Origin of the sequence: Endozoicomonas sp. ALB115, assembly GCF_049310245.1 — a bacterium.
GTDB lineage: Bacteria > Pseudomonadota > Gammaproteobacteria > Pseudomonadales > Endozoicomonadaceae > Endozoicomonas.
Genome location: NZ_JBLYZG010000010.1, coordinates 1 through 115,343, shown reverse-complemented (window position 1 = coordinate 115,343; position 115,343 = coordinate 1). Strand labels below are relative to the sequence as shown.

Sequence of the window (115,343 nt, the reverse complement as noted above, 5' to 3'; positions counted from 1 at the left end):
TCCATGGTTTTCTTCCCCGCCCAGACGGTAGCCAAAATAGCCCAGCCAGATGCCGGTAATTGCCAGCAAAATGATTGATGCAGGCAGGCCAATGAGCAGCCAGTGAACAAAACCAATCTGGATACCGTACTGCTCCTGAAGAAAAGCCACCAGTAATGCATTAGGCGGCGAACCGATCAGGGTGCCAAAACCGCCGATTGAAGCCCCGTAAGCAATGGCCAGCAACAAAGCCACAGGAAAGCCATGACTCATCTTCCCCTGGTGACGAATCATGGCGATAACCGATAAACCGATGGGCATCATCATAATCGTGGTTGCCGTATTGGAAACCCACATACTGATCAGGGCTGTGGCAATGATAAAACCAAGCACCAGTCGCTTCTCCCCGGTGCCCGTAATCAACATGATTCTCAGGGCTATACGGCTGTGCAGATTCCAGCGCTCCATGGCAAGGCCAAGCACAAAACCGCCCATAAACAGGAATATTACCGGATGTGCATAGGGAGCAGCCGCTTTATCCATGGTGGCCAAGCCAAGCATTGGCGACAACATCAGGGGGAGCAGTGCGGTAATCGCCGTCGGGAGAATTTCCACCGACCAGAACACGGCCATCATCATGGCCAGGCCCGCACAGCGCCAGGCCATCTCATTCATCCCGGCCGGGGGGGCAACCAGTAATGTGAATAGCTGCAATGCAACGCCAATCAGAAGTCCTGTGAGCCAGAAGAGCGGCTTCCCTTCCTGAGTACATTCCTGCTGTGCAGACTCTGGAAGCAATTCCGGAGAACCTGATTTCATGATTCGCTCCATTGCATTTGATAAAATTTATAGTCAATTCAACCGTCAATCAGTTGATAGCACGCTTAGGCCCATCAAACAGCAAGGCTTATGATGAGCTGCGGTAATGATTCACCGTCATTAAGGGTAGACTCTGTTATAATCATTTACCTATTCTGTACCATGGCACACGCCAAGAGCCTGATTTGACTGCACCTATTCTTACCCCCACAGCGTCCACCCGCTTTACCAATCTCTCCCTGCCCGATGCTTTGCTGCAAAACCTCGACACTCTGGGATACCGGGAAATGACCCCCATTCAGCAGAACAGCCTGCCAGAAATTCTGGAAGGCCACGATGTCATTGCCAAAGCCAAAACCGGCAGTGGCAAAACGGCGGCCTTTGCCATTGGCCTGATTGTCAAATTGAAACAGCGGGATTTTGGCTGCCAGGCACTGGTTCTCTGCCCGACCCGGGAACTGGCAACCCAGGTTGCCCAGGAAATCCGGCGTCTGGCGCGCTATCAGCAAAATATCAAGGTTGTTACCCTTTGTGGTGGCCAGCCTATTGGTCCACAGATCGGTTCACTGGAGCATGGTGCCCATGTGGTTGTCGGAACCCCCGGGAGAATCCAGGATCACTTGCGGAAAAAGACCTTATTGATCGATCGGGTCATTACGCTGGTGCTTGATGAAGCCGATCGCATGCTGGATATGGGCTTTATTGATGCCATTGAAAACATCATCGGCCATTTACCAGAACAGCGACAGACTCTCCTCTTTTCAGCCACTTACCCAAGCGGTATCCGGGCATTAAGCGAACGTTTCCAGCATCAGCCGGTTACCGTTACCGTTGAGAGCACCCATAGCCATGAACATATTGAGCAGCGCTTCTATCACGCCGAAAACGCCGACAAACCCGCCATGCTGATCAAGCTGTTGCAACACTACCAGCCTGAGTCCAGCGTAATTTTCTGCAACACCCGGCAAATCTGCAAAGAGGTCGGCACTGAACTCTACGAAGCGGGCTACAAACCGGTAGTGCTGCATGGCGATATGGATCAGAAAGAGCGTGACCAGATGCTGGTACGATTCGCCAATCAGAGCGCCAACCTGTTGATTGCTACCGATGTCGCAGCCCGGGGATTGGATATAGAAAACCTTGCCGCAGTGATCAATTACGATCTGAGCCGGGACCCGGAAGTACATGTTCACCGGGTTGGCCGCACCGGGCGGGCGGGTAAAAAAGGTCTGGCACTGAGCCTGCATACCCGGCAGGAGCAGTACAAGCTGGATAATATCAGCGATGACCTCAAGGCCCCCCTGGTCTTTGGTGACCCGAAAACACTCTCCGGAAACCAACAGCCAGCCCCGGCCCCCATGGTTACCCTGGCCATTGATGGTGGCCGAAAGCATAAAGTCCGCCCTGGCGACATCCTCGGAGCGCTGACCGGAGATGCCGGGATTCCCGCAGACCAGGTCGGCAAGATCAATATTTTTGACTTTACCGCCTATGTGGCGGTCAAACGGGAAAATGCCCGATCTGCACTGAAAAAACTGGAAGCAGGAAAGATTAAGGGCAGAAAATTCAAGGTTCGGCGTTTGTAGTCTTCATTAGCCAATCGTCTCCCGGTGCATGGTTTCAATGAGTTTGACGTGTAAAGTCTCCGTTCACCCTGAGCGTCCTTCGACTCCGCTCAGGATGCACGGAAGAAGGGTGGTTGGTACGATCTATCAGAGTCCGGAGTTTCCGCCTTTAGGCCCTATGGTTCCTTCGACAGCCTCAGGACGACTGGAGTGCGGAGGCACGACAACCGTCAAACTCATTGAAATCATTCAATAGCCCCCTCCTCTGAAAGCCTGATTGGAACTAAATCAGGCTTCTCTTGTCCAAAAGAGGTAAGACACTGACTATTTAATCCAGCACAAGGAGGTAATTGAAATGACTACTCAGATTACACCACCACCCATTTCTGCACAGGGCTTCGGCACTGGTTCGGAGCCAACCCGGTTCGAGCCCCACCCTGAGTACAATCGACCCGCATTTAATGGACATGGTGCCAAATTACAACCACCACACCAGTCGTATTTTGCTCAGCCGAAACGCCAACCTGTACCACCACCTTCGGCTCAACCACCGCGCTTACCTGATAACGTAAAGAGTGTGAATCCTGACATTTCCGTCAATGGCTCCCCTGCCGCAACTCAACCTCCCAAGACTGAAGATCCCGGAAAAATGGCTGAAGCGTTGCAGGCGCTGGGCGATGAGGAACTGCTCAATCGGGGTAAAAACCAACTGGAACAAGCTGAAAAGGCCTATACCGCCTTTGGCGAAATGAACATTGCCCTTAAGGCTCGGGATACCCTTGAAATCTTTGCCGCTTGCGCCAATGGTCTCAAAGGCCCTGGTAGTGTAGGCTGGTATAAAAATTCGCAAGAGATGATTACTGCCTTAAAAAATATTGAGCTGCCCCCCGGCGCGCCAAAAGACCTGACCGTTACCATCACCTTCCCACCACCCAACCATCAGGCCATCTCCCTGATTCCGGTAGGTGCTGGTCTCGAACAAAAAGCGCCTATAGAGATCTACCGTTGTTACGTCCACGCGCTTGGTGCCATGAAAAATCAGGCCCGGGAACTTAATGCAGACCAGGGGCTTGCACAAGCTCAGGCAAAGCTGAATGATCTGCTTGAAACGCTGAAGGCTATCCAGAAAGAAATTAATAAAAGAAAGGAGAAGGGCAAGCTTCCTGTCAGAGCTGCCGATGTTCAGTTTGAAGCCCGATATTATTCCCATGTGGATAAGGGGATCACGATCAGTCGACTGGCAAATGGCGAGGAATTCCCATTCCATGATGCCGCCATTCAGGGCAAAGGCAAGGTTCCCACCCCAGCGCCACAACCCGAAGAAGCTCCGGCTCCAACGCCAGCCCCTGAAGAAGACTGAGCACATCATTCGATAATCTCCGTCCACCCTCGTTCCCCTGCTCTGCCCGGGAACGAGGCATGAAGGCAGCCCCATAAATAACTGTTATTTCATAGGCCATCATTTGCCAAACAGCGCCTTATGGTGTTTGATCAGTGTTTTCATAGTACTGTCATGCTTCCTGCTGTTGCCTGATTCAGCCGATTCACTGGCCTTGTTCAACAGGGTCAGACGAATCGTTCTCTCTGAGGCACCGTTTTCCAAACCAAGAAAAGCGAGCGCTTTTTTCTGCTGTGCAGTGGGTTTGGCCAGAAAACGTCCACTATCCTGAGCCTCGGTGGCAATGTATTTTCTGGCCGTCTTGGCAATATCTTTTGAAACTTTCAGATTACCTGCATTTTTTTGCAACTTGTCAAAGGCATTTTCAATAACACTGGCTTCGTTATAGGTACTCGAAACACCCAGCGTTTTCTTGTCTCTGGCCCTCTCCTCTTTTGGTATGGCGTCTGTTGATTTGGCATTCCTGGTGGCATTTATCTGACCAGCAACGACAGACTTCACACCACTCACATCAACCGGCTTGTTTACTACGCCCGTTGCTGGCCTCGGGGCAGGTGAAGAGGGAGCAGGTGTGGTACTTGCCGGGGCCGAAGCAGCCCGCAGGCTCTCTTTCCGACGCCTGGCGATCTCGCCGATATTAGCCGTTGATTGACGGACGACCTCAGCCCTCTCCATCGGGGCTGACTCTTTCGCAACATCCATAGCAAAGTCGGGCTCGGGACTCAGCGTCTGTGTTATCCCCTGATCACCTTCATCGTCAGAGAAGTAATCAGAATCGCTTACCGAGTCCTGAGGTTCTGGGCTTTCAGCGGTAAATTCAGCTTCATCTGGAGTAATGGCCTGAGCCACGTCACTATCATCTGATCGCTGCATCACGCTTTCTGATCGTTCAGAGTCATCAATATCAGTGACTTCATCAGGCTCACTGAAACCTTCATCGACCAGTGTTTCCTCGGTCAACTCCACTTCGGTCTGGGGCGACTCAGTATCAACATCTATCTGGTCATCGCCAATCGTGGTTGTATCACTGTCGATGTCACTATCATCTGATCGCTGCATCACGCTTTCTGACCGTTCAGAGTCATCGATACCAGTGACTTCATCAGGCTCAGTGAAACCTTCATCGACCAGTGTTTCCTCAGTCAACTCCGCTTCGGTCTGAGGCGACTCAGTATCAACATCTATCTGGTCATCGCCAACCGTGGTTGTATCACTGTCGATTGGCGCACTATCTCCAGACCTTTCACTTGCACTAACATCTATCCCCTGATTTTCGTCTGGCGCGGTACTATCATCGCCGGAGACTTCTGGCTGCGAATTTTCGTCTAGTGAGATACCATCATCAAAGACCTCTGGCTCAGGATTTTCGTTTAATGCGGTACTATCACCGGGGACCTTTGGCTCAGCAAACAACTTTTCGATGCCATCAAGCTCACTGTAATCTTCCTCCTGATTGTCGTCTAATGCGGTACTATCACCGGAGACCTCTGGCTCAGCAAACAACTCTTCGATGCCATCAAGCTCACTGTAATCCTCCTCAACTGATGTTTGCTCAGTCGATTTTGCTTTGGTCTCGATCGTTTGAGTATCATCCTCGTTCTCAATTGACTGAGTATTATCTTCATTCTCTATCGACTGAGTATCAGCTTCAGTCTCAATCGGCTGAGGATCAACTTCGTTTCTGATCGACCCAGCATCAACATCACTTTCAGCGACAACTCCATCAAGCCCACTGTCACCATCCCCGGCTGATGTTGTCTCTGTCGATTCCTCTTCTGTCTTGAGCGACTCGGCATCACTTTGATCGACTTTACCGGCGGATAAACCACTGTCTAATGCTGCATTGTTGGCGGAGTCCCCTGGCTCAGCAAACAACTTTGCGATGCCATCAAGCTCACTATCATCCTCCTCAACTGATGTTTTCTCAGCCAATTTTGCTTTGGTCTCAATCGTTTGAGTATCATCTTCGTTCTCAATTGACTGAGTATTATCTTCATTCTCGATCGGCTGAGTATCAGCTTCAGTCTCAACCGGCTGAGTATCAGCTTCAGTCTCAATCGGCTGAGGATCAACTTCGTTCCTGATCGACCCAGCATCAACATCACTTTCAGCGACAACTCCATCAAGCCCACTGCCACCATCCCCGGCTGATGTTGTCTCTGTCGATTCCTCTTCTGTCTTGAGCGACTCGGCATCACTTTGATCGACTTTACCGGCGGATAAACCACTGTCTAATGCTGCATTGTTGGCGGAGTCCCCTGGCTCAGCAAACAACTTTGCGATGCCATCAAGCTCACTATCATCCTCCTCGACTGATGTTTTCTCAGCCAATTTTGCTTTGGTCTCGATCGTTTGAGTATCATCCTCGTTCTCAATTAACTGAGTATTATCTTCATTCTCGATCGACTGAGTATCAGCTTCAGTCTCAATCGGCTGAGGATCAACTTCGCTCCTGATCGGCTCAGCATCACTTTCAGCGACTCCACCAAGCCCACTATCAATATCCCCGGCTGATGTCGTCTCTGTCGATTCCACTTCTGTCTTCAACGACTCAACATCACTTTCCGCGACGCCACCAAGCCCACTGTCGCCATCCCCGGCTAATGTTGTCTCTGTCCATTCCTCTTCTGTCTTGAGCGACTCGGTATCACTTTGATCGACTTCACCGGTGGCTAAACCACTGTCTAATACTGCTTGGTTGGCGGAGTCCACTGGCTCAGCAAACAACCCGGCAACGCCATCAAGCTCATTGTAATCCTCACCGGTACCGCCGGTTTGCTGAGTAGCATCGGGCTGTGGACTGGTGTCTATTGCAGAGTCTGTTTGCCCGGAAGGACCCTGCATGATGCCGGGGATCAGCGAAGTGTCTCCTATAACAGGATTATCAAACGTCACTGCTACTGCGATATCTTCCGGGGGGGCTGTATCACCTCCGGCATCCGCAGAGTTGATGGCAATATCCTGATCAGCCGGGCTTGTATCAGTCAGACCCTGCGCTGTTGTTTCAGGCCTTACAGAGCTGTCATTGTCCGGCCCCACCTCAGGCTCGGTTTGAGAAGGCTGGTTCGTTGTGGCTGTATGCACTGGCCCTGCCAGAGAACTTCCCATTGTTTGTTGTTGAGCTATCGGACCACCATCAATGTGCGTGGCACTGACAGAACCGTCCTCAACTCTGGCCCGCACATTGATGGTCAGCAGACATTGTCTGTTCTCAAGTCTGGCCAAGTCATTAATACCCGAGGACTCACCTCCGATTTGTTGATCGATATCAGAAACTTGCTGTTTCAGATTAGCGATTTCCCGGTCAGTGCTGGCCTGATCAAATGATGCGAATTTCTCCTTGTTATGCTTGTCAAGAATCTCTATGGCTTTCTCCATCAGCTCGCCCAGGTTGGTCTGATTTTCCAACTCTTCCCCGGGGGGGATCAGGCTCAACTTTTCGCCACTTCCAAGGGTAATTTTGACCTTCAGGGCGGGCGGGAACTCTGTCTTTTGAAGTGCCTCAAGAGCCCCCTTCGGGCTATCGTTCTGAGCCTTTTTCAATTCAGCTACTGACTTTTTCAAACCACTCAGAGAGGCCGTTACCGCCTTTTTTTCACTACTTTTCTTAAGCAGTCCGTCGGCCTGTTTGAGCAACTGGCCTTGCGTTTCCTTCAGTTCTGCCTGGCCAGGTTTATCCAGCTGATCACCCTTAACAGAGGGCAGCGATTGATCAGTAGCCTGTTGGATATTCCTGTCACTGAGCGCTTTATCACCGATGGCATTCCCCGTATGGTCAAAACTGTCTACCCCCGATTGGCTCACTTGTGGTTGCACATCCTGCATGACTTCAGCCTGATGAGTCGCAAATTTGCCCACAGTCGTTTGAGACGATGGCAGTGGCACCGAAGCATGTTGGGCTGAGCTGGGGTCAATGGCACCAGAAGGGATGCTGCAAAGTGGGTATCTCAGGAAATTGTGCATGATTCATAACTGGTCAGAAGTATTGCCATTGCTATCGGCAGCAGTCAGGAATTAGCAAACCATCAGCCAAATGAGCGTAGTACTTATTCCAGCATACCCAGCCCAATGCCGGATCCTGGCTTAGGGTGCCCAATAGTTCATCATATTCCTCCGGACACCCCAGCTGCTCGTAAAGCACATAGCTTGACGCAAGACCAAAGCAACAGCCTTTACTGAAATTATAAAGTCTTGCCTTATCCGTACCATCAAACCGGGTTGATAGTAGCATCAGGTTCTTAAGCAAACACGGATATCTGATCACACTGAACCCGATCAGTCGGCGGGAGTGGCTCTGTTTTCATAGGCCTTCCTGACACAACATGACCGATCGCAAAATGTCGCTTCATTCATCCGAGTGGTCACTGGTTGCTGGCCGCGATGGTTCCATCAGGATGCGATCACGAACTGACTTGTCCAGGCCTTGCAGCGCAGAGATAGAGGATGCCCAGAGTTTATTGGCAACCCCGCCCAGCACCCAGGCATAAAACACCTGGGCCGCCAATACCGAAGGGGTCTGTTTGACCATGATTTTCTGGAAAATATCTTTATGGGACAAACCCAGGGCCCGGGCGTTTGCGTGGGTTTTCAGAAAATTATTCAGCACCCCGACAACTCCGCCCAGACTTGTCTGGATAACCGTCATTTGTGCCAGGGATATCTCTCCGGCCTGATGACGGGCAATCAGATGGCGATCATTGCGGTCCAGACTAAACATCAGGAAAGTACTGAGAAAATTGCTGGCACTGCCACGCACAGGGTGTGCCAGCAACCCTTGCAGGAAGTGTTGAGGCCCTACCGCTGATGTATTCTGCCGGACCTGTCGGTAGACCTGCATGGAGGTCATGGGCTGACTGGCGCAGGTCATCATGGCCGACGAGGCCGCATCCACCAGCAGGTTTAACTTTTCCTGTGGCTGTTTTGTTGAAGGAATATCTGTTTCATTGATGTTCGCCAGCCTGCTGATGGCCTGTTCACTGGCCAAACGGGCGGTGTCAGCGATGAGATAACGAATGCCGGTGCGGCCCAGGGCAGGCAGCCACCCCCGTGACGAAAACATAAGGTGCAGCTCAGGCCGTTTTCCATCGTATTGTGACTGCATCAATGGCCTGGCCAGGGAGGTGGTTATTGGCGTATTCATCAAGGCAGGTAATAACATGCTGTTGCCTGCCAAGGCCGTCAGTGTGGTCAGCCGGTATCCCCAGGACAAGACCTGAACCTGCTTTTCTGCCGGTTGAACGTCTGCTTTTTTTGGGTGCTCCGCAGGGGCTGACGATGAAGAGGTCGCAGACGGTGAAACAGGCATATTTTGACCTCCGGACAGGATATTTACGTTATAGTTGGGTTTCCGGCTGATGTCATGAAATTAACCTACTATTCTGATTACTCATTTATTGTTTCACCGGAACAACAACGAAATAAAAAACCATGCTTGCATCTGCACAATACTTTCAACCTCCGGGCATAATGCCTTCATTATTGCCTGCACCTGATAACCAGGCTGACAATTCAACAATTAAACCGATAACAGCCGAAACACACACTCAATATGACTGGGCAAAAACACTCTCAAAGTCCATTTTCCAAAGATTTATTAAACATGCACAGGCCGCACGATTTATTTCCATGGACTTATTACAATGGGAGTCATTAAAAGAAATCAGTACAATTTTAACCATCTGGGATACTCTGAAAAAACACATTCCCTACAGCCCTGATGATAAATTGATCGTTTTAGATGTGGGTGCGGGTCCAAAACCAAAACTGGGGGCATGGATAGCTTTAAATACTGACTGGCCAGTGCTGTCCATTGACCCGGTATTACAAACACCAAAATCAGTACTGCCTGACAATCTGACGCTGATCGCCAAGCCTGTCGAAGAGGTTAATCTATCGGAAAAATATGATCTGTCAGAATATCATGTGGTTGTTTTAATGATGCATGCTCATGTTTCAACGGATCAGGCATGCCTGCCAGTCAAGACTTGCAAACGGCTCTCATTGATTACCATTCCATGCTGCGGGTTTACTTCCAGACAGAACAACATTCATAACGTCCCCTTTGATTTTGAATTTGAAGCCAGAGATATGTCACCCACCCGTGGCACTGTGCGGGTATGGCGTTCCAAATCCTTTCCTCTCATTCCGACTCGACCATTGCAGAAAGATAAATGTATTGGCATTGAAGAGGTGAATGAAGTCCATCCGCTATACGCAGAAAAAAATGTTCAGCATATTAAAGTGGATACTGCCAATATATATTCAGAGTATGACGACACTACTGAACATATTGATCATTTTATCAATCACTGGCAAATATCACTACGTTCTTCCCGACATCTAATGTCTGAAGATGTATTTAGCAGACCCTGGTTATTCAGGAAAAACAATATGATTAGCTGGTTATCCCGAGCCATTCATGTTGAGGGAATTGCAAAAGAAATATTGCCTGATAAATACGCTGATAGAAAGACTCAGGAGAGTGTATCAGTCGTTATTGTCGAAGCAGGAAGAACCCCCCGTTTTGGCGCATGGCTGTCCGGCAAACTGAAGAAAAAAATGATATCTATCTGCAAGCCCTCTGATAGCAAGCAACTTTCACCTCACTGGAAGGTGGGTGTTAATCTTGAAACATGCAGCCTTGAAGATCTGGATATTGAGAAAAAAAACTATGTAGTTATCGTTGTCAGCGATGAGTTTACACCGGACGGGATTGCGCCTCTGTTTCATCAGGCAAATCGACTGTCAATGATTTTTAATACCAGCTACCCATGCCATCGTCGTGGACAAATCAAACCAGATGAAAGCCGACTGATCTGGAATGTCATATCGCCACTCAGAAGGTTTCATATCTGGCACTCAGTGCCTTTATCAGGCAGAACCTGAAGCGCTCCCGGTATTGGAACTATTCCCTTTTCGAGTGGTCATATATTGCACAATAATTCAAACGGTTGCTGAGTATCGATATGATCCATTCAAAATTGGCCCCATTCCCTCCCCTTGTTCATTTTAAAGATGTACTGAAAGCGAACAGTGAAACAGAAAAAAAGGTTAGCGCCGCTCTGTCTGTCAACCACCCCGATATTGAGTACCAGCCTGCAAATCATCCAAAAAAAATCAGAGAATACAAGCACATTGAAAGCATTACCGCCCCCTTGCCAACCAACAATTCTGACAAGTTATTTGCTTGCATTGTGGAAAAAGTGAATGAATTGATTAACAAGGATGCTACTGAATTGATTCATTATCTGAACAATGCCGACACGGTCGAAAAAATCAAATCACTGAAGGCCGAAGAAACATCAAAGCTCACCTGGATACTGTTTAATGGCCTTAATCGCCCTGACCTCCAATCCGCTATAGCCAGTCAAACCGGCCAATATCTGGTTTCCCGCCCAACGTCAGACCAGTTTATGGTGGGCTTCACAGGCAGCCTTATTGAAGAAAGCGGGCTATTGAAGCAAGCAGAGCGTGCAGGCGAAAACGTCTGGCTGGATGTCTTTCGCGCTCAGAATGCATCACATCTGCCAGAAAGCTCTACCAGACAATTATCGTTTCCTGTGGCCAGTGAAAATGAGGAGTACTTTGGGCTTGTTGATGGCAAAGCAACAAAAAATATTGCCGAATCCTGTCCAATCTGCCGGATTCCACAGACAGATCCCGGTGAGCACAATAAAATTTTCCACCCGAATAATCTGATGGCATTTGGGCCCGATCACCAACTAACCACACTGATTTATACACAAGATTTTTTAGCGTTCATGGCTGGCGACCAGTTAACTGCCGGGGAAAAAGAACGCCTGTTTCCACCGGCCCTGTGTCGCCTGTTTAATGAAAATGGCATCAATTACTCTGCCTTCAGTGAGAGCGCCCTGATTTTACCGGAAGCATTTCTCAGTCCTGCGCTATGCCAGGATATCGATAATTTACGAAACTTTGTCGTCCTATATATTGCTGAACACATATTCAATGGTGTTGACACTCCTGAGAAACTTACAGCGCTTACCAGGTGTTGCCGTTCGATGATAGAGTTCAGTACGCAAATACCGGTACTTGCCAGGGTCGGTGCTGAGATAGAAGCATTGCTTCAAGCGCAAAATATCCCAAAACCCAATGGTACCGTTGCGGATCGTTACTATGTCCAGAAATTTCCTGCTGCTATTCGATGGGAATCTATCCGGAGCAATGAACTCGACACTCCCAAACGTCTGCTCGCCCTGAATATGTTGCAACATCTCAATACCTACTCTTTCCTTGCTGGCAATAATGGCACGAACCATGAACAGCGCTTTTTCCAACGGGAACAAATGCAGGGCATCGTTCGCAAAGCCATGAACAAAGTCTGTGCAGACAGCGGCAGTGATTTACGCCCGGGCTCAGCGCCCATTTTTATTGGGTTTATTCCGCCGGTCATTGCCAACGCTATTGCCAGACAGCACGGTTTTCTTGACAGCAACTGGGCCGGTAATTTTTTACACGGCAAATATTCTCACCCATTGGCCCTCACCTGCCTGGCCAATCTCGCTAACCTGGATCAGACCCTGTTGAAAACCATCGTAGATAAGCATTTTTGGTCCATCATTCTCGATCAAAACCCATACAATCTCGTTGATATAGAACTTGCATTCGCGGACTTACCATTTTTACGTGTTAACCACAGGGCAGCAGTCGCTAACTTTGCTACTTCACCTTTTAAGCATCAACAATTACTCACCACCGGGCAGCTCTCGGTCAACCTGGAAGACATAGCCAAAGTGATTTCAATTCACCCTGTCGAAGCACAGGGTGATTTACTGCAAACACTTACCCGGCGTATGGGGATGGAGGACACGTTAACATTGGATAAGCTGCAACAGATAATCGAAAATATCCGGGTTCTTGAAATGGTGTTGTCAACCAAACACTTGAATTCAATGGAGGCGATGTACAAGGTAGATACAGATTCCAAAAATTTACCAGGGCACTGGAGGGTTGAAAGTCCTGAAGGATACCAAATTGGCAATACAACGTCCTCTGGTACTCAATTTGCAAGAATAAAAGCAAACAAATATTTCCATAAGGATGGCTATCAGATTAAAGGAATCATCATAACTGATAAGAACAACATGTGTGATGAGAACCTGACATTGTTGGATATAACGAATGAGGAGAAGATTGAAAAATGTCACACCTTTATCGTCTTTCCACCGGACTGCAAATACCAACAAAGTGAATTGGATAAAATGTAACTGCATTTGCAGTGGTTTAAAGCACCAACACGCCAACGCCAATAAATAGCACCACCAGCCAGAAAACAGAAATCTTCAATGCACGCAGCAGGAAGCAGCCAATCAGAACCAGAGCCATCGCCATTGCCGAATGCACCGCAGAGGTAAATACCGGCGAGTAAAGTGCAGACAGCAGCAGCCCGACAACAGCAGCGTTAATACCGGCAATCGCCCCGGCAATCCGGGCTCGTGCAGCCAGAGCCTGCCAGGCAGGAAGGACACCAATCACCAGCAGAAAACCAGGCAGGAATATAGCTAGCGTCGCGGCAATAGCTCCCAGAATCGGAGTCGACCCGGAAGCAAAATATCCGAGATACGTAGCCAGGGTAAACATCGGGCCAGGTACCGCCTGGGCTGCGGCATAGCCAGTCAGGAAGGTATCGGTGCTGATCATGCCTTCCGTTGTGCTCTGCAGCAATGGCAGAACCACATGGCCACCGCCAAACACCATACTGCCCGCCTGATAGAAGTCACTGATCACGGCTGCCAGGGGGGAATAATCAGCCAGCAAAGGCAGGCCTAACAGTAAAATGGCAAACAGAATAAGTGGCCAGAAAACAAAGCGGCACCTGATCTGGTTGTCGTCCTTGCCCGGCAACCAGCGATAACCAATCAGGGCAGCTGCAACCAGAATAGCCATCTGAACCAGAATACCAGGAAACACCAGCAACAGGGCGGCACTGAAAATACACAGACTAATAGTCAACTGACTTTTACAGAAAGACCGGAACATCTGCACCGTGGCATCCGCCACCACAACAACGGCCAGCAGTTTCAAACCGGCAATCATCCCCTGGTACCAGTCAGCAGACAGAAACAGCTGACTGCTCATGGCTACCGCCAGCAGAATCGCAAAAGACGGTAAGGTAAAACCGGCAAACGCTGCAATGCCGCCGGGCAATCCTGCCTTCCGGTAGCCCAAGGCAAAGCCGATCTGGCTGGAACCGGGGCCCGGCAGGAACTGACTGAGAGCAATCAGTTGAGCATATTCAACATCGGTTAACCACTGGCGTTTTTCAACGAAGGTATTACGAAAATATCCGATATGGGCAGCCGGGCCGCCAAAGCTGGTCCAGCCCAGCAGGAAAAACCGCCAGAAAATAGTGAATAACTTAGCCACAGGCAACTTACCAAAATATTAATAATGTTATTAGCCAATGATAAACAGCTGTTGTTTATTATGTATATTGATTCTTTTTTCTGATCAAAAGCAATACCACCAATATTCAGGTCAGACTGGTCGGGCATTTCTTTTTTGAGCACAACAAACCCGCCACCTTTAAATACCCTGTTTACAGTTTTCTGGGTGACTGGGTCATGCTTAAAGACTTTCTGCTCGGGCGCTTTCGCAAAGGTTAACCCGGATATTGAATTTTCGGGCGAATATTGTGTCTGACCCAACACTCTTGTCAGCATCAAGCGACCAATTATGCAGCCCAATACCTTATCGTCTCAAGGGATGGCCAGTTTTGTGGAAGGGCAGTCATCCAACACTGGTAAACCAGAGGATAGCCCGCACCAGGGTGTGGCCTACGCCCGTAACGTCATTGCTGCTCACGGTCATTTACCCCGTCTCGCCCACCCGGGACGTGGCAGCGAACATGCCGTTACCGGAGAGCGGCCCGCAGATGATGCGGACACACCGCCAGACACCAGCTTAATCGCCCGGGTAATAACAGAAACCGAGGCGTTATCTGTCCGGAATGAGTTGCTCCCTGATTACGGCATTAAGGTGGTCACCGCTGGCAGTTATCCATCCGCTATGGCCAGTAAACCCATTGGCAAGCCGGTGATCCGTGACGATTCTGACCTCCCTTGTGGACACACCTACCAGCCATATTTCTGGATATCCCGTTGGGCCCATCGTCTGTTGGCTCCCACTATTAGGCAGCATGCAGGTATTCAGCGTTGGGTCATTGACCAGCTGCGGATGTCAGAGGCCGAGGCCCGGCAAGACTTTCTGGCGCGGTTTGAACACCGGCTGGTTGATTATGGTTTTACCTGTCCTGACAGCTCTGGCGGGCCAGAAAAAAATTACGGCGTTTTTGCCAGCACGCCGGTAGAAGAAGGGGAGTTGCTTGGGATCTATTCCGGTTCTGGCAATTTCACGGTCCCCGTCTGTATTGCCACCAGGGGAGTTGCTGCCGGGCAGGAGCTATTGTTGGATTACTGTGTTGATCCTGATGCCGAACAACAAGTGATACTGACGTTGAGCGCCGCTGAGGAAAGGGCGATTCATAACAGTAATCTGCAGAACCAGCTTGGCATGGCCTGTCTGGTCAATAGCGCGGTGCCGGGCGAAACGCCTATATCACCGTTTGTTGCCGCACCTGTTTATTATGTGTCAGAAGAAATTCGGAAAAACGGTCGGCGGGCAAGTCGCAAAAAACATCAGTGCCGGGGCATGGAATTTTCGGGCAAATAATGTGTCTGATCCAACACTCTTGTCAGCTTCAAGTGACCAATTATGCAGCCCAATGCCTTATCATCTCAAGGGATGGCCAGTTTTGTGGAAGGACAGTCATCCAACACCGCTAAACCAGAGGATAGCCAGCCCCAGGGTGTGGCCTACGCCCGTAACGTCGTTGCTGCTCACAGTCGTTTACCCGGACTCGCCCACCCGGGGCATGGTAGCGAACATAGCGTTACCGGGGAGCGATCCGCAGATGATGCGGACACACCACCAGACACCGGCTTAATCGCCCGGGTAATAACAGAAACAGAAGTTTTGTCGGCCCGGAATGAGCCGTTACCCCATAGCGGTATTAAGATTATCACCGCTGGCAGTTATCGACCCGATGCGCTCAGTAAACCAATTGGCAAGACTGTGGTCTGTGACGATTCTGACCTCCCTTGCGGGCACACCTACCAGCCATACGTCTGGCTATCCCCTTTTGCCCATCGTCTGCTGACTCCCACTATTGGGCAGTATGCATTTATTCAGCGTTGGGTCATTGATCAGCTGCGGATGTCAGAGGCTGAGGCCCGGCAAGACTTTCTGGCGCGGTTTGAACACCGTCTGGTTGATTATGGTTTTACCGGCCCTGACGGGGCAGAAAAAAATTACGGCGTATTTGCCAGAGCGAAAGTACCAGAAGGGGAGTTGCTCGGGATCTATTCGGGTATCGGGTATGTACTCAACAAACCATCGTGGACTAAAAAAAATCACAATTGGAAACTTGAATATTTGCATCAGAAGTTTACTGACGATATGCCAGATTTCATGAGTTACTACCGAACCATGATGGCCGGTCTCAGGGGTAAAGAGCAAACGCAGCGCACGCTTTCAAAATACACTCAGGAAGGGGCGGTTAACGACCCCTTTAGTCTGGTCGCCATTTTGCCGGACAACGAGCGTTATACGCCTTTTCACTTTGTGAATTCCGCCAACAGGACCGAAGATGTCAATACGTCTGTGGAGTTTATCGCTATCACAACCGATTTTGGCAATTTTACGATCCCCGTCTCTATTGCCGTCAAGGGCATTGCTGCCGGACAGGAGTTATTGATGGATTACTACGTCGATCCTGATGCCCACAAACAATCGTGCCTGGCGGGGACCGCAGCTGAGGAAAAAGCACGTTATAACAAGATTTTGCAAAGTCGTCTTGCCATAGTCAGAAAACTCAGTGATGATGTGCCCGGCAAAACGCCAATATCACCGTTTGTTGCCGCACCGGCTTATTATGTGTCGGAAGAAATCCGAAAACACAATCAGCGGTCAAGTCACAAAAGAACATTACTCCCGCGACATTGACGTATTTCGCGGTTGAGGTCGTGTGGGTGTGCTGACCTTGTTTTTTCGATACTCCCTGGACGAGACTTTTCCGGCAGGTGCAGCACCCGCAACCACCTGTCGCTCACTTACGTCAGGCGTTGTATTTCAAGCGGTAACTATCAGCAACCATTCCCCTATCCGCCCCCCCTGGCCACATCACTGCCTCGTACTCCGAACACCGAATTCGGTAATCACCTCGTTGACGATAAGAATCATTTTCAGTTCAATGGTCGGTTATAAATTAGCACAATAGAACCATTTTAAATTCATCGCGCTTTCTTCCTCGGCATGCCAATATCTTCCTGAACAAGCAGTCGCAGCAGGCAACACAGAAAGCGATATGAAAAGTGTTAAACGCCCAGCACCCAAAAGGCCGTTCATTGAAACTACTCTGGAAACTCCGGTTTATTCTGAAGGACTACTGGCAGCAATACCTGCTGGCCTTTATCTGTCTGCAGATTGTCTCTGTCCTGAACCTGTTGCCACCCTGGCTGATTGGCCATGTGATTGACAGTATCAAAGACAACAGCCTTACCAACCGGGAACTGGCCGGTTATGTTGCCGGGATACTGATTACGGGTATCGTCGTCTATGGCTTCCGATATATCTGGCGAGCCAAGCTGTACGGTGCTTCCATTGAGCTGATTCGTCAGCAGCGCAGCCGGTTGTTTGCCCATTTCACCCGGCTCTCTCCGGAGTTTTACCAGCACCATACCACCGGTGACCTGATGGCCCATGCCACCAATGACCTCAATGCGGTTGAGGAGAGCGTTGGGGTCGGGATCATGACCCTGGTGGACTCCCTGATCGCCGGCTTTACCGTTCTGTTCGCCATGATATTCCTCGTCAGTGGTCAACTGACCCTACTGGCGATGCTGCCTTTCCCGGTACTGGTCTGGGCGACCAAGCGCTACGGTGTGGCCTTGTACTCACGCTTTGGTCGCTCTCAGGCTGCTTTTTCCAATCTGAACGAAGAGACCCGTGAATCCATCACCGGTATTCGTGCGGTCAAAGCACACCAGTTGACTGAACGACAAACCCGGCGTTTTGAACAGCTGTCCATGGAGGCGGTGGCAGCGAACAGCCGCGTTGCCAGGGTCGATGCCCTGTTTGGCCCGAGTATCAGCCTGTTTTTCGGGCTCTCTTTTGTACTGGCCCTGGTGGGTGGTGCCTGGCTGATCAGCCATGGACAGATGACGGTGGGCCTGTTAACCAGTTTCACCCTTTACCTTAGCCAGATGCTCGGCCCCATGCTGCAATTTGGCTGGCAGTTCAATGTCTTCCAGCGCGGCAGTGCCTCCTGGGGGCGTCTGGAAAAACTGCTGTCCCGCCAGCCCAAAGTGAGTAATGCGCCGGATGCACGACAGGCTCCGGACGACACACGTCTTTCGATAAACATCCGGTCATTTGGTTATGACTCCGTTGCGGACCAGAAACCGGTACTGCAGGGTATCTCTGCCGAGATACCCGCAGGCGCATTTATCGGGATTACCGGTCGTACCGGCAGCGGTAAAAGTACTCTGCTCCGGCTGATCCTGCGTGAATTTGATTTGCCTGAGGGCTCCTCCATCCAACTGGGCAATATTCCGCTGCCACAGCTGAGTGTGGCATCCCTGCGGAAAAAACTGGCCTGGGTCCCCCAGGAGCCCATGCTGTTCTCCGGCACCATCACCGACAACATTCGCTTCTCCACACCGGATGCCAGCCAGCAGGCCGTCGAACAGGCCGCCAGACTGGCAGCTATCGATGACGAAATCATGGGCTTTAAGGATGGCTACAACACCCTGCTGGGTGAGAACGGCATCAACCTGTCCGGAGGCCAGAAACAACGTCTGGCACTGGCCAGGGCCCTGCTGGCTGACAGTGAAATATTGCTGCTGGACGATGCCTTCAGTGCCCTGGATATGAAAACCGAAGCCCGTATTCTGAAAAACCTGATGGCCATGAAAGGTAAGAAAACCATCATTCTGGTCACGCAGCGGCTACCCGAGCTGATTAAGGCGGACCATATTCTGGTACTCGATCGTGGTCGTATTATCGAGCAGGGCAACCATGAACAGCTGCTCTCTAACGGTAAAGAAGCCACCGACTCGCCTGAACAGAATACGACCGAACACTGGTATGCAAAAATCTTCCGACAGCAGGCAAGAGCCCTGCTGCACCCCCTGGAAGTGAAGCCCGATGCCGTGAACAAACGGTCCGATGTTGCCTGAGGAATAATGCAGTGATCGCCAACGACGAGAAAAAAACATCAGGCTACCGGGGACTGGCCAGGCTGGTTCGCTATGCCAAACCCTATCAATGGCCGTTTTTGGGTGCCTTTCTGATCCTGCTGCTGGCCACCAGCCTGGAAATGCTGGCACCGTGGCTGATGAAGATCATTCTGGATGAACATATCACCCCCGGAGTGAATGATGCCCTTCATGAATATATGGGCCTTGCCATCATGGGTGCAGCCCTGTTTGGTACTTATCTGGGTTCGGCCATTCTACAATACATACAGAATGTGATGTTTCAGGAAAATGCCCTGAAGGTGGTGCACGACATTCGACGGATGCTATTCGCCCATGTGCTGAAGCTGCCCATGTACTATTTTGACAGCGAACCAACCGGCCGCCTGGTATCCCGCATCACCAATGATTCGGAAGTACTGCGCCAGATGTTTGTGGGCGTGATTCCGGCGATTCTGCAGGCCTTTTTCCGGGTGGTGGGTATCTTTATTGCCATGGCCCTGCTGGATATCCGGCTGATGTTGATGACAGCACTGCTGATTCCGGTCATGCTGCTGGCGATTCACCTCTACCAGAAAATCAGCCACCCTGTCATTCACGGAGTTCGCAGCCAGCTGGCCAACATCAATACCCGTGTCAACGAATCCCTGAATGGCATGCGTATTATCCAGGCCATGGGACAGGAAGCGCACCTGCAACAACAGTTTGACCGGGACAATGAACAGTGGAGCCAGCTCAAGCAAAAGAACATCAATATCGACAGCCTGCTGCTGATGCCTTTCACGCACCTGCTCAATGGTATTGCCCTGGCCGTTGTGGTGTGCTGGTTTGGCTACCGGTCCGGGTTTTCTCTGGTCGAAGTGGGTACGCTCTACGCCTTTATCAATTACCTTGGGCGATTCTTTGAACCTTTCCGGCAGATCACCATGCAGATGAGCAGCCTGCAGCAATCTCTGGTGGCCTCAGAAAGACTGTTCCAGGTATTGAACGAAAAGACAGAAGACACCCACTATGGTCAGGGCAATGGTCAGAGCCCGGAGATTCATAGTGGTAAGCTGGCATTCAATAACGTAACACTGTCTTATGACTCGAAAAACCTGGCGCTGGATAATGTCAGCTTCACCGTCGAGCCGGGGCAGTTTGTTGCCATTGTGGGTCACAGTGGCAGTGGTAAAAGCTCGGTGATCAACCTGTTGATGCGCTTCTATCAACACCAGGAAGGCCAGATTCTGATCGATAACCAGCCTTTGTCCACCCTGCCGGAAGACACATTGCGCCAGGGGTTGGGTCTGGTATTCCAGGAGCCTTATATTTTCAGTGGCACGATGGCCGAAAATATCAGCCTGAACCATCGCCAGATCACCGATGAACACATTCAGGCAGCGGCCAGAAAAGTGCATGCGGACCCGTTTATCCGGGGGCTGGAAGAAGGCTATGAACATAAGCCCGGCCCCGGAGGCAAAGCACTGTCCACCGGTGAAAGGCAGCTATTGTCATTTGCCAGGACCATTGCCCAGAATCCGAAAATTCTGCTGCTGGATGAAGCCACCGCCAATATCGATGGTGAGACAGAGCACCATATTAAAGAGGCGCTGATTACTCTGCGGGAAAACCGGACCACCATTGCCGTGGCTCACCGTCTGTCAACCATTCAGGATGCCGACCAGATTCTGGTGATGGATAAAGGCAAAATTGTTCAGCGTGGCACCCATGAACAGCTGCTGCAACAGGAAGGACACTATCGCGATCTTTACCTGGCACAGCAAACTGAAGAGCAGCTGGGCACCACTGCGCAGTCAGGCCTGATGGTGACCGCAGCCAGCGCCTGATAACCCGGCCATAAACTAATAATGAATAATTGGGCTGCGGGGCTTACCCCCCCCTGTTGGCAGAGGATGTCATCGGCAGTTTTTCTATTTCTGTACGAAAGTTTGAACTTTTCCGGTTTTTTGTAACCTAAGTACTAAAACACTATGAGGAATAGACTGACCTATGCATATTTCAGCAGCCCAACCCGCAATGTGCGAGTTGTTAGAAGATATGATCTCGGAGGTAAGAGAATATGAAAACGAATGCCCCATCTGCTACGAGCAACTCGATGGGCGTCAAGTATCTCCCGTCATCGTGACTGAATGTCAGCATCGCTATCATGTGAACTGTTTCGCTGAACACATGCGTGAAACACCTATAACCTCTCGCTCGGCGTGTCCGATTTGTCGGCAATTTCCGTTACCGGCGGTACGAGAATCGGGTGCCTTGCTTCATGAAGACTCCCCCTATTGCGAAGATCTGCCATTGCAAGCCTGCAGAACTGGAGACGTGGAAACGTTACAAAAATTGTTGACGCAGGATAAAACCATTGCCCGGAAGACGTTCAGATCTGCAGTTACAGGGAAAAATGTTTATTTACTGTACGTGACTGCCTTCAAGGGGCATCTCGCCTGCGTTCAAACCCTGATTGCTGCTGGGGCAGATGTCAACGCCGCCCTGGCTGATGGGTCTACCCCTATGTACATTGCTGCCCGGAAAAACTATAGCGACATCCTGCAAACCCTGCTCAATGCAGGGGCGGATCCCAACGCCGCCCCTTCTGAGGATGGTATCACCCCTTTGCACATCGCTGTCTACAAGAACAACATAGACTGCTTGCCAACCCTGCTCAATGGCGGGGCTAATATCAACGCTGTCACGGCTTCAAGATCCATGCTTCCAAGAGCCACCCCTTTGCACATCGCTGTCTGGCGAAATAGCATAGCCTGCCTGGAACCCCTGCTCAATGGCGGGGCCAGTATCAAGGCTACCACGACTTCAGGAGCCACCCCATTGAAACTCGCAGTCCTCCTGAACAATGAGACCTGCCGACAAGCCCTGATCACTGCCGAGGAGAATCTAAAAGCCCACTCAAAAAAAAGATGGAGATTATTTAGCTTTAATAAAAAACCACGATAATCAGAATTATCCGGTTTTAACTGCATCGTCAACGCCACTGCTTACCGGAGTATGTCTTACGCAACTCTTCTGTAGGGATTAACCAATTTGTCACAAACCTGTTTTTTGTCAGTGGCAGAGCCCGCCTTCTGGTAATCCCTTGCGTAACAACACGACAGAAGTTTAACAGCTACTTTTTTGCGGACAAAAAAAAGCCCATCATCAAGATGGGCTTTTCTGATATGGCGCGCTCGGGAGGATTCGAACCTCCGACCGCCTGGTTCGTAGCCAGGTACTCTATCCAGCTGAGCTACGAGCGCGCTGCGTCAACGAGGGCGAATCATACTTAAATTCCTGCCGGAGTCAACAATAATCGTTCAACTCACTGGCAGAAAGGCTGACCTCGGCAAACCAGCGTATATTCAGAGAAACACTCAACTGCCCTGGGCAGACTGTCAAGGCTGTTTGTCACCATAGATGAAATCATGCAACTCTCTAAACTGATGGCGAAGATCGCTCAACATAGTTTTGGAATGATCTTCAGCACATGAATGCCCATCTCGTTTTATTTCATCGTAGGCAAATCCAGTGGTTACCAGGCCGTAAATTCCAAAATTAATACCCTCAGCAATCAGCATGGTTGGGTTTACAAGCACCGGCAAAGAGGCCACGACCCCAGCCGCACCAACGATTTGACCAGGAAGCCAGCCAAGATTAGCACCCCGGTGGAAATCTTTGATGACGTATTCCTTCAGGGGCTTTGTTGACTTCTCGCACAGACCCAGCTTTGCTCCTGCCGCTCTGGCCAGCTTGACAGAACCACCTCTTATGGCACCGACAGCAGCACCACCGACACCACATATGACCTCAGTACTTATGCTTAAGGACTCAAATAAAACGTAGGGAACAGCTATAAACAACTTGCATACAACTCGACCAAAGCACTTTGCAGCTCTTACCGATGCCTCTCCAGTTGAAGGGATGGGTGTTGTTGTTGCATTAGGAACGACAGGAACGGTGACAGAATCCATTTTATGTTACCTCCATTAGTATTCTTATTGGTTAATCCCTGCTGCAGGAATTAGCTGCATTAACAGGGAATAAACCGGGCTCATTAAACGACTATTTTTTTAGTGAATTATATCGTTAGGGTTGAAAGTACTGCCTTCATCCAGTTCACCATAAAGGAAATCATGAAAATTTCTGACCTGTTGACGGGTACCTTTCAATAAATTTTTGGAAAATTCTTCCGTATCCGAGTGTCCAGTGGCTTTGATTTCCTTGTAGGCAATGACACCTTCTGCAATGGCGTATGTGCCAAAAACAGCGCCACAAACACCAAGTGTGATGGGGTGCGCAAGCAGCAGTAAATTGGACGCCACCACAGCTGCTCCAATGATTTGACCGGGAAGCCAGCCAATATTAGCACCCCGATGGAAGTCTTTGATGATGTATTCCTTCAGAGGCTTTGTTGACCTCTCGCACAGGCCAAGCTTTGCTCCTGCCGCTCTGGCCAGCTTGACAGTGCCACCTCTTACGGCACCGACAACAGCGCCACCGGCACCAAATATGTGTTCAGTGCCTATGCTAAAGGCGTGAAACAAAACATAAGGAACGACGATGGCCATCTTGCATACAATTCGACCAAAGCATTTTACAGCTCTGAACGTTGCCTCACGAGTGGAAGGGATAGGCTTTATTGTTTGATCAAGACTGACAGGAAAACTTGCAGCATCCATAATACGCTACCTCCATGAGCTTTATTAGGAATTGGATTACCAGTTAACAATTTGCCTTGCCATAAATCACTAACAGGCCAGTCAGATACGATAACAGACAACAATGACGGTCCAGTGAGCTAAACTGCGTCATCATCGGCAATTCTTTATCCACATCAATGTTGTTTTCCTGCTCCGAATAGCATCAATCTTCGGTTTAATTCTCCGCAGGCTCTACTATCCTGAACCTTCCTGTTATCAGGTTAGCCGGAAGGTCTGTCTATGTATTGCGTCGTCAAACACCTCAAAACCAGCGATGTCCATCAGGATGTACAAAGTCCCGTTGAATTTTCGGCCAGTGGCTTTGGCCGGTTTATTGGCACATTGTCGGGTGATTCACTGGCTAACCTGTTAAGTTATCTATCGATTCAAGATCTGGCTAACCTGGAGTTGTCGTCCCGCAGGGTACGTACCATTTTGCATGATAAATGTGGCCTGTCGGTAAGCCAGCTCCACAAGTACTACCAGTACTTTTTATCCCTGCCAAAGGCAGAGCAGCATTTTTATCAGGCGATGGCCACCGGTAATCAGCAACTGCTGCACCACCTCAGGACGGTACCCACCGTTTTCAGTCCCTGTCACCCTGTCCAGTGCAGACCAGAAGCGCTTTGTGCCTATTACACCAACCATTTCTGTCAACAGGTGATTCATGCACCATCAGTCACTCTGAAAGCTTCCGGGCGTATGGAGTTCCTGCCGATTGTGTCGGCTTTTTTCCTGAACACCAACCACAACTGCCTGATCAATGAAGACAGCCGGGCCAGAGCCATGCATATCTGGGCTCCGGACAACAGTGGTAGCTGGCATCGGGAGTGTTCGATGGATTACACGACGGGAATAAACATGCACAACCAGCCCGGGGGCAATATTCTGTTTCTCCCCTCTCGCCGGTCGTCCGGTGAGCCATCCGTGCCTGACCGCGGTGGTAGTGCTCACGAATTCTTGTTGTCAGTTGTCAGGCGCAGTGATTCCGGTAACTGGTCCGAGGTTCAGCAAATGACAGGAGCCGATATTTATCACAGCCTGGGTCACCGTCGTATAAATGAAATGATCGTATCCGACGATGGCAAGTCGCTGGTGTGCATTGACCGTAAATCGGGAGGGGCCATCCTGTGTTGCGGGACCGATGGCAACTGGCGGCATAATAATGCTTTAAGCTGGGGTGATAATCATGAAATTCGTTTTAGTCCTGATAGCCAATATCTTGCCCTGTTCGACGGAGCTGAGGTTTCTTTCATAACCCGGGGTGACGATGGGTTATGGTCATGTAGCAGCAAAATTGACTTTGGCCTGAGCTGTGATGCTGCTGCAGCCAGTCGGGCAGCGTTGGACAATGACCGACTGTTTGACAATATGGAGTTTGATATGGCATTCAGCCCGGATAGTCGCCATTTTGCCGCATGGTCTGATGACCTCGGGATATACGATGAGGCGATTCCGGGTGAAGAAAAAGAGTTTTATGTCAAAGTTGCCGGGCTTGACCATAACCAACGCTGGTCACACAAGGTGACCATTACCAAAACACACAGTGACCCACACCACTGCTTTTTGCTCAGCGTTGATTTTAGCCCTGATGGCAGACTGCTGGTTGTTGCCACTATCAATGGGTTCGACATCTGGAGCCTGGACGACGACAGCTGTGCGCCGGTTATGGAGGATCAGGCTTATATTGAGGGAGCCGGGCAAGTGCTGCGGGACCTGCCAGACATTAAGTTTTCCATGAACTCACGGCTGCTGTGTTTTATGATGGCAGCGTCGTCGCTTAGTGTAGACGACAATGAACTGAGAGCCAGTATCTGGTACCGTGGTGAGTCAGGACAGTGGGAGTGGGAACACGCACTGAATTCCAGCACCCTCCTGAAGGCCAGCCCCCGGGGCAATGCGCTGGTATGCGGAGGTAAGTCAGAGAGCACGGAAATATATCGGTACACTGGTAGCGGTCAATGGTCGATGCAACGTGTTAACCTGTCTATTCTGGAGGCACACTTTAACCGGCAAGGCTGCCTGCTTGCCGCACGAACCGACGACGGCAGCCTGTTGCTCCTTGGGTTGAGCAGCGACGGAACCTGGCAGGAAAAAAACCGATGGCGGCCAGAAGGACAGATCAGAGATTTTGAGTTCAGCTCCTGCAGCCGTTCTTTACAAACCAGGGTATATCACAACGGGAAAGAGGTCCTCACTTTCTGGCAGATCACGCCTGATTTGGGGGCTGCCCGATGAATGTCCGGTGCTATCGTTTTTACTTTTGACTCCGGAGACGCTCGTTTGTGTTATTTTTTTGTTTGCAGAGGTTTCCCAACGTATTGTTTACCGGATATCACCGTGAATATCCCACCAAGTATAACAATTGAGGATAGAACCAATCGCATGGATACAGCCTCATCAATGAGTAATGTGCCGCCTGCTGCTGCCATTACAGGCACCAGAAGTTGCACAACAGCAGCTTGTACTGCAGAAAGTCTGCCTAATGCTATGTACCACAGGGTATAACCAATGCCTGAGGTCAGAGCGCCTGCCAAAACTGCAAGAATAATTCCTTTCAGGGAAAGGTGTGAGGATTCAATAGTAAGAACTGTCAGGGCGATAAGGAAAGGCAACGTTCTAATAAAGTTACACATTGTATCACTCAACGGATTGGTGGATTCTTTACCCGCTAACGTATACATCCCCCATGCAATGCCAGAGACTGCCATCAGAATAAAACCATTCAGGGAAGGTGTGGATAAGGTTGGTGCCACCAAATACATGAAGCCAGAAAAAGCGGTAGTAATACCAATCCATTCAATGAAGCGAACTTTTACGCCTGAAATAAAATTGGCCAGAATCATGGTGATTTGCACCGAGGTAAACAGGATTAGTGCCCCAATTCCGGTATCTAAAATAATGTATGCATAGGAGAAGGTAACGGCATAAATAAACAACATAACGGAAGCATACCAGCTGCCTTTTGCAATTTTTTTGTCACCAGGGTTTAGTAATTTATAGAGTACAACCAGAGAAATGATACCAGACAAGAGACGAATAGAAGTAAAGCTTGCAGCATCTATTTCTTGTTCACCCAAAGCCATTCTGCAAAGAATGGAATTTCCAGCAAAAGCCAGGAGGGATATTGTAGTGAGTATAACTGCTTTCATTATTGAATTAAATATTTAATGAGTTGGGTAAAAACATAACACCTGGGTTACGGGACACCGAAGGCATCCCGGACACAACGTCAAATACCAGGTGTTATGCAATTTTCCTCATGGCTTGCAGACCAGGAGACTGTCGGACTTAAGGCTATTGAAACAGTTTTTCGGATTTTTACTGCCCGACTGTACCAGACGTTGGCATGGTTGAATAGACTCTGTTGGTACAACTATACGCGGTGAACAAGGTGAGAAATGACTGAGATAATCCGATAAAAAATGCAATAGAAAAATAAACTTTTCACGACTACCTCACCAATCAAGTTAAACAGGCTTATGAATATATTGTGAAGTATGGTAGAGGACAGGATTTAAAACTCTCTCTCTATCCTCAATAAAATCTCCTTCGTCATTAAGGAACATATCTGATTCATATAAATCATGCCATATATTATTCCCACGCGGACATCCATCATACAATGATTGAAAATGAGTAGCTTCATCCATTGTAAGACCCTGAGCTGTTGCCACCATGACGGGAAGCAGACGATTGAATCTTGCTAAATGAGCCAGTTCAAGAGCATTACTGTTTGCCCATGTTATACGCTGACGCAGTAACTCATTGGTATAAAAAGGTAATAGATCCAAAGCCAGCTCTTCATTGTTTGTTTTAATTGCTAATACCAGGGGGGTATTTTTTCCAAACTGTCCTGACATTATTTTTTGATTTGGCGTAATCAATAATTCATGGTTTGTTTCTTTGAGATAATTTAATAAAGCTCTTGATAAAGTTTTATCTCTGGCTGCAATTGCTGCAGTAAATGGCGTATTTACAAAAGGTGTCGCATCAAATTCCAGCAATGTAGATTCAACTCCTTCTCTTTTCAGAAGCACTGCAATAAACTCTTCCCGCTCTTTTGAATTTAAATTTCTTTTTGCTTCAATTTTTGGCGTATTGGTAATATCAACAATAACATTAAATAACACATTGGGCCTGAAAGCACTTCCTCTATAGGCAAAAGGATCACCTCCTCTTTGCAATAGTTTTAATGCTCTACCCCAGTCAACCTGACCGGCCGAAAGTACTTTAATCAGTGCCTGCGTTGCTGAACTTTTGCCACTTTCCAGACTTAAGGAGAGAGGTCTTCGCACTTTATCAGAAACAGGTATGTAGGTAAGTTTCAGTGGATAAGGAGATACTCTTTTCATCACTCGAAAAGAGCGTTTACTTAATTTTCCAGTATCTCCCTTGTGTATAGGGTTACTTTTATCAAAATACCAACTCCTATATGATAGATCGTTCACAGAAGATGGAATCATACCATTACCTCGTAGAGAACAAGATCTCTTAACATGAGTTTGCTAACATCCCGTTTTACTATTTTCTTAATGATGATATCTGTGCAGAACCTCTAGGAGGCTGAATTAATATTCTCATTATACGTCGGCTGCATAGTACCAATCTCACACTCTATGGGATTTTATCGGCAGTACGGTTAGACCACTCCAATTCGAAAAGATTCAAAATTTCTTATTTGACCATAATCTTTCCGGTTTTACTTCATCATCATTTTTGAAGACAGTTTTTTCCTGTTTTGGATGGTTAATTGCAGATATACACAACCATCTGGAACTAATTTCATCATGACTTGTCTTCTCTCAACGAAGTAAAACTTTACCAACTCCTGGAACTTCTCATATGCAGCCACTACAGACTATCTCCTCCAGCGCCATGCAGTGTAAAAAATGTGAATCACCGGAAACTACAGCTAAACATTCACTGGATTTTTTAACAAATCAAGAAACATCAAGAATTGATCATGCTATTGTAGAGTTCAAGAAACCAAAATACCTCCATTCATGTAACAATAATATTCTTGAGACCCTACAGAAACTACCGGATGAATTAACCAAAAAGGTAGTGGTAGTTATTGCAACTCACGCAGGCAATGGAATAATCACTTACTTTAAAAAAAGTTATAATCATCATGTTTTTATTATGGGTAAAACAGAAGATGGCTTAAGAATATTTGATCCACAGATTCCTCGCTCTACATCTATAAAATCCAGTCAGTGGGTTAATGAAGTTTACGAAGAAGTACCCATTAAACACACTCTAACTAACAGCAGTACATTAAGATCATTACCTCAATTCAGGTTTGTTGATGGATTAACATACCTTGAGAATTATGAAGAGTCATCTGAATTTGACACTTTAAATCCTGATTATGCAATATCGGAAAATAGCAGCATTCTAAAATCTCAATTATGGAAAAAATCATTTTCGCTCAATTTGTATGAAGTAACCAAACTGTTTACAGGTATTGATTCATACGAAGATGCAGTTTTAAATCATAGAGATAATGAAAGCCCTTTGAAACGTATAGAAGATCAGCATATTGCATATTTGCGAGAGTTTTTTGTAACCAATTAATGTAACTTCAGTGGCACCACGGGTGTCTGCTGGAGTTTATTGCTAGCCAATGACAAGATAGTCTTTGAAAAAGCCGTCAGTCCCTACCAGTACTATGTTTTCTTTAAACGGCTTTGTAGGTCTAAGCTTCGCTAGCACTACAATGCGTCTGGCTAACGAAGTTTAGTAATTTATTTTCAACCTTTAAGGGCAATATAGCTACTGTCAAAAACTCTGTAATTTAGACATTACGTCAAATGGCTTACAATTTCTAAAACACCCGCTATCAACATTTGAACACCAATGACTGTCAAAATCAATCCCATTAATCGCGTAACAATATCAAGCCCACCTTTTCCAATCAGTGCCATTATCCTGGAGCTGAATATAAAGCAAAAGAAAGTGATCAGGCACAAAAGAGCAAAAATGGAAATGGTCATCAAAACTCTGGTTAACTCACCAGATGCAGAATAATTCATAGCTGTTGCAATGGTTCCCGGCCCTGCAAGCAAAGGTACTGCTAAAGGTGAAACTGCAATATTTTCGAGATTACTTTTATGACTGGACTGTAAACTTGAAGCGTTACCATTCAGCATGTGGTAACCAACAAGAAAAACAAGAATACCTCCCGAAATTCTTAACGCTGGAAGTGTAATTCCGAAAACATGAAAAATACCTTTACCTAAAACGGAAAAAAGTAACACTATACCGAAAGTTATTGTGAGAGATTTTGCTGCAATTCTTAATCTCTCACTACTGTCACTGCTTCCTACCAAACCATTAAAGGCTGCTGTGTTTGCTATCGGATTCATAATTGCAAAAAATCCCAAGAAAACAGACACTGCATGTGTATAAAAATCTTTGCCCATCATTTACTCCAGCAATATTTCGGAGAAAAAGAATTGTGCTATTCAATCAGAAACACCATCAGGAATAATATAGACAAATATTGTTATGCTACTGTTGAAATTGTCGGTTATGCAGTGAGTTCACGCTAAATTCATCGGTGCAGTAGGCGTCTGCTGAAATTTTTGGTTAAGAGACTGTCACCCTCTGGTCGCAGTTCAGGACTCACAGAAACTCGTTATCATGTCATTGGTCAGGTTCGCTATGAACTTGCGCTGTTCCTGCCTTCATTAACTAAACCAATGCAATGTGTAATTCTCAGAGTTCGCAGAGAAAAGTTGACTCTAAACTCAAGTTTTAAATCAGTGAATTCAGATCATCAGGTTTTGTGAAAACACTTCTCGAACAAAACTGAAACCTGAAACAAGCTTGTGGAATAAAAGGAGAGAAAATCAAGGAGGTAGAGAAAGGTATATGGCGGTGAGGGAGGGATTCGAACCCTCGGTACGCGATTAACGTACACACACTTTCCAGGCGTGCTCCTTCAGCCACTCGGACACCTCACCATTTGCTCAAAACGCTTATCGCCCCGAACAGGTGGCGTACTTTATATCACCTTTCTCACAAAGGCAAAAAAAATATATACCTACCGACAAAAAAATTACCGAAAGCGATTCAGACCAAACATGTTGCTCCAGCTCTTCACCGGGCATATCAATTAATGGCCCCATGCTGCCATAGCCAGCATTATTCACCAGCATACCCAAATGACCTTGGCTGCCGAGAATATGCTGCACAACCTCATGCACCTGCGACTCACAGGTCACATCCAGTTCCAGCACCTTGATATTCTGCTCTGCCAGCGCCTGAGTGCTTTGCAGGTTGCGGGCGGTTGCCCAGACACGATAGCCTCTTTGCTGAAACTCCAAAGCCAGTTCCCGGACAATGCCACTGGAACATCCGGTAATCAGTACATTTTTATTGTTGGTAGGCATGGTTTTTCTCTTTCAGGCTCTGTCAATAATTTCAGCTTCACGCTAAAGCTTATCTCCAGAGAACGCAAAGCCAGAAGTTTCCTTTGTTTGATATGAGTGGAACCTGTCTGCAGATTCTCTATATATCGAGCCGCCGGGGAAGAACTTGTCCGGATCTGGCGGTAAAGACATTAGTTCTGTTAGCGTATATGAGAATTGTTTTTTAGAGCTAACCTCATAATTGGGAAGCATAAGTGAAATTAAGTACCTATGCCCGGTGGTAAAGGCATTCCACGTATTAGTCTCCCAAAAAAAATCATAACTTGTAAAAAATGCAATATGTTCTGTATGCCCTTTTGTCAACTCTGACTCCAGGCGAGGGAATGCTGGCGCAAAATGAAAATATCGACGTTGTGGTAATGCAAATTCATAAACACACGGGATGTCAACTTTCCCCAAGAATACACCGTAGCCGCTTGTTTTACTGTATTCAGTAATAATATCACTAACTGTATCACCAGCATTACACCAAGAGTAACAATCTAAAATGGTATCATTGAGTATGTACTCAGGTAGCTTATCCACCGGCTCAATATAGTGTTTATCGTCTGGACTTTCTTTATTGCCGGTAAGATAAATTACATTTTTTTCTGAAGCCGTAATTTTTTGAAAATGACTTTTCTCTCTGTCCCCAAGTGGAGCCATTAGAAGCCAGCCTCTTGCTGACTCCAAGGAAGTTAGACCATAGCCACCCCATGATGCTGATTGACTTTGCGCTTTATGAGGAGTGTTAGTTGCTTCCTGTAAACTGTGAAAAACGGATTGCCTGGTGATTGAAGTATTCACTGCTGTCTTCCCCAACATAAATCCATACGTGGAAAGACATTTAAATAGCAAGATAATTCCCTGCCCTAATTTTCAGACCAATTTTTCACAACCGCAGCAGGAGAGCCTTAAGTCCAACAGGCTACCTGCTTAATGACATCTCATGAGCTTCGGAGAAATACGCAATTTAAAAGGCGTCACTATGAGGGGGGATCTTCTGACCGGAACTGCTGTTCATAGTCTGACCAGGAATATTCGGGATGCTCCTGTTCCAGCCTCGCCAGTTCAGCTTCAAGAGATGGTAGCTCCCCTTCAGGCGAAGGCATGTCAATGCCCAGTTCTGAAAGCTTGGACTCCAGCATAGAAAAGTCCGGCGCAGTCGGGAGTTCACCTTCATCCACAACGGTACAGTCTTCAGTGGGAAGATCAGTCTGGTACAGGCTGTCAGTGGCCTGGGCAAATTCCGGATCGGGCCTTGCCTCCAGTGAAGCCAGATCAGCTGAGCCAGGGTTCTGATGATGCACAGCAGACTGTTCTGTATTGTCAGGAGTCCGGTCAGCAGCGGCATCGGTTTCAGCCTGTGGATAACGTTTCACTTCGTCTGAGACCGGGTTATCCACAGCGGGCGGGGATACTGGTTCTTCCCCGACGGCTTCTGGTGTTCTCGGCTGTGCAGTGGTGTCGACGGAAGAAGAGGCCTCTGCGGTCTCAGGTGCAGACTCTGGCACAGAGGGCACGGCCTCCTGAGGGGCAGTCATGTCATCAACCGGCGCAACGGCTGGCGGTGCCTCCGCCTCAAGTGCCAATAACTCTTCTGCTTCCAGTGGCTCCAGGTCGGCTGTTTCCAGAGTTTTGGCGGGCAATTCTTTCTTGACTCTAACACCCAGAGCCAGAAACTGATCCGCCTGGGCAATCAGGTTTCCGCGACCGTGCTTCAGTGTGCCCATGGCATCGTCGTAGGTGGTGCGGGCATTTCCCAGCTGGATATCCAGCTTTTCCATCTTCTCAACAAAAACACGAAGTTTGTCGTACACCTGACGGCCTTTGTCAGCCAGCTTACGGGTGCTGGCATTTTGCCGCTCAATGGTCCACAGATTGGCAACGGTGCGGAGGGTGGCCAGCAGGGTAGTGGGTGTGACAACCACGATGCGCTTCTCAAAGGCATCATTAAACAACTTCTGGTCATACTGGAATGCCGAAATAAATGCCGGCTCTACTGGCATGAACATAAAGACAAAATCAGGGGCCTTTATTTCCGGCAGGCTCGGATAGTCTTTCTGGTTCAGGCTGTTGATATGGTTGCGGATGCTCTGGATATGGCGAACCATGGCAGTATCACGGTCAGCATCGGTCTCAGCGTTGACATACGCCATGTAGTCCACCAGCGACACCTTGGAGTCGATAATCAGATGTTTACCTTCAGGCAGGTGAACAATAAAGTCAGGCCGCTTGTTCTGGCCTTCTTCATCCCTGAAGTTGGGTTCCCGCTGGTATTCCTGCCCCTTGATCAGGCCGCTACTGTCAAGAATGGTCTCAACCTGCATTTCACCCCAGTTGCCCTGGAGTTTCTTGTCACCCTTTAGCGCCTTAGCCAGATTCTCGGCATCGTCGGTCATCTTGCGGTTGAGCTGATGCATGGTTTCCAGCTGCTGTTTCAAAGCCGCCCGGCTGGCACTGTCTTCCCGGTGAGCCTGTTCAACCTTGTTACGGAATTCACCCAGCTGCTCCCTGAACGGTGCCAGCAGTGAATGCAGCTGCTCATGGTGCTGATCAGAGAGCACTTTCCCCCTGGCTTCAAAGATTTCGTGGGCCAGGTGTTTGAACTCCTGCTTGAGGGCTTCCTTGTTTTCCTGAAGCTGCATCAGGGCTTTCTGGTTCTGCGCCTGTTGTTCTTCAAGGCGGGTTTCCAGCTCCTTTACCCGCTGCTCAGCCTGGCTCCGGCCAGAGCGCTCAGCAGCCAGTTCTTTTACCCGATCCTGAAGATCCCTGTTTTTTTCTGCTTCACGCTTGCGCTCTGAAATCAGCATGGCCTCCAGCCGCCCGACCTTCACCTGATGCTGATGGGCCAGCTCGTTAAGACGTGACGTCTCCTGATGCAGAAGGGCTTTGCCAGCGTCCAGCTGTTCCTGCATGACCACGCTCTGTTCCGTCAGCTCGTCCTGCAGATCGGCTTTCTGGTCTGTCAGCTGGGCAATCTGCAGATGCTGGGCATCCACCTCCCGTTCCATTTGCAATCGAAGGCTGTGCTGGGTCTGTCGGCAGACGAACCACGCCATTGCAAACGACAGCAGTGAAGCTAGAGCAACTACGACGAGGGCAGTAAGCGTCATGAAACAATCTCTCTGGAATTACACTGAATGACTTTTTGACAGGTTCATCGAGATAAAAGTTCAGGTCAATAGCAAAAAATCTTGCTAAAGACCTGACTTGCAGCATTTATAGCTGAAAAAATGGCTGTAACAGCCGTGGAACCAGACCTTTGAAGCGCAGAGGGCCGTCCGTTGCAATAAGGCAGATACAGCCTTCGTGGGTATCAGCAACCGGCTGATGGGTGATATCCGGGTCAACATCCGCCACATCGCCCACAGAGAAGCGACCCAGTTCATCGCTGTAGGAGCCCTTAAGGACCAGGGTGAGTTCAGAGCCACTGTGGCCGTGGGACGGCATAAAGGTGCCCGGGGAAATTTTCAGCAGTCGCAATTTGCCCTGAGAAGCTGGCAGAACAAACTGCTTCATGCCCGGAGCCATGGTACGCCAGTGGAGATCACTGAACCATTGGCCAATCATTGGGCGCAGAGGAGCCGGAATATCGCCGTCAGGTTGATCGTCTGGTGTTGTCCGGGTCTCAAAATATGCCTCGTCGACCGGTTCGTCCAACATGGCCAGCATCGAATCCCGGGAGCTTTTGGATATGGATTCCAACGGTTCCTGCTCCATCAGCCCAAGGCCGATCAGCTCAGCGTCTGCAACCTTGTCATGACAGTGGTCACAAACCGCCAGATGACAGGCAACGACCATGGACAGTGCGTCCGGCAGGCTGCAGGCACCGTAGCTGAGCAGGGTGCTGTCATCGGGGTGGTGATTGCAGTTCATGACCCACCTCCAATGCGAACCCGTAATTTATCAAATGCGAGCCTGAGGCCAGACTTGACACTGCCAATGGGCATGTCCATATCTTCGGCGATTTCTCGATGGGATTTTCCTTCGTAATACACTTTATAAACCAATTGAGCCTGTTGCTGAGGCAGGGCACCCAGGGCATCTTTTAGTCGCCCTGAATCACAGGCCGCCATGCTGGGTGTGTAACCTGCCTCGGGATAACTGTTCAGCGGGGAGAGCATGTCAGGCTTCTCTTTACGAAGCCGATCAATCCATAGATTTCTTGCGATACGAAAAATCCATGTGGACGCTGTTGCTTTTGCCGGATCATAGCTGGAAGTCTTGCGCCATACCGATAACAGGGTTTCCTGAACCAGCTCTTCAGCCAGTTCTTCATTCGCCCCTTTCCTGACCAGAAAGCTTTTCAGCCGCGGGGCGAAGTAGTCGTAAATCTGCATAAACAGCTGTTTATCACGACTTTTCGCCAGACCAACAAGAACGAGCCTGAAGTCCTGCTTTTGCGCTACCTGATCAGGTTTGAATTCCATAGAGGTTTCAACAAGCCGAAGATGTGCCATAATTCTTTAAATTTCTTATACATAAGTGGTTGTACGTAAAAAGTGCCAACAAGGATCTTTCACGATGGATACAGCCACTGTCCTGCATAATACCTCTATTAAACGTCCTGCGTAGCATTTCCTCAACAGAAAATAGCGGTTCTCTCTACCTCATCTGAGAGGTAGAGAGAGGTTGATTGAACAGCCAAATTCACTCAAATCCAGGAGGCTGACCGAGAATAATGACAACGGCCTGCCCCCATGCACCAGAAGTATTATAACAACTGCGGGAGACGCGGGTTTTCAGAATCAGGTTTATTACTCTCCACCCAGTCAATCAAACTATTCTGGCTATTTACCTCTGGTAAGTTTGTGACCGTTTTCACCCACAAGATACCCACCTCTTTTACAAATATCTCGTTGGTCAATGCCCGTGAAGAAACGCCATGTATGCTCTTTGTATGAAGGGCCAGCGGATTTATTCCACTGGTGCCCAAAGACTCTGAATCTGATACGACGTCAGAATCCAGCGCACCACCATCAGGCACCACACTATCAGTGACATCTGGCACCTCAAAATAACGCCGCATTCCGTCCTGCTTTAACTCATTCAGCACGGCTTCCGGCTGCCTCCTCAAATCAATCCCGAAGGGGATACCAAAACCGGCTTCTGCGGATGTCGCTTCTTCAGCGCTCGCACCGAGAGCTTTGAGCACCGGTGCGACCAGGGTAAAACCAATATTTTCCAGGTTGCTATGGCTATCCCCTCCTGAACCATGGGCGAAACTGACTGTATTTTGTCTGTCCAGATTTTCATTTAAAGACCAGCGTGCCTCATAAAAGGGATTCCCTTTCTTTAAGCCCTCAGGCATCCGGAGATTTGCCCCCAGAGGGCTGTAGTATCGTGCAAGAGGGCTACTCTGGTAAATTTTAAGATGGCAATCAGGCAAGATGCTATCAAGTCTTACCTTAAAGCTGGCACCGTTAAAATCGCTCTCGTCAGGAGCAAAGGCGTACACCTGCACAAGCTTGATCTTTGTCGGGTAGTGATTGCCGAAATTATAAGCTTCCATCATTCTTTCCTGGACATCGAAAGGCAGAGATTCAAAAGGAATATCTGTACTGGTGACAAGGGATTTGATCTTCTCAGACGAAGGCTTGATGCCCACACTGGCGATAGAGTAACTGCTATCAGATACGATCGCGTTGGTGAAGTTCAACGCATCGGCAAATGACGCCAGGCTATCGCCATTGGCACGAACAGGTCTCATCACAGGCCCTGCATGCAGAAGAGTACCTTGCCTGACCGGAGGATGCGCAACTGGTGGCTGGAGGACGTTTTGGCTGCTCGGCACTGCCTGTGATCCAGCAAATTGGCCTAACAGTGCGGACATATTGGCTGATGCCGCTGCAAACCCCGCATTTGAAACGGTTCCCTTCTTGCCAAATTCATCCATCTCTTTTTTAAACGCAGCGACCCCTTTTTGCAGCAAAACCTCCGGTTGCGGCTCAGCTGGAGTCACCTGCCCCTGGCCCCCACCTGATTCAATGAGACTTAACTGTTTATTCAAATGGCCAAGTCTGGATGACAAACCTGACCGTGAAGGTCTGAGTGTTTCATCAGTGAGCCCGCCAATCATATGTGTTGCTTGTTCCAGATTACTTCTCGCCGTGGTAATAAGTTCATCTTTAGCAGAAGAATTCGGGTTGCTGGTTAAAGCTTGAATTGGTGCTTCTGCAACATCCAGCACTTTACGGATCTTAACTACTTCGGGGTGATCCTGATAACCACTTACAGTCTGAGCGCTGGCAGCAGTGGGTTGACCGCTGCTTGCCCCTCCTCCCTGAAGCTTATCCAGTCTGCAGCGCAAAGACGAACACATACTTTGCAATCGTTCACGTTCATCACGAAGATCCCTCCCATTCAACTCTTGAATTATTTTTTCACTGATCTGATGCAGATTCGCCTGAACTTCATCCATGTGAGTTTGATTAAGAGGAATTCCATTAACGGCTTCACGATTTTTTTCTTGACCGCTTAACCGGCCTTCAGCCTCGCTAATTAATTTCTCAATGTGCGCAATCACCTTCTCAGCATCCCCCCGGGCAGAAGATTGCATTTTTGCAGCGGCTGCCGATGCAGCGGCTGCCGACGCAGCAGCGGAGTCTTCAAGTTTACTCAACCTCTCCCTCAAATTACTCAGCCTGGCAAAACAATCATCCGCACCCTCTTTCAGAGAGAGTGACTCAACAACCAGCAATGCTGCTTTGGCCTGTTCAACGTGATGCGACTGACTACTGCTAGCGTCCAATTCCATCACTGTTATGATATTTTCAGCTTTCTCAAGCTGAGCGATTAAATGATTTTGTTGGACGTTTTTCTGAATTTCAGAAAAACTTTGTTTAAGAATACTGGACTCCTTAATCAATTGATTTCGCTGATCTCCAGAAGGCATCTTTCTGACAATTGCATCAAGTGAGTCACATTTGGCAGAAAAAGAACTAACTTCCTCTGGTAATTGTTGATACTGAAAACCCTCAAGGTCACTTTTCAGGCCTGCCAGGATTTCGGTAGCAGTAACCACTGAAGACCACTGACGGATACTGATATTTAAGTCGCTCAATCGCTCCTTGAGTTCTTCCTTATGGCACCCGGACTCTGGAGAACTGAGCTTGCTAATCTGATCATCCAACGCTTTAACTTTCCGTTCCAGCGCCTTTATTTCAGTTCTATTGTCTGATTTTGGCTCATTCTGTACCAACGACTGTTTCAGCCCATCTATCTGGCCATGGAACTCAATGACCCTGGCACCCTCTTGCATGGCTAACTGTTGTTGCTGGAGGCCAGCAAGATTGGCTTTAGCCTGATTGTATTGTTCCTGTAGATTCAACGGCAAGTTAAGACCAAGTCGCGCTATGTTCGTTTGCACCGAACTTAATTGGTACTGGAAAGGTTGACTGTGAAAATCCTGCGTTACTCCCTGCTGTAAAAAAACAATTTGAGTGTTCAACGCCGCTAACTCCTTTTCAGCTTGAACTGCATCGTAGTTCGGTGGCGCTGTGGGTGTCATTGTCGGAGCATTCCCCGAAGGTAACAATGGTTTCCCCTCCATGGTGAACGCCGGATTTTCAGCAGGTGGCAAGCCTGGCTCATTTACCCCCTGACTCTCTTGCCCAAGGCTACCAATAGCAGAGCGAGCGGCATCCAGTTTCTGTTGACATTTGTTCATTTCACCAGCAAAGAACTTCATGTCAACAAAATGGGGCTTGTGGATTTTCCCATTCACTCTTACTTCTGTGCCATTCAAAAGATCACATAAACCTTTCGCGACCTCCAGATTATCGCCACTTCCCCCCTGATCAATCGCTTTCTCGCTTTCTTCTTTTACTTTTAGGAAAACATTCATTATGATGCTGGTCTTACGATCCGTTAATTGTGCACGGTGATTAGAGTCTACGGGCAATCCATAGGCCTTAAGGTCTTTAATAAGATTATCTTTTTTCCAGAATGTTGTATGATCCTGTGCAGCCTGAGCACAAGTATCCACTGCGAGCTGCCTGATTCCCCCTTGCGTCATTTCCTTGAAAAAAGTACTTAAAACATACTTATCGACAATTCTGCCATTAAAAACTACAGATGTCGTATTTGCCCCACCGCACTCGTTAAGGCCTGGTGTTTTATTGAAACCTGATACCTCTGGAGGCTGTGTCGGAAATGCCGGACTCTGGGTAGGAAATTGTGGTGTACTCATGAGAAATGCTCCTGGTTGAAAGTTTTTCTGACGAGTTTGATTCTTCGGTCAAAGAAAAGTTCAATTATTTACTTAGATAGCTTTTTCATTTTAATTTTTTTTCATAGCAGGTCTTTTGATTGAATAGGCAGATGATCTTTTATTACAAACTCACACATTCATTCAATTGAAACCTGAAAGCCAAAAACCACAATTACTTTTAGCTTTACACAATTAAGGTTTGAACCTGGTACGAAAGGCTTTTTTACATCATTCAGGCTGACATCTTTCGTCAATCCCGGGGTTTCCACTGCCTCTTCATTGCGCTGCTCCATCTCATCTGCTGGTATCTTCGTTCGGGCATCTTTCGGTCGAATTTCCCGGACAGATTGACGCAGCTCATCCACATTTCCGTTGGATATTTTTATTAACCCGGATATTTCATAAACTGCCCCGAATCTCGCGCGCGACCACATGGATGTCGGAGGTAGGGCGAATGCAAAGCCGGGGACTTTGTCGCTCCAGGAGATTTTGTCAGGAAGCGCGGGGAGTACGGTCGACTGAGCATAACTCACATAAAGCGGCAAAGAACAAGCGAGAGCGGGAGCACGTTGATGAAATATCCGTGTTAAGTTATCCGCCATACTCAGAACATCAGTAATGGCCTGGGGCACGATAGCCTTTGGCGGGAAATATGCTTCTTGAGAATTCTATACCAAGGCTCTTCAGCCCGGGCCAGTCCCAAGTTTTAATCCAATGTGCGTTTTTTGTCATGCTCCACTTGCCTGTTGCACTCATGCGCCTCTTTTTACAGTGGCTGAAACATTATTGATTGATTTTCCATATAAATGGGTGAACCATTACGACACTCTGTTCGTAAATTTTTGGCATGGTACCTTACTGCTCTGATGAAAGGTTTTTGTAGATAAGAATTACTTATTGGCACTCCAACCTTTTTATAGCGAATAAAATCAACAGGGAGTCTCATTTGTGTCCACAAAAGGAATGAACATAGCTGTCGTCGGTTCCGGTATTAGCGGACTCTCCTGCGCCTGGCTACTTTCTAAACAACACAACGTGACCTTATTTGAAAAGGATGATCGCTTCGGCGGCCACAGCCATACTGTGTCTGTGGGCGATGAGAAGCCCATTCCCGTCGATACCGGCTTTATTGTTTTTAATGAGAAAACCTATCCAAACCTGATCGCTTTTTTCAAACACCTGAAGGTGCCTTTTGTCCCTACGGATATGTCGTTTGCCGTTTCTCTGAACAACGGCTCTACTGAGTACGCTGGTACTGATCTTTCCGGACTATTTGCCCAGAAGAGCAACCTGTTCCGTCCGGGCTTCTGGCTAATGCTGGCTGATATTCTGCGTTTCTATCGCAACAGCGAAAAATGGATGGGCAGCCTTGAGCATGAACAAGGCATAGATGCCTCCCTGACCCTTGGCCAGCTGCTGCATCGTGAGCGCTTCAGTCAACGGTTTATTCATGACCACCTGATTCCCATGGGTGCTGCTATCTGGTCAACACCGGCGGACAAAATGCTGGACTACCCTGCTTTGGCTTTTCTGCGCTTCTGCTCAAACCATGGTCTCTTGCAACTGTCGGATCGCCCTCAGTGGCAAACCGTGAAAGGAGGCAGTCGGGAGTACGTTCAGCGGATTATTGATGAGCTGGGTACATCGGCGCTCACCAATCGCTGTATCCGCAAAATAAAACGGTTCCCTGACCGGGTTCAATTGACCGATTTCCAGGGTAAAGACTGGCATTTTGACCATGTGGTTATGGCCTGCCATGCTGACACCACGCTCAGCCTGCTTTCTGAGCCAGACGAGTTTGAACAGCATTTGCTGGGCGCTTTTATGTTTCAACGGAACAAGGCTCTGCTGCACAGCGATGAACGACTGATGCCTGACAACAAAAAGGCCTGGGCCAGCTGGAACTATCTGGGTTCCCATACATCAGACCCTGGCAGTGAACAGGGGCCAGCGGTTACCTACTGGATGAATAAGCTGCAGCATCTCGACGGTCCGCCACTGTTTGTCACGCTGAATCCCCAGCAGGAGCCGGCCACCGATCTGATTCATGGTTGCTACCTGTATGACCACCCCGTGTTTGATCGCGCCGCGATCGAAGCCCAGGAGAAAATCTGGAAGCTCCAGGGCAGAAACCGTACCTGGTATTGCGGTGCATGGATGGGCTATGGCTTCCATGAAGATGGACTACAGTCCGGCCTGGCTGTCGCAGAGAGCCTTGGAGGCATTCGCCGCCCCTGGCAGGTCAAAGGGGAAAATGACCGGCTCCATCGTCCGGATCTGTTTGGCCGCAGCTTTTTTGACCCGGGTGTTGACAGCACGCAACTTGAATCCTCTGAGCCTCGGCAGCAGGAATCTTGAGAATGGAGTCTTCCTCAGGTTCTTCTATTTATGTTGGCGAGCTGATGCACCACCGGTTCAAACCGAAGAAACATCGGTTCTCTTATCAGGTGGCTTCCTGGTTGCTGGATCTGGACACCATTGAGGCGCTGGATCAGCAGCTCTCCCTGTTTTCCCTTAACCGGTTTAATGTTGTGTCTTTTTACCCCCGTGATCATGGTGATGGTTCAGAGACACCGTTGCGGGAACAGATCAACCGGTTGCTTCACGACTATAATATTGAGACACCGGATAACGTCAGCTTACTTTGTTATCCACGGATGTTTGGCTACACCTTTAACCCATTGGCGGTGTACTTTTGCTATCGGGATCAACAGCTGACCGCCATCGTCTATGAAGTCAGCAATACCTTTGGCGAAAGGCATTCCTATGTGGCGGCCGTCGAGTCTGGAGAGCAGCCTGAAAAGCAGTCGGACGATCAACGACTGATAGCGCATAGCAGGCAGATTGTTCAACCAACCCTTCAACAACAGGCCGATAAAGCACTGCATGTTTCCCCTTTCTTTCCCATGGACTGCTATTACCATTTCCGGATCCAGCCCCCCAAAGAGAAGGTTACTCTCGCCATTAACCTGAACGATGCCAGCGGCAAGCTGTTCACTGCCGTGTTCAAAGGGCTGCGCAAAACCATCACCGATCGTTTTATCGTAAAACAGACCATGCTGCTGCCACTGCAAACCATGAAAGTCATGGCGGCCATCCATTGGGAAGCCTTGCGGCTCTGGCTAAAGGGCATATCGATTTACTCACACACGCCAAGACATTTCTTTTTCAGCCATACCCGTGCAGAAACGCGAAAAGCAAAAGAAAAAAATTTTGCGACCTACGCCGCGATGAACGGTGAGAAAGCAAAATATTTTTCACAAAACAATACAGCGAACAGGGGGAAGAAACCATGAACTCAACCAGCTCCACGGAGATCACCAGCAAACCCTGGTTCCCTGCGCTGAGAAATGTACTCTCCTGGCTGGAAAAACGATTGGTCAAGGCGGGGGTGAGCAGAATTGAGCTGCGCATTGATGGCAACGAAAGTGTGATGGTGGGGCAGTTCCGGTCAGGTACACCCATCCCCTGTCTGCATATCCATAATCCGGTGGGGTTAATCCAGCAAGGCAGCCAGGGGTTACTGGGCTGGTCAGAGTCGTTTATTAATGGCGACTGGAGCTCTCCGGACCTGAAAGCGCTGACCGACTGGGCCATGGCCAATGAAGACAATCTGCAGGAGGTGATGACTGCCAACTGGTTCAGCAATCTGTTTAACCGGGTGTTGCACAAAATACGCCGTAACAGTCGCTCCGGCAGCCGTCGCAATATTGCCGCGCATTATGACCTGGGCAACGACTTTTACCAGCTATGGCTTGACCCGACCATGACCTATTCAAGCGCCCTCTATTTTGATGAGCATGAGGACCTGGAAACCGCACAGGGCAATAAGTACAACACCATTATCGACTGGCTTGAGCTTCGTCCGGGGCATTCCGTGCTTGAGATAGGCTGTGGCTGGGGCGGCTTTGCCCGGGCGCTGAATCAGCGGCACCAGGGCGCATACAAAGGGATAACACTGTCGCAGGAACAGCTGGCCTATGCGCAACAGATGTCGGACAACCAGTCCCATCAGTTCAGTCTTACGGATTACCGGGATATCCATGAGCAGTATGATCGTATCGTTTCCATCGAAATGATTGAGGCCGTGGGTGAAGAGCACTGGCCGGTCTATTTTGAAAAACTGTACCGCAGCCTGAAACCCGGAGGTTCCGCCGTTATCCAGGCCATTCTGATTGACGACGCCCGTTTCGAGGAGTATCGCCGCGGTGTTGACTTTATTCAGCGCTACATCTTCCCTGGCGGTATGTTGCCCTGTGACAGGGTGATGCAAGAGCAGGCCAAAAAGGCCGGTTTGGCCATAACCAATACCCTCTCTTTCGGTCTCGACTATGCAAGAACGCTGGATGAATGGAAACGGCTTTTTCTTTCGGCCTGGCCTGCCATTGAACAGCTCGGATTTGATCAGCGCTTTAAACGCCTGTGGCAATTTTACCTGGATTACTGCACGACCGGTTTCCAATTCAGGAGTATTGATGTTTGCCTCTACAAACTCACCAAACCTGTGTCAGGGGAGGCCGCATCATGCGAGTCGCGTTAACAACAATAAAAGATTGGACGTCGGGACGGGCCTGGCTCCTGACCCTACTGTTTATGCTGACGGGGTGCTCAGCCATGAATATTGAAGATTATGCAGCTAGTGAACCAAGTCTGAAAATTGAACACTACTTTGCCGGGGAAACCGTTGCCTGGGGCATGTTTCAGGACCGGTTCGGCAATGTTCAACAGCGGTTCAAGGTGTTGATGACCGGAGACGTCAAAGACGGTGTACTGACTCTGGATGAACGCTTCATCTATTCCGATGGTAACGAGTCAACCCGTATCTGGAAGGTCAACATTATGGGTGACGGACAGTACCTGGGCACCGCCGGAGATATCGTTGGCCAGGCCATTGGCCGCAGTGCCGGCAATGCCTTTAACTTCAAATACCAGATGCGTCTGCCCATCCGTGGCCGGGAGTGGGTGGTGACCTTTGATGACTGGATGTTCCTGCAAGAAGATGGCGTACTACTGAATGTCGCCACCATGAGCAAATGGGGGATCAAGCTGGGTACTTTAACGGTCGCCTTTGAAAAACCCGGGCCAGAAGAAGAACCATAAAGGCAGCAGATATGAACTCTACTCAGGATACAACGCCTTCTAATGCTCCGGTGGTCTGGATCACCGGAGCCAGCCAGGGCATTGGCAAAGCGGTTGCCATTGCCCTGGCCCGGGAAGGAGTGACCGTAGCGGCCAGTGCCCGAAATGAAGAACGGCTGGCAGCACTGGCCAGGCAATCAGATGAACTGCCGGGCAGGATTGTTCCCTATCCGCTGGATGTGACGGATCAAACAGCCGTGAATGAGACGGTCAACAAAATCATTGCCAATCATGGTGCCATTGACCAGGCGATTTTAAATGCCGGCACCTATATCGCTTCACCTGCTGCGGAGTTTACCAGCAATGTGGTGCGTCAACAGATGGAACTGAATCTGATGGGGGTCTGCCACTGCCTTGAGCCACTGATCGCTGCCATGAAAAAACAGGGTAAAGGGGTGATTGCCATTAATGCGTCGCTGGCAGGCTATCGTGGCCTGCCCAAAGCAGCAGGCTATGGTGCCAGCAAGGCGGCGTTAATCAATATGGCGGAGTCCCTGAACTCGGAGCTCTGGCGAGAGGGTATTGATATCAAAGTGATCAACCCGGGTTTTGTCAAAACACCATTGACCAGCAAGAACCGGTTCCCCATGCCTTTTCTGATGGAGGTGGATAAAGCGGCGGAGGTCATCGTCAAAGGGATGAAGGGGCGGCAGTTCGAGATTCGCTTCCCGCGCATGTTTGCCGCCATCATGGCGCTTCTGCGTCACCTGCCATACCCGCTGTATTTCTGGTTGGTCCGTAAAACCGGATAAGCACCAAATCACTCAATCGCTGGACAGCCTGTGGCAAACCCCATAGACTCCGCCGGTGTTGGTTGGGGTGTTCTGCCAGTGATGGCAGAACTGAGATACACCCATTGAACCTGAACCAGATAATGCTGGCGTAGGAAACCGACGGGCCTGAGAGCTGCTAAACCCCTGATGTACTGACCATCGTGCATGCCTGTTAATCAATGCATTTTATTGCCCCGACAGGAACCGCAACACCCCGCCCGTTGTTCCCGCCAGTCCTGATGATATGGAGTTTCTCTTGTGGAGCTGCGCGAGCTTATGTCTTCTACACCCATCGCATTGACCATTGCCGGTTCTGACAGTGGCGGTGGTGCCGGCATTCAGGCAGACCTGAAAACCTTCTCAGCCCTTGGTGCCTATGGCTGCAGTGTGATCACTGCGCTGACCGCACAGAACACGGTGGGTGTTCAGGGTATTTTTGATGTCTCACCCGCCTTTGTCCGGGAGCAGCTGGACTCGGTCTTTTCCGACCTGAACATTTCTGCCGCCAAGGTGGGCATGCTGAGCCAGCCTGAAGTGATTGATGCGGTTGCCCGCGCGGTCAGTGATTACCAGCCGAAATACCTGGTGGTTGACCCGGTGATGGTGGCCACCAGCGGTGATGTTCTGCTTCAGGAAGCCGCCATCGATAACCTGCGTCGCAAACTGATTCCCAAAGCAACCCTGATTACCCCCAACCTGCCGGAAGCAGCGGTTCTGCTGAACTGCCCCCGACCTGAGTCACTGGCAGCCATGGTCGCCATGATTGACCCGTTGATGGCCCTGGGAGCCAGTGCAGTCTTGCTCAAAGGCGGCCACCTTACCTCAGACCAGGGCAATAAGAAGGCCGTTGATCTGTTCCATGACGGTAACACCCTGCACCAACTTGAGTCTCCCTGGGTGGCAACCCGTAACACCCACGGGACAGGCTGTACATTGTCGTCTGCTGTCACTGCCTTGCTGGCCAGGGATTACCCTTTGATCGATGCCGTGCGCTCTGCCAAGGAGTACATTGCCGATGCCATTGGCCATGCCGACCATCTGAACATCGGTTCCGGCCATGGCCCGGTCCATCACTTTTACCGAACCTGGTCATAGAGAATACCGCAACGCATGTTTGATGTGATTATCCGCCAGGCCAGCCTGAGATTTGGCAACCACTGTGTTTTTACCGACCTCAACCTGACCCTTAAAGGCGGCCAGTGGACTTGCCTTCTGGGTGGCAGCGGGGTGGGCAAAACCAGTCTGTTGCGTCTGATTGCCGGTCTGCCTGCGGGCGAGACAACGGGGGAAGTGGTCTGTCAGGACGGCTTTTCGGTTCATCACCGAATCGCCTGGATGGCGCAGCAGGACCTGCTGCTGCCCTGGTTTTCGGTACTGGACAATATCACCCTGGGGCAGCGCCTGCGCCGCAATCTGACCGATGTGTTCACCCGTCGTCCGCTCTTGTCAGCCGAGGTTCGGGACCAGGCCATGTCCATTCTGGAAAAGGTAGGCCTGAGCGCAAAAGCCAACGTTCTGCCCCAGCATCTGTCCGGCGGTCAGCGCCAGCGGGTAGCACTGGCCAGGACCCTGATGGAAAACCGGCCACTGGTATTAATGGATGAACCTTTCGGCGCACTGGATGCCATCACCCGGCTCAATTTACAAGACCTGGCCTGTGAGCTGTTACAGAACCGTACGGTGCTGTTAATCACCCACGATCCCCTGGAAGCCCTGCGCCTTGGCCATGAGGTTTATCACCTGAGGGGGCACCCGGCCCGACTGACGGATGCCATTACGCCACCGGGCAAGACACCCCGCTCACTGGATGATAATGACCTGCTGGCCTTACAGGGCAAACTGCTGGATCGTTTACGTCATGAGTCGTTTGATGAACAGGCTGGAGTGCCATAAAGAATGAAAGACTCCGTCAAACCCTTTGTCGTTCTTATTGGCCTGCTGGTGCTCTGGCATACCCTGGTGATGGCCTTTGAGATGCCATCCTACATCCTTCCCGGTCCGTTAGCGGTGGCCAACAGCATGGTAGACAATGCCAGCCTGCTGTGGGAACACACGCTGGTTACCCTCAGTGAAATGCTGCTGGGTCTGTTACTTGGTGTTCTGCTGGGTATTATTCTGGCGCTGGTGCTGGTCTATTTTACCGTGTTAAGACCCTGGCTCTTACCGCCATTGTTGATTACCCAGGCCATTCCGGTCTTTGCGCTCGCACCGATATTGATGCTCTGGTTTGGTTACGGCCTGACGTCGAAAGTGGTGATGACCATTCTGGTGATCTTTTTCCCCGTGGCCACCTGTTGTTATGACGGACTGCGCCATACCCACCAGGGCTGGCTGGATATGGCCCAGACCATGGGCGGCAGCCGGCTGGCCATTCTGCGCCATATCCGCTGGCCTGCGGCACTGCCAGCCCTGGCTTCCGGGCTGCGGGTAGCCGTTGTGGTGGCACCGATTGGTGCCGTTGTCGGGGAGTGGGTTGGCTCCAGCGCTGGCCTTGGCTATCTCATGCTTCAGGCCAATGCACGACTCTGGACTGACCAGATGTTTGCTGCGCTCACCGTGCTGGCCTTCTGTTCCGTGACCCTTTACTACACGACCGACCGTGTTTTACGCAGACTCATTCCGTGGCAACCGGAGACTTCCCAGGAATAAGAAATGAATAAACTGATGCAACACACTTTTTTATGGGCAATGGCATGGCTGCTGTCCGTCAGCCTGCAGGCCAGCGCCAGTCAGGTATCCAGCACCGCACCGGCCAGGGAGCTGAAAGAGCTGACCCTGATGCTGGAATGGTTTGTCAACCCGGATCACGGCCCCATCATCATTGCCCGGCAGAATGGCTACTTTGCAGACCAGGGGCTTACGGTGACTATTCAGGAACCGGCAGACCCCAACCTTCCTCCCAAACTGGTGGCGGCAGAAAAGGTGGACCTTGCCGTTTACTATCAGCCCAGCATGATTCACGGAGTAGCCAACGGCCTTCCCCTTGCCTGGGCCGGAACCCTGGTGGCCACCCCCCTGGACGGCCTGCTGGTTCTGGATGACAGCCCGATCAAATCCCTGAAGGATATGAAAGGTAAAACCATCGGTTTGAATATTGGCGGCATAGAGAATGCCATTCTGGACACGCTGTTTGCACCCTACGGGTTTGGTGCCGGGGATGTAAAACTGGTCAATGTGGGCTGGAACCTCTCCTCTTCCCTGATGAGTGGCCGGGTGGATGCCATCATGGGCGCGTATCGTAACTTCGAACTGAATCAGCTGGCGATTGAAGGGCGTAAGGGCCGTATGTTCTATTACGAGGAAAACAATATCCCGCCTTACGATGAACTGATTTTTATCGCCAACAGCAAGCAGCACGATAAAGACGCTATTCGTCGTTTTCTCAGGGCGATTGAACTGGGCACTCAATATATTGTGAATAACCCGGAAAAATCCTGGGAGATCTTCAGGGATTACAACCCGGAGAAACTGGATAATGAACTGAACCACCGCGCCTGGTTTGACACCATTCCCCGTTTTGATCTGCGACCTGCCGCCAGGGATGCGGGCCGTTATCAGGCATTTGCTGACTATCTGCAAGCGACTGGAGAGCTGAAAACCCCGGTAAACACTAAGGACTACATGCTGGATTTTTAATCCGGAATGGACGTCACCGGCTATCGTCAAGACCTGCTTTTTGCGATAGCCACCTCATTTTTAAATTCCTCCCTGAGCGTGCCGACAGAAAGCGAATGGACTGAAATCTCTATTGTTTAACTCCGGAAAAAGGATATAAGCCCCATGGACAGGTATAAAAAACCAGTACTCAGATTCATTGTCATGGCCGGGCTTGCAACCGCCCTGGCTTCCCCGGTGACGGCTGAAGAAGTCATGGTCCGAGACAATATGCTCTCTGTGAGTGAAAATTATGATTCTGTCGGCATCGATAACGCTGGCTCAATCAACATAAATGGCAATATGAATGTCAACGGCCCTTTTACCAATAGAGCGGGTGGCTCAGTTAATGTCGCTATGGGGCTGAATATTTCCGGAAGTACATTGACCGCCACCAATGAGGGAACACTGACTGCTGGCAGTTACTGGAGTGATGGGCACTTTATCAACAACACAGGGGCGGTCGCATCCCTTGGGGTGATAAACAGCAGTGGTAATGTAACGAATAAAGGTACGTTATCGTTTGAACAGGGATCCGTCGTTGCTGACTTTAATGGCTCCGGAGGAACCACGTATATCACCATAACAAAACTTGATCCTTTTCCAGAAGATCATAATTGGAATAAGCCCCTGCTTAAGGCCACTGGAAGAATCCGACTTGATTCTGACTCAAAGATCGTTCTCAACGTAGCCGAGGGTGCGATGCCCGATAGCGTGAAAAGGGTTGCTATTGCCCTGAGTGGTGAATACCTGAAGTTTAATCACGATTCGACGGGCTCAGAGCTTGATCGTGCGGGCCGCCATCTTATCACTTCTGGCAATGACTTCCTGGTGGTAGAACATGTCGAGATGGATATCTTTGGCATCAGCGCAGACCTCAGAGTGAAAAGGAAAAAATAGGTTAGGGATAAACTCTGTGTTCAAAATCAACACGGTGTTAGCAAATTTAACGGCGGAGCCTGATTGTCCACAAATCCGGTCCGCCTGTTTTTAATAATGGTTTCAGCCGGACTTGCGGTAACGCTGATTGGCTGAGGTATTTTCTATTTCATTACCGGGCATACGGAAAGGGTTATCTCTCTGAACGGCAACAGGAGCCGCACGCTGGCCATGCCTCGCCAGGTCCCTCAGGCTAAATTGACTTTTAAAGCGCGCTAACGGCAATGGGAACGACTCTTCCTTGCGAAGAAATTCAATGGCTGCCAACGCCTCATCCTTAGTCACCTGCAGGCCTTTCCCCACATCCCCCCTCAGATAACATTCCACTTTCAACCGCGCTTCCTCGGCGGCATGGGCGCTGGCTAACTCATCTTTGAAATGCTCTATCGCCAGCATGGACTCATTATTTTGATCTGGCACCCGGTTGAATTCTTGAATAACGTCATCCGGGGTCACTTTTCTGTTGTCGTGTGGAATTTTCTGCAAGCACAGTTTTTGCAGGAAGAGGCCACCCCTGAGCGACGTTTTATCGTTGCCATAGGCTGCAAGCACATCTGAAGAAGTGATTTGTCGTCCCTGTAATGGTTTTTTTTCCCAAAAGGCATCTTCAATACATTTGCCTTCACTCAAGGGGGTGGCTGTATCTCCATGAGGCGGACGGTTTGAGATGCCTTTACCACTGAATGTACCGGTAGAATGGCCAGAAATCCCGCTTGAACCGGCTTCTGGATCAACCCGGCCAGCAGTGTTTGGATGGGAGAAAAATGATGGTGATGCAGTGGGTGATGGTTTCAAAATAAAGCCCAGTCTGGATTATAAACACGACCATTTGACCCCAAAACAATTATTTGGTTCATCCCATTTATGCCCGGGTCGTGAGTTGGCTACCATGGGAGCTGAGCCTGTCTCTACATCACGATTTTTAAAACTCTCCCTGTGTGTGTCGACAGTAAAACGTGAGAGCAGAAATTTCTACTGTTTAAACCGGGATGAAGGAAATAAGACACATGGATAAATATAAAAAGCCGTTTATCAGATTAGTTCTTACGGCCGGGCTTTCAACTGCGTTGGCTTCCCCGGTAATGGCTGAAGAGGTCATGGTTCGGGGCAATATGCTTTCTGTGAGCGAAAATTATGATTCTGCCGGTATCGATAACGCTGGCTCAATCAACATAAACGGTAATATGAATGTCAACGGCCCTTTTACCAATAGAGCGGGTGGCTCCGTTAATGTTGCTATGGGGCTGAATATTTCCGGAAGTATATTTACGGCCATCAATGAGGGAACACTGACCGCTGGCAGTTACTGGAGTGATGGGCACTTTGTCAATAGTATGGGGGCGGTCGCTTCCCTTGGGGTCATCACCAGCAGCGGTAATGTAAGGAATAAAGGTACGTTATCGTTTGAACAGGGATCCGTTGTGGCTGACTTTAATGGCTCCGGAGGAACCACGTATATCACCATAACAAAACTTGATCCTTTTCCAGAAGATCATAATTGGAATAAGCCCCTGCTTAAGGCCACTGGAAAAATCCGACTGGATTCTGATTCAAAAATTGTTATCAACGTATCCGAGGATGTGCTGCCCCGTTCCATGGAGGATGTTGTTATTGCCCTGAGCGGTGAATACCTGGAGTTTGATCACACGTCGGCAGGCGATGTACTTGATCGTGCACGCCGTATTATCACTTCTGGCAATGACTTCATGGTGGTAGAACAGGTCGATGTAAATATTTATGGCATCAGCGCAGACCTCAGAGTGAAAAGGAAAAAATAGGTAAGGGATAAACGCTACCCATGGGGGAGGTATTCCTTTCAAAAACCTTCTTACCAGGATGGAAAACCAGATTTCAATCTGCTTCAACCAGTCGGCCGTCCCTATCCACTACCCAGGTACTGAAATCACGGGCCATGCCTGTATTACCCGAATAGTACGTTTCAGCTTCTGCCTTTAACGCATGGATACTGTTGGCTCCAGCCTCAGCAGAACGCTGATAGCGGCCACTGAAGTGGGTAAGAATCAAATTGGGAACACCGCTGGCCTCTGCTGCTTCAGCAACCATTCGGGCTGAGCTGTGCATCCAGACTGGTCCGGCTTTTTGCAGGGCGGCTTCGGTGAGTGTGGCTTCGTGAACCAATAGATGACTGCCTTGCAGTGCATCAATAAGCAATTCCGGCTTATCGTTATCACCCGCAATAATGGCAACCCGGCTGGCGGGTGGTGGTTGCAGAACCTGTTCAGGGAGTATCGTCCGGCCATCTTCAAGAGTAATGGCCTGCCCTTTTTGCAAACGCCCCCATAGCTCTCCCCTGGGAACGCCCAGTGTCGTCAGTTGCTGAATGTTCAGTTGGGTACTGAGTGTTTTTTCCGCAAAACGATAGGCAAAACTTGGCACACGATGGGAGAGCTGGTGAGCCGTGACAGCAACCCGGGTATCCTGATAGTGAAAAGCCGACTGGTCGCTGCGAATAAACTCAATAGCGAATGGCAGTTCCAGAACATCGGCATAGTGTAATGCCGCCTCCACAAACTGCCGAACGCCGTCAGGCGCGCAGATGGTCAGGGGGGCCTGCCGACCCTGCATGCTGGCAGAGGTAATCAGCCCGGGCAGGCCATACATGTGATCGCCGTGAACATGAGTAATAAAGATGGTTTTAAGATTTTTGAGGGTATAGCGACAGCGAAGCAGCTGATGTTGCGTACCTTCACCGCAGTCCACAAGATACCATTGCCTGGCATCATCGATGGCCAGTGCCAGTGCCGTGACATTTCTTTCGGTGGTGGGCATGCCGGCCGAAGTTCCCAGAAAAGTCAGTTTCATGAACACCTGCTTTAATCACAATGCAACTTGTATTGTACCAGAGGAATACTTCGAACTTATGAAATTTCTTGCCAATTTAGTTGTCTAGTTGATATCGATCACGTTAATTATTGTTTATTTGGGCTTTCTTCATGATTTATCCCGGATATATTTATTTAGCTCCAACACCGACCTTCGTAGGTTATGGCAACGTTGAGTTACCACGGATTGCAGGTGAACCTGCCCGCTTTTGCACACATCATTGCACAGAGGTGGTACCCATGAGGGCAATGGCTGCCAGTGCGGGTGCCCGGATTGAAGGTGATGCTTGCTGTTTTGAGAGAGGTTATCGTTCTGTTCGGCCTGTTTATTCCGAGGGGTATTTTGGCGAGGGCTTCACAGGTCAGCAATATTATGATTTTAGCGAACATGATGAACCATCGTTCAACATAATGGGTAATCAGACGTTCGAACGATATGAAATGCCAATAGTAGAAACTGACTTTCCCGGAAATAACAGTGAGCAAAGAACCCCTCCGACTGCTAACGATATGGACTGCTATAACCCTCCGGAATCTGCAACAGCGGATTCTTGTACCCGGGAGCAGGAGTACTATCAACGTTTAGCGGAGTTAAAAGAATATAAGGGGCTGATTGAGGAATCGAAAAAATTCTTACCTAAAAATGCCCTTGATGAGTATATTCGGGATTTTTTGTCGGGAAACAGGAAAGAGCTGGAACTGTCCAGACTCTTTAGACAACATCCAACGCCACGGCCACTGTGTGGAATATATAGCTCAACATCTGATCACATCATCAGCATGAAGGCTCATCGCATAACGGATAAACAAAAAAAGGAACTCAGGACAATCCTGGAAAGCCAGAAACCCTCTGATTTTGGCATTAAATCCCGTAAATGGACCATGAGGAATGTCACAAACCTGATCAATAAACTATTTCAGTTAGATTTCGAGCAGGGTAGTGCGAAAAACCTTTTGTGCGAAATGAAAATATCGCTTAAGTCAATCAATGACAGTCACAAACTGACTCCGGGGAGATGATGTGGGGACAGTACTTCTCACTCCCTATTGCGGCTGCAGATTTGAGGCGCTGGTGATGATAAGTGGTATCACCGGTGCCGGTAGAGCTGAGTTATACAGCGACCCTATCCGAAATATCGCCTTGCCTGAACAGTTGAAATAAAAAGCAACGAGCGCAACAAGCCCTGCCAGACTTGGCCTGTGCGGGTCTTTTGGTCGCAATAATACAGTCATTTGTCCGTTTCCAGGGTGGTGTATTGTATTTAGGACTGGCATAAAGGCAGCTTGAGCCTTGAATCATAACAACGAATGTTGCGCTCGTTGCGGTTTTAATCAAGAGTAACCGCCCGTGGCATTCATTGAATTGAGTGTCACCCCCTGTCTATATCTGGTCTTTAATTGCAGGCATACTGATAAGTAGTTAACCAAATGAAATCGTATTTTCTGACTAAGTGGGCAGTCACTCTGCGGCGTTACAACTACGGTCACATAGCTACGGCTATGCTCCCTACGTTGTGCCTTGCATAGTAACTGCCCACTTAGCCAGAAATATACGATTCCATTTGGCCAACTACTTAGAATTTTCGCCAATAGCCAAAGACACCTCCCATGATGCTTTTCAATTCGCTGCTCCCGGGCAGATATAAAAAAATGTTCACAGCACTGTTGTTTGCTGCCTGCTCAATCATTCCTCAGTTGGGTATCAGTAATGAACAGGTGGCAACCGAAGCAGAAATCAAAGCCATTGAAAGTGATATCCAACATACGAAAGAGCTGTTGGAATCCCTCAATGCGGCACGAACTTCTGCCCAGAAACAGGTGCAGAAGAACGACAAGGCCATTCAACAACTGAACACCGATATCATCACGCTGGAAGCTCGCCTTAAGGAGGGGCAGGGCGAAATAAAAAAGCTCCAGAGCCGTCAGCAGCGACTGACGGCAAAGAGTGAACAACAAAAGGTTCAGGTTGCCCGGAGTCTGCAATCGCTTTATAAGAGTCTGGGTGACAGCCGCATCAAGCTATTGCTGAACCAGGAAGATCCGGACAGTGTTTCCCGACAACTCGTTTATCTTGATTACTTTCAAAAGGCACAACTTCAGTCTATCCGTGAGTATGAGAAAACCCTTGCGGAACTGAAATCTGTGGAACATGACCAGCAAACCCTCCTCTCCCGACTGAATCAGGAAAAAGCCGTGATTGACCAGAAAAAGCAGTCCCTGGTCAAACAGCAGTCTGAACGTAAACAGCGGTTGAGTGAGTTGGCGAGTCGTTATCAAAAGGGAGGAAAAGCGCTTAAACAGCTGGAACAGGAGCGAGAAAAGCTGGATAAGGTGCTGGCCAGTATTATCAGTCGGCAGCTCGGTAACAGTGAGTCTTTCAACAATCGTAAAGGCAAGCTGTTATGGCCGGTAAAAGGACGCGTGTTGTTTAAGTTCAACGATCAGAATCCGGAAACACGCATGCGCTGGCAGGGCATGTTTATTGCCGCAACCTCCGGAACAACAGTTAATGCCGTGCATGATGGCCGGGTTATCTTTGCCGACTGGCTGAGCAGTTACGGCCTGTTGGTGATCGTTGACCATGGTGATAATTTCCTGACGCTGTACGCTCACAATGACACCCTTCTCAGGCAGGAAGGTGATACGGTGCTGGCGGGTGAGCCACTGGCGTTGAGTGGTCAAAGTGGAGGGCAGCAGACTGAGGGCGTTTATTTTGAAGTGCGCCTGAAGGGCAAACCCCAAGACCCATCTTTATGGCTTGGCCGTAAGTGAGTAAGGGAATCCAAACCATGTACCACTGTCGGAGAGTATCCCGAACTCAGTGTAGTTTCAAACGGTGATACCGATAAGTAATTTCTATACTTCACTGAATTAAATAATGCTCGGGAGCATTCATGAATTTGATTTTTAACCTCCACCGGCTTATCAAGGCATCGGCCCTGGTGCTGGCTACCGGACTGGCATTCAATGGCTGGGCTGATACGGCTGTTCAGGAAGAACAGCCCCCAAAGGCTCCTGCCGCTGAAATCAACAGCCAGTCTCCAGTAGACCAGGACACCGGGCACGGTGAGCAGCCAAAAGGAAAGCTGCCGCTTGATGAACTTCGGGCCTTCACCGAAGTCATGGAACGCATCAAAAAAGCCTATGTTGAGGAAGTCGATGACAGGACGTTGCTGGAAAATGCCATTCAGGGAATGCTCAGCGGGCTTGATCCTCATTCTGCTTATCTGAAACCGGATGACTTCAAAGAGCTGGAAGAAAATACCTCCGGAGAATTTGGTGGCCTGGGTATTGAAGTGGGCATGGAAGATGGCTTTATCAAGGTGGTGAGCCCCATTGATGACACACCTGCCGCAAAAGCCGGCATTCAGGCCGGGGATTTGATTATCAAGCTGGATGATGTATCGGTTAAGGGAATGAGCCTGGGAGAGTCGGTGGATAAGATGCGCGGTAAGGCAGGCACCCCGATCAAGCTGACGATTGTCCGTGAGGGTGTGGAGAAGCCCCTTGAGATTGCCCTGGAACGGGCGGTTATCCGAGTCCAGAGTGTCAGGGCCAGACATCTTGAGCCGGGTTATGGTTATATTCGTGTCAGTCAGTTCCAGGCGGATACCGGCCATGAGCTGGTGGATACCTTGAAAGAACTCAAGCAAGCACAGAAAGACGGCAAGCTTAACGGGCTGGTTCTTGACCTGCGCAACAATCCGGGTGGTGTGCTGCAGGCTGCGGTTGGCGTTACCGATGCCTTTATCAGCGAAGGGTTGATTGTTTACACCAAAGGTCGTATTCCAAACTCTGAGTTGAGGTTTAGCGCATCGGTTGATGACCCGTCAGAGGGCGTCCCGTTGGTGGTGTTAATCAATGGCGGTTCAGCCTCAGCCTCCGAAATTGTTGCCGGTGCCCTGCAGGATCATAAGCGAGCTGTGCTGATGGGAACCGAGTCTTTTGGCAAGGGGTCGGTACAAACCGTTTTACCGTTGAGTGTTGATGCAGCCAAGGGATTAAAACTGACCACTGCCTTGTATTATACGCCCAATGGTCGATCCATCCAGGCCGAAGGAATTAAACCGGATATTTTGGTCCAGCGTGCCAAAGTAACCCCGATTGATGCCCCTCAGCAGTATAAGGAAGCCGATTTGCAACGACATCTCAGCAATGGCAATAAAGATGATTCATCCAACAGTAAGAAAGCCAGGGCCAGTAAGGCAGAGAAAGAGGCAGCGGAGCTATTGGCCCAGGATTATCAGCTGAATCAGGCGTTGAATGTATTAAAAGGGATGCACATTAATACGATTACTGCCGTTAAGCCGGAAGAAAAGAAGACGGCTGCGCTTAAGCCAATGAAAACCACGCCATAGAAGACGACTGTGCCTCGTTACCGAGGTTCCTGATAGCGGTGTGGTATTAGCGCCTATCTGCACTAGTGCATGGTTTCAATGATTTTGACGTACAATCTCCGTTCCCCCTGAGCGGAGTCGAAGGGTGATTGGCACAGTATTCAGGGTATGGAGTTTACGCCTTTCGACTCCGCTCAAGACGAACGGAGTTTGGAGGTCAAGGAAAGAGCCCATCAATTGCATTGAAACCATGCACTAGAAACGATAAGAAACCCCAAAACTGATAACAGGCTGCCAGCGGGCAGTTGTCGTTTCATCAACATTGTTTCTTGAGATGGATTTCAAACTGTTAACCCAGAAAAAAAAAGCAGAAAAAAAAAGGACACCCATAGACTTTTCGACCGATAAAAGTGGGTGTCCTTTTTATGTTCCGACCTTCACCACCCCTTGGTAACATTTTGATTTTAAACGATTAAATATCGTGCCAACCATATATTCGAATAGAATATATGCTTCAAAATCAAATGATTACGTTATTTTGGTGGTGAAAGTGGGATGTTCCTTTTTATGTTCCATTTTTATGGGGTAAGGAAGCCGGATCACACCTGCTGCCATATATTGGCCCGGAACAATCTGATGTGGTACATCGAGCTACTGGAGAAATTCGATCTGATGTATTTCTCTGAATCTGAAAAAACCTGTTGTCGTTGGCGATCATCTATCATGACGCCGCAGCGGAAGATGCCCCCAGGCGAGATGAAGAAGTTCAGGGGGTAATCCGGTTACTGACTGGGCGCTGTCCGGGACATGAACTGATTTCAGGTTCTTTTGTGGAACGTGGGAATCTGTCGCTCTGGTTATAAGGGAGCCAGGCAGCTGAACTGCGGAGGCCATGGACTTATGGGAAAAAATTTTCCTTCAGAAGTGCATTTTTCAAACCATAAGGCAAATTTAAAGAAGATATTGTTCGTCTATCAAGCAAATCATGCAGCTTCCTCTTGCACAAACTTTCCAGACTGAGAGTAGTTTCTTGTGGGTTGAAGCCAAATTTCTGAGTGACTGTACTGATAACATTCGGTGACAGGCTTCTCTCTGGACAGCTGCCGTAGTGGATCAGTTCAAAAGCAATTTTCCAGAACCCTCGTTTGTTGGCCCAGAACAGAGGAGTACCATCTCTAACGTCACGACTATGAACATCCGCCTTATACCGCAACAATAACAGCACCACCTGGTAATGTCCTGCAATAGCCGCCTGCGTCAAAGGAGTAGCAAGACCAGAGGAGTGACTATTAACATCCGCCTTATGCCGCAACAATAACTGCGCTACCTGGTAATGCCCTTGAGCCGCCGCCTGTGTCAAAGGAGTATCATTACCCTTGGTACGGCTATGAACGTCCGCCTGATGCTGCAACAATAACTGCACCACCTGGTAATGTCCTGCAGCCGCCGCAAGCGTCAAGGGCGAATTCTTCCCAAAGGTATGGCCGTGAACATCGGCACCGGATTGCAACAGCAGTTCAACAAATTCAATTCGCCCAAATTCAGCCGCAGTGGCCAGCGGATTGGGGGGATAGACACCACCTAAGGCATTACAATCAGGATCTGCACCGAATTGCAACAGAAGTTTCACTAAATCAATATCCCTCTTTTTGACTGCCCCTGACAGTGGTGAAAGTGGTCTGAATCCTCCGCCGTTTACATCATCCGCATTATGCTTCAACAGCAATTTCACGGTCTCGATGCAACCTTTCTCAACAGCTACTCTAAGCAGACCTTTCTCCATACCCGGACCTTGCCAATGCGCACCATGTTCCAGCAACAGCTTAACCAGCTGAACATGCCCATGCTTGACAGCTTCGCTCAGGGAATTTGACCTGAAATAGCCGCCATCAAACCTGTTAATGTTGGCTCCATGACTCACCAGTAGCCGGGCAATCTCAATATAACCCTTGCCCGCAGCCTTGCACAGTGGCGTCCCCCTTCCAGAACTATTACTGTTGGCGTCGGCTCCCATAGTCAGCAACATTCGTACGCTCTCGGTATGCCCATGCATGGTAGCCTGAGTCAGTGGCGTTCCGCCTCCGTAGGCAAAGCTGTAAATATCCGCTCCATGCTCCAGTAACAGGCTTATCGCCCCGACCTGTCCGTTCCTGGCAGCCTGAGTCAGGGGAGTCGGCCAGCCAAGGGTATTGCTGTTAATATCCGCCTGGCAATCAATCAACAGTTGCATAAGTTCAGTGTTACCCAAGGCCGCAGCTGTGGCCAGTGGCGTCATGCCCTTGCAATCGGGGTGGTCAACACGAGCTCCAGACTCAAGCAGTAACCTCGCGATGTCAACTAACCCGTACATGGCTGCCCGGGTCAATGGGGTAAACCCTTCTCTGCCGGGGAACCTGAGGGCTTTATGCTGCTTCCGCAACCCTTCCTCGCGGCCATTAACCTCGGTGCCATTGCGCAACAGCCATGCCACCATATTGATATCCCCGCACTCAACTGCACAATTCAGAGGGACCTTACTGGCAGCGCCGGTGCAATGTGCGACCATACAACGGTTGTCGCCGGTTCCTGCAGCAGCCAGACCGTCAGTCCTGACTCCGGATTGCACGGCCACAGACAGATTATGACCATAAGTGGGCTGTAACCCGACTCTGCCGGATATTCCCGGATCGTCGGGAACAGAGATACGGGGAATCTGTTTTGCATAGGTCGGTAAATAAGTGTCGTCTACTTTCTCCGAAGTTTTCGAGGTTCCGGCAGCACTGGCTGGTAGCAAGCCAGGGTAACCCCCGGTATTTAGTGGTTGCATGGTAACTTGCCATCTGTCCGAATAGGTGGATGCTTAGAGCAATCGCTCTGTAAAAAAGTTCCGCCTTGTTATCCGAGGTCGGTGATTTTTGTCTTGATGTGACACGAAAACACGAGACGCAAGCAGGTCTTGGCTGAATCAGATTGAAATCTGGTTTTCCATCCTGGTCAGAAGGTTTTTGAAAAGGAACAGCTTCACTTCCAAAGAGGACCTGAAGGTACGGCTCTACGGTTTTATTGAGTTCTTCAATGAGAGGATGGCCAAGCCATTTAAATGGACTGTCAAAGGCCGTCCTCTGCAGGTGTGAAGATGCGTGGGTATTAAGGCTTGGATGCGCTAGAAACGATAGGAAACCCCAAAACTGATCACAGGCTGCCAGCGGGCAGTTGTCGTTTCATCAACGTTGTTTCTTGAGATGGATTTCAAACTGTTAACCGTAGGGGCGGCAAGATTGCTGCCTTCATTATTTTCATAAACAGCACCAATATCAACCCGAACACCCAGCCTTGCCTGATCCACCATTTTCTTCCAACCTACACCAAGATAGGTTTTGTTGTTGTAGCGTGAATTCTGTGAATCTTTTGCCGCATGGCGAAAACTGCCAGCCGACATACTGAAGTTGTTATCAAAAGGCTGATAATCAATGCGCAGGCCTCTGGCGTTATCAGCCGGGCTTAATGACTGGTTGCTCAGTTCCAAGGTAGAGGGCTTATCCGGGGATTCTGCCGCGTGTTGCTCCGGCAGCAGTTCAACATCACCAGGCATCTGCCCATGGTCGTCTGCTTGCGCAGAGCCGAGAACAGTGACTCCCAGGGCAATGATCAGCAGATGACTATTCATGGCATTTTCCCTCCATCCTTTTCTCCATTGGTGTGTGAAGAACCGGAAAACGGTATGCTCGATGCCTGTGGATATTGAACAGCATTTTTATAACACAACTCATTTTATCGTCGCTGTATTTATCACAAGAAGCAACTGTTCTTTTGCACAAACTCTATCTATTTTTTAATGCACTGTTTTTGTTCATTGATTCAATTTATGAAGTGTTCACGCCATGTACTAAGTATTTTTCGTAATACCCGATGAATTTACCACTCTGATACCCGATTCTTCTCACTGGTAGACTTAGCGCCAACATCGATTGGCTGTGGATAACCCCATGCAAGTTCAAAATATGCCCAACTATGGTGCGGTTCCTCCTGCGGAAATGGCAAAGCTGGCTGAGCAGGCAGTAATAGGCAAAGCCAAAAAACACCCTGAGATAACCATGATCCTGGCGATTATGGCCGGTATCTTTATTGCCATTGCCGGCATGTTCTATACCGTAGTGATGGCCGGTGCCCAAAGCATGCCTTACGGTATGTCCAAACTGGTGGGTGGTATTGTCTTCAGTACCGGCCTGATGCTCGTAGTGCTCTGCGGTGCCGAACTGTTTACCAGCAGTACTCTGCTGCTGATGGGCAAGGCAACGGGTAAACTGAAGTTCCGTAACATCGTTAAAAACTGGGGGCTGGTTTACGTTGGTAACTTTATCGGCTCTATTCTCTTTGCCCTGCTGATTATTGGTGGCGGGGTCTGGGAAGGCGGCAATGGTCAGGTAGGCCTCTCTGCCATGTATATTGCCAAGGCCAAATTGGGCTATCCATTCTTCCAGGCCCTGATCCTGGGTATTCTCTGTAACCTGCTGGTTTGCCTGTGCTACTGGATGACCCTGAGTGCACGCACAGCTGCGGGTAAAATGATGGCCTGCATTCTGCCGGTAGCGGCGTTTGTGGTAGCGGGTTTTGAGCACTCCGTAGCCAACATGTACCTGTTGCCAGTGGGCTACATGGTTAAGACTGTGGCTGGCCCTGAGTTCTGGCAGGCGATTGGTTACACCGCTGCCGATTTCGACATGATCAGCCTGGGCAACATCTTTATGAATCTGCTGCCGGTTACCATCGGTAATATCATTGGTGGTGGTGTGATGGTGGGTTTGAGCAAGTGGTTTGTGCACCTTCGTGTTAAAGGTTAATCAAGGTTTAACTGAATGACCTATGATGTGGTCATTCAGTTTCAGCTTTGCCAGCGTAGGAATGCTTCAACATCTGCTTGATGCCCTGCGCTGTTTTTCTGCCAATCCCCCTGGTTTGTGCCAGCTCTTCAACCGAACTCAGCAAGACCGCTTCAATCGAACCGAATTTCTGCAACAGAGCCCGGGCTTTCAGCGAGCCAACACCCGGCAAACACTGCAGCATATTTAACGATTGCCGGACCGGATTTTTAGATGGAACAGGCCGGGACCCCATACCCGCAGAATTCATAAGCCCTCTGAACTTGCTCCATTGTCGCCCCACCATAATCAATAATGCAGCAGTCTCATTCGGGTTCATGGAACGAAGTACGGGAATACCAAAATACAGTGACACTGTGACCAGAGCCCCTTGAATAGACTCTCGTCGTATACCCGATGAACACAACATGTCAGTAGTTCCTTCAATCAGTAATACTTTGCGATAAGGAAAACTAAACTGGCTCAACTGCCGAAATAACCGACCATCAATAATGGAGGCCGCCAGATCGGTCAGCGTTTTTCTCTCAACCAGCCAGTCGTTGTTGATTTTATAATCTCCACTATCAAGAGAGACGGTGTTCACAACAATCCCTTCCCGCCCCTGCAGTATGTCAACAATCCCTGAAGCCCTTTCCCGATAATCAATGTCAATCACGATATTATGCATGGTATGAGCGTTATTCTGATCATTAGGACAGGCAGCAGTATAGCTAATTGTGTATGCTTGCTAAGTAGCTGGCCATATGGAATCACATATTTCTGGCTACTTGGGCAGGTGCTATGCGAGGCACAACGGAGGGAACATAGCCGTAGCTATGTGACCGGAGTTGTAACGAAGCACGACTGCATGGATGCAGGAGCTAGAGCAACGCAGGAGCGGTTGCCGGGAGTGCCTGAACAAGGAGTCAGAAATATATGATTTCATATGGTTAGCTACTTATTGCCATGCAGAGAAATAGAGGGATAAGCAATGAAGTCAGTGGCAATCTTCTGCGGTGCCCGGTCTGGTCGTAAGGAAGCGTACCGTCAGGCCGCTGAGGCATTGGTGGACTCGCTGTTAGAGCAAGGCATCACCATCGTTTATGGCGGTGGTAATGTTGGACTGATGGGCGCTATCGCTGATCGAGCCATCGCCGGAGGTGGCACGGTGGTTGGGGTGATTCCCCATGCCCTGGTCGGACAGGAGCAGGCCCATAAAGGCTTGAGCGAACTGATCCATGTGCAGGACATGCACCAGCGCAAGCAGACCATGGGTGAGCTGGCGGATGGCTTTATCACCTTGTCCGGTGGTGTTGGCAGCATGGATGAACTGTTTCAGGAAATTGCCCATAAGCAGGTAGGCTACCATGGTAAACCCTGCGCCATTCTGAATACGGCTGGCTATTATGATCACCTGGTGGCCTGGCTGGAGAATGCCGTGGATGAAGGCTTTATCACCCGCTACTGGTTTGAACAGCTGGTGATTGACCACTCCCCGGCAGAACTGGTGAATAGAATGATAGGGGCAAAAATATGAAGCCGCTGCTGGTTTATCTGCATGGTCTGAACAGTTCATCCCAGTCAAGCAAGGCTATCCAAACCACCGGGTATGTCCGGGATAACCGGCTGGATATTGAATTATGGATACCAGATCTGCCGGTTTTTCCATCGGATATTGTGCAGTGTATACAGAGCCACCTGAAAAAGTCGCTGAACCTCAGGGATATCTACATCATTGGCAGCTCCCTTGGTGGCTTCCTGGGAACCTGGCTGCAACGCTGGCTACTGGATAATGGCCACCGGAAAAAGGCAAGACTGGTGCTGATTAACCCGGCCGTCGTTCCCCATGAACGATTCGAAGCCTTTCTCGGCCCCCAGAAAAACTTCCATACGGGAGCCGACTGGGTTATGACCGAAGAGTATGTTGAGCAGCTGCTCCTTCTGGAAACAGAGCCACCAGCATCACCGGACAACACACTGCTTATGGTACAGACGGGCGATGAAACCCTGGACTACCGCCTGGCGGTGGAAAAATATCAGCAATGCAGAGCGATCGTACAGGAAGGTGGCAGCCACACTTTTGATCATTTTGAGACCGTGTTACCAGAAATATTTGACTTTCTGGAACAGGATTTTCCGACATCCGTTTGAACAAATCACCGTCGATTCGTTACACTCTCCATTTTCACGCTTTACATCATAAAGCGATCAGTCAGCAAGGACTCATGGTAAAGAACGACTACAATGCCGAGGCGATTGAGGTACTCAGTGGCCTCGACCCGGTGCGCAAACGCCCCGGAATGTACACCGACACCACCCGGCCAAACCATCTTGCCCAGGAAATCATCGACAACAGTGTGGATGAGGCTCTGGCAGGGTTTGCTTCCCATATCAAGGTCACCCTGCACAAAGACCAGTCTCTGGAAGTAGTGGATGATGGCCGTGGCATGCCCACCGATATCCATCCGGAACATGGCATCTCGGGTATTGAGCTTATTCTCACCCGCCTGCATGCCGGTGGTAAATTCTCCAACAAGAACTACCAGTTCTCCGGTGGTTTGCACGGGGTGGGTGTTTCTGTGGTCAATGCGCTCTCCAGCCATCTGGAAGTGACCGTTCGCCGTGGCGGCGTTGTTTCTGCCATCAGCTTTAAAGATGGCTACAAGGATGAAGACCTTCACGAAACCGGCACCTGCGGACGTCGCAATACCGGAACAACGGTTCGTTTCTGGCCCGATGCCAGCTACTTCGACTCCCCACGATTTTCCGTACCAAGGCTAATGCATATTCTCCGGGCCAAGGCAGTCCTTTGCCCTGGCCTGCGGGTTGAATTTGATGACCGTATTTCTGAAGACGTGACCGAGTGGTACTACGAAGATGGCCTGAATGACTATCTCAAAAGTGCCACCAGAGGCTTTGCCGTGCTGCCCGCTGAACCCTTTACCGGTTCCCTGAAAGGGGAAAGCGAGGCGGTAGACTGGGCCGTCCAATGGTTACCCGAGGGTGGTGAACTGCTGACGGAAAGCTATGTCAACCTGATTCCCACCCCGCTGGGCGGCACCCATGTGAATGGCCTGAGAACCGGCCTGCTGGAAGCGATCCGGGAGTTCTGTGAGTTCCGGAACCTGTTGCCCCGTGGCGTGAAACTCGGTGGCGATGACCTGTGGGAAAACTGCGCCTACGTATTATCTGCCAAGTTGGCAGACCCACAATTCTCCGGCCAGACCAAAGAACGCCTCTCTTCCAGAGAGTGTGCCGCCTTTGTCTCTGGTGTGGCAAAAGATGCCTTTAGTCTCTGGCTGAACCAGCATACCGCTGAAGCTGAACTGCTGGCAGAACTCTGCATCAGCAATGCCCAGAAACGGATGCGCAAAGCCAAGAAGGTCGCCCGTAAAAAAGTGACCCAGGGGCCAGCACTACCGGGTAAACTGGCGGATTGTGCCAGTCAGGACCTGAGCATGACCGAACTGTTCCTGGTGGAAGGGGACTCGGCGGGCGGCTCTGCCAAGCAAGCCCGTGACCGTGAGTACCAGGCCATCATGCCGTTGCGGGGTAAAATCCTCAACAGCTGGGAAGTGGACTCCTCAGAAGTACTGGCCTCCCAGGAAATACACGATATCTCCGTAGCCCTGGGAGTTGATCCGGCATCGGATAACCTGGATGGTTTGCGCTACGGAAAAATCTGCATCCTGGCCGATGCGGACTCCGATGGCTTGCACATCGCGACCCTGCTCTGCGCCCTGTTCGTTCAACACTTCCGCCCGCTGGTGGAACGCGGCCATATTTATGTGGCCATGCCTCCGCTCTACCGGATTGATGTGGCCAAGGACGTCTATTACGCCCTGGATGAAGCGGAGAAAGAAGGCATTCTTGAACGCATCCGTGCTGAGAAAAAGAAAGGCAAGATCAATGTGCAACGCTTTAAGGGACTGGGCGAAATGAACCCTCTGCAGTTGCGTGAAACCACCATGTCTGCAGACACTCGTCGTTTGGTTCAGTTGACCCTCGACAATGAGCAGGAGACGACTCAGCGGATGGACATGCTGCTGGCCAAGAAGCGCAGTTCGGACCGCAAGACCTGGTTGGAGTCCAGGGGGAATCTGGTTGAAATTGCTTAAATGATGTGAATTTCATCGTTAAGTTTGGCAATTCGTCATAAAGCTTGTCAATATTTTAATCAGTAAAATTGACAAGCCTAAAAAGCCTCCTATGTTTGATACTAAGGTATCTGTGTAGGGGGCTTTTTTTTGTGAGTCGGAGATTTCAACCAAAAGATAAGCACGGCAGAGTAATTAAAATGTCGGCTGTGAACTCTAACTGGATGTTCGCAAGCAGAAAGAATAACAATGTGCTGTTCCTTCAGACTGAAGATGAATATAAGTTCTGTCATTTTCTGGAGTTTGATACGCGAATTCAGAGTTACATTTCACAGCCGCCAAGGATAATGTACCACATAGATCAGGAGAGTCATGAATACACAGCCGATTTTTTTGCTTATACATTTTCAGATGGAGAATGGTATTTTGAAGTGAAAACTGATTCTTTTGATATAAATGCCCATAAGAGTGATAAAGAGAAATATGGATCTATTGAATACGATTTAAAGAAGCAAGGTTTTAATTTTTTAATTATTGATGAGTTTCTTGAAAAGAACCGCGTGCTTTATCAAAATATGTTGCAATTTAAAAGCTATCGAAAATCAGATATTGATGAGCAGTATATGAATCTATTTAAAAATATCTTCTCTGGGTATGAAGGAAATTTCGTAAGGTTAAAAGAACTTCTGAAAATAGCATGTAGATTGACTGGTAACGAACCAGAGGTTGTAAACTATCATGCATATACATTAATTAGTAAGGGGATTATAGAGTTTGATGTTCATAAAATGTTTTCCACAAATATGTATGTGAGGTTCGCAGATGAAGGTAACACTAACATCTGGAATGCAGTTTCATTATAATGATCGGCTGTGTGAAGTTATTTCATGGAATAGCAGAATAGTTCTAACTTTAGATGTACTCTCTAAGACAGAGATCAGGATTTCTGAAATAGAGCTTTTAGAAGGCATTGAAAATGGAAGTATTAAATTAATTAATGAAGAAACTGTTGGAAATGAAAGGCTTCAGTCTAAGAGTAAAGATTTAAATTCATATGATAAAACAGAAAAGGAAAGGGCAGAGTATCGACATAAATTTATAAAAGGTTTAGAAGAAGAAGGAGTTTTTTCTATTTCTCCTAAAACTCAAGTGATAATCGATAGCATAGCGGAGAATAATAATCTGAATCCACCCTCTTGGAGGTCTGTGAGTCGTTGGAGAAAAGAGTATATAAAAAATGGAAGATCTATAAGGGGGTTGATTGATCATCTGGATAACTGTGGTAGCTATGAAAGAAAAAGGGGCAAACTGCAAGAGTTGATTGATGAAGTTATTAAAGAGGTTTATTTGACTAAGGAAAGGATTAGCTTGAGTGAAACTCATCGACAATTAGAAACAGCGATAAAGGAGTACAATAAACAGAATGATGATGATATTCCGGTTCCATCTTATTCAACAATGCAGAGAGAAATTAAGAAAATTCCTCCTTATGAAATAAAAGAAAAGAGGGAAGGAGTAAGACAGGCCAAAGAAGAGTTCAGGGTTACTAAATTTCATGCACCCCCAAAGCGTGTGTTACAAAGAGCGGAAGCAGATCATACAACCTTGGATTATTTTTTGCTTGATGATGAAACCCTTCTACCACTTGGGAGACCTTATATAACAGTGATTATTGATAAATACTCAAGAGTGCCACTAGGTGTCTGTATCTCATTTTATGAGGGGAGTTATCTAACTGTTGCCAAAGCGCTTAAAAGTGCACTTTTGCCAAAAACATATTTAAAATCACAGTTTCAAAATATAAAAAATAGCTTTCCATATTTCGGTAAGATGGATGAGCTTACAGTTGATAATGCCAGGGAATTTTGGTCTGAAGACTTAAAGTTTGCCTGTCTTGATCTTGATATAAATCTTCATTATGCAAGAGTGAAAAAAGGGTGGGAAAAAGGCAGTATCGAAAATTTCTTTAGACGACAAAATGCAAGACTTATTGAGAATATAAAAGGTAAAACATTTTCCAGTATTTTCAAAAAACAAGAATATGATCCTGAAAAAGAAGCAATTATGACCTTTAATGAGTTTCTTTCAGTATTCTATAAATGGCTGGTTGATATCTATCCTTATGAAGAAATTAGGATCAGTAATGGTCGAGTACTTGTTCCGCATAAAGCTTGGGTTAGTAGTATTAATGAAGTTCCCAGAGAGATTTTTTCTAAAGATAGTCTGGATATAATTCTTGGAAAAACAGAAGAGCGTATGCTGAAAGTTGGCGGTGTTCAGATAGATTATCTTAAATATGATTCAAGAGAGTTATCTGAATATAGAGCAAGATATCAAAATAATGAAAATGTACTGATTAAATACAATCCTGAAGATATGGGTTGTATATATGTGCTTAATAAGTTTAGTGGTGAATATTTTTCTGTTCCTGCAATTGATATTGAATATGCTGGAGGGTTGACTTACTGGCAGCATAAAGTGATTAGGCGTTATGCAAATGACTTTATGAAACTTTCAAATAAAGAGGGTGAGAATTTACACGCAGCAAAGGTGGAGCTAAATAAATTAGTAAAGACCCTTGTTGATGGTAAGAGTAAAAAAGCCGCTTCAAAAGCTATAGCAAAATATAGAGGAATATCAACAAAAGAAGGTGCTTCTGTCAATGAAAGTAGTCGTAGAAAAGATCATCAAGACTTGGAGTCTCTATCAACTCAGACAATGGGGAAGCGTAAGCTAAGGAACTTTGATGATGAGTAGCAAAAATAATAAAATATACGGAAAGATTTATAATGAATATTTTATTTGGCATGAATCAGCTAAAGGAGTCAAAGAGTTATTGCAATTCTGCTTCGATAGCTTTGATGGAGCTACTGAACCTACATGCTTTTTGCTTATCGGTGACAGTGGTCTAGGAAAGTCACTGGTTGCAGAATTGTTTCATAAATCTTATCCTGACTATGAAGAAGATTTAGGTGACAGAATTAATTCAATTAAACCTATTGTACGTTTTTCTCTTCCTTCCCATGCTAAAAGATACGAAGCAATTCGAGCCTTTTTAAAGGCTATAGGTGATCCTCGTTGGGATTCAAGTGATTCATTTGATCTCAAAAATGCGCGTCTTATAGATTATCTTAGAGACACCTGTAAGACTAGGATGATTATCATTGATGAGTTTCATCATTTAACACAGGCAATGAGCAGTGCTGAAATTGTTTTTACTGCTGATTGGTTGAAGCTTCTAATAAAGGAAACTAAGATCCCGATCGTTGGTATTGGTATGCCTTGGGCGCAACGTATCCAAAGTAATAATCAGCAAATGGGGACAATATTTACAATGGTCGAAGAGTTGTTTCCTTTTAAAATAAGTGATGAAGATAGTCTTGAAATATACTGCAGTTTTTTAAATACATTATCCTCAAGATTGAAAAAAGAATTTTCAATAGATGCTGGTTGTTTAATTGAGCCAGAAGTGTTGTTTCCATTATTTATATCGAGTAATGGCTGCCCCAAGCTAATCATGAAGCTAATTGCTCATGCGTCATCATTATCCGAAGTGAGGATTTTAAATGTAAAAACATTTTATAATCTATATAGGTTTCATTTTGGTTCTTCTAAGCCAAATCCATTCGTGCCTGAATATAAGGATATGAAAGCTGTTCAGATTGAATCAAGCCCAGATTGGGATAAGTCTAAGAAGAAGATAGTTCTACCAAACTCCAGAGAGTTGAGTGTACGAGACATCTTTACCTTAGGTCGATCAGCAGGTTTTTTTTGATTGTTTTTTTATGTTGGTATTTAAGTGGATAGAGAAATTGGTTGTTCGCCATTCTTAAGCAGGCCTAAAGTCTTCCCAGATGAAACACTAGAAAGCTATTTGATAAGAGTTGCAAGATCAAATAGTATTTCGCTGAGAAGTTTGATTAGATTCATATGCTTAGGTATCGATGGCGTAGCAGATAGTTCTGTCCCTGGATTTGATGAATTTAATCTGTTTCATGCTAATTTGCACCCCGAGATTCGTTATAGAGGTGTTGATCGGCTGGCAGCCAGAGTTGGCATTACAAGTCAATCGCTACGAGATATAACCTTGAGCAGATCGATAACCAAGTGCTCAAATAATCTATCAAACTTTATTTACCAAAATGTAAAAATACCAAATACTCTGTATCGAAGGTATTTCGTTCCGGTTTGCCCTGCCTGTTTGGCTGAAAGTGGATATATACGGCAGTATTGGCACGTATCTGTCAATATAATCTGTCCGACACATAAAGTTTTTTTAATTGATAAGTGTCCAAAGTGTGGGGTCTCTATTTCTTATATAAAAAGCAGGAGCATCTCTAACTGTTCGTGTGGGTTTGATTTGAAAAAAGCCACTTCAACCTCTCTATCTATAAATCTTGAATATGATTTGTTACTTGAAACCTCGAGTTTAATTGCGCACGCTTTTAATAAAGGTATTGTATTTGAATCAGAAAAATTATCCTGCCTGGGTAGTAATGTATTTCATCTGTTCTGCTTTGCGCTTTTTTACTTTCGCTATATTGATGATGGCAATTCTATTAGCGAATATGGTGTTGACTCAGATAAGATACTAGCCTTTCATGATTTTCTACGCGACTGGCCAGTTGCTTATAAAGACTTCTTGGAAAATAAAGTGATAAAAGGTTTACGGCTGTTGGTTAAGCCGGCATATAAAACAGGATTCAATAAGGTATTCGGAAGACTAATACAAGAAGTTCAAAATCTTCCAGATAATTGTTTGAAACACAACGCAGTCCTCAGAGAAACTCTAGAATTTTTTCAGAAAGTATGTGCGAGTGAGAAAGAAACTAAAAGCCGTCACGCAGTGTCAAACTTACTGCTTACAAAACAGGAGACTGCATTGATCTTGCAGGTGAGTACAAACACAGTTGCTCAACTGACGGCCCAAGGTCGCTTATTGGCTTCACAAAAAAAGCTCGAAGCCTATGTTCCTTTGTATCCACTAAGTCAGGTTTTTGCAATTTTGCTAACTCGCTACAAGAACAAAGAGCTTGAGTAAACTATCATACTAGCTACCTATAAATTATCTGTAATGTTTAAATGGTATGGTTAGCAGTAAAAGTGATAAATTTTTGACATCAATATTGGCTATTCCTAATGATGTAACCGGGAAAGAAAAGAAATTCTTTACTCAAATAATCAACCAGTCAGCCAAGTATAAACCCAAAACATCAGGTGCAGGCACTGCCTTACAAGCTGCAAAGAAATTGTTAAAAGACAGTCATTTCATCACTGAAACCTGCAAAGCCTTGAGGGGGTTTTTAACCCACAACCCTAAAATATTCGATGCAAAAGTAAAAGCTCGAGTATTTTTACCAGAATCCAATTTTGTAAAAGATACTCCTTACATTTACAGCGACTCGGTTAAATATCACCACCAGTATGACTGGGCTGGCAATGCCAAATACATGCCAAAGAGGTACTTCCTCTGTACTGAGTTCATTCATAACGGTAGACAAACAACTCTTTATCATGAATTCATTAAGGAGTCGTCTGATCTTATTGGTATTCTGACAGGAATGGGGCTCACCAAAGCTCATCATGAGCTTATCAAAAGCTCTTGTCAGATTCATAGAGATCATGCTTTTCCAGACTCGGTGCCTCCCTATCAGGTTCAGGTGCTTATTCCTTATACTTATGAAAATTTTAACACCGATTATATTTCTCTTTCGCCTGTATCGGCATCAAAGGTTCAGGCAGCAATTCATACCTTGTGCCTTAGCGATAATGGAAGATTAATTGGCCGAGCTTTCCATAATCCAACTCGCCCAGAAAATATTGGTGCATTCGCAGTCTCTACCGGTGGCAGTATTGGAGTTTTGGCGCCGGATATTAATTTACGATCAGAAGTAGCTTTAACCACATCTCAAATTATCAAAGAGCTGAGGAACAAAAACGACCTGTTTGACACATCTGGTCTGGATTTTAGCGATTTCCTGAAACTTAGAAAGAGGGCGGACTTTGCCTCTAACTGGTACATTCCCTCTCCGAAGTCACCGGAAAAGGCAGCCTTCCTCAATTTAATACACAAGAACATTGCAAGAATGTTTGCCAAGCTCGATCAGCTTAGATTCACCTATCAGATTGGAGACCTTCAGAAGGAAAATATCAAGGGATTAAATGCAACCCAGGTAAGCTATGTGGTTGAGGCGAAGCTTTCTGAGCAGGCGATGCAGCATATCTGGAAACAAGCGAATGCAGTTATTCAGAAATACATATCAGGAACCCGCTACAAGCAGCTTACTTATCACCCCACGCTTACCAGGTACATCAGCGAAAGTGTCCGGAACCATCTCAAGCCTTTGTTCAGAGGAAGTATTGAGTTAGCAAAGCCGGAGATCGTAACCGGTGAGAGCCCCGTAAGTAAAAACAATGAAGAGGCTTCCTTTCATGCGTCCACCGTTTATATGCTGATACCAAAATTGACGGTTATGCATGCTCATGCCGACAACTCTCCATACACCACTGGCCTACCTGCAATTACTGCTTTGGTTGGGTTTGCAGATCGGTTGTGCAGAAACATTAAAAGCCAATTCCAGTTTGAAATTAGCAATATAAAAGTGGCTTGGTTAATTCACAGTTTTCAGCGTGTAAAGGGTATCAAAAAGCATGAGCCAGCCCGCTGGAATGGTAAAACCAAAACAGCCCTGTCCGATGTCGTGAGTCTTAAGTTTTGTCATCTTACATTTGATTTAGTTCTGGAATGTTCTTCCGATTATGAACAACTAATCTCAGTCAGACATTTACTGGCAGAATGCCTCCCTGTTAAATTTGCCTCGGGCATGGTCAGTACTGCTGAAGAGGGTTTTGCCAGTGAATACCTTGCAGAATCATTCCAGATCTATCAGTCAACGCAAGAGTTGCTTTATGGGTTGCAGGTTGAAGGAACTCCCAGATGGATGGTCCTGGATTATTCGTCAAAATTTACACGAAAGTCTGATGATATTCTTGAAGATCTGGTAGATGCTTTTTCTGCATACAAGGACCTAGCCCCTGATAGGAGACAACTCACTTTTTCTGGCATTGGTTACAAACTGCTGGAAGAGCCTGTACAGCGTCTTGGTAGTCGTCTGGAGTACCATGCATACTGTGAGCCCGTCGTTGGAGTTCAGGAGCTTAGACTGATAACGGAAATCTCCTTCGAGGAGTTCCACCTATTACCCTTATTTTGGTCTTACAAGTCGGCAGGAAAAACAATTTTGTGCCAAGCTGAAAAACATTCTGTTATTGAGGTTCACGATGGCTGTTCCCCCTATTCCGACGATTCTGACTTATGAAAAGTCATCTGCCCCCTCACTCGGCTTGATGAGTGCCAGAACGTTTAAGGGTGAAGTGCTTCCTGTAGCAGTTGACATTCTAAATGGTCGCGGTGCGCAATCTACACATAGTGCCGGGCACGGGGAAGTGGATACCGAACTGGGGGAGTGGATGCCTCTGCGGATGGATATATGTCAACTACCCCATAACGCTGATAATTTAGTCATACAATTCCCCCTCAAATACTTGCCAAGATCTCTAACTCCACATTCTTGCAACAGTCCTGAATGGACAGAACTCCTAGAGGAGTTGAGTCAGGTTTATGGAGAAAAAAGGGGGTACTTGTATCAGGCGTACTGCCAAATAGATGCTCTTTTCCAAGGCCTGCCATTCTGGCGCAATAATCAGGAAAGTGATGCTATGACACTGAGCATCATTAATGTTAGCGACAAAGTATTCCCACCCTATGAATTCCGTGGCCTACCATGCGCAGCTGATCAGCTGACAGGGACGAATAAACTTCAGTTTGACTCACTAATTAGAAACATTGAAAAGGCTCTGATTGGTGAACGAAGATTGCTTCGCCTTTTTATAACTGCGGCACTTGAGATTGGACGACTAGAAGAGGTCCATCCAAGTGAGGAATTTATAGAAAAGTTGCCTGAAGCTAAAAAAGAGTTTCTCCATCGACGTGGTAAATACCAGAAATCTCGGCACTACGCCTTTTACAGGTTGGGTGATATTCGTCAGGCCATGTTACACCCAACAAAGATTGGCGCTGGATTGCGGTGGGATCGTTGGAACAAACTCGGGGTAGACATTCCGGTAAGTGTTTACGGCCTGGACAGTAAATCCCACAGGGCTATACGAGGGCGTGGAACCAAGCAGGACTTCTATTCGTTGATTAGTAACATAAAGGATCATATATTGACCCTTAAAAAATTTAGCGGTGATATATTCAGTAAAGAATCAATACTGGAACTAGGCGATATTCACTTTTGTATGGCTAACTTGATTAAAGGAGGTGTTTATAACCGCGAAAGTTCTAAAAACAAGAAAAAAGATAAATCAGATAAGACTCAAATTGATTTAACTAATCCATGAGATTGTACTTTATGAATCATCTGTTGTTTAAAATTATTACTGAAGATGCTGATCCACAGTTCTTGCTGAGCTATATCTTGCAAGAATCGCATCCTGTAATTGCTCATTATGGTAACAACCAAATAGGTACTCTATTTCCTGAATGGAATGTTGATGACCCAGGCCGCTCGATTGCTTTCTATGGTGATTCGACTGTTCTTAATAAAATAATGGAACGCGAGTATTTTAGAGATATGCTTGATGGTGAGATCCTGGAATCAAAGCTTCTGGAAGTTGATCCAGAAAATGCCCAGAAAGCCATATTTTTAAGGAACCAGAGGATCACGAGTAATTCACCCAAAGGCCAGCAACGCAAGGTTAAACGTATAATACGCAGACAGATTGACCGTGGTGAAATTAGTAGCCCAGCTGAGTATAAGCCGAGGAGTGACCAGCATCAGACAGAAGTCCAAGATATTTTCTTCCATCTGTTTTTTCCAGACAGCATGAGTACGGGGCAAAATATGCCTCTTTGTATTCAAATGGTGCCGGTTGATGAGAGTGAAGAACTTGAAGGTTTGCAGACTTTCGATCATTACGGGTTTAGTACTCTTCAGGAGCACAGGGCTTCAGTGCCTCTAATCAAACCAATATTTTGAGAGGGTATGCATGTGGTATTTTTCTTTATTATTTTCAATGAGTTGTTTTTTGATCAGGAACTATGAAGAAAAAGGGTATTTCTTTTAAGTTGGGGGTAAGCCTTATTCTTTCAATGGGCTATAGTATTTTTTCTCTACCTCACTGCCGCATACGCAGCTGAAAATTAGCACATCACAATAAGGATGATCGATAACTGCCTCACTGCCGCATACGCAGCCATATAAGCTTCTATCATTAAAACTAAGGAATCCAAAACAGGTCAGCATGGATGCTGCTACTTTCAAGGCCAAAATCCAACAAGCTTGAAAGTCTCCGAGGATATATTCTCCGACTTTCTCAGGCGAACAGTTACCATACAACCCAGTACGTACTGGAGATGGCCGATCTCTGGACTGGCAGAAATTATGACACGGCCAGTAAATACGTTCTGGGTGATGCGGATCTCAGCAAACTGGCAAAAATCACCAATATGCCTTTGCAGGATTTGGAGTCATTGCGCTATGGCTTGAATGATCAAAAACAGTCAATTATCCACAATCATCACATAGCCAATGAGCATTTAAGACTCGACTACCCTCGAATTTGCCCCATATGCCTTGAATCCAATAATATGGCTCTTGCAGTCTGGGATATTCCGGCTTTAACTGTTTGCCCTACGCACCATATTCACCTTTTTGACCACTGCCCAGAATGCGATACCCGCCTTAGATGGAATCGCCCTGGAATTCACCAGTGTCACAATTGTGAATGCGACTATCGTCATTACACTGGTGATAAAATTCTACTAAAGGAATACCGACTTTCAAGATTCATCTATCAGCTCTGTATGAATAAAGAAGTCAACAACCGCTTAATTCCAGAAGTGCTGAGGAATCATAGTTTGGCTGAAGTTTTGGAGATGGTCAGTGCTCTGGCTACTTTTGACTATCAGTTGCTTGATGATGCTGAAAAAAGCCGAAAGTTTCTCTCGTTGAAGTCTGCCCCTAATTATCAGCTCCATGAGCACTATAGCAATGCCATGAGCTACCTCGATAACTGGCCTCATAACTTCTGCCAGTTGCTGAGTGACAGTCGAAAAGTACGGCGAGATAAGGGAGCAAATGACGGAATCAGCAAAGAGATAGGAGCTCCTTTTTATCTGATTAATGCAAACCAGGAAAGGGCTATTTACCAGCCTCTTTGGGAGGCATATAACGCGTACCGTAAGCAGTCTATCAGACAGACGATGGAAGACCTCAAGCAAAAACGCATCAATGCAGATCAGGTTGCAGTTAGAGTTGCAGCTAAAGAGCTTGATGTTCGGCCTGAACAGCTCCAGCGCTTCTGTAAGCGCCTGAAGATCCCTTTAAAAAGCACAAATAGCAACATAAAACTAATCTCAAGAAAGCACCTCCCAGCTCTAAAGGAGTTACTGGAAAAACTACTGACCATTTCTGAGTCATCAGAAAAGTTGGGCATAACCGTTTACCAGCTACGAGGAATGATTCGTAAAGGTGGCATTATTCCATTCCGTGGTCCGACAGTAGACAAATCTAGGGGCTGGTATTTTGAACCAGAAGCCATCGATACTCTTCTCCATGAAATTAATAAACGATGTCTGTTTAAAGGGTATAAACGAACTCATTGCCTGAGTTTACAACAAAGCATCGAACAGCTTTCATATCACAGAATAGGTTTGCCAGAAATTGTGGACGCTATTTTGAGTGACCAGTTACAGCCAGCTTCTGCCAGTAAAGCACCTGTCTTGGGAGATCTACTGTTTTCTGAGGCGGAAGTAAGAGCTTTACGTCCCTCGATTCAGTCGTCATCTAAGTATTGGCAACCGCTAGATATCCAGAAACACCTTGGCTGTAATAAAGACATCGTTTATGGGTTACTTAATGATGACCACTTGCCTATGGAAAAAATTCATCTACCTGGTAGATCTCGGCCTGTCGTAGCCTGTAAAAAATCAGCAGTAATTGCCTTTAAAGATAAGTTCTATCTTCTCCGAACCTTAAGCCAGCAAACGGGTATTGTCAGTGAAAAATTAAGGAAGCTGCTCAAAACCAAAAAAATCAACCCCGTTTCAGGGCCAACAGTTGATAATGGCTACTGCCACTTTTATCGAAAAAACAAAACTATCAAAAAGGCTCTGAAGGAGCTGATACCTGGTTGAACTCTTCTATCGCTATGATTATCATGCTCGCAAGTCTTTATCACAGGCAACACTGTCTGATAGCTGCATTAATGCCCAAGACTTCAAACGAAGCTCAGGCAAGGCTGGCCGCCTTTGCAGTTAGTTACAAGGGATACCCTGTAAGGTGATAATAAATTTTAGAATGGTTCCCAGAAGGGACTATTCTGCTCGAAAACGGTGGGCCATAACCTCTTTCGGGCATTGAATTTATTAGTGTCCTTATGCCTGTCAAAAATATTGTTCGCACTGCCCCTGCCCAACGTCACTATAAAGAAATCTCCTACGAATCTCAGGCCGCCAGCTGGCTTGTATCTGATGGCTGGGAAGTTTTCCTGCCAATGATCGACCACGATATGAAAACCGACTTACTGGTGGCGGATAAACACAATTTTTATCGTATTCAGGTCAAATCTCTGGATACCAATCAGGAAGATATCATCGTTGAGAATAAGTGGGGAGATGCTGATCTGGATTACATCATCTATTTTTCCCGTCGCTCCCCTTGGGGGTATCTGGCTCGGCCATTCCAGCAAAAAAGAAAACGACTGAACTCCAAAGACCATATTCGCTTTCATCAGGATCGAAAGCCATTCCTTAAAGCTTTTGAGCGTATTTAAAAATAAAAACCGGGTGTTCTCCTCAACAGAAGAATACCCGGTTTCGCCCACCCCAATCCCTATTGGTAGAGAGCCTTTCGAAACCAGTTCTGAACACAGAACCTTCATCTAGCCAAACGATATGGCAAACTCCTGCTACCCCTTCAAATTGGCCTATTTCAAGGCGTTACCGGCGGCATAACGACGGACTGCGTCGGTCGAGTATACGGCACGTCATTCAAGACAGGTAACAATGGTATGTCTGAGTGCCTGTCAGACGGGTTTTGAGCCTTCAGCTCTTGGCTTTGGGTTTCTTTGAATTATATCAAAATGCTGCAAATTTTCTGACCCCTTTTATAGGAAAACCTGCTTCAATTAGAGCCTTTTTCAATAAGAACAGAACAACCCCCAAGTCATGCAGTCGGATATTAATAACTTCTTTCATCCCTTCTACGAGCTTTTCTGTCCTGGCAATCAGATCATCGGTGGTCTTCAATTCATCCAGATCAGTCAACCAACGACCCGCCTCATCATTGCTTCCACCAATTAAAATGTCAGGGAAGCTGGCAATTTTTGGGACCTTCACACCACTTTCACTGAACTGCTGCCTACGCCTGTTTTCCGTCTTAGATTGTTCACCAGAAAGCGTGCGCCGGTATTGTCTCGCCAGTATGAATCCTCCCCTACCCATGTTATGTAATAGCCAGCGATGAGTTGAAACCTTTCTGATTTTTTTATGAACAATTAACTCGCACTGAAAGGTAAATCGGAAAATGATGGGGGCATCAACCTGGAAAAGTTCTTCCCTTTTTTCTAACACCAATTCGGCAGGAAGTCTTACTTCCTCTCCGATTCCCGCCTTGATCAAGGTTCTCAGCTCTATGGAAGAAATATGAGATGAATTATCAGGGAGCGGGATATCCATTTTTTTCAGATAGTTGATCAAGTTTTGATCGACTTCATAATACTTTTCAGCATGACAATACACATGGCAGGAGCCATTTCGTAGCCGGTCGCCATACTCATCAAGCAGAAACTGAATTTGGTTTTCTTTTGCCTTAGTCTTACCGGTAGCCCATCCACTAACCACACTTTGTGTTACACGGGCTTTTTTCGCAATCTCTGTCTGGGTCCAACCATCTTCAAGAGCCATCCGTATCAGCTTTTTGGTTTGCCGGAATGGTTTATTCTTCTTTTTGGCCTGTGTCATCGGTACTGCTCCTGAAGAAATGGCGTCAGGTTATTTTACTGAGCCTGACGCCACAGGTTCCTACTTTTTCTTTTCAGTCTGATTAGGATTCATCTGCTTGCCACGATTCCCCTGATTCTTGTCATAGGTTGTGTTAGTACCAGAAGTACCTTTGTTGGCATTTACCATGTCAGCTTCGTGGTTTGCTTGCTTACTCATAACAGTTACCTGCCTTTGGTTTGTGGTGCCGGAATGGCCCGGTAAATGTTAGAGATTGCAGAAAATCACGCTACTGATATATCCATGATAAAAAGCTGATAATTACTGATATTTTGTAACTGCACATCAGCTGATACTTATTTGTGCTCATAGAGACCCTCTAAACCTGGCAAATCGAAGAATTCTGACGGGCTACCACCCTTAACTTCATCTCTTGAGTTGAATCTCTGTAGGCTCGTCAACAAGTAGCAAGCCTTTCTGGCTCGAGTGATCCCCACGTAATGCAGATTTTTATCCTCTTCCAAATCAACATAAACAGCTGGCGTATTCCAGCCATCTTGAGGCCTTTTGAGAGGAAAAGACCACTCATAAAGGTCGAGGTGAAAGACAACATCAAACTCAAGTCCTTTGGCCTTGTGTAGAGTCATAATCTGCACTTCGTCTTTGTTGACCGGGTAGAATTTTGCAAGAAGCTCCGGGTTACCCAACACAACTTGTAAAGTATCAGCAACGCTACGGGAGATAGGCTCAGGAAACATCTCTGTGGTTACTGAGTGTATTGCAGAACATAGTTCTTCATCTTCGCAGCTCCTGACATTTTTGATCAGTTGCCTTAGGGACGTGGACTTAGCTTTGCTGGACACCTCCATCAGATTTTCTGAAATAACTCCTTCCGCGGTTAACTGTTTATCAAAGCGGTAGTGTAAAAGGTTAATGCATAACTTTGCATGCTCATCACCAATATCCGACAATGGGTCATCTTCATGGACTCGATGCAGAACAGTCATCCCTTCGGCAACTTTTCGTAAGCTTCTCTTGGCTCTGACCAGAATGGCTATATCTGAGTTATGAGTGATATCTAACCTTTCTTTTATATTCGGTATAGATTCAGAAATAGTTCTGCCGAGATCAATGACAGTACCTCTTCGGCTTGCGCGGTAAACTCGCAGATCATCAGCAGGAGCGAGTTCACATTCTGGTCGTATCACCCTTCGCGCATAGTTTGAAATAGATGGATGACAGCGATGATTTATCAAAATGGGGAAGGTTTCAAAATCATTACTATCTATCAGCCGCCTGATGAACTCTTTGTTCCCATCCCGAAACCCGTAGATAGCTTGATCCTCATCTCCAACAGCAATACCCGTTAACCCCAAAGACACCAGCTTCAGAAATAGCTCGTGCTGAGGCTGTGAAGAGTCCTGATACTCATCTATAAAAACAGTTTTATATCTTGCCGTGATATATCTGGTACACGCAGGAGAATGATCAAGAATATGACAAGCAAGGGCTCCAGTAGCAGCCATGGGAATTTTGCCTGAGTGATACCACTGTTTCAGAATATTTTCATAATCCTGAAAATGCTCAGTTGCCCAGTCCCATCCACCAAAGTCAGCTTTTTCTTCATCACTCATTTTTAGGACAGGTTTAACTTCGCACTCAGCCCTCCCCCATAGGTGACTTGCAAACGGGAAAATAATCTCTTTCAGACAGAAGCTATCAATGGTGCCGAAGAAGCTTTGCCTGGTGTCGAAGGCATTTTTTTTACACCGTTTCTTTAACTCCTCGCTGGCTTTCACCGTAAAGGTTATACCGATAACTCCTTGGTAAGGCTTGAGTTCCGGAACAATTCTGCGAATTTTCTCAACAACAACGGTCGTTTTACCACTTCCCGGACAGGCTGTGATAACCATGTTGCCATCATGTTCTATTGCTTCCAGCTGCTCTTCAGTGAAAGTAAGGTCACTCATCACCAGTAGCCCCCTCCGCAACCTTGTTCAGACAGAACAAAAGTGGCTTTGCCAACTCCCCGCTGCGGATGCTTTCCAAGGCCTCACCATACTGCCCCAGAAACTTTCTCATCCTTATGGCTTTTTGTTTCTGGAGATATTTCACAGCAGCAGAAATATCAGTCAGCTCCTTATTTGCGAATGTACAAAGCTCATTAGGTAACTCAAGAGAGAGGTCGTACTCCAAGTCTTGTTTTGATAGGTATATACCCAAAGCGTTCACGCTTCCTGACACAGTACCCCAAGTGTCATCACTCACAAGGGAGTGAGATGTTGTCTCTTTTGGTCTATGAGGTAGCTTCTCAATCCCTGCAACTTCATAACAACGATTAACACCAGCAAGCTGTCTTAACTCTACTTTTTTTACCGTAATCTTTGAAACATCATTATCCGTCCGCATGGCCCATGGGATACCCATGGCATTCAATATTTTGGTATACACCTCAAACTGAACACCATCCACAGCAAGAATGGATATGTTGTAAAAGTCCAGATCAATATCAAGCTTTTCTGCCAGCGTACTATAAAACAGCACCTCCGATGGCCCCTCAACGAGCAGAACTGCACTGGCAAAGAAAGCTTCTGCAGGAAGAATGCTCATCCGGTAACCCATGTTATCCCAGGCGGTACTGATACAGTCTGAACAACCCTCACTGGCAGCCCGAGTTGCGCCATCTTCATTAAGCAAGCGGATAATCGAATCCGGGCTGTATTTAGCAGTTATCTGTGGGGAGTGGGATGTAATGATAGATTGGCCAGGAAGCGAGGTGTTCAGGTACTGAGCCAGTTTACGCTGTTGGTGGGGGTGAAGATGCGCTTCAGGTTCTTCTACAACATAGAAGGTCACCTGGCTGTTATGATCATGTTCGCGTTCGCTCTTACTCTTCCAAAGTGCCAGCAAAATCTGGTTATTACGCCCATCACCACCCAACATTACCTGCGAGCCGTTGGTGTTCGCACCCAGTTCAAGTTTTTCGATGAACTGATTTACCTGGATAGCGCCGGAGTCCAGCTGAACCCTGTAATCCGCATGGTGGTGAGCAAGCTCTTTCAGCTCATCGTTAACCTGGCGGGTTGCATTGGCTACATATTTCAGTTGGCTCACATCAGCATTAATCACTCCCAGTGATCTGGTGATAGCTGCAAGCTTGTCTGTATCATGCGCCTTTTCTTCATCACTCAAGCTCTCTTGCGCAAACTTCAGCAAGTGGCGTTTTTCTCTCTGGATAAACTTCTGCAAATCTCGTTGTGAGTGAACGTATTTCAGGTTGATATGCTTCAGATAGAACCGGCTGTCTATCTCTTCCAAGTCAGCCAGTGAGTGCCCCATATAGAGTTTAAAGCTTGATCCGTTTCGTTGCCCAACGTGCCGGAAAAAGGTTTCACCTTCGTCGCTGACATGCCCTTTCAGCACAGAAAGAACAGCATCCTCCTCAACCTTTGAAAAAGCGATGGTGATCTCAAAGGTATCAGCCTGATTACCATCCTTATCGATATGAAAATCCAGCTCAGTCGGCTCGATATCCATATCGGAAAGGCTTTTATCCAGCAGCATGCGCAGTGCATGCATCAGGTTGCTTTTCCCAACATCATTACCGCCAATGACCAGGGTGTTCTGGGCAAATTTGATGGTGGCATCGTTGAAATTACGGAATCCCTTCAGGATGACCTGATCAATGTTCATCGGTCTTATTGCTCGCTATTACTGACAGAAGAGTGGTGGTTTGCTTGGGGTGAGGTGGGCTAATTGCCCACCTGGTATTGGGTAAATCGGTTCAGGCTTTGGCAGTCTTTCTGCCTCGGGTTGCTTTTTTGGTGGCTTTTTCCAGCAGTTCAGCTTCGACGCGGGCCTCGGCGATTTTTTGTAGCAGAACTTCGGCGGACTCACCCCCTTCCTGCTGATCAACCAGTTCGCCCCGGAAGGCTTTTGCCAGTATGCTTTGGCTCAGGTTATCCACCTGTGCTTTGGCGTTTTTGAGGTTGGATTCAAGAACATCGGCAAGTGCAAAGTATTCAGAGACTTTCTTTACAATTTCTTCTTGCTCCGGAATGGGAGGCAGTGGAACCAAAGCTTCTCGGCATTGCGTCAAAGAAATATTTATTTGCCCGACAATGCCTTTGGTCTCATGCATTACATCTCTGACAAGATCTCCCTCGCATAGGAAATAATATAAGTATGTGTTCAGCAACTTCTTCGGATTTACCCTAAATGAGGTGATCGCTTGATTTATGTGCCATTTAGGGTGCTGATCAGAAACAATCGCAATTTTTCCAAGTGGAGGACCAACAATATTCATCAGAATATCACCGGGAATCGTAGCAGAACGGTCAGACTTCTCACTTACTTCAAGCGTTATATATTGTGGGCGATAAGCAAAATCAATCTTTTGATCAACTATGTTGTATACCTTGAGAAAAGGTACGGTGCCGCCTTGCTCAAAAGGGTTATTTCTGGGTGTAGACCCACTTTGCACACGTAGACATGCCTTTTCTGCAGGTTCAATAGTCCAGCTACAAGGTATTTTTTTACCATAGACAGTTTGGTATTCATTAGAGCTACGCCACTCTTCTGTTAACTGCCCAGTCACAGCTGCCGCCAGAACTGATTGCCGAAACTGTTTGATGATTGTAGGCAGTTGGTCAAGCCGGGCCTGAGTTGTGGCAACTTGTCCCAGTAAGTCTTCCAGCTTCTCAACAATCCGTTCTTGCTCAGCAAGACATGGAAGATAGACTTCATGTCTACGAATAACTGCTTGTGAAATATTTGGTTGCGCTCCACCTTTGCTTTTATCAATGAACCGCTGCTTTTCGTTATTTAGTAAGTAATATAAAAATTTTGATGACGTAACTCCCGCAAGTGGCTGCCCAACAGCGCATGCCTGATTAGTCGCTGCCTTGATACCCAGAATGGATGTTTTACCTATGGTGGCTCCATACATAGCGATAGCCACAGCCCCTTTGTTGAAAAATTTGGCGCTGGAGTTCTCCAAACCTGACTGAGTGATTGTTTCAGAAGATGTAGAAAGCCACTTGGGGCCTAAATCACCTGTTTTAATCCAGGGAATATCTCCACCATAATAAGTATCTACAGTTCTTTTGGGAGTGCCGCCAGCCCCCCAAATGGCAATATTTTCGAGCGTGGTTTTTATCCATCCTTTAGGAAGCTTCTCCATCGTTAAACTCCCTCTACTTCACCGTTTGCGGAAATAGCTTCTAATTCCTCACGAGGCGCAAGATCAAACTCACTGGCCAGAGTGTTAATCAACTTATCAGAAGCTTCCTTGGCTCCCAATGCCAGCATCAGGTTGTTGATCTCCTGCAGGGCTTCCACCATTTCAGTCATTGCCTTTTCCGCCAGAATTTCCGGCTTTCCGAGAGTGGCAGCATCAGTAATGGAACGGTCTTTCAACCAGGAAATATCCAAGGAGTCTGACTTTACCGTGCTGATATAATCCCGATCAAATTTACGCCAGCGGGCATTGGCTACCACTTGCTCGTTTTCATTTGGTGCATGGGTTGAACCGGGCACATGGTAAACACCATCTGAGCGCGAGCTCTGACCGTTTTTATCCACACCAAACACCTCCTCAAACGGCTTCAGGTGCTGCTCTGTGAAAGGTGTTCGCTTACCAAAAGAATTCATATTGGTACGCAGATCAAACACCCAAGTCTCTTTGGTGCAACCTATATCCTGATTTGGATTGTCTGGCGTCCCTTTCTGGAAGAAGATCACGTTGGTTTTCACGCCGGCCGCATAGAAAATACCGGTCGGCAGTCGCAGGATGGTATGCACATTGCATTTGTCCATCATATCTTTACGGATGGATGTACCCATCCCTCCCTCAAACAGCACGTTATCCGGCACAACCACCGCTGCTCGACCACCGGGCTCCAAATTGTTGTAGATATGCTGCATAAAGCAGAGCTGTTTGTTATTGGTCTGGTGAACAAACTTACGGGTGATATTACTGCCAGAAGCACTGCCAAAGGGTGGGTTAGTCAAAATCAGATCAGCCGCAGGTAAACTTTCACCGGTGGCACCCAGGCTGTTGCCGAGTTTGATAATACCTTCGCCTTCGCCTTCAATATCGTGAAGCAGACAGTTCATCAGTGCTAAACGGCGGGTTCCGGGCACTAATTCAACGCCAACAAACGCCTTGGTGCGCTGGAACTCCTGAACATCATCGTCCAGGTCTTCAAGATCATTGGTGTTGTTCTTGATGTAGCGATCCGCTTCAATCAGGAAACCTGCGGTACCGGCAGCAGGGTCCTGCACAATTTCACGCGCTTCCGGCTGCATGAGCCGTACCATGGATTTGATCAGTGCCCGTGGCGTAAAGTACTGGCCAGCGCCAGACTTGGTTTCGTTGGCGTTTTTCTGCAACAAACCTTCATACATATCGCCGAAGTCATCACGGGCAGCGGTTTCGTCTTCATTGTACCAGTCCAGGGCATCCATGGCGGAGACCAGCTTGGTGAGGTTTTTGGCCTGGGTAATGCTGGTATTCACATTCTGGAAGATGGCTCGTACCACAGAGTGATGATCATCGCCCAGCTGAACCAGCATATTGCGATAGAACTGGTGCTGATCCTGCCCTTTCTTTTCCAGGAGGTTTTTCCAGCGGAAACCATCGGGAAGCAGATCCTCTTCCAGTCCGGTTTCTTCACACATTTTCAGAAATAGGAGTGTGGCAAGCTCATTCACGTAGTTCTGGTAAGAGACGCCGCCATCTCTCAAGTCATCACATAACTTCCAGAGCTTGGAGACCAGGTCGTTTTTGTTCATACAGAATTCTCAAAACGGTGAGAAAGCTGGAGTACCCAGCTTCCATGATGAAAGGATATTGGCTCTATTGTATGGGAATCAGGCCAGTTCATCCCACATATAGTCACTGAACTTATCCAGAACTTCGGTGAGCTTACCTTCGAATGCGGCATCAACCTTGCGTTTACCGCCTCTGCGACGGTAGTTGCCAATCTTAAAGGTATCGTCGTCTATCACCACGGACTCTTTCAGGGTTTTCGCCAGACGGTCCAGCCACTCCTGCTGAACAGGACTCCACTGATTTTCATTCTTGATTTTGACAAGGGCATGGTCAATGCGCTCATCAAAGGGTTTGAGTGCATCACCAACGGCAGCCTGACGGATATGGCCAATCAAACGGGCGGCAATGTCCTGATCTGTTTTTGCCTTCCAGGCAACCCGGAGGCTGGATTCATCGAAGTACTCTTTGTCGAACCACTCGACCAAGTCCAGTAGCTCCCTGCGAGTGAGATCCCTTGGACGGTTGGCAATGGTCTGGAGCGCAACATGTTTGTTGAGATTGCCTTTTACGAAGCTGTCAAAGGCTTCAAGAAAGTCTTCGGCTTTATCAAACAGGCCAAATTCCCGGCGGACATCAATAACCTGGTCCGGAATATCGGTAAAGATCGGTTCATCACGGAGATCGTTGATCAACTCCTTTAGGTTCTCCAGGCGTTCTACCATTCCTGGGTCTTTCTCAAAGATTTCAGCGGCCAGTTGCGGGCCTTTTTCTTTCAATACCCGACCGAAACTATTGAAGTCACACCCGGCAATGCCTGTCAGCACATCGTCAAAGCGTTTGATGCTCTTATCCACCTCGGTGGATTTGATCCGGTTAAACTGGGCCAGCCCAATGATGCGCTGAATTTTACTGATTAGTTGCTCATGGCTGTGCTCGGCAAAACTGCGACCATCCGCTTCCTGAACTTTGTAAGTTTCGGAATCAGTAATCTCATTGACCAGTTCTCTCAAGGATACCTTGGGCCGGATGACCACGGGCTTCATGGTATCAACCGGTTCCAGTGTTTCGTAGAGATTAACCGCATCAAAGATTCTGAATGATGTTTTTCCTATTTCTGGACAGAGGCGGGTTGCCCGGCCTTTCATCTGCTCATAGAGAATCCGGCTTTTCACTTTTCGTAAAAAGACCAGGTTACAGATGCTAGGTACATCGATCCCAGTGGTGAGCAAATCCACCGTCACAACAATGTTAGGCAGGCGCTCTTTATCAAAGCGGGTGATCAGGCTCTGCAGACGCTTTGGATTATCTTCACTCTCACCGGTGATTTTCAGGATGGCATCGCTTTCTAGCTCAGGGTATTTCTTTTTGAACGCCTCGCGCAGATCCTCAACCACCATATCGGCATGGCTGTTTTTAACGCAGAAAACCAACGTTTTCTGGGGGCTGGCAGGGTCAATATGATTAACCAGCTCTTCACAAACGGCCTTGTTAAAGGCTGGGGCTATGACCTTTCTGTTAAAATCTGCAACATCGAAGTTTTGCTCATCCTCCAGATCATCCAGAATCAGTTCTCCATTTTTGGTGATTCTCTGAACGGTTTCTCCTTTTTTCAGATTTATGCCATCTTCAGACAATGTGGTGACAATTTTAATCGGTGGTTCCTGATCGGTGAGGTAGCCATCAATGACAGCCTTCCGATAACTGTAGCGATAGACAGGCTCACCAAAGATATCCAGTGTATGCAATGCGGGGGTTGCTGTAAGACCGATTTTTACGGCATCAAAGTGATCAAGAATTCGCCGGTAGGAGGATATATAATCTTTCTGGTTACGGAAGACCTGTTCACCCTCCGTTTGCTCCTTATCCAGAATATAACCTCGGTGGGCTTCATCCACGATGATGGCGTCATAGCGTTCTGTCGGCATGAACTCATCGCTGAATAACGTACGCTTAACCAGTGACTGGACAGTGGCTACATGAATGGCCGTAGAGTCATCCGGGAATTTATCGGTCAGCTCTTTGATGTCAAAGATGGAGTTAAACGGCTCATCGTTGATACGGGTATCATCAAAGGAGTCGATGGCCTGCTCTCCAAGTGCGGTACGATCAACCAGGAAAAGAATACGGTTAAAGCGTCCGGACTGTATCAGCCGGTACATAATGGCTATGGCTGTTCGGGTTTTTCCTGTTCCCGTTGCCATAGCCAGGAGCATATTCTGCTGACCGCGCTCTATGGCTTTTTCCACCGCCAGAACAGCTTCTTCCTGAAAATAACGTAAGCCTAAACGATCCAGAGTATTGGTTTTTAGCCACTCATGTGCCTTTTCCGGGTCGCTTTTGAGTTTGCTGAGAAGCTCCTCTGGCTGATGCCACACAGGCAATGCCTTGGGATGATTTGTTTTTTTGCGAACATCCCGAAACCATATGCCGCTCTTGGTCTGCAACTGCCGCAGGTAAGGACGACCATTGGTCGAGTAGACAAACGGAATCTGGAAATATCTGCTACCTGATGAGTCGACCCAGACTGGCTGATTATCGGTAAAGTGATCGTTAATTAATGTCCGTGCGTCTTCATCTGCTGTCTCATCCAGCAAAGTTTGCTGAAGGAAATTGTGGTCAAAATTAAGGCTATAGTTCTCAGCCTGGTTCAGTTTGCCACTAACATCAGAGTTCTGCTTCTTTGCCTCCACAACAGCAACCGGTTGTAGGCCGACAAAGAGAATGTAATCTGCCCAGCCACCATCAGCAGTAGGCCATTCAGCGATAGCACGGTTTTTACCTGGCTCTGGACGGACACCTTTTGCGAAAGTGAATTTTTGCGTATCGGCTTCCCAACCGGCCTGACGAAGTTGGTCATCTATCAGGAACCGGGTTTCTTTTTCGCTCAGATCAAGACTGCGTTTGGCAGCCCGTTCCGTCATCTCTTTCTTGTATTCTTTCCGCTGGCGTTCAGTTTTCTTGGCCAGCTCTGCATCTTTCTGTTTGAGCTGAGCTTCCAGTGCTTCAATACGGGATTTTGTCTGCTCTTCAGTCTCTTCCTGCTTACTTTCCAGAATGGAAATATAGCCCTGTAAGGCGATTAGCTGATTCTCTTTGGAAGCCAGTTCGTCCGCAGTTTCGGTTTTGAAACCTTGAGCCTTACGAAGCTCCTCTTTCAGATTCAGAACTTCTTTTTGCAGTACTTCACCCGATTGGCTTGTAGGTACAACAAATACAGGTGCGACAAAGTCGGTCTCTTTTTTCAGCAGCCGGTAATACCAGACCGCCAAGCGATAAGCGAGACGCAGACAGTTCTCAGCATCACCCAGATCATCATGAAACTTATGAACTGCCTCGTTGCCCAGCTTACGGAGTTTATGAAATACCGAGATAATGGACTCATCGACCCAGGCAATCTTTGCCAGCTCTCGAAGCAGCTCATGCTGGTTATCGGAAATATCAACACAGAGTAACTTTGCCAGATGTTTGGCACTCGCCTCCCCAAACATGCGCAGTTTGACCATGGTTGTGTTTGGATCGTCGGGGTAATTTCGTTCTGCGGCTAAAGCAAGCCGGTAGAGAATGTCGTTGACGCCTATCAAGAACTGAAAGTTACTGGTTTCCATGGACAACGCTTTCATGTGGCAAATGGGCTGATAAACGACGAGTATTTCATATTGATGTGGCGTTTAGAAGTTGTGATTTAAGCGGGGAAAGCGTGGCTTTGGTAGCTTCTACCTCTTTAACCTTGATATATTGGCTCGGTCTGATTGCGTTTATAGAGAGCCTCGCGAATGGCAGTGACGAGTACCCTTCAACAGGGAAGTGCAGACAGTACCTCTCAGAAAATCTATTGGAGTGAAGAACTTCAACGGCTGGAAATTGACTGGACAGAAACCCTTGGTTACCCCTGCAAGCTGATTGTGAGTAGCTGGGAAAATGGTATTGAGTGGTGGTCAGAACTGGAAGATGAAACTCATCGTCCCGTATTGTTTGCGGAACCAGGCTTGAACTTTCTGGCAGAGACCGACAGCCCGGCGATCAAGCAGTGGCAATCGACTGTCCCAGAGCATTTACTCCGCGCTTTACAGCCTTTTCGCCTGTGGAACTTTTCATTATTGCAAATGGCCTTTCAGTGGCAGGAAATGAAGGACTTGCTTGTTTCCAACCCTGCACTGGTTTGGTTGGCAAGAGAGTATATGGATTCCCATGAGGTGTCTTTTGGAAAGTTTCGAGAGCTATTAAATCGCAAGCAGCATCAAATACTGGAGGCTATCGGGTTAACGGGAACAAAATCGGCAATACGTTCTCTTCGCCGCCTGCAGGTTGAGAGTTATAGCCCGCGCATGGCAGAGCTGGTGAGACAGCTTTGGCGTCAACCATCACTGGTTGCGCGATTTAATCATCAACAGAAAATTGACCGCCCATTTATGCGACTGGTACAGAGATTACCTTGGGTTGCCGGCAGGCCTCTGGCTAAAACTCTGGATACCATTGACTGTCGATGGCAATACGAAGAACTGATTCAACTGGCCATGGATGCCTGCAGTATGTCCCGGCACGATCCGGATATAGAGGAAAGACTGGCCTGTGCCCGGAGTTTTGCGGCCGTCGAAAACATTCATAATCAGGTAGTAGAAGTATTCAATGCGGATCATCAGGGACACTTAGCCAGAAGCATGGCCCTTACCGACGACAATGGTGAGCTGCTACCATTTCACTCTCCACCTCACCCCGGTACGGCAGATATTCAGCCAATACTCACGCCTCAGGCTTTGTCGAATGAAGGGAAGAGAATGAACCACTGCGTTGGCAGCTATATCCGCCAGGTTCAGGATGGTGAGTATTTTGTCTATCACATGGAGTCACCGCAGCCACTGACTATTGGGGTTCGGGTCAGGTTGGGGCGCATTATTAGTTATGACCAGATTAAAGGGATTTGTAATGTGCAGCCAGATGTGGTGGCCAAGGATAAGGTTCTGGCCTGGGTAAAGGATGCGGTAACCGTAAGTAATGCTTTATTCAAGGAAAATAGTGGCTGACTTACGTACATTTTTATGAGGGCTAAAAGTGATTTTTGCCCTTTGTCAATAAAAGCTGAAAGGCTGTCTTGAAAAACTACCAACAAATTAGAATTACGATAGATTATCCATTATGCATCTTGATTTCAGGAGTTAGTTGTAACGTATCATGGAAGCAGGTCAAAAAGTCAGGTTAAAGCAGAATCCAGGTAAAGTAGGCATCCTCACAGGCAAGGAAAAGAAGCTGGGTGGGCGGCTAAGGCTTCAGGTGAGGTTTGCTGAGAGCAATGAATGGTGCCCGGAGCGTAGTCTCGAAATTGTAGAGAGTGATGATCGGCCGGATGTGGTTGATTTACTGGAAAAATCTCGCTTTGGTCGAGCTCAAGATCTCCGCGGAGCCCTTACCCATAGCCGATTGTCTGGTAGGCTTGCTGATCTGATCTATAGCATGCATACAACCAATACTGATTTTTATCCCTATCAGTTTAAGCCTGTACTGAACTTTTTGGATTCTCCCTGTCGAGGCCTCTTAATTGCCGATGAAGTTGGCCTTGGTAAAACTATTGAAGCTGGACTGATTTGGACGGAGCTAAGGGCCCGAATTGATGCCCGAAGGTTGTTAGTACTCTGCCCTGCAATGCTCAGGGAAAAATGGCGGGATGAGTTGGCGCTTCGCTTTGGTATAGCTGCTGAAACTTGCAACGCTGGTGAGCTGTTGGATAAGCTTAACCGGTTTCGCCGTGGGGAAATTGATGAGTTTGTTCTTGTTGGAAGCACACAGGGGTTAAGGCCTCCGCGCGGATGGGATAGCGATGAAACCATTAGCAATGACAGGACAAAGTTGGCCAGTCTTCTTGACTCGTGTGCGCTCAGTGAAAGCCTTTTTGATGCAGTCATTGTTGATGAAGCGCACTATCTTCGGAATCCAAATAGTCAGACTGCAGCACTGGGGCATTTATTAAGAAATGTGACTGATCATTTAGTCCTGCTCTCTGCCACTCCGATTCAGCTCAGCAGTGCTGACCTTTTCCATCTTTTAAATCTATTGGATGAAGATAGCTTCCATTACAAGCAGGCGTTTGGGGATATTCTGCAAGCTAATGAGCCAATCCTGAGACTGCGAGACAGCATACTCAGTCAGAAGATCAATCGAGCAGAGGCAGTACAAATCTTACAAAATGCCCAAAGCCATCCGCTTTTGAAAAGTAACCGACAGCTGCAGTTATTAATCGATTCATTTCCTGCTAGCCAGGAACTTAAGACCACTGAAACAAGGAGCCAGATTGCGGAACGGCTTGAACGGATCAATTTGTTGGGCCGGGTTGTATCCCGAACCAGAAAATCAGAAGTTCATGAATGGCGGGTAGTTAGAACACCGGTTGCTGAAAAAGTTGAAATGTCTTCACTGGAACGGCGAGTCTATGATGAGGTAACTGCCTGCGTCAGATCATATTGTGAACAGTATGATTTATCACAAGGCTTTATGTTAACTATTCCTCAAAGGCAGTTAAGCAGCTCTATGCCTGCGGCCATAAGAGCCTGGAGGAAGAAGTTGGATCAGGTGACTCTGGAAGAGCTTGCTTATGAGTCAGTTGGTGATGATATCTCCACGACCACAAATACTGCGAATACCGTCGGCCCTCTCGTCTCTGAGCTGATGAAAATTACCCATAATCTGGGTTTGGGTAGTTTCGATGATTTCAAAAAACACGACAGTAAGTACATAAAACTGATTGAAAACTTACGTCAATATTGGAGCGATTATCCAGATAAAAAAGTCGTGCTTTTCTCTTATTACAGGGGCACTCTCGAGTATCTGGAAGAGAGGCTTCGTGAAGATGGCGTTAAACCTGTCCGGCTGGTTGGCGGCATGAAGCAAAGTAAGTATGAAATCATTGAGCACTTTAGAACTTCTGATGAAGTACAAATACTGCTGTCTTCTGAGGTTGCCAGCGAAGGTGTTGATCTCCAGTTTTCCAGTCTGTTAATAAATTATGACCTGCCCTGGAATCCCATGCGGGTTGAGCAACGGATTGGTCGTATTGATCGTCTTGGTCAGAAAGAGCACAGAATAAATATCTGGAATCTGTTCTATAAAGATACAATTGATGACCGCGTGTATAGTCGGCTGCTCAAAAGGCTGGATATCTTTACAAGAGCCTTGGGGAATATGGAGTCCGTTCTGGGAGACTCCATTCTTCACATGACCTACGACCTGCTAAGGCATAACCTCAGCAAAGAGCAAGAAAAAGAGAGGATTGACCAGACTGCCCAGGCTATTGCCAACCTTAGTCGCCAAGAGGAAAGACTAGAGGAGGAAGCCGCACATCTGGTCGCTCACGGTGATTATATTCTTAATCAGGTAAAAGCTGCCCAGGAACTCAATCGCTTTGTGAGCAGCCAGGATCTCTGGGTTTATTTTAAAGATTTCTTTAGTGAAGCCTACCCTGGATGCCAGTTTTCAAAAGTACAGGATGATGTTCTTTTATTTGAAATCGAGCTATCTACAGATGCCAAAGTGGATTTGGATCACCATTTGGCCAGCTTACGACTGAAGGGCAAAACCCGGTTGACAGGCGCTTCTGGTAGCAAGATTCGCTATCTGTTCGAAAATAAAACCGGTTTGGCTAAAGCCGGAACAGAAATTGTTAACCAGTACCATCCGGTATTCAGGTTTATCAGTTCCAGTATCCGAGCGGGTAAAACGCATTATTTTCCCTTGGTAGCCCTGCAGATCGCGTCTTCAAAAATCCCTTCAGTCCAAAAGGGACAGTATCAGTTTGTCGTTCAACGATGGTCAGTCAGCGGGGAGCGAGATATTGAGAAGCTTGTCTTTAGAGCAATGCCATTGGCCGTTGGTGCTCAAATAATGAGCCCTGAAGAAGCGGAAGCTTTGGTTGCACTTACTGCATCGGAAGGGAGTGAGTGGCATGGTGCAAATAATGAAATTCCGAATGATGTGGCTGAAGAGTGCTACGGACTTTGTCTTGGAGCATTGGAAGATGCAGAAGCCCAATATCGGTTACAAATCACCAGTGAAAATGATGATCGTATTGACTTACAAATCTCAACGTTAAAAAGTCATATCGCCAAACAAATAGCAACAATTCAGCAAGTCATAGACAAATATCGGGACTCGGAAAAGCAGCAGATGATTCCTGCCAACCTCGGTCGGATCCGGAAGCTTGAGGAACAGCGAGATACCCGGTTAAGCCAACTAGAGAAAAAGAGAAATTTAGCTCTAGAGTCTCATCATGTGTGCTCAGGGGTGATAGACGTTTTATAGCTTATGGGGAAGTAGCATGGACTGGATAAGGTCAAATAATAAGGAAAGGGAAAAGTTAGAACTGATAAAACACGTTATCCGAAGGGGAGAAGTATCTGCTATCCCCTGGTCACGCGCAGCTCATTTGCTTGACATAGATGTTAAAGGGCTGAGCAAGCTGGCTATAAAAAATCGTGTAAAATCAACACTGACATCAGCCTTGGAGCGATACCATAAAGCTTGTGAAAAGAGAGATGTTGCAAATAGAGCAAAGCATTGTTCATCTTTCACTCAAATACATACGAGGGCTGCTGAAGCCACCCAACAGGTTAAAGTCCGTCTGCCAAAAGCTTTAAATCGAGCTGAAGAGTTTTCATCTAACAGTAGTCGGTCAGAGTTTGTACTACAACCCCTACAGTCTAATGGTATTACAACGCAAATTAATGCTGATGGAGAAAATGATAATGAAATTACTATTGGCTTGGACTTTGGAACATCAAGCATAAAGGCGGTAGTCCGAGACTTGTCTGGAAATACATTTTTGGTGCCATTTGGAAATAACAATTCTACTAATAAATTTCTGTTACCCACTCGACTGTATGAAACTGATAATATTTACTCTTTACACAAAGGAGAGCAGGCTCATCGGGATCTGAAATTGGCCTTAATGCTATCTTCGGATGATTCTTCTCAGGAAAAGGCGACGGCATTTATTTCATTAGTGCTTCGTTATATTAGATCCTGGCTCTTTGAAAATTATAAAAGCTTGTATCAGTCCGATTATATTATCTGGGGTATCAACCTTGGGCTTCCAGCGAAATCTTATGACGATAAAAATATGGTCAGCCTTTTCCATAAGGTAGGGTTGGCGGCGGCAAACCTATCTGCAGATGAAAGCAGTGAGATTACTCCTGAGCTGGTCCAGAGATATTTGTCATGGGCAAAAAATGAACAAAAAAGTCTCGAAGAAGGGAGTGAACCGTCTGATACGCCGATCATGTCTGATATGGTGCATGTGGTCCCGGAAATCGCTGCTCAAGTAGCTGGTTACATTCGCTCAGAAAGTTGGGATGCTCACCATAATATGATGATGCTGGTTGATATAGGTGCGGGTACCGTCGATGCATCCGTTTTTACGGTGACAAAACCTGAAGAGCATCAGTTTGCCTTCTTGAGTTCATCTGTTTGTCCTTTTGGGGTTATGAACCTGCATAGAAAAAGAGTTGATTGGTTGAAATCACTCATTGGCTCACGGAAAAATGCAGACAAGCTTTTGCCCTATCTGGATGAAATCTACGCTCCCACGGATAGAGTGGATGCGATTCCTGCTTCGTGGAAATCTTACATTAAAGGACTGTATGTAAGTGGCAAACGCTCACCAGATGATGAATTTTATGAGGCGTATAGAACTCAACTTTATGACGATACTATTTGTCATGGTAGAGAATCGAATCCGGACTCTCCAGAGTGGACAGAGCTGCCGTTCTTCCTTTGCGGTGGTGGTAGCAATATGGAGCTATACGAGCAATTCATTGATCTGGTAAATGCGGGCAAAAGCTGCTCTTCGTTGAGGCTAAAGCCATTACGGATGAATATGCCGAAAGGGTTTGAGGCAAAAGGGTTGAGAGATCATGATTATCATCGGTTTTCAGTTGCCTATGGTTTGAGTTATGCCCGTGATGAGATTGGCCGGTGTATTCCTGAGGCTGAAATTCCACCTCTGGATCGTAGTTTAAATCGCAGGGCTGAGATTGTGAGCGTAAGCAAGGATATGATTTGAGGCACAGGCAGAGTGGATTTTGTCTGCCAGGAGAGTTGCCTGTTCATTGATTGTTTATTTCAGGTTCTCAAAAATAATTTTTATTAAAAACAATGAGTTGTTTTCGATATTAATTTTTTGCCAAACTTACCAATAAAAAGTAAATTTTTTGCCACACTTAAAGGTTATTTTTGCCAAACTTTAAAACTGATAATTTTCATTAACTCTTTGATTTTTATTGGAATTCAGGTTGTCATACTTTGCCACGCTTAACGATGACATTCATGATGGTAGATCGACGTTATTCATTTTTGTACAAACGCAAAAGGGCAGTAGAAAAACTGCTGAAAAATTCCAGATAAACATTGAGGCTGTAACCGATCAGTTTACTACCAGTTTGAATCTTATCACGGTTGTTCATGGCCTGAGTTCCTAAGCTCAGAGCGTACCCAGAAGTGTTTACCAAACCGTGGGAAGTACACTCTAATGCTCACCCGCACAACGATACTTGTGAATGGGTTCACCCGTTTGAGCGTGAACAGCAAGAACCGGATAAACGGAGGGTCCGTGGCCATTAGGATCAGTAGCCTCCGCATACTCGCCATCGGTTTTGGGTAGGTTGTTCTCGGGGCATAAATAAAAAATCATCGGCGCGCGAATGCTGAATTCGCGGGGCTCAAGCAGGTAGTCCTGCTCAATCACCCTCTGCTGCGCCTTGCTCAGCGCAGGATTGGCAATAAAGCGCACAGGGATCGCAATATCCCATGCCTTGTCTTCAATTAGCGGAGCTTCGGCAGGAGTAATTATTTCCGGGACGCCTATGAATCGTGCCAGAACAAAGTCTTTGTACGCCGAACTGCCCCAATCATAAGCGCGTACATGTTGTCGTCCGTTGACGGTGATAATGACTGCGGGGGTCAGCCTTCGAGGCGTACCTTCCGGATTCTCCATGGACGCATAGGTCGCGTGCACCTGACCCTGCTGCTCGATCGCAGACAGGAAAACCGACAAAGTGCGGCTGGGTACCGCGCGATGAATAATCGGGATTTCCTGCACATGAGCCGCTTGCGGCGGTTGAAACTCTGCCGTCGCGCGCCATACCAGGTCATTCTCCCCCAGCAATACAGGCGAAAATGTGGCGCTGGGAAAATACCCCTTGCGGCTACCGCTTTGGTCAACCACGTTACCAGGTGCCAGCTCCAAATAGGTTCGTACGTCAGTCCGGGCCTGCTGCGCAGAGACGCCAAACTCATCTGCAATCATGCGCGATGTGACCTTGCGCTCCCAAAGCAACTGACGCTCGATATAACGTAAGCGCAGCCACTGCGCATGACTGAGCGATGTTTTGTGCTGACCGAGAAACGTTGAGTAATGCATACCAGTTTTTGTTCGGCGTTGGTGGACGGAGTGTAATTCGAGATCTAACCGATACTCGGAACCAGTATATGGCTTGACTTATTTCAGGACAAATAATATTGCATGTAGATCATATTATGCAAAGTATCTTTGTTTGAGTTACTGCGTGGTGCTATAGTGGCGTCTTCTCAGTCGGAGAATGCTATGTCGCTAGAGTTTCTGGAGCAAGCTCGCAACGAACCGATGGCGCGTCGAGAACTGACCATTCAGTCTCATGCGTTGCTCGTTGTACGAACGCTCGATTCAATTTACAGCGCCCTACAACGCAAGCCGTTCGACGGAATCGACTTTGATGTCCTTGCGGCCATCATGTACCTATTTGACGCCATGCTGTACTACACCGACCGTGAGCGACAGCCGGGTATGACCCGTAGAGAGGCGGAACTGTGCCTAGTGGAACACATGCGAGAGGCGTATCCTGGACACAATGATGCTAGCTATGTGCAGGTAGCCGGCAAGATTTTCGCCGCGATCAAGGATCCTTTCCGTCTGCGGTTCTATGACTTTACCGAACGTGCACATTCTGACGAGCAGGTGGTTCGACTGGTGCGTCATGACCAGGTTGTCGGCTCAGACGATATCCTCTGGTCACTGACCGATGAGGGGATGATGTTTTATACCCTTCGTCTTGATGAAACGCCAATCGAACGTGCCGCCATACTGGCTTGGCGCACCCTCAAGACTATCCGTCGTGGCGAGATCGACAAAGCGGTGCACCAGATCCAGTCGACCCAGCGGCAACTTGAGCAATACCTGATTGGTATGCGAATGAAAGTGCGCGCCGCCCAGGCAGGTGATTTAAGTGCATCCTACGCACAGGACATCCGGCCAATTCTCAGCGACTCCTTCGATAAGACCGAGGAGGTGCTTGGGCATATCCAGAGCACACTCGCCACCATCACAGAAATGCTTGCCGATGGCCGCTCAGAACTGCACCCCGATAAGCTCAATAAGCTGCGCAAGGCGCAGGAAATCTTCGCCGACGTCAGCACTTTCACGCTGAGCTATCAGGACTGCCTGCATGATGTGAACAAGGACTTTGAGCAGGCCCGTCTAAAGCTGATCATTCCGAGGGATAATACCCTGTTCCGGGAGACACTTGAAAAAGCCGCACTTAAGCCTCTGCTGGCCCACACTCCAACGGCAGCTGAACAAAGCATGGACGACTTAGTTGCATGCCTGCTGGCCCCGCGCTGCCAATATGATGATTGCCACACCCTGCTTGATCTGGAATTGGTGCTGAACCTCTACATCGATCAGTTCGATCAGGTGTTGCCACACGAGATCCAGGACCCCACCGAACAACCCGAGGCGATAGAAACCAGTCTGCAAGGCATTCCCGATTCGGTGATCCGTCATTGCAGTAGCTGGGTGTCCAGCCGTCTGAAAGCGCAGGGCCAAGTCAGTTTTGCAGACGTATTTGATGCCTACGAGGAGGGTGAGTTATCCGAACAGGAGCAGCAGGTCTGTTTGCTTCATATCGGCAGCTTGGCGACCAACAACGATTCCTCCATTGAAGTAGATGTGGACGACACCCCTATCGAATCAGCTCTTTGGCGAGCCGACAACATCATCTTGCTGACAGCAGCCCCTGTACCGACCCTCGAGGAGTAGTTATGTACGACGCAGATCAACACGCTAAACGCTACGCCGAGATCGCCACGCAAGCGATCATGAGCTCATTGGGATACAAAATGGCTGATGATGCGATTCAGCGGGCTCTGGAACTCCATGGTGATGTCCTGTTTATGGAAATTATTCGTGGCATCGCGGCTGGCATGAAGTTGAACTATCTCGGTATGCACGAGAGCTATGGGGTGTTGTTGACCGCCAATGGTCGTGGTCCGTATGCCCCCACCCTGGGTTGGCTTAATAAGCGCCTGCTACACGATGTGACCACTGAGCAGATGGGCAAAGAGCGCAAGGAGCAGCGCCTCTTTGCAGGCCTGACGCTTATCGCGTTGCTTGCGGACATGTTTCCTAACCCTGATTCGGTTCGGGTTGAGTCTGGTCAAGTCAGAGGCACCAGTGCAGCCTCGGTGGTGGCCAAGCTCAACGATGTAGCCGATCAGGTTATTGCGCAGCGCAAGGCCGAGGTAGATGGGGCGGTGGATGGCCTGCTCCTTGCTGCCCGGTTTGTGCAGGAAGAGCGCATCCCCCGTATCTACGACGAAAAGGTGGCGCGCGTCTCCAGTATTCGCTCGCAAACTGAGATGGCAATGCGCTGGATACAGTTGCTGCAGGAGGAAGGCTTTCTGGCTGAGGACAGCAGCCTGTCGGGAGAATCTGACTGGTATCCGACCCAGAAGCTCAAACACTATCTGCGCCATACAGGCATTGAAGAGACAGTGCGCTTCGTGATGGATATCGATCCTGCAACAGAGGAGCAGCCATCTGCCCCAGGCAATGCTGAGGCGACGACATCAGTCGATCATCCTCAATCCGCAGAGGACGGAGGACAGCCTGCCTCTATCGAAACCGCAGAAACACAACACAAATTGGAGGTTTGATCATGTGGCTGATCAAACGGGTCTATATGGATGGCGCTGGTCACGAAGAGGCTTTCTACAAGGACCTCAATCTGAATTACATCGGCCTCGCCCAAGCTTCCGAACTGCCGGATGATGCAGTGCGCAGAGCCCCTGCCAAGAATACAAAGGCAGTGGTCAGTACCTATCAGCAACTGGTGAACGGGGGTGGAAAGTCTACCTACATCGCCTTGCTACTATCTGTCTTTGAGCCATCTGTCAACGACTTCACTCAATACCTGGCCAACCGCCGCAAGAGCCAATACCACTATAAAAATTACTTCTATCGGGAGCTGTCCGTCATCCTGGTGGAGATGGTGAATGAGGACGGCCAAACCTTGCTGCTGGGGCACGCTCATCAGCGCAATGGGAATGAGGTGGAACGATTATTCTTTATCTGCGACGCTCCCGACAGCCTGCTGGATGCACCGTTTGATGAGGTGCCCTCATACTCACGCGCCGAGCGTAGTCGTGAGTTGCGCCCCTACGCTAACACCTTGCACAGTTTTGAGAGTTGGCTTAATCAGAAGGCAGGTGGTGACGGTGGTATGCACTGGCGCAAGACTCGGGTAAATAAAGAGTGGCGCGAGTTTCTAGTGGAGCAACAGATCAACGTTGATCTTATCAAGACCATGGTGACCTTCAACTCTGAAGAGGGCGGGTTAACTAAATTCATCGACTATAAGACCGAACAGGATTTTCTCGGTGCCTTCTTTGCGTGCAGTATGTCCAAGGACACAACTGAACAGCTACGCGAGTTGGTGACGCACGAGGTCCATCGTCAGGGGGAGCTGGAAGCGATTCGACGTAACGAATCCTTCCTGGGAGATGTGTTGTCTAACTGGCGGAAGTTCCTTGAACCGGCTCATAAACTCGAGGCTGCAGAAGCGCAGCAGCAGGAAATGGCTGAAGGATTTCGCGAGGCTATGCGAGACCTCACAGCCTTTGCTGAGAGTACACAGGCAGAGCACACCCGTCTGAAGGAACAGTCTGAAAGGCTGCAGGAAGAGGCTGATCAAGCGACATCTGACCGTGTTCTGCATAGAAAACGCAAGGTGCTTCTCGAACATGATCTTGCTCAACATCAATTGAACGAACAACAGCGTAATGTCGACAAACTCAATGATGAAGCGGACTCTCATCAGTGTCACTTAGAGATTGCGCATGCTGCTATCGATTACAAAACCTATGCAACGGCGAAAGATCGCTACCGCCAATCGGTTAATGACCTTCAGGTGTTCCAAAGCGAGACGGAAAAACCACTGCAGGTTATCTTCGACCGCGCGGCTGGCGAGGCATTAGGTGTACTGCGGCGAGCGATAAGTGGTCACCAAAAGAAGAAGTCTGAAGTCACGGGACAGCTGGCAGCGCTTGAAACGCAAATTCAGACTCTTGGAGAGTCCATTGGCGATTTGAGGGCCAAGCTAGGTGGTCTGAATGCTGAGAGTAAGCAGTGCAGAAAGGACCGGCGTAAAGGCGAATTGCGGCGGGATTCGCTGCGCGAGGATGGCCTGATTCAGGGGGATGAAACCCCAGCGTCAGCGCAGCACCGATTGGCATCGCTCTTACAAGATGCCGCAGAACATAAGGCGCAAACCAAAATCGATGCAGACAAGGCTGAGCAGGTCCTTGAGGCGCATTATTCTGTGGTCAGTCAAGCCGAAGTTGCACGCAGTCAAGCCCAGAACACACTCACCCAGGTCGAGCAAAAGCATCAGGAGGGGGTGGACAGCGCACAGGCGCTGACTAGTAACTACCATACGCTTCCCACGCTGACTCAGCGTGCCCTTGATCTTGAAGATGCCAACTGGCACAGCGCGCAGTGCGGATTGCGGATCGATGAGGTACTGGAAACCGATACTCAAACGCTGCAGGTCTCTAGGCAGCGCCTGCTGGCCGCCCAGCACGAGCGGGATGAGCTAAAGCAGACGGGCCATGAAATGGTCACCAAGCAGATCAAGAAGGCGCTTGAGGGGTTTTACGCGGCGGGCATTGCGCGTGAAAAGCTGTGGGCCTTCCCTCGATACCTCGCCTCCGCCTTCAATGACGATGCGGAACGTATTGCGGGGGTGATCGACCAAAATCCGGGCCGCTATCTGAGTCTGGTTGCGCTGGATGACGCAACGTTCGCACAGGTCAGCGAACTAAGCGACACGCTGCCATGGAAAGGAGTGCCGATTGCCATTCATCGACTCGATGAGGCGAAGGATCTCCTGGGCGGGTCACCCGACTCAGTACAGGCGGTACTTTCTAATCCCGATAAATACGGCTATAGCCAGGCGGCTTACGAGGCAAGGCTTCAGGAGCTGGAACAAGCTGTCGTTTCGCAAGAGACTCTTGTGGAGGAGGCAGAGCGTGACCTGATGATGCTGGAGGCATTCAAGGGTGACTGGCGCTTGCACAATGATCAATACGGGAAGCACTGGTCGAACCTGGTCAATCAGCTAGATCAGGCTCGCTCCGCACTGGCGGAGATGGTAGAAAAATTGGAGCAGGCGAAACAGCATGAGCAGAAGCTGCGTGATGCAAAAGGTCAAGCTCAAGCACTCTTTGAAAGTGCTCAACAACAGCACCAGCAGGCCCAAAAATTCCATGACACTCTGGATGATTTTGTGGTAACGGAATGGGCTGCGCGCAACACAGCAATAGAAAAACTAGCGAAGTTGAATGAGCAGAAACAGCGGTGCGAGGATACCCTTGAGACCCAAAGTGACGAGTTAAAGCAGACCGAACAGGCAGCAGAAAGGGACCGATCCGAGGCAACCCGGCTCAGCTTTCAGATTGACCAGTGGGCCAGCCTGAGTAACCAAGCCCTTTATTCAGGAGTGCTGGCAACCGAAGGTGGAGCTGATCGGAACCCGCAAGATGCACATGACGCTGCCGTTCAGGCACAGAAGCAGCTACTTGAGGCGGCCCAAGGTGATAAGGTCACGGAACTTAAGCACCAGCGGGAAAAAGCCGAGCAGGCACAGAACGATGCGCATGATCAATTATCCACTCACTCCGCCTACCGCACGCACTTGGGTGATGTTCAAGCTGCGGCCAGCAGTGCTCTCGCGCTGATCAATGACCGGATCACACAGTTTGAGAGGCAACAGCAAGAGTGCTCGAAGCGACAAATCACGGCGCAGGCAACTCTGCAAAATATTAGACAGAAATGTGAAGAGACTCGCGAGGCATTAGTCGAGGGTTTTGTGTGGACGGAAAAGCCCACTGAGGTTGAGACGATAAAAACAACCCTTTCTGATACCAATGCAGCCCTAAGGGAAGCGAAGGAGCGAATTAATCACCTGGCGGAACGGCAGAAGCTCCTTTCCAAAGATATAGAGGCTGTGAAAGAGCAACTTCACAAGGCCGATAACGCTCAGGCGATGATTCAGTCTTACACACCGACACCTGCGGCAGGTCTGCCCGTCAAGATTCTGGATATAGCCGAGTATGTGGATGCACTGCGCACTGAGAGCCAAAGGTATGCGCAGTTGGAAAAGACGCTGAAGGTGCAAGAAACGCAAGTAGGCATCGTTTGGGGGCACTATCGCAATCGGATTATGGAAGAATCCGCCAAGAACCCAGATGATCGGGCCAGTCAGGAATACCTGCACCGGTTGGAGTCCATCGCCACCTGGCGAGAGGTGCTGGGCGATTTGGAGCGTGTAGACACTGGGATAGCAGAGGTGTATGAGGCGGTGAAGGACAGTCTGGAGCAGTTCCAGCGCTCGATTAAGCTGACCGTTAAGCAACTGACTTCTCATCTGGATCGAGCCATCAAGCTTCTGAAGCGCGCCAAGTCGGTTAGAATACCGGACAACTGCCCTGTGTTGCCTGGCCGCGCTATTCTGAAGATGACGGACCGGCTGAATGATCTTCCTGCAGACCTCGAAAGTTTTGCTAGCGCCCGCCTGCAGCACTGGATCGCCAAGGGGCAAGTACCCCGCTCCCCCAACCGAGACGTACTTACAGCTGACCTGGTTCAGTCGGTATTGAGCGAAGGGGATCTGGATGTGCGCATGTTGAAGACCAACGCTAGCCGCCCGAAGTGGACTCATATCACTCAGCTTGAAGGCTCAGGAGGCCAGCTCCTCACCTCGGCCTTCCTGCTCTTTGTGACGGTAGGCAAAGTACGTGAGTATGACACTGGAATTTCAGGCGCAGGCTTCTTGCTGGCGGATAACCCGCTTGGCAAGTCGAATGCCGATGACCTGTTGCGCATTCAAACTCAGATGGCCCGGGCCTACAACATTCAGCTCATTTATCTGACTGGCATTTCTGATGAAAACGCCCAGTCGATGTTTGATAACCATCTTTTTCTGAATAAGACACAGAAGCTGAAAAGGCGGGATCTGGTTACTATTGACAATAGCCGCCAAGCTTTATGGGCTGCCTCGTTGGCCGCTAAACCTCAGCCTGAGCCGGTCTTGTAGGGGGCTATGATGAATGTTGTAACGACGTGGCTCTCCCGGTTGGAGTCGACCGCCCATAAACACCGCCGTATGGCTGGCAAAAGCGCCCGCACTGTGAAAGCCCAGGCAGTACTAGAAGAGGTGCTACGTACCCATCAGCAGGAATCACGAAGCCATGACATCCCTGATTTGCTGCGTCAGGCGATTAAAGAGCTGATTGCGGGTGATTGGCGAGCTCAGCCCAAAAACGAAGCTAAGTGGCAACCCTATTGGCGGGGCCTACGTCTGCCCAGTGCATTTGTGTACAACGGTATCAGCGCCCCCGTAAAGACAGCGCAAGAGATCGCGTGGCATCCCTGGCTGGCAGGACGAATTACCGGCCCAGTAACAGTGCAGGTAAAGGAGCGTCTGCAGCGGCTGAATGCATACCTGTTTCGCCAAACTGAACGGGATAAGCCACTATTCCCGGGTACGCTTGGGCACCGTGAGCGCTCGCTATTGATCTTTAGCGATGAAAAAACGTTGGACTCCATGCCTGCCAATGGCTGGAAGCATGTCCTGCTGACACTGGCTGACATGGGTGCTATCCGTCGTGCGCCGCCGCTGCCGTATGAAACATCAGGCCGTCCCGACCTTCCGGCTGTGATCGTTGAGAACTCTGACGTGTATTACAGGCTGTGCCAAATTAATCGTGACAAAACACGATGGTCCCTGGTTGTTTATGGTGCCGGTAACAAGGTATCAGGTCAGGCGGAGCGTGTATCTCAGCTGCTTGAGTCGGAGCAAGTGACGCAATTGCTCTATTTTGGTGACTTGGATGTGGCCGGTTTGAAAATCGCCCACCAACTGCATTGCAAGTTACTTGATGATTACGGCATATCTCTACAGTTGGATGAATCGCTTTACCATGCGCTGATCCTCAATCGTTTAATGACGCCCGAGGGCAATGCAAACAACGAGCGATTTGATTTTGAGGCGCTATGCGACTGGATGCCGCGTTTTGTTATCCGCGAAATGAAGGCGTTGATAGCAGGCCACCAACGACTACCACAAGAAGGTGTGGCTGACATCTGAAGTGGCCAGGTAACAATCTTAGGAATTGTCCCGAAATAATTTCCACATTTTGAACTCGATCTCCGTTCATCCTGAGTGCTGAGCTTGTCGAAGTATCGAAGGGTGATTGGCACAATACATGAGGCCGGAGTTCACGCCCTTCGATACTTCGACAAGCTCAGCACTCAGGACGAACGTAGTTTTGAAACCCAGAAATGTGGAAATTATTTCAGGACAGCTCCTTAATTAGCTCTACAGCCCTGATGTGAAGTAGTAATCCGCCCAAGGCATATCAACAAGGGACTTACTTCATAGGTTGCTGGAGAATTGCTATGAGATTCCGTTCCTATAGAGTCTTTAAGATTCTTGAGCGGTGAGCGGCTACGCCAAAGCCCGATTTTAAGCCAAGCTTCCTGCCAGTCCTGTTGCCACTCGCTATGGCCAAAATAGCCGTTTTTCTCCAGGTGGAACTGTTTTTTAAACAGGACTTTGGAGCCAAAGCAGATAGCCGGGTCATTGCTTTCCAACCTCTGCCGTATACGAAGCAGGCGAGCCTTTAAGGTTGACAGACGTCGTTTAGACTGGTGCTGGCCAAAGCGCAGTTGAGCGCGCTTTTGAGGATTTTCTTCTTTGTTCAGTGTCTTTGTCTGTTTCTCTATGTGCCGATGCTTTGACCAGATGCGACGCTGGTAACTGTCTTCAGTGTTTGCCAGGTTGGATATGACTGAGCGAATCTTACCCTCAATGCTGGATTTCGCTGCATTAAAGTACCGGGCAGGAATCCGGTAGCGGGCAATGGTCTTGTTTTTCAGGGAAGCCAATGATTGTCCCTTACGGCACTGTGCATATAACCCACGTTCGATGGACGACATCAGCCCGGCGATAGCGGACAGGGCGGCTTCTGGGCAGCGGAGACGTTCAGGCGGGTCTGGAAGGTCAGTGACAGGCTGTCAGTCAGAAACGAGTCTATTTCGCTCATGGCTACCCGGTTTCCTCTACAAATTTGCTCAATTTCTCCATCAGCTGCTGGTTTTTGTGACTGCCAAGATCACTGATGATCTCGTACTGCCAGCCTTTAGAGGCGCAATAGAACGAAAGCACTTCCTGCTGCCACTACAGGTCTTTTTCTTTCTGGTATGACTGGAAACCCACCGTTTTGCGCTGTGCCTGTGGAGACTGTTTCGTCATTAACAGACTGGCGCTGTAAGGTCGTTGACCGCCGACAGTAGGCTCAGGCACGAGTTTTCCACAAGCCTCCCAGCGAGAAGGGGATACCCCTAAATGGTCAGCGGCCTGAGAGATGGAGTATCGATCATTCACAACAGAACTTACTCATTGTGAATAGGTTCAAGTAACTAAGATAGGTTTTTGTTAACTGCAACAAGCCCCCAGGTTATTCACTCTTGATTAAAACCGCAACGAGCGCAACATTCGTTGTTATGATTCAAGGCTCAAGCTGCCTTTATGCCAGTCCTAAATACAATACACCACCCTGGAAACGGGCAAATGACTGTATTATTGCGACCAAAAGACCTGCACAGGACAAGTCTGGCAGGGCTTGTTGCGCTCGTTGCTTTTTATTTCAACTGCCTTGTTTAGAGTGCTGCGAAGCTCACATCAATAATATTAATTTGGCCTCTGGTGCCAAATCGGTAGGGCATTTGCCATGGCCCAACGATTTTCCACCAACCCACGCCAACACCAGCGGTGACGATAGTGTGCAGCCCGTCGATAACTTTATGGCCAACGACGTTCGGGTACATTCGACGCAAGATCAGATTATAAGGGAAAAACTGGCCAGCATGAGTGTGACCGGAAACCTGTAGATCGGCCTTGTTCTCAATACTTTCTGGTATAGAGACGGGATTATGGTCAAAGACAATGATCGGATCACTGGCTTGAACATTGTCGCGCTCATAAATTTCTTTCAGACTCATCCGATTGGTAACGGCAAACTTATTACCGATGTCATCGCGGCCAATTAAGCGAATGCCATCAATAGTGAGTACCTCATCGTGCAGAATCTCAATTCCTGAATTCTTGATAAAGGCAACATTACCATCCACATCGTTACCGTAGTATTCATGATTACCAAGAATCGAATAGACACCATGTTTTGCTGTTAATTCAGCAAAAACTTTTTTGTATCCCTCATTAACGTTGGTATGGCTGTCCTGAAAAATATCGCCACCAAACATAATGATGTCGGGATTTTCAGCGTTAACCTTCGCTACCATATCCACAAACAGCTGTTTGTTGGACGTTGGCATAAGATGGAGGTCGCTTATAAAGGCGATACGCAGCTGTTCTCTATCAGCGATTTTGTTAACAGTGATTTGGGTATGAACGACATCGGTATAACGATAGCTGATATAACCAATGACAGTCACTGTGCATAGCGAAGCGGCAATAATCCATTTTCGAAGATAGACCGGCACAGGCTTTATCAGATAATGAACGATCAGCAGTATCAGTACAGTAAGCAGCAAGTAGTGTGCAAGATAGACATAATTACCAAAAAACAGGCCATACAACTCGTTTTCAATAATGAGGTTCTTTCTGATATAGGCTAGTGGCAAGATGCCAAAAAATAGCAGCACGCTGGACAAAAACAGCTTAAACAACCGATAACCCTCGGAGAGTGGTGAATTTTCAATGCTAGAAAGCAGCCAAACGCAGATAATGTCAACAGAGTAGTCGCCTTCTCAATAGTTATCTAACAGTTGTTGTGTAAATATTGACTGCCAGTATTAATGGCAAACCCGGTTAACATGATAACAAAGAAAATAACAGCCAGAATAGACAGTGCGGTATCAGCACTTGTACTTGAGATAGGCATTAAACTTTCACTACCCTGATGGTTTCATTGTTAGGTTTGCGATGATATTCAGGTTGGCGAATTCTGTCGTTAAATTTATTTAAACCACCAAATACCTGAAAGATTGCATTGTATTTCTATGATCTGATAAGTATTGTTACATACTAAGCTCTTGTATATGCCATACGGACAGCGTATGCGAGAGTTTGACTCAAATCAGAATGATCATCAGGGAAGCTTATCAATGTTAAAATTTCCAGTCATTGCCTCTGCACTCCTGTGCGTAGCCACATCTGTAAGCGCTGCCGACAAGCCGGTTGGATCCGGTCCTAACCCATATTCAGACTGTGGTATTGGAGCCGCTCTGTTTTCCGAAGGTCCTGTGTGGGCTGCGGTAACCTCAAATGTCATCTGGGATATTGGATCAACGGCTGTTACTTCTGCAACCATGAGCCCTGAAACATGTAATGGCAGCAAAGTAAAAACGGCACAATTCATTATTGATAATTACGACAATCTGGCCGAAGAAACCGCACTTGGGCAAGGTGAGCATTTGACCGCAATGTTGACTGTGCGGGGGTGTCAGGCATCGGCTCACCCGACGATTGTTCAGTCTATCCGCAAAGACATGGTGGGTAACGTGACAGCTGCCAGCTATTCAACCCTTTCTGATGTGGAAAAAGCCACTCAATATTATCAGGCGATGGATGCAGGTGTTGCCAGTGTAGCGGATAGCTGCTCCGCCTGAACTGATGTTTGGCGTTGTCTGCAGACAGCGCCAGTCCATATCTCAGCCAAACCATAAGACCTGTAAGCAGTGACTAAACCTATCTTCTCTCTTTGTCTGTTGCTTTTATCGCTGTCTTCTTTTGCTGTTGTGCCTGACACCTCCTCTGTTAATCCTTATATCCATCTTGCTACCATCCAAAAGCTATCAAAAACCGATACATGGAAAAAATTGCTGGTCTATGAGCCATCCGGCTTATTGGGTGCAGAAGTTGAAAGTGCAATTCAGACCAAAGAATTCTTTCTGGCTCCCGATGGTCGAACCAAACCGGAAGCTGAACTACTGGCAACACTACAGGCATTCTCACAGCCAGTGGGCAGTGACCCTGACTCTCACGCACAATGTCGTTTTCCTGCAAGGTATCAGTGGCTCAAGTCGGAACTTGGTTTAACAGATGAGTCATTGACGCCTGTTCACTGCCCTGAATTTTCTGAATGGTCCGAGTACGGTGATGCAAAATCATTAAGCATTATTTTTGCCTCGGGGTACCTGGGTAACCCGGCATCTTATTATGGCCACACCCTGCTGAAGCTGAACTCAAAAGACAAAGACCGGACTCAGCTATTGGATACCAGTGTCAATTTTGGAGCCATTGTAGAAGATGGTGAAAACCCGGTCAGTTACATTTTCAAGGGTTTGTTTGGCGGATATAAAGGAGGCTTCAGCCATGCTGAATACTATTTTCATAATCAGAATTACGGGGAGCTGGAACTGCGTGACCTCTGGGAGTATGAACTGGATTTAACACCTGAACAGGTCGATTTTGTCCTCGCCCATACATGGGAAGTCATGGGTAAGGAATACCAATACTTTTTCCTGAATAAAAATTGCTCATTTCGTCTTGGGGAATTGCTTGAGATTATCGATGGAGTGAAAGCCAACCCCGATAATGATTTTTGGGTGATACCGCAATCTCAAATTCTGGAACTGGACAACGCTACATTAAACGGCAACCCCCTGGTAAAAGCGATTACTTTTCAGCCATCAAGGCAGTTCCGTCTCTATAATCGTTTTCGCACGCTTCAGGACCGACATAAAAGCATGGTTGCAGAAGCTATTGCCAACCCGCACATACTCGATACGGATATTTTCAAGTCAGAACGCATGGACGACAGGTTTTCAATACTGGATACCCTGCTTGATTATTATCAGTTCCTTGGCCAGACCGCTTCAGAGGACGATAAACACGCCATTGAGCTGGCCTATCACAATGTATTGGCACACCGCTACACTCTTCCTCCCGGTGGCAGTAATCCCACCTATGAAAAGCCTGTCTCGCCCGATGAAGGGCGCGACCCAGGCCTTATTCAACTTGGGCTGCGTTACGATGACGAGCTTGGCGGTGGTATGACGGTGAATATTCGTCCTGCCTATTATGACAGTCTGGATGGAGGGGCAGAACATGCTGAGTTTGGTGAGCTGATTATGGGCCAGGTTGAACTGTCCATGTTTGACGACAAAGTCATTGTGGATGGTGTGGACTTTGTCAGTATTCAGAGCCTCGCAACAGAAGCGACCGGGCTTCCCGGTGATGGGTATGATTCGTGGAGACTAAAAGCGGGTTTACAGCCTGCCCGACCCGACTGTTCAGCAACCTGCCTGACACTTCAGCTAGAGGGCGACAGGGGATACACGGCAATGGCTACCGATCACCTGGCTCTCTCCGGATTTGTTGGTGCCTCCGTTAGAGACAACAAACAAGGGGCCGGAAATCTGGAAGGCCGCATCACTGTCAATGCCGTGGCCAACATCTCTGAACGGATAAATGCGCTTTTTGAATACCAGCTTAAGAAGCAAATTGATGGCTCCGGATCAGACCTCAACAGCTTCCGCTTTGATACCCGATATCAGATCAGCAAAAACCGGGAGTTAAGGTTTTCCTATGAACATGACGAAAGTGATGAAGTTACCCTGCTTTTTGGACATTACTGGTAGTGACAGCTAACAGAAAGAGCGGGCTCAAGACAACCGCTGCCGATATTCAGAACTTCACCTTTCTTCGTTTGTAAGGCAGGTAAATGGCGTACTCCTTTATAAATAGCGGTTTTTATATCATCCCTGCAGAGGATAAAAAACCGCATCATCAATAGCATTAAATCACTGCTTCGCTAATGGCCTCACGATAACAGTCCACATTGCGCAGACCTGTGTCAGCATTAAACCAGTGCCAATGATCCCGGTTGATTTCCAGTGGTAACTCATGCCCTTCATCAATCTGGGCAGATTTATCAAGGCGAACACTAAGCCTCTCGTTAGAGCCTTTTACAACACCGACCGCCAGTAACTCAGAGCCTAACCGCTCAACAAGTTCCACAGACAGTACCAGGTCCGCATACTCTTTTGAGCACAGCTGTAAATCCTCAGCACGGATGCCCAAAATAGCCGAGTCACCATCAAGTTTGCCCGACAGTGTGGCAATTTTGCTATGTCCCAATGCAATTCCGTCAGCTAACTGAGTTGCTTTCAACAAATTAATCGAGGGAGAGCCAAGAAAGCCGGCGACAAAAAGCGACGACGGATTACTATAGAGTTCGTCCGGTGTACCAATCTGTTCGGGTATGCCATTGTTCATAATAATCAATCGGTCGGCTAACGTCATGGCTTCGATCTGATCATGGGTCACATAGATGGCAGTTGTTTTAAGCCGACGCTGCAACTTCTTGATCTCAAGTCGCATCTGGCCTCTCAGCCTTGCATCCAGATTGGATAAAGGTTCATCAAAGAGAAAGACCTCAGGCTTACGCACAATTGCGCGCCCCATGGCCACACGCTGACGTTGTCCACCTGAGAGCTGGCCTGGTTTCCGATCCAGCAGTTGAGAAAGCTCAAGCGTTTTTGCAGCCTCTTTAACCCGCTTGTCAATCTCAGCCTTTGCCAGCTTTCGATTTTTCAGGCCGTATGCCATGTTGTCAAACACCGTCATATGTGGGTAGAGCGCATAGTTCTGAAACACCATGGCAATATCCCTGCACGCCGGCTCCCTGTCATTCACCCGCTGATCTTTTATCCACAAGTCGCCACTGGTGATGGATTCCAGGCCAGCAATCATTCGCAGAAGCGTTGATTTACCACAACCGGACGGGCCAACGACAACCACCAGCTCGCCATCAGCAATATCGATGCTGATGTTTTTTACGGCTTCAACACCATTGGCATAGGTCTTTTCAAGGCCGTCTATTACCACTCGAGACATATTGATATCCTGTTATTTTTCGGTTTCCACCAACCCCTTGATAAACATTCGCTGGAAGATCACCACAACCAGCACCGGGGGAATTGTCGCCAGAATGGTTAAGCCAAAGGCGATATTAAACTGAGGTAAGTCACCACCTTCGTTGATGGTTTGAAACATCTGTCGTATGCCAATGACGACCGTGTAGTAGTCAGTATCTGTTGTCATCAGTAATGGCCAGAGATACTGGTTCCAACCAACCACAAACATGATGATGAAAATTGCAGCCAGCATGGTGGACGACAAAGGTAGAAGAATATCGATAAAGAACCGTGCCGGCCCGGCACCATCCATACGGGCAGCTTCCATTAATTCACCTGGTACTGAGCGATAGAACTGCCGGAAGAAAAAAGTGCCCGTCGCTGATGCGATCAAGGGAACAATCAATCCGGCATAGCTATTGAGCAGCTCCAGCTGGGCGACCACTTCATAGGAAGGAATAATCCTGACCTCCAGAGGTAGCAGCAGTGTTGCAAAAATCATCCAGAACAACGGTGTTGCCAGGGGAAACCGAAAATAAACCAGGGCATAGGCAGCAATGGTGGAGATAATGATCTTGCCAATAGCAAAGCCCAGACCCAGCACAAGGCTGTTCAACAACATACGCCAGGCGGGTGTTGATAAATCATCATTACCGCCAAGAATGGCCTTGTACGTTTCCCATCCATATCCTCCGGGAAAAAATTGCAGCCCTTCCTTAAACAATGTCTCCGGCGTATGGGTGGATGACATGAGCGCAATCCATAAAGGCAACACCATAATCAAGGTGCCCATTATTAAAATACCGTGACGTATGACGGTGCGAGTCCATGGTTTACTCATCAGTAATGCACCTTTTTATCAACATAACGGAACTGGATAATCGTCAGGCAAATAACAAACAGCATCAGAATAACCGACTGCGCGGCGCTACCGCCCAAATCAGCTCCAAGAAAACCATCCTGATAAATCTTGTACACCAACGTCGTAGTTGAGCCTGCGGGTCCGCCACGGGTGGTCAGATCGATCACGCCAAAAGTTTCGAAGAAGGCATAAGTCGTATTGATAACCAAAAGGAAGAACGTGGTTGGAGCCAGAAGTGGAAAGGTAACTGTCCAGAATCGTTTAATAGAACCCGGGCAATCAATTCTTGCAGCTTCCTGAACAGAAGCAGGTATCCCCTGCAAACCGGATAAGAAGAAAATAAAGTTGATGCTTAACTGCTTCCATACAGAAATCAAAACGACAACGAAGATCGCATCACTTCCATCCCGGGTATGGTTAAAGTCAAAGCCCAGTGCGTTGATACCATTGTAAAGATCCCCCATCAAAGGGCTGAACAATAAACTGCCAACCAGGCCAGCCGCTGGAGGCGCAATGGCATAGGCCCACATCAGAAAGGTTTTATAAACCCCGGCACCGGTCAACACTTCATTTACCTGAACCGCCAGTAGTAATGCCAGTGATAGAGAAAAAAAGGTAACCAGCGCTGAAAAAAACAGGGTAAACAACACCGTGCTGACATACTCCGGATCTTCCAGGACATCAGTAAAATTTCGCAACCCGACAAATTCGCTGGAAAGCCCGAAGGCATCTTCCATATAAAACGACTGCTGAATAGCCTGGCCAGATGGCCAGAGAAAAAACACCAGGATGATGAGTACCTGGGGCAATATCAAGAAATACGGCAGTGCACTGTGTTGAAACTGATTTTTCTGCACAACAATTTATAACCCGCTATAACTCGAAAAATGTTACCTGTGATAAGAAGCACCGCAGCCACTGAGTAACTGTGGTAATAAATGGACAATTAACCACTTAGTTATAAGTGTCGTTAAAGCGGGACAGCAGTTTGTTAGATTCACGCTCAATAGAATTGAAGGCATCGTCCACACTGGTCTGTCCGGAGAGAATCTTTTCATAATTCTTGTAGAGGCTTTCACGAATCTGAACGTAGTAGCCCAGACGATAGCCTTTGGTCCACTCGCCACCAGCAAGGCTCAACTGCAGCATACCAACCTCAGCATCCGGTGCTTCCTGGTAATAGCCACTCTCTTTGGCCAGTGTATAGGCATCGTTGGTGATGGCCACATAGCCAGTTTCCTTGTGCCATAACAACTGAGTCTCTGCCTGTGTCAGGAACTTGTAGAATTCAGCAATGCCCTTGTATTCATCCGCATTGTGCCCGGTAAAACTGAACAGTGCTGCACCACCAATAAAGGTGCTTTTGGGCTCTTCAATCAGGCTGCTCCAGTAAGGCAGATAGGTTGTGCCAAATTCAAAGTCAGCCGTCTTTTGCAAGTTTCCGAAAGAACCGGATGAGCCCAGCCACATTGCCACCTGACCTTTGGTAAAGGCATCCTGATTATCGCCCCAGGCTCTGCCGTAATAGCCATAGTAGCCATCATCCATCCACTCTTTGACTTTGCCCCAGTGCATTTTCAGGGCATCGTTGTTATAGAGAATTTTTACATCAGTGCTGTCGTAACCGTTGTTGCCAGTTGCCATGGGCAGGTTATGGCGGGAATGGAAGTTCTCGGAAAAGATCCATGGGCTGTGAGACTGAGCCAATGCCAGATAACCAGCGGCTTTCAGTTTGGGCGCTGCCTGCTCAAACTCTTCCCAGGTTTTGGGTGGAGTTACACCGGCTTTGGCAAGGGCTTCTTTGTTGAAATAAAGAAGAGGTGTGGAACTGTTGAAGGGCATTCCGATCATTTTGCCAGCAGAGTCTGCATAAAAGTGTCGAACACCGGGGATATAATCGTTGCTATCAAAGGCAATGCCATTATCTTCCAGCAGATCCTGCACTGGATAGACGGCACCCTTCGCATTGATAACAGTTGCAGCACCGGCATCAAAAACCTGAATGATATGTGGCGCTTTTCTCGCTCTGAAAGCTGCAATACCGGCAGTCATCGTGTCTTCATAACCGCCTTTGTTTACCGCTGTCAGCCTGTATTCATCCTGACTCTGGTTAAAGCGGTCTACTAATATTTCAACCACTTCACCATTTCTTCCACCCATGGCATGCCACAGGGTTAATTCGGTTGCACCCTGTGCAATTGATGCCGCAAAAGAGGAGACACTCAAGCCAGCAAACACGATCAATTTTCTGATATTCATTTATAACAATCCATTTCTGATTTTATTAGTCAACAGAACACATCCTAAGAATTCAAAATGACAGTTTTGTTAAAATCTGAAACTCGACTTGCCGGTTTCTAATGGACGTTTGTTTGATTCAGGTTAAAACTTTGGCTCTTCAGGGATAACTGTGGGTAGAAATCAACAAATTTGAAAAAAAAAGCACCAGCGGCTGATTTCAGGTATGTTTTTATTTGCAGACA

The 115,343-nt window shown here is 47.9% G+C and carries 86 protein-coding genes, 2 tRNA genes and 1 riboswitch (1 of these 89 running past the window's edge); of the genes, 49 read left to right on the top strand and 39 right to left on the bottom strand.

The genetic code is table 11. The features are described from left to right. Nucleotides 1–798 carry the 5' portion of an SLC13 family permease gene (locus tag ACO6VE_RS07050; protein ID WP_422460533.1) on the bottom strand. Its footprint begins 690 nt before the window's first position, so only the first 798 of its 1,488 coding nucleotides appear in the window; the start codon lies at nt 796–798; its stop codon lies off the left edge, out of view. Nucleotides 799–983: 185 nt separating this feature from the next. Between ACO6VE_RS07050 and dbpA the strand changes: the two genes are divergently transcribed. Together dbpA and ACO6VE_RS07040 are read left to right on the top strand one after the other, a co-directional pair. Then, the gene (gene dbpA / locus ACO6VE_RS07045) at nt 984–2,384 is read left to right on the top strand and encodes an ATP-dependent RNA helicase DbpA (RefSeq protein WP_422460531.1); all 1,401 of its coding nucleotides are present in this window, start codon (nt 984–986) and stop codon (nt 2,382–2,384) included. Between the two features lie 334 nt (nt 2,385–2,718). Continuing rightward, entirely contained in the window at nt 2,719–3,723 is a 1,005-nt protein-coding gene (locus ACO6VE_RS07040; RefSeq protein ID WP_422460529.1) for a hypothetical protein, read from the top strand. A gap of 99 nt (nt 3,724–3,822) precedes the next feature. On the opposite strand, the gene ACO6VE_RS07035 is transcribed toward ACO6VE_RS07040, so the two are convergent. From ACO6VE_RS07035 to ACO6VE_RS07025, 3 genes are all read right to left on the bottom strand, one after another. Next, nucleotides 3,823–7,725, bottom strand: a complete 3,903-nt coding sequence (locus tag ACO6VE_RS07035; protein WP_422460528.1) for a hypothetical protein — start codon at nt 7,723–7,725, stop codon at nt 3,823–3,825. A 31-nt stretch (nt 7,726–7,756) separates the two neighbouring features. Continuing rightward, the gene (locus ACO6VE_RS07030) at nt 7,757–7,993 is read right to left on the bottom strand and encodes a hypothetical protein (protein ID WP_422460526.1); all 237 of its coding nucleotides are present in this window, start codon (nt 7,991–7,993) and stop codon (nt 7,757–7,759) included. Between the two features lie 114 nt (nt 7,994–8,107). Then, the gene (locus tag ACO6VE_RS07025; RefSeq protein WP_422447219.1) at nt 8,108–9,067 is read right to left on the bottom strand and encodes a hypothetical protein; all 960 of its coding nucleotides are present in this window, start codon (nt 9,065–9,067) and stop codon (nt 8,108–8,110) included. Nucleotides 9,068–9,387: 320 nt separating this feature from the next. Between ACO6VE_RS07025 and ACO6VE_RS07020 the strand changes: the two genes are divergently transcribed. Both ACO6VE_RS07020 and ACO6VE_RS07015 read left to right on the top strand, forming a co-directional pair. Then, a complete protein-coding gene (locus ACO6VE_RS07020) occupies nt 9,388–10,647 on the top strand; it encodes a hypothetical protein (protein WP_422460524.1) in 1,260 nt (419 codons plus the stop codon). A 317-nt stretch (nt 10,648–10,964) separates the two neighbouring features. Beyond that, nucleotides 10,965–12,989 (top strand): hypothetical protein, encoded by a 2,025-nt coding sequence (locus ACO6VE_RS07015; protein WP_422460522.1) that lies wholly within the window; start codon nt 10,965–10,967, stop codon nt 12,987–12,989. Between the two features lie 16 nt (nt 12,990–13,005). On the opposite strand, the gene chrA is transcribed toward ACO6VE_RS07015, so the two are convergent. After that, a complete protein-coding gene (chrA, locus tag ACO6VE_RS07010) occupies nt 13,006–14,148 on the bottom strand; it encodes a chromate efflux transporter (RefSeq protein ID WP_422460520.1) in 1,143 nt (380 codons plus the stop codon). Nucleotides 14,149–14,228: 80 nt separating this feature from the next. Here chrA and ACO6VE_RS07005 point away from each other — a divergent pair, with 80 nt between their 5' ends. The 6 genes from ACO6VE_RS07005 (at nt 14,229) to ACO6VE_RS06980 (ending at nt 21,986) form a co-directional block, all read left to right on the top strand. Further along, nucleotides 14,229–14,387 (top strand): Mpo1-like protein, encoded by a 159-nt coding sequence (locus ACO6VE_RS07005; RefSeq protein ID WP_422460561.1) that lies wholly within the window; start codon nt 14,229–14,231, stop codon nt 14,385–14,387. 70 nt (nt 14,388–14,457) lie between these two features. Next, complete coding sequence (locus tag ACO6VE_RS07000; protein ID WP_422460518.1) at nt 14,458–15,453, top strand: SET domain-containing protein; 996 nt, start codon at nt 14,458–14,460, stop codon at nt 15,451–15,453. Between the two features lie 42 nt (nt 15,454–15,495). Beyond that, nucleotides 15,496–16,785, top strand: coding sequence for a hypothetical protein (locus tag ACO6VE_RS06995; RefSeq protein ID WP_422460516.1), 1,290 nt, complete (start codon nt 15,496–15,498; stop codon nt 16,783–16,785). 368 nt (nt 16,786–17,153) lie between these two features. Beyond that, nucleotides 17,154–19,019: an ABC transporter ATP-binding protein gene (locus ACO6VE_RS06990; RefSeq protein WP_422447229.1), complete on the top strand. Its 1,866-nt coding sequence runs from the start codon at nt 17,154–17,156 to the stop codon at nt 19,017–19,019. 11 nt (nt 19,020–19,030) lie between these two features. Beyond that, nucleotides 19,031–20,866 (top strand): ABC transporter ATP-binding protein, encoded by a 1,836-nt coding sequence (locus tag ACO6VE_RS06985; RefSeq protein ID WP_422460514.1) that lies wholly within the window; start codon nt 19,031–19,033, stop codon nt 20,864–20,866. A gap of 163 nt (nt 20,867–21,029) precedes the next feature. Beyond that, entirely contained in the window at nt 21,030–21,986 is a 957-nt protein-coding gene (locus ACO6VE_RS06980) for an ankyrin repeat domain-containing protein (RefSeq protein ID WP_422447233.1), read from the top strand. A 222-nt stretch (nt 21,987–22,208) separates the two neighbouring features. Here the strand turns inward: ACO6VE_RS06980 and ACO6VE_RS06975 are convergent. The 3 genes from ACO6VE_RS06975 to ACO6VE_RS06965 form a co-directional block, all read right to left on the bottom strand. Beyond that, a tRNA-Arg gene (locus ACO6VE_RS06975) sits at nt 22,209–22,285 on the bottom strand. Nucleotides 22,286–22,420: 135 nt separating this feature from the next. Beyond that, nucleotides 22,421–22,996 carry a hypothetical protein gene (locus ACO6VE_RS06970; protein ID WP_422447235.1) on the bottom strand — a complete coding sequence of 192 codons (576 nt, stop codon included), beginning with the start codon at nt 22,994–22,996 and terminating at the stop codon, nt 22,421–22,423. Nucleotides 22,997–23,095: 99 nt separating this feature from the next. Further along, the gene (locus ACO6VE_RS06965) at nt 23,096–23,704 is read right to left on the bottom strand and encodes a hypothetical protein (protein WP_422447237.1); all 609 of its coding nucleotides are present in this window, start codon (nt 23,702–23,704) and stop codon (nt 23,096–23,098) included. Nucleotides 23,705–23,965: 261 nt separating this feature from the next. Here ACO6VE_RS06965 and ACO6VE_RS06960 point away from each other — a divergent pair, with 261 nt between their 5' ends. Then, nucleotides 23,966–25,963, top strand: coding sequence for a hypothetical protein (locus tag ACO6VE_RS06960; protein ID WP_422460512.1), 1,998 nt, complete (start codon nt 23,966–23,968; stop codon nt 25,961–25,963). 50 nt (nt 25,964–26,013) lie between these two features. On the opposite strand, the gene ACO6VE_RS06955 is transcribed toward ACO6VE_RS06960, so the two are convergent. Both ACO6VE_RS06955 and ACO6VE_RS06950 read right to left on the bottom strand, forming a co-directional pair. Continuing rightward, a complete protein-coding gene (locus tag ACO6VE_RS06955) occupies nt 26,014–26,877 on the bottom strand; it encodes a DMT family transporter (protein ID WP_422447241.1) in 864 nt (287 codons plus the stop codon). A 318-nt stretch (nt 26,878–27,195) separates the two neighbouring features. After that, entirely contained in the window at nt 27,196–28,191 is a 996-nt protein-coding gene (locus ACO6VE_RS06950; protein ID WP_422460510.1) for a hypothetical protein, read from the bottom strand. Between the two features lie 379 nt (nt 28,192–28,570). On the opposite strand from ACO6VE_RS06950, the gene ACO6VE_RS06945 reads away from it, so the two are divergent. Then, complete coding sequence (locus ACO6VE_RS06945) at nt 28,571–29,305, top strand: hypothetical protein (protein ID WP_422447247.1); 735 nt, start codon at nt 28,571–28,573, stop codon at nt 29,303–29,305. Between the two features lie 227 nt (nt 29,306–29,532). On the opposite strand, the gene ACO6VE_RS06940 is transcribed toward ACO6VE_RS06945, so the two are convergent. The 9 genes from ACO6VE_RS06940 to ACO6VE_RS06900 form a co-directional block, all read right to left on the bottom strand. Further along, entirely contained in the window at nt 29,533–30,156 is a 624-nt protein-coding gene (locus tag ACO6VE_RS06940; RefSeq protein WP_422460508.1) for a MarC family protein, read from the bottom strand. 449 nt (nt 30,157–30,605) lie between these two features. Then, a tRNA-Ser gene (locus ACO6VE_RS06935) sits at nt 30,606–30,696 on the bottom strand. Nucleotides 30,697–30,711: 15 nt separating this feature from the next. Continuing rightward, nucleotides 30,712–31,125, bottom strand: a complete 414-nt coding sequence (locus ACO6VE_RS06930; RefSeq protein ID WP_422447251.1) for an SDR family NAD(P)-dependent oxidoreductase — start codon at nt 31,123–31,125, stop codon at nt 30,712–30,714. A gap of 42 nt (nt 31,126–31,167) precedes the next feature. After that, nucleotides 31,168–31,950, bottom strand: coding sequence for a hypothetical protein (locus tag ACO6VE_RS06925; protein WP_422447253.1), 783 nt, complete (start codon nt 31,948–31,950; stop codon nt 31,168–31,170). Between the two features lie 179 nt (nt 31,951–32,129). Further along, a complete protein-coding gene (gene rmuC / locus ACO6VE_RS06920; RefSeq protein ID WP_422460506.1) occupies nt 32,130–34,259 on the bottom strand; it encodes a DNA recombination protein RmuC in 2,130 nt (709 codons plus the stop codon). A 106-nt stretch (nt 34,260–34,365) separates the two neighbouring features. Next, complete coding sequence (locus ACO6VE_RS06915; RefSeq protein WP_422447257.1) at nt 34,366–35,022, bottom strand: ChrR family anti-sigma-E factor; 657 nt, start codon at nt 35,020–35,022, stop codon at nt 34,366–34,368. Continuing rightward, nucleotides 35,019–35,606, bottom strand: coding sequence for a sigma-70 family RNA polymerase sigma factor (locus tag ACO6VE_RS06910; protein WP_422447259.1), 588 nt, complete (start codon nt 35,604–35,606; stop codon nt 35,019–35,021). Before ACO6VE_RS06910 ends, ACO6VE_RS06915 begins: the two co-directional genes overlap by 4 nt. A gap of 254 nt (nt 35,607–35,860) precedes the next feature. Further along, nucleotides 35,861–39,337, bottom strand: coding sequence for a hypothetical protein (locus tag ACO6VE_RS06905; RefSeq protein WP_422460504.1), 3,477 nt, complete (start codon nt 39,335–39,337; stop codon nt 35,861–35,863). Nucleotides 39,338–39,495: 158 nt separating this feature from the next. After that, the gene (locus tag ACO6VE_RS06900) at nt 39,496–39,960 is read right to left on the bottom strand and encodes a hypothetical protein (RefSeq protein ID WP_422460502.1); all 465 of its coding nucleotides are present in this window, start codon (nt 39,958–39,960) and stop codon (nt 39,496–39,498) included. Between the two features lie 346 nt (nt 39,961–40,306). On the opposite strand from ACO6VE_RS06900, the gene ACO6VE_RS06895 reads away from it, so the two are divergent. From ACO6VE_RS06895 to ACO6VE_RS06850, 10 genes are all read left to right on the top strand, one after another. Next, nucleotides 40,307–41,716 carry an NAD(P)/FAD-dependent oxidoreductase gene (locus ACO6VE_RS06895; protein ID WP_422460500.1) on the top strand — a complete coding sequence of 470 codons (1,410 nt, stop codon included), beginning with the start codon at nt 40,307–40,309 and terminating at the stop codon, nt 41,714–41,716. Nucleotides 41,717–41,718: 2 nt separating this feature from the next. Then, nucleotides 41,719–42,654, top strand: a complete 936-nt coding sequence (locus ACO6VE_RS06890) for a DUF1365 domain-containing protein (protein WP_422447267.1) — start codon at nt 41,719–41,721, stop codon at nt 42,652–42,654. Further along, complete coding sequence (locus ACO6VE_RS06885) at nt 42,651–43,898, top strand: class I SAM-dependent methyltransferase (RefSeq protein ID WP_422447269.1); 1,248 nt, start codon at nt 42,651–42,653, stop codon at nt 43,896–43,898. The genes ACO6VE_RS06890 and ACO6VE_RS06885 overlap by 4 nt, the downstream gene beginning before the upstream one ends. Next, nucleotides 43,883–44,458, top strand: a complete 576-nt coding sequence (locus ACO6VE_RS06880; RefSeq protein WP_269676019.1) for a DUF3833 domain-containing protein — start codon at nt 43,883–43,885, stop codon at nt 44,456–44,458. Before ACO6VE_RS06885 ends, ACO6VE_RS06880 begins: the two co-directional genes overlap by 16 nt. An 11-nt stretch (nt 44,459–44,469) precedes the next feature. Then, nucleotides 44,470–45,249, top strand: coding sequence for an SDR family NAD(P)-dependent oxidoreductase (locus tag ACO6VE_RS06875; protein WP_422460498.1), 780 nt, complete (start codon nt 44,470–44,472; stop codon nt 45,247–45,249). Between the two features lie 53 nt (nt 45,250–45,302). Further along, a riboswitch (TPP riboswitch) is annotated at nt 45,303–45,403 on the top strand. A gap of 143 nt (nt 45,404–45,546) precedes the next feature. Then, a complete protein-coding gene (gene thiD, locus ACO6VE_RS06870; RefSeq protein ID WP_422447273.1) occupies nt 45,547–46,365 on the top strand; it encodes a bifunctional hydroxymethylpyrimidine kinase/phosphomethylpyrimidine kinase in 819 nt (272 codons plus the stop codon). Nucleotides 46,366–46,380: 15 nt separating this feature from the next. Beyond that, a complete protein-coding gene (locus tag ACO6VE_RS06865) occupies nt 46,381–47,163 on the top strand; it encodes an ABC transporter ATP-binding protein (protein ID WP_422447275.1) in 783 nt (260 codons plus the stop codon). A gap of 3 nt (nt 47,164–47,166) precedes the next feature. Further along, nucleotides 47,167–47,919 (top strand): ABC transporter permease, encoded by a 753-nt coding sequence (locus ACO6VE_RS06860; RefSeq protein ID WP_422447277.1) that lies wholly within the window; start codon nt 47,167–47,169, stop codon nt 47,917–47,919. A 3-nt stretch (nt 47,920–47,922) separates the two neighbouring features. Beyond that, the gene (locus tag ACO6VE_RS06855; protein WP_422460496.1) at nt 47,923–48,906 is read left to right on the top strand and encodes an ABC transporter substrate-binding protein; all 984 of its coding nucleotides are present in this window, start codon (nt 47,923–47,925) and stop codon (nt 48,904–48,906) included. Between the two features lie 144 nt (nt 48,907–49,050). Continuing rightward, nucleotides 49,051–49,824, top strand: coding sequence for a hypothetical protein (locus tag ACO6VE_RS06850; RefSeq protein ID WP_422460494.1), 774 nt, complete (start codon nt 49,051–49,053; stop codon nt 49,822–49,824). Between the two features lie 102 nt (nt 49,825–49,926). Here ACO6VE_RS06850 and ACO6VE_RS06845 read toward each other — a convergent pair whose 3' ends face one another. Next, nucleotides 49,927–50,493 (bottom strand): hypothetical protein, encoded by a 567-nt coding sequence (locus ACO6VE_RS06845; protein ID WP_422447283.1) that lies wholly within the window; start codon nt 50,491–50,493, stop codon nt 49,927–49,929. Between the two features lie 37 nt (nt 50,494–50,530). Here ACO6VE_RS06845 and ACO6VE_RS06840 point away from each other — a divergent pair, with 37 nt between their 5' ends. Together ACO6VE_RS06840 and ACO6VE_RS06835 are read left to right on the top strand one after the other, a co-directional pair. After that, the gene (locus ACO6VE_RS06840) at nt 50,531–50,878 is read left to right on the top strand and encodes a hypothetical protein (protein ID WP_422447285.1); all 348 of its coding nucleotides are present in this window, start codon (nt 50,531–50,533) and stop codon (nt 50,876–50,878) included. Continuing rightward, complete coding sequence (locus tag ACO6VE_RS06835) at nt 50,871–51,641, top strand: hypothetical protein (protein WP_422447287.1); 771 nt, start codon at nt 50,871–50,873, stop codon at nt 51,639–51,641. Before ACO6VE_RS06840 ends, ACO6VE_RS06835 begins: the two co-directional genes overlap by 8 nt. Before the next feature lie 73 nt (nt 51,642–51,714). Here ACO6VE_RS06835 and ACO6VE_RS06830 read toward each other — a convergent pair whose 3' ends face one another. Further along, complete coding sequence (locus ACO6VE_RS06830; protein ID WP_422460492.1) at nt 51,715–52,686, bottom strand: ribonuclease Z; 972 nt, start codon at nt 52,684–52,686, stop codon at nt 51,715–51,717. A gap of 260 nt (nt 52,687–52,946) precedes the next feature. Here ACO6VE_RS06830 and ACO6VE_RS06825 point away from each other — a divergent pair, with 260 nt between their 5' ends. From ACO6VE_RS06825 to ACO6VE_RS06815, 3 genes are all read left to right on the top strand, one after another. After that, nucleotides 52,947–53,726: a hypothetical protein gene (locus ACO6VE_RS06825; RefSeq protein ID WP_422460490.1), complete on the top strand. Its 780-nt coding sequence runs from the start codon at nt 52,947–52,949 to the stop codon at nt 53,724–53,726. Nucleotides 53,727–54,314: 588 nt separating this feature from the next. Continuing rightward, complete coding sequence (locus tag ACO6VE_RS06820) at nt 54,315–55,478, top strand: murein hydrolase activator EnvC family protein (protein WP_422460488.1); 1,164 nt, start codon at nt 54,315–54,317, stop codon at nt 55,476–55,478. A gap of 122 nt (nt 55,479–55,600) precedes the next feature. Beyond that, on the top strand, nt 55,601–57,064 hold the full coding sequence (locus ACO6VE_RS06815; protein ID WP_422460487.1) for a S41 family peptidase: 1,464 nt from the start codon (nt 55,601–55,603) through the stop codon (nt 57,062–57,064). 877 nt (nt 57,065–57,941) lie between these two features. Here the strand turns inward: ACO6VE_RS06815 and ACO6VE_RS06810 are convergent. Both ACO6VE_RS06810 and ACO6VE_RS06805 read right to left on the bottom strand, forming a co-directional pair. Further along, a complete protein-coding gene (locus tag ACO6VE_RS06810; protein WP_422447297.1) occupies nt 57,942–59,849 on the bottom strand; it encodes an ankyrin repeat domain-containing protein in 1,908 nt (635 codons plus the stop codon). Nucleotides 59,850–60,185: 336 nt separating this feature from the next. Next, nucleotides 60,186–60,689 carry a hypothetical protein gene (locus tag ACO6VE_RS06805; protein WP_422447299.1) on the bottom strand — a complete coding sequence of 168 codons (504 nt, stop codon included), beginning with the start codon at nt 60,687–60,689 and terminating at the stop codon, nt 60,186–60,188. Nucleotides 60,690–61,008: 319 nt separating this feature from the next. On the opposite strand from ACO6VE_RS06805, the gene focA reads away from it, so the two are divergent. Further along, nucleotides 61,009–61,863 (top strand): formate transporter FocA, encoded by an 855-nt coding sequence (gene focA / locus ACO6VE_RS06800; protein WP_422447301.1) that lies wholly within the window; start codon nt 61,009–61,011, stop codon nt 61,861–61,863. 31 nt (nt 61,864–61,894) lie between these two features. Here the strand turns inward: focA and ACO6VE_RS06795 are convergent, their stop codons facing one another. After that, complete coding sequence (locus ACO6VE_RS06795) at nt 61,895–62,569, bottom strand: ERCC4 domain-containing protein (protein WP_422447303.1); 675 nt, start codon at nt 62,567–62,569, stop codon at nt 61,895–61,897. 303 nt (nt 62,570–62,872) lie between these two features. Here ACO6VE_RS06795 and ACO6VE_RS06790 point away from each other — a divergent pair, with 303 nt between their 5' ends. The 12 genes from ACO6VE_RS06790 to ACO6VE_RS06735 all read left to right on the top strand — a co-directional run bounded on the left by ACO6VE_RS06790 (nt 62,873) and on the right by ACO6VE_RS06735 (nt 77,816). Further along, a complete protein-coding gene (locus tag ACO6VE_RS06790) occupies nt 62,873–63,418 on the top strand; it encodes a TIGR00730 family Rossman fold protein (protein ID WP_422447305.1) in 546 nt (181 codons plus the stop codon). Continuing rightward, complete coding sequence (locus ACO6VE_RS06785; protein WP_422447307.1) at nt 63,415–64,032, top strand: YqiA/YcfP family alpha/beta fold hydrolase; 618 nt, start codon at nt 63,415–63,417, stop codon at nt 64,030–64,032. The genes ACO6VE_RS06790 and ACO6VE_RS06785 overlap by 4 nt, the downstream gene beginning before the upstream one ends. A 74-nt stretch (nt 64,033–64,106) precedes the next feature. Next, nucleotides 64,107–65,999 carry a DNA topoisomerase IV subunit B gene (gene parE, locus ACO6VE_RS06780; protein WP_422460485.1) on the top strand — a complete coding sequence of 631 codons (1,893 nt, stop codon included), beginning with the start codon at nt 64,107–64,109 and terminating at the stop codon, nt 65,997–65,999. Nucleotides 66,000–66,325: 326 nt separating this feature from the next. After that, a complete protein-coding gene (locus ACO6VE_RS06775; protein ID WP_422460483.1) occupies nt 66,326–66,841 on the top strand; it encodes a hypothetical protein in 516 nt (171 codons plus the stop codon). Further along, the gene (locus tag ACO6VE_RS06770; protein ID WP_422460481.1) at nt 66,801–68,735 is read left to right on the top strand and encodes a Mu transposase C-terminal domain-containing protein; all 1,935 of its coding nucleotides are present in this window, start codon (nt 66,801–66,803) and stop codon (nt 68,733–68,735) included. The genes ACO6VE_RS06775 and ACO6VE_RS06770 overlap by 41 nt, the downstream gene beginning before the upstream one ends. Next, nucleotides 68,725–69,753, top strand: coding sequence for a TniB family NTP-binding protein (locus tag ACO6VE_RS06765; protein WP_422460479.1), 1,029 nt, complete (start codon nt 68,725–68,727; stop codon nt 69,751–69,753). Before ACO6VE_RS06770 ends, ACO6VE_RS06765 begins: the two co-directional genes overlap by 11 nt. A 24-nt stretch (nt 69,754–69,777) precedes the next feature. After that, the gene (locus ACO6VE_RS06760; protein WP_269672723.1) at nt 69,778–71,019 is read left to right on the top strand and encodes a TniQ family protein; all 1,242 of its coding nucleotides are present in this window, start codon (nt 69,778–69,780) and stop codon (nt 71,017–71,019) included. Nucleotides 71,020–71,065: 46 nt separating this feature from the next. Next, the gene (locus ACO6VE_RS06755; RefSeq protein ID WP_422460476.1) at nt 71,066–73,297 is read left to right on the top strand and encodes a type I-F CRISPR-associated protein Csy2; all 2,232 of its coding nucleotides are present in this window, start codon (nt 71,066–71,068) and stop codon (nt 73,295–73,297) included. Then, nucleotides 73,260–74,381: a type I-F CRISPR-associated protein Cas7f/Csy3 gene (locus ACO6VE_RS06750; protein WP_422460475.1), complete on the top strand. Its 1,122-nt coding sequence runs from the start codon at nt 73,260–73,262 to the stop codon at nt 74,379–74,381. Before ACO6VE_RS06755 ends, ACO6VE_RS06750 begins: the two co-directional genes overlap by 38 nt. Nucleotides 74,382–74,392: 11 nt before the next feature. Then, on the top strand, nt 74,393–75,019 hold the full coding sequence (gene cas6f, locus ACO6VE_RS06745) for a type I-F CRISPR-associated endoribonuclease Cas6/Csy4 (RefSeq protein ID WP_422460473.1): 627 nt from the start codon (nt 74,393–74,395) through the stop codon (nt 75,017–75,019). A 269-nt stretch (nt 75,020–75,288) separates the two neighbouring features. Continuing rightward, nucleotides 75,289–77,178: a TniQ family protein gene (locus ACO6VE_RS06740; protein WP_422460471.1), complete on the top strand. Its 1,890-nt coding sequence runs from the start codon at nt 75,289–75,291 to the stop codon at nt 77,176–77,178. 242 nt (nt 77,179–77,420) lie between these two features. Then, on the top strand, nt 77,421–77,816 hold the full coding sequence (locus tag ACO6VE_RS06735; RefSeq protein ID WP_422460469.1) for a group I intron-associated PD-(D/E)XK endonuclease: 396 nt from the start codon (nt 77,421–77,423) through the stop codon (nt 77,814–77,816). A gap of 304 nt (nt 77,817–78,120) precedes the next feature. On the opposite strand, the gene ACO6VE_RS06730 is transcribed toward ACO6VE_RS06735, so the two are convergent. The 7 genes from ACO6VE_RS06730 to hsdR all read right to left on the bottom strand — a co-directional run bounded on the left by ACO6VE_RS06730 (nt 78,121) and on the right by hsdR (nt 89,364). Next, a complete protein-coding gene (locus ACO6VE_RS06730; protein ID WP_422460467.1) occupies nt 78,121–79,005 on the bottom strand; it encodes a helix-turn-helix domain-containing protein in 885 nt (294 codons plus the stop codon). 60 nt (nt 79,006–79,065) lie between these two features. Beyond that, nucleotides 79,066–79,203, bottom strand: a complete 138-nt coding sequence (locus ACO6VE_RS06725) for an alpha-amylase (protein ID WP_269672715.1) — start codon at nt 79,201–79,203, stop codon at nt 79,066–79,068. A 137-nt stretch (nt 79,204–79,340) separates the two neighbouring features. Beyond that, entirely contained in the window at nt 79,341–80,954 is a 1,614-nt protein-coding gene (locus tag ACO6VE_RS06720) for a UvrD-helicase domain-containing protein (protein ID WP_422460464.1), read from the bottom strand. Continuing rightward, a complete protein-coding gene (locus ACO6VE_RS06715; protein ID WP_422460462.1) occupies nt 80,947–82,677 on the bottom strand; it encodes an ATP-dependent nuclease in 1,731 nt (576 codons plus the stop codon). The genes ACO6VE_RS06720 and ACO6VE_RS06715 overlap by 8 nt, the downstream gene beginning before the upstream one ends. Nucleotides 82,678–82,768: 91 nt before the next feature. Next, complete coding sequence (locus ACO6VE_RS06710) at nt 82,769–84,166, bottom strand: restriction endonuclease subunit S (protein WP_422460460.1); 1,398 nt, start codon at nt 84,164–84,166, stop codon at nt 82,769–82,771. 2 nt (nt 84,167–84,168) lie between these two features. Next, a complete protein-coding gene (locus tag ACO6VE_RS06705) occupies nt 84,169–85,779 on the bottom strand; it encodes an N-6 DNA methylase (RefSeq protein WP_422460458.1) in 1,611 nt (536 codons plus the stop codon). A gap of 78 nt (nt 85,780–85,857) precedes the next feature. Continuing rightward, entirely contained in the window at nt 85,858–89,364 is a 3,507-nt protein-coding gene (hsdR, locus tag ACO6VE_RS06700) for a type I restriction-modification system endonuclease (protein ID WP_422460456.1), read from the bottom strand. Between the two features lie 168 nt (nt 89,365–89,532). Here hsdR and ACO6VE_RS06695 point away from each other — a divergent pair, with 168 nt between their 5' ends. The 3 genes from ACO6VE_RS06695 to ACO6VE_RS06685 all read left to right on the top strand — a co-directional run bounded on the left by ACO6VE_RS06695 (nt 89,533) and on the right by ACO6VE_RS06685 (nt 95,804). Further along, complete coding sequence (locus ACO6VE_RS06695; protein WP_422460454.1) at nt 89,533–90,780, top strand: PcfJ domain-containing protein; 1,248 nt, start codon at nt 89,533–89,535, stop codon at nt 90,778–90,780. Nucleotides 90,781–90,928: 148 nt separating this feature from the next. After that, nucleotides 90,929–94,045, top strand: coding sequence for an SNF2-related protein (locus tag ACO6VE_RS06690; RefSeq protein WP_422460452.1), 3,117 nt, complete (start codon nt 90,929–90,931; stop codon nt 94,043–94,045). 16 nt (nt 94,046–94,061) lie between these two features. Further along, nucleotides 94,062–95,804 (top strand): hypothetical protein, encoded by a 1,743-nt coding sequence (locus tag ACO6VE_RS06685; protein ID WP_422460450.1) that lies wholly within the window; start codon nt 94,062–94,064, stop codon nt 95,802–95,804. A gap of 462 nt (nt 95,805–96,266) precedes the next feature. Here the strand turns inward: ACO6VE_RS06685 and ACO6VE_RS06680 are convergent, their stop codons facing one another. After that, nucleotides 96,267–97,160, bottom strand: coding sequence for a WYL domain-containing protein (locus tag ACO6VE_RS06680; protein WP_422447309.1), 894 nt, complete (start codon nt 97,158–97,160; stop codon nt 96,267–96,269). 183 nt (nt 97,161–97,343) lie between these two features. Between ACO6VE_RS06680 and ACO6VE_RS06675 the strand changes: the two genes are divergently transcribed. From ACO6VE_RS06675 to ACO6VE_RS06660, 4 genes are read left to right on the top strand one after another with little or no spacing between them, the layout of a single operon-like run. Beyond that, entirely contained in the window at nt 97,344–98,813 is a 1,470-nt protein-coding gene (locus ACO6VE_RS06675; protein ID WP_422460448.1) for a hypothetical protein, read from the top strand. 2 nt (nt 98,814–98,815) lie between these two features. Then, a complete protein-coding gene (locus ACO6VE_RS06670) occupies nt 98,816–99,709 on the top strand; it encodes a hypothetical protein (protein WP_422460446.1) in 894 nt (297 codons plus the stop codon). 2 nt (nt 99,710–99,711) lie between these two features. Then, nucleotides 99,712–104,148 (top strand): hypothetical protein, encoded by a 4,437-nt coding sequence (locus tag ACO6VE_RS06665; protein WP_422460444.1) that lies wholly within the window; start codon nt 99,712–99,714, stop codon nt 104,146–104,148. 6 nt (nt 104,149–104,154) lie between these two features. After that, nucleotides 104,155–105,201 carry a Wadjet anti-phage system protein JetD domain-containing protein gene (locus tag ACO6VE_RS06660; protein ID WP_422447317.1) on the top strand — a complete coding sequence of 349 codons (1,047 nt, stop codon included), beginning with the start codon at nt 104,155–104,157 and terminating at the stop codon, nt 105,199–105,201. Between the two features lie 221 nt (nt 105,202–105,422). On the opposite strand, the gene ACO6VE_RS06655 is transcribed toward ACO6VE_RS06660, so the two are convergent. The 3 genes from ACO6VE_RS06655 to ACO6VE_RS06645 all read right to left on the bottom strand — a co-directional run bounded on the left by ACO6VE_RS06655 (nt 105,423) and on the right by ACO6VE_RS06645 (nt 107,804). Further along, nucleotides 105,423–106,001: a hypothetical protein gene (locus tag ACO6VE_RS06655; protein WP_422460442.1), complete on the bottom strand. Its 579-nt coding sequence runs from the start codon at nt 105,999–106,001 to the stop codon at nt 105,423–105,425. A 292-nt stretch (nt 106,002–106,293) separates the two neighbouring features. Further along, nucleotides 106,294–106,500, bottom strand: a complete 207-nt coding sequence (locus tag ACO6VE_RS06650) for a hypothetical protein (protein ID WP_422460440.1) — start codon at nt 106,498–106,500, stop codon at nt 106,294–106,296. Between the two features lie 275 nt (nt 106,501–106,775). Continuing rightward, entirely contained in the window at nt 106,776–107,804 is a 1,029-nt protein-coding gene (locus tag ACO6VE_RS06645; protein ID WP_422447323.1) for a metallophosphoesterase, read from the bottom strand. A 438-nt stretch (nt 107,805–108,242) separates the two neighbouring features. Between ACO6VE_RS06645 and ACO6VE_RS06640 the strand changes: the two genes are divergently transcribed. Both ACO6VE_RS06640 and ACO6VE_RS06635 read left to right on the top strand, forming a co-directional pair. Then, a complete protein-coding gene (locus ACO6VE_RS06640; protein WP_422447325.1) occupies nt 108,243–108,746 on the top strand; it encodes a DUF3015 family protein in 504 nt (167 codons plus the stop codon). A gap of 69 nt (nt 108,747–108,815) precedes the next feature. Continuing rightward, a complete protein-coding gene (locus ACO6VE_RS06635) occupies nt 108,816–110,720 on the top strand; it encodes a DUF4105 domain-containing protein (RefSeq protein ID WP_422460438.1) in 1,905 nt (634 codons plus the stop codon). A gap of 157 nt (nt 110,721–110,877) precedes the next feature. Here the strand turns inward: ACO6VE_RS06635 and ugpC are convergent, their stop codons facing one another. The 4 genes from ugpC to ACO6VE_RS06615 form a co-directional block, all read right to left on the bottom strand. Further along, nucleotides 110,878–111,978, bottom strand: coding sequence for a sn-glycerol-3-phosphate ABC transporter ATP-binding protein UgpC (ugpC, locus tag ACO6VE_RS06630; protein ID WP_422460436.1), 1,101 nt, complete (start codon nt 111,976–111,978; stop codon nt 110,878–110,880). A 12-nt stretch (nt 111,979–111,990) separates the two neighbouring features. Beyond that, nucleotides 111,991–112,839 carry a sn-glycerol-3-phosphate ABC transporter permease UgpE gene (gene ugpE, locus ACO6VE_RS06625; RefSeq protein ID WP_422460434.1) on the bottom strand — a complete coding sequence of 283 codons (849 nt, stop codon included), beginning with the start codon at nt 112,837–112,839 and terminating at the stop codon, nt 111,991–111,993. Further along, nucleotides 112,839–113,717 carry an ABC transporter permease subunit gene (locus ACO6VE_RS06620; RefSeq protein ID WP_353620172.1) on the bottom strand — a complete coding sequence of 293 codons (879 nt, stop codon included), beginning with the start codon at nt 113,715–113,717 and terminating at the stop codon, nt 112,839–112,841. The genes ugpE and ACO6VE_RS06620 overlap by 1 nt, the downstream gene beginning before the upstream one ends. 97 nt (nt 113,718–113,814) lie before the next feature. Beyond that, nucleotides 113,815–115,119, bottom strand: a complete 1,305-nt coding sequence (locus ACO6VE_RS06615; protein WP_422460431.1) for an extracellular solute-binding protein — start codon at nt 115,117–115,119, stop codon at nt 113,815–113,817. Nucleotides 115,120–115,343 lie beyond the last annotated feature (224 nt).

Bases quoted from the DNA above. Each gene is read 5' to 3' on its own strand.
- ACO6VE_RS07040 (WP_422460529.1), top strand. From the start codon at position 2,719: ATGACTACTCAGATTACACCACCACCCATTTCTGCACAGGGCTTCGGC.
- ACO6VE_RS07035 (WP_422460528.1), bottom strand. From the start codon at position 7,725: ATGCACAATTTCCTGAGATACCCACTTTGCAGCATCCCTTCTGGTGCC.
- ACO6VE_RS07030 (WP_422460526.1), bottom strand. From the start codon at position 7,993: ATGCTACTATCAACCCGGTTTGATGGTACGGATAAGGCAAGACTTTAT.
- ACO6VE_RS07025 (WP_422447219.1), bottom strand. From the start codon at position 9,067: ATGCCTGTTTCACCGTCTGCGACCTCTTCATCGTCAGCCCCTGCGGAG.
- ACO6VE_RS07020 (WP_422460524.1), top strand. From the start codon at position 9,388: ATGGACTTATTACAATGGGAGTCATTAAAAGAAATCAGTACAATTTTA.
- ACO6VE_RS07000 (WP_422460518.1), top strand. From the start codon at position 14,458: ATGCAGCCCAATACCTTATCGTCTCAAGGGATGGCCAGTTTTGTGGAA.
- ACO6VE_RS06995 (WP_422460516.1), top strand. From the start codon at position 15,496: ATGCAGCCCAATGCCTTATCATCTCAAGGGATGGCCAGTTTTGTGGAA.
- ACO6VE_RS06980 (WP_422447233.1), top strand. From the start codon at position 21,030: ATGCATATTTCAGCAGCCCAACCCGCAATGTGCGAGTTGTTAGAAGAT.
- ACO6VE_RS06970 (WP_422447235.1), bottom strand. From the start codon at position 22,996: ATGGATTCTGTCACCGTTCCTGTCGTTCCTAATGCAACAACAACACCC.
- ACO6VE_RS06965 (WP_422447237.1), bottom strand. From the start codon at position 23,704: ATGGATGCTGCAAGTTTTCCTGTCAGTCTTGATCAAACAATAAAGCCT.
- ACO6VE_RS06960 (WP_422460512.1), top strand. From the start codon at position 23,966: ATGTATTGCGTCGTCAAACACCTCAAAACCAGCGATGTCCATCAGGAT.
- ACO6VE_RS06955 (WP_422447241.1), bottom strand. From the start codon at position 26,877: ATGAAAGCAGTTATACTCACTACAATATCCCTCCTGGCTTTTGCTGGA.
- ACO6VE_RS06950 (WP_422460510.1), bottom strand. From the start codon at position 28,191: ATGATTCCATCTTCTGTGAACGATCTATCATATAGGAGTTGGTATTTT.
- ACO6VE_RS06945 (WP_422447247.1), top strand. From the start codon at position 28,571: ATGCAGCCACTACAGACTATCTCCTCCAGCGCCATGCAGTGTAAAAAA.
- ACO6VE_RS06940 (WP_422460508.1), bottom strand. From the start codon at position 30,156: ATGATGGGCAAAGATTTTTATACACATGCAGTGTCTGTTTTCTTGGGA.
- ACO6VE_RS06930 (WP_422447251.1), bottom strand. From the start codon at position 31,125: ATGCCTACCAACAATAAAAATGTACTGATTACCGGATGTTCCAGTGGC.
- rmuC (WP_422460506.1), bottom strand. From the start codon at position 34,259: ATGACGCTTACTGCCCTCGTCGTAGTTGCTCTAGCTTCACTGCTGTCG.
- ACO6VE_RS06915 (WP_422447257.1), bottom strand. From the start codon at position 35,022: ATGAACTGCAATCACCACCCCGATGACAGCACCCTGCTCAGCTACGGT.
- ACO6VE_RS06910 (WP_422447259.1), bottom strand. From the start codon at position 35,606: ATGGCACATCTTCGGCTTGTTGAAACCTCTATGGAATTCAAACCTGAT.
- ACO6VE_RS06905 (WP_422460504.1), bottom strand. From the start codon at position 39,337: ATGAGTACACCACAATTTCCTACCCAGAGTCCGGCATTTCCGACACAG.
- ACO6VE_RS06900 (WP_422460502.1), bottom strand. From the start codon at position 39,960: ATGGCGGATAACTTAACACGGATATTTCATCAACGTGCTCCCGCTCTC.
- ACO6VE_RS06890 (WP_422447267.1), top strand. From the start codon at position 41,719: ATGGAGTCTTCCTCAGGTTCTTCTATTTATGTTGGCGAGCTGATGCAC.
- ACO6VE_RS06885 (WP_422447269.1), top strand. From the start codon at position 42,651: ATGAACTCAACCAGCTCCACGGAGATCACCAGCAAACCCTGGTTCCCT.
- ACO6VE_RS06880 (WP_269676019.1), top strand. From the start codon at position 43,883: ATGCGAGTCGCGTTAACAACAATAAAAGATTGGACGTCGGGACGGGCC.
- ACO6VE_RS06875 (WP_422460498.1), top strand. From the start codon at position 44,470: ATGAACTCTACTCAGGATACAACGCCTTCTAATGCTCCGGTGGTCTGG.
- thiD (WP_422447273.1), top strand. From the start codon at position 45,547: ATGTCTTCTACACCCATCGCATTGACCATTGCCGGTTCTGACAGTGGC.
- ACO6VE_RS06865 (WP_422447275.1), top strand. From the start codon at position 46,381: ATGTTTGATGTGATTATCCGCCAGGCCAGCCTGAGATTTGGCAACCAC.
- ACO6VE_RS06860 (WP_422447277.1), top strand. From the start codon at position 47,167: ATGAAAGACTCCGTCAAACCCTTTGTCGTTCTTATTGGCCTGCTGGTG.
- ACO6VE_RS06855 (WP_422460496.1), top strand. From the start codon at position 47,923: ATGAATAAACTGATGCAACACACTTTTTTATGGGCAATGGCATGGCTG.
- ACO6VE_RS06850 (WP_422460494.1), top strand. From the start codon at position 49,051: ATGGACAGGTATAAAAAACCAGTACTCAGATTCATTGTCATGGCCGGG.
- ACO6VE_RS06840 (WP_422447285.1), top strand. From the start codon at position 50,531: ATGCCTTTACCACTGAATGTACCGGTAGAATGGCCAGAAATCCCGCTT.
- ACO6VE_RS06835 (WP_422447287.1), top strand. From the start codon at position 50,871: ATGGATAAATATAAAAAGCCGTTTATCAGATTAGTTCTTACGGCCGGG.
- ACO6VE_RS06830 (WP_422460492.1), bottom strand. From the start codon at position 52,686: ATGAAACTGACTTTTCTGGGAACTTCGGCCGGCATGCCCACCACCGAA.
- ACO6VE_RS06825 (WP_422460490.1), top strand. From the start codon at position 52,947: ATGAGGGCAATGGCTGCCAGTGCGGGTGCCCGGATTGAAGGTGATGCT.
- ACO6VE_RS06820 (WP_422460488.1), top strand. From the start codon at position 54,315: ATGATGCTTTTCAATTCGCTGCTCCCGGGCAGATATAAAAAAATGTTC.
- ACO6VE_RS06815 (WP_422460487.1), top strand. From the start codon at position 55,601: ATGAATTTGATTTTTAACCTCCACCGGCTTATCAAGGCATCGGCCCTG.
- ACO6VE_RS06810 (WP_422447297.1), bottom strand. From the start codon at position 59,849: ATGCAACCACTAAATACCGGGGGTTACCCTGGCTTGCTACCAGCCAGT.
- ACO6VE_RS06805 (WP_422447299.1), bottom strand. From the start codon at position 60,689: ATGAATAGTCATCTGCTGATCATTGCCCTGGGAGTCACTGTTCTCGGC.
- focA (WP_422447301.1), top strand. From the start codon at position 61,009: ATGCAAGTTCAAAATATGCCCAACTATGGTGCGGTTCCTCCTGCGGAA.
- ACO6VE_RS06795 (WP_422447303.1), bottom strand. From the start codon at position 62,569: ATGCATAATATCGTGATTGACATTGATTATCGGGAAAGGGCTTCAGGG.
- ACO6VE_RS06790 (WP_422447305.1), top strand. From the start codon at position 62,873: ATGAAGTCAGTGGCAATCTTCTGCGGTGCCCGGTCTGGTCGTAAGGAA.
- ACO6VE_RS06785 (WP_422447307.1), top strand. From the start codon at position 63,415: ATGAAGCCGCTGCTGGTTTATCTGCATGGTCTGAACAGTTCATCCCAG.
- parE (WP_422460485.1), top strand. From the start codon at position 64,107: ATGGTAAAGAACGACTACAATGCCGAGGCGATTGAGGTACTCAGTGGC.
- ACO6VE_RS06775 (WP_422460483.1), top strand. From the start codon at position 66,326: ATGTACCACATAGATCAGGAGAGTCATGAATACACAGCCGATTTTTTT.
- ACO6VE_RS06770 (WP_422460481.1), top strand. From the start codon at position 66,801: ATGAAGGTAACACTAACATCTGGAATGCAGTTTCATTATAATGATCGG.
- ACO6VE_RS06765 (WP_422460479.1), top strand. From the start codon at position 68,725: ATGATGAGTAGCAAAAATAATAAAATATACGGAAAGATTTATAATGAA.
- ACO6VE_RS06755 (WP_422460476.1), top strand. From the start codon at position 71,066: ATGGTTAGCAGTAAAAGTGATAAATTTTTGACATCAATATTGGCTATT.
- ACO6VE_RS06750 (WP_422460475.1), top strand. From the start codon at position 73,260: ATGGCTGTTCCCCCTATTCCGACGATTCTGACTTATGAAAAGTCATCT.
- cas6f (WP_422460473.1), top strand. From the start codon at position 74,393: ATGAATCATCTGTTGTTTAAAATTATTACTGAAGATGCTGATCCACAG.
- ACO6VE_RS06740 (WP_422460471.1), top strand. From the start codon at position 75,289: ATGCTGCTACTTTCAAGGCCAAAATCCAACAAGCTTGAAAGTCTCCGA.
- ACO6VE_RS06735 (WP_422460469.1), top strand. From the start codon at position 77,421: ATGCCTGTCAAAAATATTGTTCGCACTGCCCCTGCCCAACGTCACTAT.
- ACO6VE_RS06730 (WP_422460467.1), bottom strand. From the start codon at position 79,005: ATGACACAGGCCAAAAAGAAGAATAAACCATTCCGGCAAACCAAAAAG.
- ACO6VE_RS06725 (WP_269672715.1), bottom strand. From the start codon at position 79,203: ATGAGTAAGCAAGCAAACCACGAAGCTGACATGGTAAATGCCAACAAA.
- ACO6VE_RS06720 (WP_422460464.1), bottom strand. From the start codon at position 80,954: ATGAGTGACCTTACTTTCACTGAAGAGCAGCTGGAAGCAATAGAACAT.
- ACO6VE_RS06715 (WP_422460462.1), bottom strand. From the start codon at position 82,677: ATGAACATTGATCAGGTCATCCTGAAGGGATTCCGTAATTTCAACGAT.
- ACO6VE_RS06710 (WP_422460460.1), bottom strand. From the start codon at position 84,166: ATGGAGAAGCTTCCTAAAGGATGGATAAAAACCACGCTCGAAAATATT.
- ACO6VE_RS06705 (WP_422460458.1), bottom strand. From the start codon at position 85,779: ATGAACAAAAACGACCTGGTCTCCAAGCTCTGGAAGTTATGTGATGAC.
- hsdR (WP_422460456.1), bottom strand. From the start codon at position 89,364: ATGGAAACCAGTAACTTTCAGTTCTTGATAGGCGTCAACGACATTCTC.
- ACO6VE_RS06695 (WP_422460454.1), top strand. From the start codon at position 89,533: ATGGCAGTGACGAGTACCCTTCAACAGGGAAGTGCAGACAGTACCTCT.
- ACO6VE_RS06690 (WP_422460452.1), top strand. From the start codon at position 90,929: ATGGAAGCAGGTCAAAAAGTCAGGTTAAAGCAGAATCCAGGTAAAGTA.
- ACO6VE_RS06685 (WP_422460450.1), top strand. From the start codon at position 94,062: ATGGACTGGATAAGGTCAAATAATAAGGAAAGGGAAAAGTTAGAACTG.
- ACO6VE_RS06680 (WP_422447309.1), bottom strand. From the start codon at position 97,160: ATGCATTACTCAACGTTTCTCGGTCAGCACAAAACATCGCTCAGTCAT.
- ACO6VE_RS06675 (WP_422460448.1), top strand. From the start codon at position 97,344: ATGTCGCTAGAGTTTCTGGAGCAAGCTCGCAACGAACCGATGGCGCGT.
- ACO6VE_RS06670 (WP_422460446.1), top strand. From the start codon at position 98,816: ATGTACGACGCAGATCAACACGCTAAACGCTACGCCGAGATCGCCACG.
- ACO6VE_RS06665 (WP_422460444.1), top strand. From the start codon at position 99,712: ATGTGGCTGATCAAACGGGTCTATATGGATGGCGCTGGTCACGAAGAG.
- ACO6VE_RS06660 (WP_422447317.1), top strand. From the start codon at position 104,155: ATGATGAATGTTGTAACGACGTGGCTCTCCCGGTTGGAGTCGACCGCC.
- ACO6VE_RS06640 (WP_422447325.1), top strand. From the start codon at position 108,243: ATGTTAAAATTTCCAGTCATTGCCTCTGCACTCCTGTGCGTAGCCACA.
- ugpC (WP_422460436.1), bottom strand. From the start codon at position 111,978: ATGTCTCGAGTGGTAATAGACGGCCTTGAAAAGACCTATGCCAATGGT.
- ugpE (WP_422460434.1), bottom strand. From the start codon at position 112,839: ATGAGTAAACCATGGACTCGCACCGTCATACGTCACGGTATTTTAATA.
- ACO6VE_RS06615 (WP_422460431.1), bottom strand. From the start codon at position 115,119: ATGAATATCAGAAAATTGATCGTGTTTGCTGGCTTGAGTGTCTCCTCT.